This is a genomic window from Rhizobacter sp. SG703, from assembly GCF_012275445.1.
Taxonomy (GTDB): Bacteria; Pseudomonadota; Gammaproteobacteria; order Burkholderiales; family Burkholderiaceae_C; genus Rhizobacter.
In genome coordinates this window covers 337624-451871 of the sequence record NZ_JAAZQK010000002.1, presented here as the reverse complement: position 1 = coordinate 451871, position 114248 = coordinate 337624, and the positions used below count along the sequence as shown (strand labels likewise).

Sequence of the window (114248 nt, the reverse complement as noted above, 5' to 3'; positions counted from 1 at the left end):
GAACCCGATGGACAACGCGCAAGTCACCAGCCAGATCGCGCAGATCAACACCGTCAGCGGCATCGAGAAGCTGAACGGCACGGTCGGCAGCCTGTCGACGCAGTTCCTGCAGATGCAGGCGGTGCAGGGCGCCTCGCTGGTCGGCCGCGAGGTGATCGTGCCGGGCAACAAGATGGACATCGCCGACAAGGTCGGCCAGGGCGGCTTCCAGATCGATGCCGCCGCCGACAACGTGAAGATCGAGGTGCAGAACGCCGCCGGCCAGACGCTGCAGACGCTGAACCTCGGCGCGCAGAGCAGCGGCATGCACAGCTTCGACTGGGACGCCGGCGCTTACGACAACAGCAGCGGCATCACCTTCAAGGTCACGGCCACGAGCGGGGCCAACACCCTCAAGAGCACCGCCCTGATGCGCGACAAGGTCAACGCGATCAGCACGGCCAACAACAGCCTGGTGCTGGACCTCGAGAAGGCCGGCGGCGTCACCTACGACCAGGTCAAGGCATTCAACTAAGGACACCACCATGGGCTTCCAGCAAGGTCTCTCCGGTCTGAACGCTTCGAGCAAGAACCTCGAAGTCATCGGCAACAACGTCGCCAACGCCAACACCTTCGGCGCGAAGGCCTCGCGCGCCGAGTTCTCCGACATGTACGCCGCCGCGATGAACGGCTCCGGTGCCAACAAGATCGGCATCGGCGTGAACCTGGCCGCGGTGACGCAGCAGTTCTCGCAGGGCAGCATCACCACCACCGAAAGCTCGCTCGACGTGGCGATCAACGGCTCGGGCTTCTTCCAGCTGAACGACAACGGCACCACGGTGTACTCCCGCAACGGCCAGTTCCAGGTCAACAAGGACGGCTACATCGTCAGCAACGGCGGGCTCAAGCTGATGGGCTACAAGGCCGACGGAACCGGCACCATCCAGCCCGGCCAGGCCGTGCCGCTGCAGCTGCCGACCGCCGGCATCGACCCGGCCGCGACGAAGAACATCACGCTCGAGATGAACCTCGACTCGCGGGCCGCGACGACGCTGCCGGCGACCACGCCGCAGATCAACCTGACCGATGCGAAGACCTACAACAACGCGACCTCGCTGACCGTCTACGACGCGAAGGGCCAGGACGTCGCGCTGACCTACTACTTCCAGAAGGCCGGCACCGACCAGTGGAACGTCTACGTGACGGCCAACGGCACCTCGCTGGCGGTCGACGGCGCCGGCGACCCGGCCCCGGTCACGACGCTGCAGTTCCCGACCAACGGCGGCAACCCGACCGCCCCGGTCGGCGCGGTGACGCTGGACATCCCGGCGACGACCAATGCCGCCGGTGCCGAGACGCTGGCGATCCCCGGCGTGCAGCTCGACCTGGGCAGCGCGACGCAGTACGGCGCCGGCTTCGGCGTGACCGACCTGAAGCAGGACGGCTACGCGCCGGGCCAGCTGTCGGGCCTGTCGATCGAGGACAACGGCATCGTGATGGCGACGTATTCGAACGGCCAGTCGAAGCCGGCCGGCCAGATGGAGCTCGCGAACTTCCGCAACGCGCAGGGCCTGAAGCCGCTCGGCGGCAACAACTGGTCGCGCAGCTACGAGTCGGGCGACCCGATCCTGGGCGTGCCTTCGGAAGGCAACATGGGCGTGCTGCAGTCGGGCGCGTTGGAGGAATCGAACGTCGACCTGACCGCCGAGCTCGTCAACATGATGACTGCGCAACGCACCTACCAGGCCAACGCGCAGACCATCAAGACGCAGGACCAGGTGCTGCAGACGCTGGTCAGCCTGCGGTAATTCGCTGAGGCATAGACAGCGATGTCACCCAACGTGCAGCCGGCCGAGCGCCGGGCCGCTCCCAAGCCGGCCGGCATCCCCTCGGGGGGTCGGCGGTTGTACTCAACCGACGAGGGGTTGTCATGGACCGGATGATCTACCTGTCGATGTCGGGCGCGAAGGCCATGATGCAGCGGCAGGACACGCTGTCGCACAACCTCGCGAACGCATCGACGCCGGGCTTCAAGTCCGAGCTGGCGGCGTTCCGCGCAGTGCCGGTGCTCGGCAGCGGCGCCAGCACCCGCGTCTATGCGCTCGAGACCACGCCGGGTTACGACGCGACGCCGGGCCCGGTCACGGCCACCGGCCGCAACCTCGACGTGGCGGTGAAGGGCAACAGCTGGCTGTCGGTGCAGGCACTCGACGGCACCGAGGGCTACACCCGCGGCGGCTCGCTCGACATCACCGCCGACGGCACGCTGACCACCCGCAGCGGCCTGCCGGTGCTCGGCGACGGCGGCCCGATCCAGGTGCCGGCCAACACCGCGATCTCGATCGGCGCCGACGGCACCGTCAGCGCCAAGGGCGTCGACGGCAAGATCACCGCGGTCGGCAAGCTGAAGCTGGTGACCGCCAGCGCAGACACACCGCTCGAACGCGGCACCGACGGCCTGTTCCGCGCCCCCGGCGGCGACCTGCAGGCCGACCCGGCTGCCCGCGTGCAGGACGGTGCGCTCGAAGGCTCGAACGTCAGCCCGATCGAGACCATGGTGTCGATGATCGCCGCGGCGCGCCAGTTCGAATCGCAGATGAAGATGCTGCAGACCGCGGAGGGCGACGAGAAGGCCGCCGCGCAGCTGCTGTCGATGAATTGATCCTCCCCGGAACCTGAAGGAACCCCACCATGTTGAATTCACTGTGGACGGCCAAGTCCGGCATGGAGGCCCAGCAGGCCCAGCTGGACGCCATCTCGCACAACCTCGCCAACTCGGCCACCAACGGCTACAAGAAGTCGCACGTGGTGTTCGAGGACCTGATGTACCAGAACCTGCGCCAGGCCGGCTCCAACAGCAGCGAGCAGACCACGCTGCCCACCGGCTACCAGGTGGGCCTGGGCACGCGCGCGGTCGCGACCTCGCGCAGCTTCAGCCAGGGCAACCTGCAGCAGAGCGGCAACACGCTCGACGTGGCGGTGCGCGGCAGCGGCTTCTTCGAGATCCAGATGCCCGACGGCACCAACGCGTACACCCGCGACGGCTCGTTCCAGGTCGACTCGACCGGCAAGCTGGTGACCAACAACGGCTACACCGTGCAGCCCGGCATCACGATCCCGGCCAATGCGCAGAGCGTGAGCATCGGCAACGACGGCACCGTCACGGTGACGCTGCCGGGCCAGTCGGCCCCGCAGACCGTCGGCCAGATGCAGCTGACGAACTTCATCAACCCGGCCGGCCTGGAGCCGAAGGGGCAGAACCTGTTCACCGAGACCGCGGCTTCGGGCACGCCGAGCGCCGGCACGCCGGGGCTGAACGGCCTGGGCCTCGTCCAGCAAGGCTTCGTCGAGACCTCGAACGTCAACCCGGTCGAGGAACTGGTCTCGATGATCCAGACCCAGCGCGCCTACGAACTGAACTCGAAGGCGATCACCACCTCCGACCAGATGCTCCAGAAATTGAGCCAACTCTGAACACCGTCATGAAGCGATTCGCCCTTCTCGCCGTGCCGGCCCTGCTCGCCGGCTGCAGCACGCTCTATCCGCTGCCCAAGGTCGACGTGGCCGAACCGACGCGTGCGCGGCCGGAAGCGGTCGCGGCGCCGTCGGTCAACAACGGCTCGATCTTCCAGTCGGGCCAGTACCGGCCGCTGTTCGAGGACTACCGCGCGCGGCTCGTCGGCGACACGCTGACGGTGCAGATCGTGGAAAAGGTCTCGGCCAGCCAGAAGAGCACCAGCACGATCGACAAGAGCGGCTCGGTGGCCGCCGGCGTCAGCGCGCTGCCGCTGGTGAACCCGAACGCGCTGCTGCGCTCGAACGCGGCCGGCAACTCGGCCAACACCTTCGCCGGCAAGGGCAGCACCGAGAACACCAACGATTTCTCCGGGATCATCACCGCGACCGTGACGGAAGTCCTGTCGAACGGCCACCTGGTGGTGGCCGGCGAGAAGCAGATCGGCGTGAACCAGAACGTCGACGTGCTGCGCTTCTCGGGCCAGGTCGACCCGCGGGCGATCCAGCCGGGCAACAGCGTCGCGTCGGCGCAGATCGCCAACGTGCGCATCGAGCACCGCGGCCGTGGCGCGCAAGCCGATGCCCAGGGAATAGGCTGGCTCGGGCGGTTCTTTTTGAACGTTCTGCCGATTTAAGTTTGCTCAGAATCGGTTTCATCCTGCGATGAAGCCGATATGCAAACCAACCACGCCACCGTCACCGAAAAGCTCCTGCGGCTGCTGATCAGCCTGACGGTCGTCGCGGCCAGCGCCGCGCTGTGGTGGCCGATGCCGTCGCAGGCGGCCCGCATCAAGGAAGTCGCCGCCGTCCAGGGCGTGCGCGCCAACCAGTTGGTCGGCTACGGCCTCGTCGTCGGCCTCGACGGCACCGGCGACCAGACCACCTCCACCCCCTTCACGCAGCAGAGCCTGAACGCGCTGCTGCAGCAGATGGGCGTGACCGTGCCGCCGGGCACCACGATGCAGGTCAAGAACGTCGCCGCGGTGATGGTGACGGCGCAGCTGCCGCCGTTCGCGCAGCCGGGCCAGACGATCGACATCAACGTGTCGTCGATGGGCAATGCCAAGTCGCTGCGCGGCGGCACGCTGATCGCGACGCCGCTGAAGGGCGCCGACGGCCAGATCTACGCGCTCGCGCAGGGCAACCTGATCGTCGGCGGCGCCGGTGCGTCGGCGGCCGGCTCCAAGGTGCAGATCAACCACCTGAGCGCCGGCCGGGTGCCCGAGGGCGCGACGGTCGAACGCGCGGTGGCCACGCCGCTGAACCAGGGCGAGTTCCTGCAGCTGGACCTGAACGCCAGCGACTTCAGCACCGCGCGCGAAGTGGCACGCACCATCAACGCGAAGATGGGCGCCGACACCGCCCACGCGATCGACGGGCGCGTCGTGCGCGTGCGCATGCCGGCCTCGCCGGACGCGCGGGTCGGCTTCCTGGCCGACATCGAGAACCTGCCGCTGGAGCTGGCGGCACCGGCCGCCAAGGTGGTGATCAACGCACGCACCGGCTCGGTGGTGATGAACCAGACCGTCACGCTGAGCGCCTGCGCGGTCGCGCACGGCAACCTGTCGGTGACGATCAGCACCACGCCGGTGATCAGCCAGCCGTCGCCGCTGTCCAGCGGCGGCACGACGGTGGCGAAGGAAAAGGCCGACATCACGATCAAGCAGGAGCCCGGCGCGCTGATCCAGCTGCCGGCCAGCGCGAAGCTGGCCGACGTGGTGAAGGCGCTGAGCGCGCTCGGCGCGACGCCGATGGACCTGCTGGCGATCCTGCAGGCGATGAAGACCGCCGGCGCCCTCAACGCTGAACTCGAGGTGATCTGATGGCGATCAACCCGATCCAACCCGGCCTGCAGGGCCAGAGCCTCGCGAGCGACACCAAGGGCGTCGATGCGCTGCGCTACAGCGCGTCGAAGGACCCGAAGGCCGCGATCAAGGAGACCGCGAAGCAGTTCGAGGGCCTCTTCATGCAGCAGCTGATGAAGAGCATGCGGCAGGCGACGCTGAGCTCGGGGATGCTCGAGAACTCCGGCACGCAGATGGGCACCGAATTGCTGGACACGCAGCTCGCGCAGTCGCTGAGCGGCCGGCCGGGCGGGCTGTCGGAGATGATCGCGAAGCACCTGGAGCGCCAGCTCGGCGAGCCGCTGGCCAACATGGCGAAAGACGCCGCGTCGGCGCAGACGGTGGCCGCCACCGGCCAGACCGGCACCGCGCCGCTGCCGGCCGCGCTGCAGGGCAAGGAACGCCAGGTCGGCTTCCTGAAGCTGCACGACAGCGCCGCGAAGGCGGCCGAAGCCGAGACCGGCATCCCGGCCACCTTCATGGTCGCGCAGGCGGCGCATGAATCCGGCTGGGGCCGGCACGAGATCAGGAATGCCGACGGCAGCAGCTCGTTCAACCTGTTCGGCATCAAGGCCGGCAAGGACTGGACCGGCCCGACCACGACGGTCACGACCACCGAGGTCGTCAACGGCCAGCCGCACAAGGTGCAGGCCAGGTTCCGCGCCTATGCCAGCTACGAGGAGTCGTTCAAGGACTACGCGAAGCTGATGAAGGACAACCCGCGCTACTCGAAGGTGGTGGCGGCTGGCAACTCGGCCCAGGGCTTCGCGCACGGCCTGCAGCGCGCCGGCTACGCGACCGACCCGGAGTACGCGAAGAAGCTGACGAACATGATCAACACGACGCTGCGCCTGCAGCGGGCCACCGCGTAAGCGAAGGATCCGACGCATGAGCTCCTCGGCACTACTCGGCATCGGCACGCGGGCGATGTTCGCCAACTACGCGGCGCTGCAAGCCACCGGCAACAACATCGCGAACGCCAACACCGAGGGCTACTCGCGCCAGCAGGTGGTGCTGGAGACCGCGAAGGGCCAGTTCACCGGCGCCGGCTTCTTCGGCAAGGGCGTCAACGTGGCCTCGGTCACGCGCTCGTACAACAGCTTCCTGACGACGCAGGCCTCGGCCACCAAGGCCACGGCCGCCGGCGATGCCGCGCGTGCCGAGCAGCTCAAGCAGGTCGAGGCGGTGTTCGGCACCGGCAAATCGGGCGTCGGCTACTCGGCCGGCGAGCTGCTGAACGCCTTCGTCGACGTCGCGAACCAGCCTGCCGACTCCTCGGCGCGCCAGGTCGTGATCGCCCGGGCGAAGGAGCTGGCCGACAAGTTCGCCGCCGCCGGCGACCAGCTGCAGAGCATCCAGACCGGCATCACGCAGGACATCAGGAGCTCGGTCGACACCGTCAACAGCCTGGCCCAGCAGGTGGGCAAGCTGAACGAGCAGATCCAGGCCCTGAACGGCACCGGCCAGCCGCCGAACGACCTGCTGGACAAGCGCGACAACCTGATCAGCCAGATCAGCGGCTACATCGGCGTGACGACCATCAAGGCCGACAACGGCAGCATCGGCGTGTTCGTCGGCGGCGGCCAGGCGCTGGTGCTCGGCGCCAACGCGAACAAGCTGACCACCGTGGCCGACCCCTACGACCCGTCGAAGGTGCAGCTGGGCATCAGCGTGGGCAGCGGCCTGTCGTCGATGATCCCGCAGGACGCGCTGAGCGACGGCTCGATCTCCGGCATGCTGCGCTTCCAGAACGACGATCTGGTCGACGCGCGCAACCTGCTCGGCCAGATGGCCGCGGCGATCAGCGGCGCGGTCAACCAGCAGCAGTCGCTCGGCCTCGACATGGGCAAGCCGGCCGGCCCCGGATCGCCGCTGTACGCGGTGGGCGCGCCGCGCTCGCTGCCGGCCGCGAGCAATGCGGGGGACGCGGCCTTCGGCGTCACGCTGACCGACACCACGCAGGTGCAGGCGAGCGACTACGAATTGCAGTTCGACGGCACCAACTACTCGCTGACCCGGCTGTCGGACAACACGGCCGCGGTCGGCAGCCCGTTCAGCGCGGCGCAGATGGCGGCCGGCATCACCGTCGACGGCATGACGATCCAGATGACGGCCGGCACCTCGGCGGCGGGCGACCGCACGCTGCTGCAGCCGGTGGCCGACGCGGCCAAGGACATGCGCGCGGTGTTGAGCGACCCGAACGGCATCGCCGCGGCGTCGCCGGTGACCGCGACCTTCACCGCCACCAACAAGGGCACGGCGACGCTGGCATCGCTGGCCGCGGTCAGCACCTCGCTGGACCGCACGCTGACGGCGAACGTCAGCTTCACGTCCGACACCGGCGACTACAACTGGGAGCTGCTCGACTCGACGGGCGCGCAGGTGTCGACCGGCACCGGCACCTGGACGGCCGGCTCGCCGATCGCGCTGAACGGCTTCGAGCTGAAGCTGAACGGGGTGCCGAAGAGCGGCGACACGCTGTCGGTGGCGCCGACCACGTCGACCGAGGCGAACAACGGCAATGCGCTGGCCTTCGTCGGCATCGGCACGCGCAACATCGTCGGCGGCAGCACCGCGGCCAACGGCTCGGTGACGCCCGGCAAGACCATCACCGATGCGTATGCGAGTGCGTTGTCCGACATCGGCGTGCGCGTGCAGAGCGCGCAGACGGCGTCGAGCATCTCGGACTCCGCCGCGGCGCAGGCCGAATCGGCACGTGCCAACAAGTCCGGCGTGAACCTCGATGAAGAGGCCGCCAAGCTGATCCAGTACCAGCAGAGCTACCAGGCCGCGGCCAAGATGCTGCAGGTCGCCCAGCAAGTGTTCGACACGCTCCTCCAGACGGCCGCAGGCTGACCAGGAAACACCCCATGCGAATCAGCACCGCCAACTCCTACGACGCTTCGCTCCAGCAACTGATGACGCGCCAGGACAACCTGAGCGCCGCGCAGGAGCAGCTCACCACCGGCAAGCGCGTGAACCGTGCGAGCGACGACCCGGCGGCGGCCGCGCGCGCCGAGCGGGCGCTCGCGGCTGAGAACCGTGCCGTCGCGGGCCAGCGTGCGGTCGATGCGAGCAAGAACGCGATGACGCTGACCGAAAGCGCGCTCGGCGATGCGACCGACCTGCTGCAGCAGGTGCGCGAGACGCTGATCGCGGCCGGCAACGCGACCTACACCGATGCCGAGCGCAAGGGGCTGGCCGACAAGATCGGCGAGCTGCGCAAGCAGCTGGTCGCAGTGGCGAACCGGGCCGACGGCGCCGGCACCTACCTGTTCGGCGGGCAGGGCAGCGGGCAGGCGCCGTTCCTCGACGCCGCCGGCGGCGTCGTGTACCGCGGCGGCACTGGCGAGGCCGTGGTGGCCTCCAGCGAAACGCTGCCGATCACCACCAATGGCGACCAGATCTGGATGCAGTCCCGCTCCGGCAACGGCGTGTTCGACGCCAACGCCGTCACCGCGACCGGCACGGCGTGGATCGACAGCGGCCACGTCACCAACCCGTCGGCGCTGACCGGCTCGACCTACAGCATCCAGTTCAGCGTGGTCGCCGGCGCCACCACCTATTCGATCCTGCAGGACGGCGCGCCGACCGCGCAGGTCGGCATGCCCTTCAAGCCAGGCCAGGCGATCGAGATCGACGGCATGGCCGCCACCATCGCCGGCAACCCCGCCGACCTCGACGAGTTCACGCTGACGCCGTCGACCAGCAGCCAGACCGTCTTCGACACGCTCGACAAGGCCATCGCCGACCTGAAGACGCCGCTGCGCAGCGGTACGCAGATCGCGCAGTCGAATGCGGACAACCTGGCCAACCTCGACCAGGTGATGGCCACCCTCTCGGGCGCGCGCACCCGGGTCGGCGAGACGCTGAACCGCATCGACGGCGTCACCGGCCGGCTCGACTCGCTGAAACTGTCGAGCAAGACGGCCCGCTCGGATGCCGAAGACCTGGACATGACGAGCGCAATTTCGGACTTCGCGAACCAGCAGACCGGGTACGATGCCTCGCTCAAGGCGTACACGATGGTTCAGAAGCTGTCGCTGTTCAATTACCTGAACGGCTGATCGAGCGGCTGTTGCGCCACCGTCGCCTGCATACTTTCCCTGGAGATTCCGCGTGACTGACAACGCCACACTCGGGCAGGTCGCCCTCGGCTATTCGCCGTTCATCGACCGCAGCCGCGCCGTGACGGCCACCCGCCTGACGATCTACCCGCTGCGCCCCGAGCTGAAACCCGATGTGGCGCAGTTGCTGCACGCCGTGGGCGGCGTGTGGCCGGCCGACGGCGGCCGCGCGTCGCTGAACATCGTCAGCGAAAGCCTGCTGCAGGACCTGATGGGCGCGAGCCCGTCGGCCAACCTGATGATCGAGATCCCGGCGTTCATGGCCTGCGACCAGGCCAACGTCGAGGCGCTGCAGACGCTGCACCGGGCCGGCAACACGCTGTTGCTGAAGGGCCGGCCGATGAAGGAACTGCCGCGCGAGCTGCTGCCGTGCTTCAAGTTCTCGCTGATCGACCTGGCCGACGACCGCCGCGTCAATGAAAGCGGCAACGTCGCGCCGGCCGGTGTCACGCGCAACATCTCGCACGTGCAGTCGGGCGTGCGCAACCTGGCCGACATGGAAGCCAGCTTCTCGCGCGGGGCCGCCGCGGTGCTGGGCTGGCCGATCGACGACGCCATCCAGGAAGCGCAGGCCAAGGGCAAGTCGGCGGTGCAGATCGACCTGCAGGTGATCGTCGAGCTGATCCAGCGCGTGGACGCGCAGGACCCGATCGAGAAGCTCGAGAACACGCTGAAGCGCGACCCGTCGCTCGCGTTCAAGCTGATGCGCTACATCAACTCGCCGGCCTTCGGGCTGCGGGTCGAGATCAGCTCGTTCCGCCACGCGATCATGATGCTCGGCTACCAGCGCCTGAAGCGCTGGCTGGCGCTGCTGCTGGCCACCGCCGGCAAGGACGTCAACATGAAGCCGGTGATGTTCGCGGCGGTGCGCCGCGGGCTGCTGATGGAAGAGCTGGTGCGCTCGTCGGGCGACGAGGAGATGCGCAACGAGATGTTCATCTGCGGCGTGTTCTCGCTGCTCGACCGGATGTTCAAGCAGCCGTTCTCCGACCTGATGAAGACGATTCCGGTGCCCGAGCGGGTGTACCAGGCGCTGGTCGACGGCACCGGCCCGTACCAGCCGTACTTCGACCTGGTGCAGGCGGTGGAGCATGAGTCGCTGTACGACTTCCGCACCGCCGCCGACACGCTGATGCTGAGCGTCAGCGAGATCAACCGGGCGGTGCTGGGAGCGTTGACGTCGGCGTCGCAGATCGACTGAGGCGTGGCGTTGCGCGCGGCTGGGCGCACGCCGTGTCATCTGGCCTGAACTTGACGGAAATCCGGCACGTGACGCTTCATCCAGGCCATTGCATCGATTCTGGCGTTCTCGATGCTCGCGGCGACGTCCTGCTGGCTGAGCAGGCCGCGCCGCACACAGGCGGCTCCCAGTGAATCGGCGGCTCGGCGTTCGCGGGCATGGACTTCGTCGTCGCAGGCCCAGCGCGCAACGGTGGCCCTTCGGTGGCGTGCGGTCAGCGTTTTGACGAGCCCTGCATACCTGACCGGGCGGGCCACGGCCTGGGCCAGTCTGGAAACGATCAGATGACCTGGGCGCAGGTCCGCCATGGTGGTTCCATAGGCGGCCAGTTCCCCGCCGAGGTCCGGTGGCAATCCCCAGCTGGCGGCAAATCCCTTCAATGCGCCGTCACGCCATCCAGACGCCGCGGTCCGGCAGTTGCGCGCCGTGATCCGAAAGCATTCTTGGTGCTGTGAAGCCGTGGGCTTGATGTGAACGCCGTCGCGTCGATTCACCGAGAGCACCTCGAAGGAAACGGACGTCAGGCTCTCGTTCCCGTCGCGCATGGCCTCGAGTACCTCGGCCACGCCGATGTCGAACCGGCGACAGGGTTCGGCACAGTGTTTGGCGACGACATCCAGGGGCTCGTCATTTTCCGAGGCCATCCTGCGGATCAGGTCGTCGAAGTCCACCTGCATGTCGAGATCGAGTCTCTGCAACTTCTTGCTGCGCCTGACGAGGCTGGCCACGATTTCTCCGGCCTGGGAGCTGTAGGGCATGTCACTCAGGATCAACCGAAGTGTGGTCAGTCGCTTCACGGACAGGCGAGCCAGCGTCGCCAGCGTCGAGCAATGTGGAGTCTTGTTGGCGGGTCGCAGAGATGCACGCACGGTCAAGCCGTGGAGAGAGGCCTGTGTGCTCTCGGACAGCGCTTTGGCCAGGCGTTCGAAATCGTCGGCGTTCAGCGGCTGCCGGCTTTCGCCCACCCGCAAATTCAACGCGATGCGTTGGCTCGCCAGCTCCCGGATCTGCTCGAACAATGCCGTGCATTCATCGGCATCCGCAGGCAGGCTGTTGATCACCAGGGTGACCGTTGTCAAAGCGCGCAGGCCGCGCAGGCAGTGGACCAGCGCGGCGGCTCGCGCTGCATCGAAGTCCTGGGGCCCGATCCCATCGAGGTCGACCAGCAGCGTGGTCAGGTTGGGCGTGTCATTCAATGCATCCAGGAATTGGTCCAACCGAGCTTCGTCGGCAAGCGCATGACCGCGTCCGCAATGCATCTCGAGCGAGTGCACCAGGCCGCGTGCCAGCGCCACCAGGGCAAGCGCCGCGGATCTGTCGTCATCGACGCACAACTTGGCCGTGCAGTCGGCCGACGCCAGCGTCAGCACGAGTTCCTCTTGCTTGTCGAGGGCAACGCCGGATGACGGCGGCGGAGTGATCTCGTGCGGCGCCGCCATCCACGGTTGCCGCTTCGCATAGGCGATCAACGAGCGTGGCTTCTTACCACGAAGGAAATCGTTCTCGAGCTCGATCTCGGCCTTGGAGATTCTTCCGTCTCGCAATTCGCTGTTTCGCTGCAGCAATTGACGCAGTGCCGGCTCCTGCCAACCCACCGGTCCGTACGACGGATAGCCGCTCTGGTTCGCGCTGAAGCAGGCCCCGACCAGGGTGCCGTTGCTGAAACGAAGGGCGTCAATGATCCGCTTGAAGCCCGGCGCCGCGGTGACAACGCCGTGCTTGCTCGACACCCATGGTGCTGTGAGGTTCTGCCGCACCAGGTCGGGATTCAGCCCGATGGCGAGGTCCAGGCGCAGCAACTGTGTGGTCCTGCGAAGCAGGTCGGCCAGGATGTCCCCGATGGCGTCGCTCGGCGCCAGGTTCTCCAGGTGCAGACGCAAGTCGACCAGCTGCCGCACGTTCAGCGCTGCAAGGCGTCGCAGCGGGTTGCATGTCGCATCGTCCGAATCGACGTTCCTTGCGCACACTGCCAGGCCACGAAGAGGGGGTTTCGTCTGGGTGAGCCAGTCCGAGAAGGTCTTCAGCTCCTGCTGGTTCAGCGCCTCCTGCTCGCCCATGTGCAGCAGAACCTGTCGCCGGGTCAGCGTTGCCACCGCGTCGAGAAGGCGCCGCCCGCCGCCGGCGAACCACTTCAGCTGCGACAGATGGATGCGAATGTGCTTCAAGCCGGTCGCGGCCTTCAACGTCTTGATCAACCGCCGGGCGCGTTTCTCTGCACCCGCCGTGTCGGCGGTGGGCTGCGTTCCCACGCTGAGTGTCACCTCTGCCAGCCACGGGCTGGCCAGCAGCGCGCCCAGAAACCCTTGAAAGACCGTGTCATCGATGTCGTGGCCCAGGATCACGTGCACCGAATGCAGCTGCTTCCAATGCAGTGCTGTCGTGGCCAGCGCGAAATCTGCCGACGTCGTCGCCACGAAGGCGTTGAGATGGCATGGCGAGTGGCCGGGAAGGACCGCGCCGGGCGAGAAAGGCTCGCCCACGTGCTGATCGATGCGAGGGTGCTTTGGCCGGTCGATCTGTGGCGGGTCGGCAGGCGGCCGCTTCCCGCTCGCCGCCGATGACGTTCCTTGCATCGGTCGCTCCCGTGTGCTTGACCCGGTGTGAGTAACGGCACCCCTTCTTCGGTTCCTTCGACCGGCTGATGCCTGGTTCCCCGGCATCCGCTGGGTACACTGCGCGCTGCCCTGTGCTGCGCCCCCCGATGTTCGATCCCCAGGCCCTGCGCCAACTCCTCGACGTGCTGTCCGACGCCGTGCTGGTGCTGGACCGCAGCGCGCGCGTCGTCTTCGCCAACACGGCGGCGCTGCGGCTGATCGCCGGCGAGCCGGCGCGGCAACTGGCGCAGCTCGCGCCGGTGCTTGGCGAGCCGTTGGTGCTCGCCGCGACGCATGCGCTGGCCGGCGGCACGCCGGCGCAGCTTCCGGACGCCATCACCTTGAACGACGGCCGCCGCTTCGGCGTCGCGCTGGTGCCGCTCGACGCCGACCGCCACGCGCTGCGCCTGGCCGCGGCGATGGCCGCGCCGGCACCCGAGCCGGCACCTGCAGCCGACGCCGCCCCGCCGCCGGCCATGCCCGACATGGGCACGATGTTCTGGGACGCGCCGTTCCCCGTCACGCTGCAGGACGAGCACTTCAAGCTGATCGACGCCAACGACGCCTACCTCGAGTTCACCGGCTTCACGCGCGAGCAGCTGGTCGGCCACGACCCGCTCGATCTCCAGCCGCCCGAGGACCGCGCGCTCAACCGCGCCTACCGCCAGCAGATGAGCGCGGCCGGCACCACCCGGCTGGTGCAGCGCCGGCTGATCCATGCCGATGGCCGCGAGCGCTGGTTCCGCGCCGCGTGGCGCGTCGGCAGCGATGCGCAGGGCCGCGCGCGCACCGTCAGCATCCTGCAGGACAGCACCGCCGAGCACATCGCGCGCGAACGCGCCGACCGCTCGGTGCGCGAACTCGACGACTGGTTCGAGCTCAGCCCGGTCGGCATGGTGCTGTTCGACGAGCAGGGCCTGCTGGTGCGCAGCAACCCGGCCTTCGAGGCGCTGGCGGGCGACGTGCCGGTGCTGATGTCCGAAGCATCGACTGGCATCCAGCAGCTGATGGCCTGGCAGGACGGCAAGCCGCTCGCGCTGCTGCGCCCCGGCTCCAGCCCGGTCGAGACGCAGGCGTGGGTGGACCAGGGCGGCCAGCCCGACGGCACGCCGCGCCGCCTGCGCGGGGTCGTGCGCTGCTACCAGAGCGGCAGCGGCCAGCGTCGCTACATGGCGATCGTCGAGGACCGCAGCGTCGAGGAGGAACGCGACCTGGCGCAGATGCAGATCGGCGCGCTGATGGACACCGCCGGCGTCGGCCTCGCGACCTTCCAGGAATCGTCCGGCTGGGTGCAGCACGGCGCGGTGTTCGGCAGCGCCGCGGAGTCGGCGGTCGGTGCGCCGGCGCTGCAGTCGATCCGCCGCGACGTGGTGCTGCCCGAATCGCTGCCCGAGTACGACAAGCTGCAGCAGGCGCTGCGGCTGGCCCAGCGCGCCGAAGTGCGCTATGCGATCCGCCACCCGGAGCACGGCCTGCGCTGGCTGCTGACGCGGGTCGAGCCGGCGACGCTCGCGTCGGGCAAGCGCACCACCTCGGTCGTCACGCTCGACATCACCGACCAGCACCAGACCCAGCAGCGCAGCGAGATGCTGCTGCGCGAGCTGACCACCATCCTCGAGAGCACCACCGTCGGCATCGCCTACCTGCGCGGCAACCTGCTGGTGCGCTGCAACCGGCGCTTCGAGGTGCTGCTCGGCTTCCGCGCCGGCGACGTGGCCGGCTGCAGCCTGCAGGAGCTGCTGGCCGCGCAGCCGCAGGTGGCGCAGCTGGTGGCGCAGATCGACGAATCGCTGGCGGCGGGCCGGGTGCACGAGACCGAGATCGCGGTCGATACGCGCGGGCGCCCGCGGCACTGGTGCTCGCTGTCGGTGCGGCGCGCCGGCGAGGGCGAGGACGGCCAGGAGCTGATCGCGGTGCTGACCGACATCACGCGGCTGAAAGCGCAGCAGGCCGAGCTCGAGGCGCTGGCCAGCGAGGTCGCGCTGCAGGCCGAGCGCACGCGTGCGATCCTCGATTCGGTGCTGGTGGGCATCGTCACCGTCGGCACCGACGGCATCGAATGGATGAACCGCTCGGCGCGCCGCATGTTCGGCGGCGACCTGGAGGATTTCGTCGGCCAGCCGATGGCCACTGTCGCGACGCCGGAGCCGGAGCATCCGTTCCTGCGCACCGAGTACCTCGACGACCTGGTCGAGGGCAGGGCCGAGACCTTCGAATGCCGCGTGAAGGCGCGCGACGGCCGCGAGTTCTGGGTGGTCGGCAATGCGGTCGTCACCGGGCGGCAGCTGACCTATGCGCTGCTCGACATCGAGCGCCGCCGCCAGGCCGAGGCGCGCATCGCCGAGGCGCAGTCGTCGCTACAGCGCATCATCGAGGCCGCGCCGCTGGCGATCACGCTGCGCGATGCGCAGACGCTGCGCATCCTGCAGGTCAACGAGGTGGCGGCGCGCAATGCGTCGACCTCGCCGGCGCAGCTGATCGGCCGCACGCCGGAGCAGATCTTCCCGCCGGAGATCGCCGCCGAACGCCGCCGCGACATGGAAGACGCGCTGGCCGCCGGCCGCGTGACGCAGCGCGAGTACCGCAGCGAGGTCGACGGCCAGGTCCAGGTGTGGGATGCGCGCTACCTGCCGCTCTCGGCCGACGGCCTGCCGGCCGACCAGCTGCTGATGGTGGCCACCGAGGTCACCGAGCAGCGCGCCGCGCAGGAGGCCCGCTTCGAGGCGGCCATCGCGCAGCGCGAGATGCTGGTGAAGGAAGTGCACCACCGCATCAAGAACAACCTGCAGGGGGTGGCCGGCCTGCTGCAGCAGATCGCGACCCGCAAGCCCGAGGTGGCCGGCGTGATGGCCGAGGTGGTCGGCCAGGTGCAGGCGATCGCGCAGGTCTACGGCCTGCAGGTCGGCATGAGCGGGCCGCTGCGGGTGCGCAGCGTGCTGGAGGCGATCACCGGCTCGGTGCAGCGCACCTTCGGCCGCACGATCGTGTTCGACGTGCAGGGGCCGCAGCCGGAAGCCTGGGCGTTGCCGGAGGCCGAGTCGATCCCGATCGCGCTGACGGTCAACGAGCTGCTGACGAATGCGATCAAGCACAGCCCGGACGATGCCCCGGTGAGTTGCACGCTGGCATGCGGCGACGACGGCGTGCAGATCTTGATCGGCAACGAGGGCCGGCTGAGCGAGGGCTTCAGCCTCGCGCAGTTCCCCGGCGGGGTGTCCGGGCTCGGGCTGGTGCGGGCGCTGCTGCCGCGGCGCAGCGCGAAGTTGTCGATCGAGGCGCAGGGGACGCGCGTGGTGGCGGTGATCGACCTGAAGCCACCGGGGGTCGCGCGGGCTCAGCCGGACAGCGGGAAGCAGATGACCCTGCCAGAGTCGGGGTCCCGGTAGAAGCGCATCAGGATGCCGGACTTCGAGACGCCGTCCCAGGGGCCGGTGCCGGTGGCGAAAGCGTCGCCGTGGCGCAATGCGCTTGCGATCTGGCGGTGTATTTCGCCGCGTGTCCATGCCGATGGGAAGAACGTGGAGGACTCGTGCTTCGGAATCCATGGGTTCAGTCCTGCGCGCTTGATGTCGACGTCGACCGTGAAGGTCCCGTTGGGATGGACCGTGGCGGATGCACCCGGCCGCAGGCGCAGCCGGTTCCGGTTGGCCGTCAACAGTGCATGGCCGCCGACAGCTTCGCCGACCAGATTGATGTTGCCATGCAGGACATGGTCCAGGTCGACGTGGCGGCTCTCCAGGTAGTGCCTGGCGGCCGGAGCGAGTTCGGGCAGCGGCGCCTGCGGCACCTGCCGGCGTGCGGGCTGCGAGGCCCGGTCCAGCGCTGGCGAGATCGAAGCGGGCAACGGGTCGCCTGCCGTCGACTTCAGCCATTTCAGTACTGCGGCGGCTGCCTTGGGCGGGGCCTGGTCGCCGAGGAGGGCGGTCCACAGGGCCTCCTTCTGCGACGAGGTCCACGCTGTCGTTTCCGCCAGCGCGGTGGTCAGCGGGCTCAACGCATCGAGGCCGGACGGCGCGAGGCGCCACAACAGCGTCTTGTCGCCCTGCGGGCGCGACGCCAGCGCGGTTGCCAGCAAGTCGACCACCACGTCGGTGTCCCCCTGCAAACCCGTAAGGCACGCCATCAGGAGGTCGAGCGCTTTGCCGCCGCCTGCATCGACCACGGCCTGGATGAGGGTGCGACCGGTGCCGTCGGCGGCCAGCAGTCTGGCCGGATCCGCCGCATCAAAGCTGTCGATGACGAAGGCCAGCAAAACGGCCGGTCCTTTCTGCGGATCGTCGGCGGCGGCGACATCCAGAAAGGCAGCCAGCACACCCGGGTTGCCATGGTGGACCGCCTCTTCGAAAGCCGTCCTGCCGTCCTGGTTGCGGGCGCCGAGGTAGGTGGCGAGGGCGTCAGGCGAGACGACGCCCTTGCGCAACAGCTTCGAGCAGGCCTTCAGCCGAGGTCGGGCGATGTCTGCCGACTTCATCGCGGCCACGATGTGAAGCTGCGTCCGAAGCGTCGACGTGTCGGGGCGGGTCAGCATGTCGACCAGCACCCGCTGGGCCGTTTTCCAGTCGTCGCTGCATGAAGACGCGTTCACTGCCGTCAAGACCGGCGACGCGGCCCGCTTTCGATCGACCGTGTCTCCGGTCATCTTCAGCAAGGTGGCCAACAGTCGTTGCTTGCGGTCTTCGCTCAGCCGCTTCGTTGCCATCAAACGATTCAGCATTCCATTCAGCACCGTGCCATGCGCGATGGCTTCGACGAGCAGCGAAGGACCGCAGTAGGCACTCCGCAGGGCTTGCGTCCACAGTTGCTCCAAGGTGGTCTCGTGGAAATTGCGGGCCAGCAACGCATCGGTCACGAAGCTCAGGGCCTCATGCAGATTGTTGCCGGCCAGGATGTGAAGCAGCCCCCGGCCGTCGTTGTCGCGGGTCGACACCATCGCTTCGAGTCGGTCGAGTTCCGCCGTGCGAACTCCTTTCTCGATGCAGCGCACGAAGCCGCGGGCGGGCTTGTCCGACGCCTTGCCGAGACGCGCGGCCAGGTTCAGGAATGCAGCGGCAGCGGTCAAGGCCTTCGCATCGATGGCGGCCCAGAAGGCGGTTCGCTTGCGATGATCCTGAGCGTCCCACAGCGTGGACAAATCAAGGGGCATCGGGCACTTCAATGCGCCGGTGACGAAATGGTCGACATCCCTGCTCTGATTGCGCGATGCGCACCGGTGCAGTGCGGTCGCGCCGGCGCGATCACGAGCGCACAGGTAGCGCGCGACCACCTTTTCATCAACCTGCGACCCGGCGCGCTGCGCCAGGATGAAAAGGAATTCCACGGGAGACGGTTCGTCGGGTTCGTCATCGTTGACCGTGGCTTGCGAGTGAATCAGCAGCGCTTCGGTGTTGTCGTCGCAGCACGTCAGGCAATCGATCAGGACTTCCAGAACCCGGCGGCTCCGGTGATCGAGCTCCGAGGCCGCCAGAGCCGCGAAGGCGGTGGCCCGCACGATGCCGGCGGCCGCTGCGCGAGGCTGTTCGATGTGCAGAAGGGCGGCCCACCAGGCGATCTTGACCGAGAAGGGGGATCCGGCGTCTGCGAGCAGCTGTTGAAAAAGCGCCTGCAAGCCTGCGCAGACCTGTTCGCCTCGCGCAGCCGCGTGCCACGCCAGCGTGTCGCCGTCGTGCGTCGTCATGGCCAGCGCGGCGAGCAGTTGGCCGATTCGCTCGGGGGATTTCATCGCAAGCATGATCTCGACCAGCACGCTCGCTGCGTCGGTCCAGCCTGCAGCCGCTGCGACGTGGAACACCGATCGCCCCGCAGGATCGGGATGCATGAGTGCACAGAAGCCCGTGGCGACATTCTGCGACAGCACCGCCTTGAAGAAGTCCTCGAATCTGGCTGTGTCATGCAGAACCCAGTCGTGCAGCGCAGGGTTGATCCCGTCGACGCGTGGCAGCAGCCAGGTCCCGGCATGCCGCAGCGCAAACGCGGTGACGCCGTCGAGCTGGTCGTCGGGCAAGGCGTCGAGGATGTCGGCCACCAGGCCGGGCAGCAATCGATCGGCCTCGGTCGGCTGACCCTGTCGAATCGTTGCGAGCGTCAGCAGTTGTTCCCTTTCGGACGCTGGCAAGTCTTTGGCCGCCAGGACCATGCCGACCAGGCGCTTCAGCGTTCCTGGGGGATACCTGCCTTGTTGCACCTCGTGGAACAGCGGAAGTCCCCGTTTGGGATCTACGGGCGCGCACACTGCGCCGCGAATCAGCTCGTGGAGTTGGATCTTCGACAGCGTTCCGCCGCGTTGAAGAAGGTTCATGCCGCGGCCCTTCCTGGCTGTCTTCAGCATGCGTTGCTGCACACCGCGGGACGCCTGCTCAAATTCGATGGTGTCGGTTCCGCGTGCGTCGCGGGCCAGCTGATGCTGGTCCGTCGGCAGACCTCTTTCATCATGTCGACTGACGAACAAGTGGTCCGGCCGATTCGAATCCAGGAACTCGAAGCTGTCAAAGTTGCGCAACGCGAGGTGCAGCGAGAACGTGGGAAGCTTGATGCTGAGTCGGATCAACAACGGCCTGAACTGACCGCCTTGTACGCAGGCCCCCTTGAAGTCCGGCAACGTGATGGTGGTCAGGTGAGGCAGTCGGCGAACACCGTCCGGCACGGTCGCCATGCCGCAGGGAAAGACGATGGCGTGCACGACGGGGGCTTCTGGCGCCGACAGCCCTTCCCACAAGGCATCGAGCGCCCAGACCGTGGCCGGCGGCAACGTGTCGAGCGTCAGGGTTCCGGTTGAATCAAGGGCGCGCCGAAGATCGTCCGCTTCCTGTGTGGTGAGCGGGATCCCGAGGGAACCGACCAGGTTGCCGAAGGACGGCGCCAAAGCGTCGTGCTGGCCTGGAACGATCACGTCGCTGGGTTGAATGAGTGGCCTGTTTGTTGGTGTGGGAAGCATGTCGAGATCGAAGTCATCAATGCGTGCGCTTGGTAACGCCCCGGCGCGATTCATCGCCGCACATTTGCAATCCACCCCGCACAGATCGCCTTTCGGCCACAATCCGACCCCACCATGACGAACAAAGGCAAGATCCTCGTCGTCGATGACGACCGCCTCGTGCTCGCGACGCTGTCGCACGGGCTCGCGCAGGCCGGCTACGACATCATCGACGCCGACAACGGCGACGACGCGATCCTGCTGGCACGCGAGCACCGCCCCGATCTCGCGCTGCTCGACATCCGCATGGAAGGCAAGAGCGGCTTCGACGTGGCCGTCTACCTGCGCGACTACTGCCAGATGCCGTTCATGTTCCTGTCGGCCTTCTCCGACGACGACACCGTCGCGCAGGTGAACGCGCTGGGCGCGGTGGCCTACCTCGTGAAGCCGCTCGACATCCGCCAGATCGTGCCGGCGGTCGAAGCGGCCTTCGCACAGATCGAGCGGCGCAGCGGCGGGCCCGCGCCTCTGGCCGGCGCGCTCGCGCACGAGGCGCTGGCCCAGCCGGTCGCGATGGCTGTCGGCGTGCTGATGCACCGCTATTCGCTGTCGCGCGGGCAGGCGCTGGAGCGCTTGCAGCGGCTGGCGGCGAGCGAGGGCAACCCGCTAGCGGTGCAGGCCGGGCGAGTGCTGGACGCGGTCGAGCTGCTGGCGAGGTCGGCCGAGCGCTGAGGCTGGCGTCAGGGTTGGCCGGACGGTACGCCCATCTTCCTGAGCCAGCACGCCGTCTGGCTGTCGTCCAGGATCGGCGAGTTCCGCAGCAACGCCTCCACCCGGTCTGCCATCCCGCCCTTGCCGCAACGAAAGGCCTCGCGCCACACGGCGAAGCCCTCGCCGTTCGGCGTGAACAGCAGCTTTTGCAGCACCCGCACTTTGTGCGAGCGCGGCAGCGGGTGACGGGCCAGGGCCGTGAACAGCAGGTCGAGAACATCGCCGCGCTCATGCTTCACCGCGAGGTGGATCAAGGTCTGGCCCTGGCGGTCGAGCCTGTGCAGGTAGCGGGGAACATGAACGTTGCACGGGTCCAGCAGCTTGCGCACGATGCGGCGTGCGTCTTCCGGTTCTGCCGCTTCCAGCGACTGGGCGAACACGGTGCGGTCGGCGCCTTGGTGCGGCAGCATCAGCATCGCGAGGTCGGACAGTTCGTCGGCGAACAGCGCGGCCTCGGGTGTGGCGATGCGATCGCTCAACGCGTCGAAGATGACCGCCTGCACGGCGGCCGCGGGGTTGGCCGGCCAATGGTCGGGTCCCGGTGACAGCAGGGCCACGAGCACGCGAAACTTGTCCGCGCTGCCGATGCTCGCTTCGTCCTTGGCCATCAGGTCGACGACGAACTTCACCACCGCGTCCATCGTGTTCTTCTGGAATGCGTGCCACAGCAGTGGGCGTCCGGCGTCATCGGGGCGGCTCACGAAGTCGATCAATGGCCGGCACGGTGGGGCAACCAGCCGGCGCGCCGGCCCTCCGATGCCCGGCCCGGCGACGACGGTGCGGACGTTCTCGTGCATCGCCGTGCGATCCTGCTGCCGGGCCCGGCACCAGAATTCCTCCTGAACCTTCGTGCGCAGGACCAGGGTGTCCCGCCGTGTCGCCGTTTCACAATGCTCGAAGGCCTGGGCGATCCACCAGACGACCTGGTCCCATGCCTGTCTCCGCGGCCTGGGCGGTGGCGACGAGAAACGCAGCAGCAGGCTGCAGCGCGTCGCCACGCTCAACGTGTGGGCATCGATGATCAACACCAGCGCGGCCAGGACACACCGGCGCACGTCCTTGTCCGAGAAGTCGGCTGACCACAGCGGCGTGCAGCCGTCGCGGGACTTGGCACCGAGGAGCCGGCCGAGCAGCGGAATGCAAGCCGGCTCGACCTCGTGCCGTCCGAGCAGCAGGTGGACGATGTCGAGGCCCAGTCCCGCGGTCTGCCCGTTCGCCAGCACCTGGTGCAGCAGCGTTCTGCGTTCGCAGTCGCGTTGCAGCAGATCGGTGAATGCACCCGGGCCTGCATGACCGTCGAGCGAGATGAGTGCACTGCGCAGTTCAACGATCTCGTCGGCAGCGAGCGCCTGCCGGGACCAACGCGTGCCGGGCGACAGCGATCGCCGCGAGAAGTAGGTGAGTTGCGGCAGCAGCAGGTCCATGTAGGCGTGGTAGCGGCCGTCTTGCGTCTGGTTCAGCGCCTGCAGGACGGCCATGCGCAGCGCATCGCGGTGATGAGGTTCGCCGCTGATATGCCGCAGTACCCAGATCATCATGCGCAGCTTGTGAAGCGGCTCCAGGCCAGATCCGAACAGCGAATCCAGCGCAGCGCGCAGGGCCTGCGCATCGTCTGCAGCCGATGTGAGCCAGCACACGCCGTGCTCGTCGCGGACGTCGAGCGCGTTCATCAACTGCTCGCAGGCGTCCGGGCTGGCCTTCAGGGTGATGGCTTGAATGACTCGTGGCAGCGCGGCCGGGTCGATCCCGACAATCGGCGGGCCGGAATGAGCAGAGGTGACGCAGTTGGCGCGGCCCCGTGTGGGATGCATGAACGACTCGGTACGGAAGCGATGGGCCCCGTGGGTGAGCCGCTCGGCCGAAATCGTTCCGTCGCTGTGGTGAGCCGGTCCCTATGGCAGCCAGAACTGGAAGCGGGCGCCGCGATCCACCTCGCCCTCGGCCCAGATGTCGCCGCCGTGCCGGCGGATGATCCTGCGCACCGACGCCAGCCCGACGCCGGTGCCCTGGAAATCGTTCGCGCTGTGCAGCCGCTGGAACACGCCGAACAGCCGGTCGGCGAAGCGCATGTCGAAGCCGGCGCCGTTGTCGCGCACCGTGAAGGCCGGCCGGCCCTCGTGCACGCCGGCCTCGAACCAGATGTGCGCGTCGCGGCGCTTCGAGGTGTATTTCCACGCGTTGCCCAGCAGGTTCTCGAGCGCCACGCGCAGCAGCGTCGCGTCGCCCTGCGCATGCAGGCCGGGCTCGATGTCGACCTTCACATGGCGCTGCGGCGACTCGCGCCGCAGGTCGTCGACGATGTAGCCCACCAGTTGCGACAGGTTGATCGGCTGGCGCGCCAGCGGCCGCGCCGACAGCTGCGACAGCGCCAGCAGCGAATCGATCATGCTGCTCATGCGCGCGGCGGCGCCCAGCACCCGGTCGAGGTGGTCGTTGCCGATGCGGTCGAGCAGGCGGCCGTAGTCTTCCTTGACGATCTTCGTGAAGCCCTCGACGACGCGGATCGGCGCGCGCAGGTCGTGCGACACCGTGTAGCTGAACGACTCCTGCTCGTCGGCCGGTGTCGCGGTCGCCGCGGCCGCCGCCTGCGCGTGGCGGTGGAAGATCAGCAGCAGCTCGGCACCGGCGCGCGGCAGCGCCGGCGACAGGCGGTGCACCTGCAGCTCCCAGCCCTCGGCGCTGCCGCTGGCGGCATCGGCATGCAGCGACGGCGAGATGGCCTGCTCGGCCAGTGGCCGCAGCCCGGCCGGCAGCCGCTGCAGCAGCTCGGGCCACGGCGGCAGCGCGGTGGGGTCGGCGATGTGCAGCCAGCGTTCGGCGGCCGCGTTGGTTTCGTACAGCACGCCCAGCTGGCCCGGCGGCGGCAGGGCGATGCGCAGCACCGGGTCGGCGAGCGCCTGCAGCAACTCGCCGAGGCGCTGGTCGCCCGGGTCGGTCAGCTCGCGGGCGGTGCCGACATAGCCGGCGAAGCGGCCCTGCGCGTCGAGCAGCGGCTCGCCGCGCAGCGACCAGGGGTGGCGCACGCCGGCCGATCCGGCGCGCCACAGCGCGGTGGCGCTGAGCGGCGCATGCTGGTCCATCGCGGTACGCAGCGAGCGCACCAGCGTGTCGCTGGCCTGGAAGTGCTGCCACAGCGGCGGCGCGTCGTCGGCGCCGGCCCAGTCGGCCAGCGCCGCGCCGCGCGGCGGGCGCCACTGCACGACCCGGTGCTGCACGTCGCTGCGCCACTGCCAGCAGTCGAGCGATTGCGCAACGGCCTGGCGCTCGGCCCGCTCGTGCTGCAGGGCCTGCTCGGCGTCGCGCAGCTGCCGTCTCGACCGGGCCGCCCAGGCGCCGGTCGCGAGGGCCGCCAGCAGCAGCAGTCCGGCCGGCAGCACGGTCTCGAGATTCATCCGATCGATTGTAAGGAGTGGTTGCGCCGTGACATTGTGGAGGCCGACCCGGTTTCCAATGTGTCGGATGCCTCAAGTCGGCTGGAGCGGCACCGAAAGTGCTGCGAAGACCCCGCTCCCTGGGCGGGGTCCCCATTGGTGGGCCCACAAGGCTGTGCAATTTTCCCGGAAGTACGTTGACCCATGCCTGCTCCGCTGTCTCGTCTCGCCCAATGGTTCGGTGCCCGCCAGGCGCGCAAGGCGCTGAAGTCTTCGACGGCTGCGCCGGCGGACGTGTCGCCGGCCGCGCCGGTGCCGGTGGCCCCGACGGGGCCGGCCGGCGACGACTGGCTGGGCCTGCTGCAGCAGGTCGCGATCCAGGTCGATGAGGCCGACACGCTGGCCGACGCGCTGCACGCCGCCGCCGGCCTGCTGGCGCAAGGCCTGGAGGCCGAGGGCCATGCGGTGTTGCGCGTGCTGTCGGTCGCCGGCGACGCCGCCCAGCTGCAGGCCTGGACGCAGCACGACGACCCGCAGTCCGGCCGCTTCACCGTGCACCCGCGGCTCAGCGCGACCGGCCGCGCGGTCGCCGAGGGCCGCATCTGCCTCGCGCCGATGCAGGCTTCCGGCGCCAGCGTGATGGCCTTGCCGGTGCATGGCCGCGACGGCACGGCCGCGGTGCTGGAGCTGCACGGCGTGCCGGCCCGGCGCGACCTGGCGGCGCTGCGCCGCGTGCTGGACACCGTGCAGCGTCTGCTGGACCTGCGCGCCGCGCGCGCCGACACCCCCCCGCCCGCCACCGTTCCCATTCCACTGGCTGCCCCGATCCTGCTGCCCACGACGCCCGCGCCGGCCAGCGCCGAGCCGGAGCTGCTGCAGCTGCTGATGGAGAACCTGCCGGCCAGCCTGTTCGTGCTGAACGCGGCCGATCGCCGCATCGTCGCGATCAACACCCATGCCGAACGCGAGTTCGCGAAAGGTCGCGAGCAGGTGCTGGGCAAGACGGTGCGCGCTGCCTTCGGCAACGGCATCGCGGTACTCGGCGAACCCGCGATCACGCGCGCGCTGGCCGAGCAGGGCACGGTCGAGAGCGAGGTCGAAGTGCAGGGCGAGGGCGACGGCGCCCCGCGCATCGTCAGCGCCCGCTGCTTCGCGCTGCGCCACGCCGACGGCACGCCGCGCCTGGTGATCGTGCTGGCGCGCGATGTGACCCGCGAGCGCCGCGCCGAGCGCGAGCTGCAGGAATCGCAGAGCCGGTTGCGCGAGTTCGCGCACACGGTGGAAGACAGCCTGTTCGTCACCAACCCGGCGCGCGACCGTTTCCACTTCCTGAGCGAGAGCAGCTACGACACCTGGGGCACGCCGCAGGACGAGTTCGAGCGCACGCCGAATTCCTTCCTGTCGCGCGTGCTGCCGGAAGACCGCCACCTGCTGCTCGCCCGCCGCGAGCTCGAAGAACAGCTGCAGCCGGCCGACATCCGCGTGCGCATCCAGCACCCGGTGAAGGGCATGCGCTGGCTGCGTTCGCGCACCCGCTCGCGCCGCATGCCCGACGGCGAGCTGCGCGTCTACGGCCTGGTGTCCGACGTCACCGAGGAGCTGGAGCGCGAGAACGAGCTGAAGCGCGCGCGCGACACCGCCGAGGCCGCGAGCCAGGCCAAGAGCCAGTTCATGGCCAACATGAGCCACGAGATCCGCACGCCGATGAACGGCATCCTCGGGATGACCGAGCTGCTGCTGGGCACCGCGCTGAACGACCGGCAGAAGCGCTTCGCGCAGGCGGTGTACCGCTCCGGCGAGGCACTGCTGGAGATCATCAACGACATCCTCGACTTCTCGAAGATCGAGGCCGGGCGGCTGGAGCTCGCGCCGGTCGATTTCTCGCTGCGCTCGGTGGTCGAGGACACGCTGGAGCTGCTCGCGCCGCGGGCGCACGAGAAGGGCCTGGAGCTGAGCTTCCGCGAGGAGCCAGGCATGCCGAGCCACGTGCACGGCGACCCGCTGCGGCTGCGCCAGGTGCTGACCAACCTGGTGGCCAATGCGATCAAGTTCACCGAAGCCGGCGAGATCGTCGTCGACGTGCGCATGCCGATGCCGGCACAGTCGGCCGACCGCGCGCTGTGGCTGGAGTTCGAGGTGCGCGACACCGGCATCGGCATCGAGGACGACGTGCTGCCGCGGCTGTTCAGCGCGTTCACGCAGGCGCACGGCGGCATGTCGCGGCGCTACGGCGGCACCGGGCTGGGCCTCGCGATCTCGAAGCAGCTGGTCGAACTGATGGGCGGCGACATCGAGGTGCAGAGCGCGCCGGGCATCGGCTCGCGCTTCATCTTCAGCATGCCGATGGCGCATGCCGAGAGCGCCGGCGGCGACACCACCTCGGCAGGGCTGGAGCCGACGCAGATGCCGGCGCTGCGCGTGCTGGTGGTCGAGGACCACGAGACCAACCGCACCGTGCTCGACAACATGCTGGGCGCCTGGGGTATGCAGGTGGTGCTGGCCGAGGACGGCCGGCAGGCGCTGGCGATCCTGTCGGGCGCGACGCCGATCGATCCGCGCTTCGACCTGGCGCTGGTCGACATGCACATGCCGCGCCTCGACGGCATGGGGCTGGCCCATGCGCTGCAGGCGCTCGGTCCGGAACGCCCGGGCCGCGGCATGAAGATGATCCTGCTGTCATCGGTGTCCTCGCCGGACGACGTGCGGGCGGCGCACCGCGCCGGCTTCGACCGCTTCGTCGCGAAACCGGTGCGCAAGGCCGAGCTGCGCCAGGCGATCCTGGGCATCTCCAGCCAGCGGGTCGACGCGACGCGCTTGACGCCCCGGCTGAACGCACAGATCCTTGTCATCGAAGACAATCCGGTCAACCAGGAGGTCATCGGTCAGATGCTGAGGGCGCTGGGGTGCCAGGTCCAGGTCAGCGCTTCGGCGCTGGAGGGCCTGAAGGCGTTGTGCGAGCGGCGCTTCGACCTCGTGCTGATGGACATCCAGATGCCCGGCATGGACGGCGTCGAGGCGTTGAACTGGTTCCGACGCAGCCGGTCGGGGCGGTTCGATTTCCTCACGCCGACCGAAACGCCGGTGATCGCCGTGACGGCCAATGCCCTGGGAGGTGACGAAGAACGCTTCCTCGAACTCGGTTTCGACGACTATCTGTCCAAGCCATTCCGCCAAAGCCAACTGCTCGCCATGCTTTCAAAACGTTTGCGCCCTGCAGCACCCGTGGACCCCGACAGCGCGGCCGCCGGCGGCACGGCCGCCTCCCCTGCCGCCTCCGCGGCGGCGGTGCCCGTGCCCGCCGCCGACGACGGCGTGCTCGACGCCGGTGCCCTCGACCGCCTGCGCGAACTCGACCCGAGCGGCGAGAACCACCTGATCGAGCGGGTCATGAAGGCCTTCGATACCTCCCTCGAACGGCTCCTCCCCCAATTGCAGGATGCTCAGGCGTCTCACGACTTGACGGGCATCCGCCACGTGGTACACACGCTGAAGTCGTCTTCCGCGAGCATCGGGGCCCTCAAGATGTCTCAAATTTGCGCAGAAATCGAAACCATGGTTCGCCGCGAGGCGACGCAGGGCATGGACGACCGCATCGTGGCCTTGCAGGCCGAGGTGGTCATCGTCGTGGCCGCCACCCGCCGCTTGCTGGGCCGCTGACTCGATGAGCTCAAGCGCGCCGCTGACGGACGACGATCTGCTCGGCCAGCCCCGCGTGCTGCTGGTGGACGATGACGAGGTCAACCTGCTGCTCACCGCGATCGCGCTGCGCGAGCGCGGCTTCGCGATCACCGAGGCGACCAGCGGCGAGCGGGCGATCCAGATCCTGGCCGACTGGTCGCCCGACGTGGTGGTGCTCGATGCGCTGATGCCCGGCCTCGACGGTTTCGAGACCTGCCGCGAGCTGCGCGCGCTGCCCGGCTTCGAATCGATGCCGGTGCTGATGCTGACCGGGCTGGACGACGATGCGTCGATCACCCGCGCCTACGAGGTCGGCGCCACCGATTTCTTCGTCAAGTCGACGCACTGGAGCCTGCTGGCCGGCCGCTTGCGCTACCTGCTGCGCTCGTCGCGCACCCGCCAGGAGCTGGAGCGCAGCAAGTCGAAGCTCGCGCGCGCGCAGGACCTCGCGCGCATGGGCAGCTTCGACTGGCACCGCGGCCACGGCAACCCGCTGTTCTCGGTCGAGGGGCTGCGGGTGTTCGGCCTCGGCCCGGGCGACACGCCGAGCATGCGGGCGCTGCTGCGCATGGTGCCGAACGAAGACCGCAACGGTTTCGTGACCATCCTGAACGAGGTGATCCGCCACAGCTCGGTGCTCGCGACCGACATCCCGGTCACGCTGCCCGATGCCCGCCAGCGCATCATCCACGTCGAGGCCGAGCCCGAATTCAACGAGCACGGCAACCTGTCGGGCTACACCGGCATCGTCCAGGACGTGACCGACCGGCGCATGGCCGAGGACAAGATCCGCCACCTGGCCAACTTCGACGCGCTGACCGGGCTGCCGAACCGCCGCCAGCTGATCTGGCGCACCGAGCGCGCGCTCGAGCATGCGCGCCGGCTGAACCACCCGGTCGGGCTGCTGCTGATCGACCTCGACCGCTTCAAGGTCATCAACGACACGCTGGGCCATGGCGCCGGCGACGAACTGCTGATGGAAGTGTCGCGCCGGCTGCGCTCGTGCGTGCGCCACTCCGACCAGGTGATGGAGAGCGCCGTCGAGTCGATGGGCTCGCGCTCGCACCGCACGCTCGAGGCCGTCGGCCGGCTGGGCGGCGACGAATTCGTCGCGCTGCTGCCCGAGGTGTCCGACGAAAGCGATGCCGAGCGGGTCGCCGCGCGCGTGCTCGACGTGATGCGCGAGCCGATCTTCGTCGGCGGCCAGGAGTGCTTCGTGACGGCGAGCGTCGGCATCGCGATGTTCCCGCGCGACGGCCAGTCGGTGGCCGACCTGATGCGCAACTCCGACGTCGCGATGTATTCGGTCAAGGCTCAGGGCCGCAATGCCGCGCTGCTGTACCGGCCGGCGCTGGCCGGGAAGGGCCGCGAGAAGCTCGAGCTCGAAAGCGCGCTGCACAAGGCCATCGAGCGCAACGAGCTGGTGCTGCACTACCAGCCGAAGGTCGACGTGCGCGGCGCGCGCATGGTGGGGGCCGAGGCGCTGATGCGCTGGCAGCGCGGCGGCACGCTGGTGCCGCCGGGCGACTTCATCCCGCTGGCCGAGGAAACCGGCCTGATCATCCCGCTCAGCGAGTGGGCGATCCGCGAGGCCGCGCGCCAGGCCCGGATCTGGCAGGACAGCTTCGGCTTCGCCGACTCGATCGCGGTGAACCTGCCGAACCGGCTGTTCGAGCGCACCGACCTGGTCGAGCACATCCACCAGGCCGTCACCGCGTACGGCGTGCCGCACCATGCGATCGAGCTGGAGATCACCGAGACCGGCCTGATGAAGGACCTGCAGAACGTGATCCCGACGCTGCACCGGCTCAACGAGATCGGCGTCGAGATCTCGATCGACGACTTCGGCACCGGCTACTCGTCGCTTGCCTACCTGACCACGCTGCCGATCAGCGAACTGAAGATCGACCGCTCGTTCGTGCGCGACCTCGGCATGACGCCGCAGAGCTCGGCGGTGGTCACCGCGATCATCGCGCTGGCCCGCTCGCTCGGCCTGCGCGTGGTGGCCGAAGGCGTCGAGAACATGCGCCAGATGGAAGTGCTGCACCGGCTGGGCTGCGGCATGATGCAGGGCTTCCTGTTCAGCAAGGCGCTCGCGCCCGAGGCGCTCGACCAGTGGCTGCAGCAGACGGTGCTGCCGCGCAAGGCGCCGTGGATCGTCGACGCCGACGACGGCGACGAGCTGACCGACTCGATCCGTGCCAGCCTGGAGCCGCGGCCGAGCCGCTACACCCCCAAATGACCGGCACGCGTTCCGTGCCGCTCCCTGCCGTTTCCCTTTTGCCCTGACCTGATCGATGGACACCAAACCCTCGGCGCCGCAGACGCCTGCCGTGCTGGCCAAGGCCGCGCTGCGCCGGCTCGTGGTCGACAAGCTGGAGCCGACGCCCGAGAACTACGCGCGCGCCTACCAGCTCGAATCCGGCATCCAGCCGACCCCGGCGCGTGCGCAGGCTGCCGCGGCGCCGCTGTCGGCCGCCGACAACGCCGCCCAGGCGGCCGCGCTGGCTGCGCTGATCGAGCGCATCGCCCGCGGCATCGAGCGCGGCGGGCGCAACTGGACCGCGGCGCGCAAGAAGGACAGCCTGCAGCGCGTGCTGTCCAGCAGCCGCAGCGACCTGCAGCGCCTGCAGCAGCGGCTCGGGCAGCTGGTGGGCAGCTGGGAGAGCGACACGCTCGACGACATGGTCGATGCCGACGACAGCCTGACACACCCGGCGCCGCTCGATGGGCTGCCGCTGCCTGCGGCGTCGGCGACGTCGCCGGGCGAGCCGGCGGCCGCCGATGCCGACACGGCCTTCCCGCTGTGGCGCCGCGTCGCCGACGGCCTGAGCGGCACCGTGCAGCTCGCGCTGCCGCCGCCGCCGGCGCCGAGCGCCGACCTGTCGCGCCAGCTGGCCGAACTGCTGGCCCGTCTTGAAGAACCGAGCCCGACACCGCTGCAGGCCGACGAGTTCGACGCGCTGTGCGAGCGCGCGCGCCGCATGCTGCAGCACCGCCACCACTTCGTCGACCAGCTGAGCGGCCTGTGCCAGGAGCTCACCGCGAGCCTGGCCGAACTGGCCGAGGACGACAGCTGGGCGCGCGGCCAGGTCGACGCGATGAAGCTGCAGATCGACAGCGGGCTGACCGCGCGCAGCGTGCGCTCGGTCAGCGAGCTGCTGGGCCACACCCGCGAGCGCCAGCACCAGCTGCGCGAAGACCGGGCGCGCGCCCGCGATGCGCTGAAGCTGCTGATCAACCGCATGCTCAGCGAACTGGGCGAACTGGGCCAGCACACCGGCCGTTTCCACGAAAGCGTCGGCCGCTATGCCGACACCATCGAGAAGGCCGATTCGCTCGAGAGCCTGGCCGGCGTCGTGCGCGAGATGGTCGAGGAGAGCCGCACCGTGCAGTCGCTGGTCAGCCAGGCGCAGGGCCGGCTGGAGTCGGAGCATGCGAAGGCGGTCGGGCTGTCCGAGCGGGTGGCCGAACTCGAGGGCGAGCTGCGCCGCCTGTCGGAAGAAGTCTCGACCGACCAGCTGACGCAGATCGCCAACCGGCGTGGGCTGATGCAGGCCTTCGATGCCGAACGGGCGCGCATGGAACGCGGCCAGACCGAGCTGTCGATCGGCCTGCTGGACGTCGACAACTTCAAGCGCCTGAACGACGAGCTGGGCCATGCGGCCGGCGACACCGCGCTCAAGTCGCTGGCCGCGGTGGTCAGCAAGGCGCTGCGGCCGACCGACCTGGTCGCGCGCTACGGCGGCGAGGAGTTCGTCGTGCTGCTCCCCGACACCCCGGTGCAGGAAGGCGAGCAGATCCTGACCCGTTTGCAGCGCTCGCTGAGCGGCGGGCTGTTCATGCACGAGGAGCAGCAGGTCTTCGTCACGTTCTCGGCCGGCGTCACGCTGTACCGCCAGGGCGAGCCGATCGAGGCTGCGCTCGAACGCGCCGACGAGGCACTCTACGAGGCGAAGCGAACCGGTAAGAACCGGACGTGTGTCGGATAAAAGCCTGTCGAATCTACCGATCGCCTGTGTCCAACCGTGACAGCGGCCGGTCTTTCTGACAGACCGGCGCCGGTGTTCACCCTCTGGCGCTGCGAGAGAAATTCAGTTACAGCGGCCTGCCACGTTGGCACGCCTCCTGCGTGAGGGCTTCCGTGAAACTTTCAACGGGCCCTTCCCATGTTCGAAGAACGCAGCCATAGGCAGTTGTTCCTCGGTGCGCCGCCATCCGTCACGTCCTTCATCGCCGCGGTGATGGAGCCGTTGTTGACGGTGCTCTGCTATCTCGGCGTCAGCAGCGTGTTCGACGAGCCGGTCGAGCGGCCGGCGCTGACGCTGTGCATGCTGGTGCTGGTGCTCAGCTTTCCCGGCGTCAATCGCTTCAAGGACCGCAGCCTCAACGCGGCGATCGACATCCTCAGTGCGTGGATCGCGCTGCTCGGCATCCTGGTGCTGTGCGGCTACGCGACCGACAGCCTGAAGTTCTTCGAATGGCGGGTGCTGGCCTGGTGGGCCGGGCTGACGCCGGTCGTGCAATGGCTCGCCGTGCGCCTGGGCAAGGAGGTGCTGCGTCGCCTGGCGTTGCGGCCGGAGTACCGCCGCACTGCGGTCGTGGTGGGCGCCGGGCCGCTGGGCGCGAAGGTGCTGGAGTCGTTGAAGGCACGGCGCTCGTTCGGCCAGGACTTCGTCGGCTTCTTCGAGGACCGCGCGCCCGACCGGCTGCACCCCGACACCCGCGAGCATGTGAAGGGCCGCTTCGAGGACCTGGCCGACTGGGTGCGCCGCCACGGTGTGCGCGATGTCTACATCACGCTGCCGCTGACCTCGCAGCCGCGCATCGTCAACCTGCTGGCGTCGCTGCAGGACACGACCGCGTCGGTGTACTACGCGCCCGACGTGTTCGGCGTCAGCGTGATCCAGGGGCGCCTGCAGGACATGGCTGGCGTGCCGGTGGTGAGCCTGCTGGAGTCGCCGTTCACCGGCACCAACGACCTGGTGAAGCGCTTCAGCGACATCGTGATCGCGTCGCTGATCCTGCTGCTGATCTCGCCGGTGATGGTGGCGCTCGCGATCGGCGTGAAGATGAGTTCGCCGGGGCCGGTGATCTTCCGCCAGAAGCGCAACGGGCTCGATGGCGAAGAGATCGAGGTCTACAAGTTCCGCTCGATGACGACGCAGGACAACGGCGCGGTGGTCAAGCAGGCCACGCGCGGCGATGCGCGCATCACGCCGTTCGGCGCGTTCATCCGCAAGACCTCGCTCGACGAGTTGCCGCAGCTGATCAACGTGCTGCAGGGCCGCATGAGCATCGTCGGGCCGCGCCCGCATGCGGTGGCGCACAACGAGCAGTACCGCAAGATGATCCAGGCCTACATGGTGCGCCACAAGGTGCGCCCGGGCATCACCGGCTGGGCGCAGGTGAACGGGTTCCGCGGCGAGACCGATACGCTGGACAAGATGGCCGCGCGCGTCGAGTACGACCTCGAATACCTGCGCAACTGGTCGCTCGGGCTCGACCTGATGATCATCGTGCGCACGGTTCGCCTGGTCTTGTTCGACCGCAACGCATATTGATGTGGGCCCCCCGCTCGTCGCTGCGCTCCTCCTGCCTTGCAGGCCGCGCCGGGCCGCAGGCCGAGCCCCTCGCCAGGCGCAAACAGTCCCCAGGACTGTTTGCGTCCGGGCTCGGCCCCCAGCGGGCGCCACCCGGCGGCCCGGCGGAGCCGGTTCCGCGGGCGTTGCTTGATCCTTCTCTGTCGTGCGGGGTACCTATGCGTCGTCGTTCTTCCTTTGCTGTCGTTGTCCTGAGCGGTCTGGCCGGCGTTGCCCATGCGGGCGACGAATCCGATCCGTATGTGTTCGGGTTCAGCCAGGCCCTCTCGGCCGACAACAACCTGTTCCGCGCGCCCGATGGCGAGCCGGCGGCGCGCGACGGGATCTCGTCGACCGGCATTCGGGCTGCGATCGACCAGCCGTTCGGTCGCCAGCGCTTCAGTGCCGGGCTCGAGGCCAACGTCAACCGCTACAAGAACAACACGCAGCTGAACAACACCGACCACCGGCTGTCGGCGCGGCTCGACTGGTCGACGATCGAGCGCGTGTCGGGCGAGCTGACGGCCGAGCAGCGCAGCAGCCTGTACCGCTACGACCTCGACAGCCAGAACCGCTTCACCGGCAAGAACCAGCTGCGCACGACCGGCGCCGGGCTGCAGGTGCGCGTCGGTGTCGTCACCGCGTGGACGCTGGAAGGCGGCTGGGCCGGCAACCAGAGCCGCTATTCGGCCGAGGAATTCAGCAACCGCGATGTGCGCCAGCAGACGGTGAATGCCGGCGTGCGCTGGGCCGATGCCGACGCGCTGAGCGTGCGGCTGGGCGGCCGGCACACCGAGGGTCGATTCCCGAAATTCGGCATCGAGCCCGACACCTTCCGCCGCAATGACGTCGACCTGAGCCTGCTCGCCAAACCGAACGGCCTGAGCACGCTGAACGCGCGCGTCAGCGCCACGCGCGAGAGCCATTCGGTGCAGTCGCAGCGCGATGTGAGCACCTGGACCGGCGCGCTCGGCTGGAACTGGCAGGCCACCGGCAAGCTGAATTTCGACACCCAGCTGTCGCGCGACAGCAGCGTCGGCAGCAGCACCTTCGGCACTGCGCTCAACGAGATCGATTCGAGCGACACCCGGGTGAGCCACAGCCTGCAGCTGAAAGGGCGCTGGGACGCGACCGCGAAGATCCAGCTGACCGCGCAAGGCGGCTACACCCGCCGCAAGCTGGACAACGCCTTCATCGCCAACGGCGTGACCGCGCCGGCCGAAGGGGAGGACAACACCGTCACCTACGGCCTCGGCATCGCGTGGCAACCGCTGCGCAGCCTGCAGTTCGCCTGCAACGTCGGCCATGAACGCCGTCAGATCGTCGGCGACAACATCACGATCACCTACCCCTACAGCGCGACCACCGCGAGCTGTTCGGGCCAGGTCAGCGTTCGCTGATCCGACGCCTTGTCGGATGGAAGAGGGGCGCGGGCCGTGCGCCCTGAATGCATGCTGCATCGCACCATGACGGGGAGCCGTGCGCAGGCATGGACCATGCTGATGTGTCCATTTGAAGGCAGTTTGCAGCTTCTTGCAGGCAGTAACGAAGAGATACAGGGTGGAAATCGGCAAGCTTGGCGTGCCGGATGGTAGTTGCTGCAGCAAATTCGGCTTCTTTTGCAAGTCGAAGCCGCATTTGTCGTGTTGCTGCGTGGGCACGCAAGCTGCCTTGTACCCCGTGCGCCGCGATCTACCCCCTCAAACTGGGGATGGGCCTTGAAAGTGGCGTGTGTCTTGCATAGGGGAAAGCACCTAATCACCAGGAGGTATTCAATGAAGAAGTTCCTTGTTTCACTGGCCCTCACCGCGATGACGTTCGCGACCGGGTCGGCATTCGCCAGCAGCGAGAGCTGCGACGATCCGCTGAAGAGCAAACTGGGTCAGAGCTTCTGCTACGAGGTGTTCGATAACCTCGCGCCCGGGATGTACAACGTGAGCTTCGAATATGAAGCGCAGAAGACGGGTGGTCCGCTGGACCGCACGCTCGACTTCGCTTTCCTGTTCGACAGCGCGAAGGGCCCGGGCACGTTCGACCAACTGTCGGATTCGACGAAGACGACCGGCTGGAACACGTACTCGTTCGTGACGAAGGCAGGCGGCGACAGCTTCCTGATCTTCGCGCTGCTGGGCGTGTACCCGCAGAAGTTCAGCCTGGCGCTGCAGAACATCACCGTCACGGCCGTTCCGGAACCGGCGACGTACGCGATGCTGCTGGCCGGCCTGGGCGCGATCGTGTTCGTGTCGCGCCGCCGTCGTCCGCAAGACTGAGTTTTCGGCCTCTCCGAGGCTGAATTCAAAAGGCCCCGCAGCGCAAACTGCGGGGCCTTTTTGCTGCTGTCGGTGTTGGCAAAGGCGCGGGTGGGGAGGCTGTGGCGCGCCGTCGGGGGCGGTCCTCGGCCCCTGGCGGGGCCAAGGACTTCCCTCCGCTGACTGGCTTCATGGCCCGTCGCCGAAACTCCCTCCGCTCACTTCGTTCGCTGTGGTCAAACAGTCGGCGACAGTCAGTCCACGAAGCGTGCTGCGCACGCGGGCCATGAAGCCAGCCAGCTCCGGCGCCCCCTCCTGATTGGCGCGCCACAGCCTCCCCACCCGCGCCTTTGCGGCACCGCCGCTGTGTTTTGGGGGGAAAAGATTGAAGTGATCGACGAGCGCGCCAGCGCTCGCATGCTCGTCGGTCACTTCAATCTTTTCCCCCAACAAGAGCGGCTGGTGTCGAGCGGGGGTGAGGGATGGGCTGGGCTGGGGGCGATTTCTGGGGTGACGGAGAAGATCGGCTTTGGGGATGGCGCGCGCCAGCGCGCTTCGTGGACTGACTCATCGGCACTGTTTGACCACAGCGAACGAAGTGAGCGGAGGGAGTTTGCCGATGCATCCCCGAAGCCGATCTTCGCAGTGGAGTCGGCCGCCAGGCCGACCGCCCCGGCATGAGCCCCCAGCCCAGCCCATCCCTCACCCCCCGCGACCGCGCCGAAGCGCGAATCAAGCCCGTGCGTCAGACCACCGCAGCGTGCACTCCTCGTCCCCCTGGTAGAACGTCTTCCCCTTGCGATCCACGCAATACAGCGGCGCGACGATCATGTCGCTGAAGGTCTGGCCTTCGCCGATGCGCGTGTACTCGAACAGCACGCTGCGCGCGAGCGTCGAGTTGCGCCTCAGGTGGCTGCCGGTGCCGATCCACGTCGGCCCCTGGATCGTCACGCCCGGCTCGATCTCGACGCCCGAGCCGATGTACACCGGCCCGTTGATCGTCACCTCGTCCCACGGCACCCGCGTGTTCAGCCCGACCCACACGCCCGGGCGCACCTCGCGGCCCGGCATGTCCATCTGCGCCACCTCGCCGCGCAGCACCCGCTGCAGCACGCTCCAGTAGTCGCTGACGCGGCCGATGTCGATCCAGTTGAAGAAACGGCTCTGCGCGTAGAACGGCAGCTGGCGCTCCACCATCAGCGGGAACAGCTGGCTGCCGATGTCGAACACCGTGTTGCTCGGCACCAGGTCGAGCACCGACGGCTCGAAGATGTAGATGCCGGTCGACGCCAGCGTGCTGTGCGCCTCGTCCGGCTTCGGCTTCTCCTGGAACGACTCGACGCGACCGTCCTTGTCGCACTTCACGATGCCGTAGTTCTGCACCTCGCTGCGCGGCACGTCCAGCGTCACCACGCTCGCGAGCGCCCCCTTGCTGCGGTGCTCGAACAGCGCCGCGCCGAAGTCCAGGTCGATCAGCGCATCGCCGCACAGCACGATGGTCGTCTCGTCGAAGAAGCCGGAGAAGTCCTGGATCTTCTTCATGCCGCCGGCCGAACCGCAGGGCTTCGGCACGATCTCGCCGTGCTCGCGCGCGCCTTCGTACGAATAGCCGATCTCGACACCCCAACGATGGCCGTCGCCGAAATGGCTCTCGATCTTGCGGTGGTTGAACGCGACGTTCACCATGATCTGCCGCACGCCGTAACGTGCCAGGTGCTCGATCAGGTACTCCATCACCGGCTTGCCGAGGATCGGCACCATCGGCTTCGGCAGGTCGCGCGTCAGCGGCCGCACCCGCGTGCCCTGGCCGGCCGCCAGAATCATCGCCTTCGTCATTCGAGCCTCGCTTTCGACAGCGGCAGCGCCGACGCGTCCTTGGCCGACAGCTGGGGCGGTGCCCCCACGTCCGGCCACGCGATCGCGAGCTCCGGGTCGTCGAACCGCACGCAGCCCTCTTCCTTCGGCGCGTAGTACTCGGTCGTCTTGTAGAGGAAGTCGGCCGTCTCCGTCAGCACCAGGAAGCCGTGCGCCAGGCCGGGCGGAATCCACAGCTGCCGGTTGTTCTCGGCGCTGAGCTCCATCCCCACCCAGCGGCCGAAGGTCGGGCTCGCACGGCGGATGTCGACCGCGACGTCGAACACCGCGCCGCTGGTCACCCGCACCAGCTTGCCCTGCGCATGCGGCGCGTACTGGAAGTGCAGCCCGCGCAGCACGCCACGTGTCGAGCGCGAATGGTTGTCCTGCACGAAGACGGTCTCGCGACCGACGGCCTCCGCGAAGACGCGGCCGTTGTAGCTTTCCATGAAGAAGCCGCGCGCATCGCCGAACACCTTCGGCTCGAACGCCAGCACATCGGCAATTTCCGTCTTGATGACTTTCATCGCTTCAGAACACCTTGTCGTGCATCAGTTGCAGCAGGTACTGCCCGTAGCCGCTCTTGGCCAGCGGCTTCGCCAGCGCTTCCAGCTGCGCCGACGTGATCCAGCCCTTGCGCCAGCAGATCTCCTCGGGGCAGCAGGCCTTCAGGCCCTGGCGCTTCTCGAGCGTCTGGATGAAGGCGCTCGCCTCCAGCAGCGAATCGTGGGTGCCGGTGTCGAGCCAGGCATCGCCGCGGCCGAAGATCTGCACTTCGAGCGTGCCGGCCTCCAGGTAGAGCCGGTTCAGGTCGGTGATCTCCAGCTCGCCGCGCGGGCTGGGCTTCAGGCTCTTCGCATACGGCACCACCTGCGCGTCGTAGAAGTACAGGCCGGTCACCGCATAGCGGCTCTTCGGCTGCTTCGGCTTCTCTTCGAGGCTGATCGCCTGTGCCTGGTCGTTGAACTCGACGACGCCATAACGCTCCGGGTCGGTCACCGGGTAGGCGAACACCGTCGCGCCCGAAGTGCGCGTGGCCGCATCGGAGAGCCGGGTGCCCAGGTCGTGGCCGTAGAAGATGTTGTCGCCCAGCACCAGCGCGCTCGGGGCGCCGGCCAGGAACTCCTCGCCGATCAGGAAGGCCTGCGCGAGGCCGTCGGGGCTGGGCTGCACCGCATAGCTGAGGTCCAGGCCCCACTGCGCGCCGTCGCCCAGCAGCTGCTGGAAGCGCGGCGTGTCCTGCGGCGTGCTGATGATCAGGATCTCGCGGATGCCGGCCAGCAGCAGCGCGCTCAGCGGGTAGTAGATCATCGGCTTGTCGTACACCGGGATCAGCTGCTTGCTCAACGCGAGCGTCGCCGGGTGCAGCCGGGTGCCGGAGCCGCCGGCCAGGATGATGCCTTTTCGGGTCATGACAGCCCCTCGTCCGACGAGTACATCGGCCGACCCCCCGAGGGGATGCCGGCCGGCTTGGGAGCGGCCTGGCGCTCGACCGGCTCCGCGTTCAATTGCAGTGACATGTGTTCTCCCAAACGAATGTGATCGGTCAGCCCAGCACTTCGATGAGCATGCGCTCGACGCCGGCCTGCCACGCCGGCATGCGCAGCCCGAAGGCCTGGTTCAGCTTGTCGCACGACAGCCGTGAATTCAGCGGCCGCTTCGCCGGTGTCGGGAACGAGGTGGTCGGCACCGGCTCGATCGCCTCGGGCGCGACCTTGATCGCATGGCCGCGGGCGCGCGCCCATTCGATGACGAAGCGGGCGTAGCCATGCCAGCTGGTCTCGCCGGCGGCCACCGCGTGGTAGGTGCCGGCGAGCTTCGGGTCGGCCAGGGCGGCGCGCAGCGCATGCACGCTGACGTCGGCCAGCAGGTCGGCGCCGGTCGGCGCGCCGACCTGGTCGTCGATCACCGTCAACCGGTCGCGTTCGCCGGCCAGCCGCAGCATCGTGCGCGCGAAGTTGCCGCCGCGCGCCGCATAGACCCAGCTGGTGCGCAGGATCAGGTGCTGGCAGCCGCTGCCGCGGATCAGCTCCTCGGCTTCGAGCTTGGTCTGGCCGTACACGCTGAGCGGACCGGTCGGCGCGTCTTCGCGACGCGGCGTGTTGCCGCTGCCGTCGAACACGTAGTCGGTGCTGTAGTGCACCAGCCAGGCGCCGAGCGCCGCCGCTTCGCGCGCCAGCACGCCCGGGCCGGTCGCGTTGATCGCCCGCGCCAGCGCCGGTTCGCTCTCGGCCTTGTCGACCGCGGTATGCGCCGCGGCATTGACGATCACGTCCGGGTTCACCGCGCGCACCGTCGCGGCCAGCGTGTCGGGCTTCGAGAAATCGGCCTTCAGCGTGCCGGGCGTGTCGAAGTCGAGCGCGGTCAGCTCGCCCAGCGGCGCCAGCGCCCGCTGCAGCTCCCAGCCCACCTGGCCACCCTTGCCCAGCAGAAGAATCTTCATGCTGCCGCCGCCTCGCCGTAGTTCTTCGCGACCCAGTCGCGGTAGCCGCCGCTCTGCACGTTGGCGACCCAGCCGGCGTGGTCGAGGTACCACTGCACCGTCTTGCGGATGCCGGTGTCGAAGGTCTCGGCCGGACGCCAGCCGAGTTCCCGCTCGACCTTGCGCGCATCGATCGCATAGCGGCGGTCGTGGCCCGGGCGGTCCTTCACGTAGGTGATCAGGCGCGTGTACGAACCGGCCGGATCGGGCTTCAGTTCGTCGAGCAGCGCGCAGATCGTGTGGACGATCTCCAGGTTGGTCTTCTCGTTCCAGCCGCCGATGTTGTAGGTCTCGCCGACGCGCCCGCCGGCCAGCACTGCGCGGATCGCGCTCGCATGGTCGCGCACGTACAGCCAGTCGCGCACGTTCTGGCCGTCGCCGTAGATCGGCAGCGCCTTGCCGGCGAGCGCGTTGACGATCATCAGCGGGATCAGCTTCTCGGGGAAGTGGTACGGCCCGTAGTTGTTGCTGCAGTTGGTGGTGACCACCGGCAGCCCGTACGTGTGGTGCCAGGCGCGCACCAGGTGGTCGCTGGCGGCCTTGCTGGCGGAGTACGGGCTGTTCGGCTCGAAGCCCTTGGTCTCGGCGAAGGCCGGGTCGGTCGGCGACAGCGAGCCGTAGACCTCGTCGGTGCTGACGTGGTGGAAGCGGAACGAGGCTTTCGCCTCGCCTTCGAGCGTGCTCCACAGGCCGCGCGCGGCCTCGAGCAGCGTGAAGGTGCCGTCGATGTTGGTGCGCATGAACGCGCCGGGACCGTGGATGCTGCGGTCGACGTGGCTCTCGGCCGCGAAGTGCACGATCGCGCGCGGCTTGTGCTGCGCGAGCGTCGCGTCGACCAGCGCGCGGTCGCAGATGTCGCCCTTCACGAACACATGGCGCGGGTTGCCGTCCAGCGACGCCAGGTTCTCGAGGTTGCCGGCATAGGTCAGCGCGTCGAGGTTGACGACGGTCTCGTCGCTCTGCGCCAGCCAGTCCAGCACGAAGTTGCTGCCGATGAAGCCGGCGCCGCCGGTTACCAGAATGGTCATGAAAGGATCCTGTTCACTTGAGTCGGCCGTAAGTGTCTTCGAAGCGGACGATGTCGTCCTCGCCGAGGTACGAGCCAGATTGCACTTCGATGATTTCCAGCGGCACCTTGCCGGGGTTCGCGAGCCGGTGCGTCTGGCCGAGCGGGATGTAGGTGCTCTGGTTCTCGCTGAGGATCATCACCTTGTCGCCGTTGGTGATCTCGGCGGTGCCGCAGACGACGATCCAGTGTTCGGCGCGGTGGTGGTGCATCTGCAGGCTCAGCGAGGCGCCCGGGTTGACCATGATGCGCTTGACCTGGAAGCGCGCGCCGGAGTCGATGCTGTCGTACCAGCCCCACGGGCGGTGCACCTTGCGGTGCAGCGTGTGCTCGCCGCGGCCGCGCGCACCGAGCTCGCCGACGATCTTCTTGACCTCCTGGCTGCGCGCACGGTCGCTGACCATCACCGCGTCGGCCGTCTCGACGACGACCACGTCGCTCAGGCCGACCACGCTGACGAGCCGGCTGGTGGCATGCACCAGCGTGTTGTCGCTGTCCTGCAGCAGCACGTCGCCGACGCTCGCATTGCCGCGCGCATCCTTGTCGGCCACCTGCCAGACCGCGTCCCAGGCGCCGAGGTCGTTCCAGCCGGCGTCCAGCGCGACCATGCGGATGTCGAAGGCGCTGCCGGGGCAGCGCTCCATCACCGCGTAGTCGACCGATTCGGACGGCACGGCGGCAAACTCGGCCTTGCCGGGGCGGATGAACTTCGCGTCGCTGGCGCGGGCGGCCCACGAGGCGCGCGTCGCGGCCGCGATGTCGGGACGGAAGTGCTCGAGCGCCGCCAGCCACACCGAGGCCTTCAGCACGAACATGCCGCTGTTCCACAGGTACTGGCCTTCGCGCAGGTAGTGTTCGGCGGTGGCCAGGTCGGGCTTCTCGACGAACTGCGCGACCTTGCCGTCCGCCGAGCCACGGATGTAGCCGTAGCCGGTCTCGGGGCGGTCGGGCGTGATGCCGAGGATCACGATCGCGCCGTCGGCCGCGGCGCGCACCGCGCGTTGCAATGCGGCGGTGAACGCGGCCGGCCGGGTGACGGTCTGGTCGGCCGGCGTCACCACGAGGATCGGGTCCTGGCCGTTCTCGACCGCGGCGAGCGCGGCCAGCGTCAGGGCCGGCGCGGTGTTGCGACCCTGCGGTTCGAGCACGACGGCGGCCGGGTCGACCTGCTGGTCGCGCAACTGGTCGAGCACCAGAAAGCGATGTTCCTCGTTGCCGACGACCAGCGGCGATTGCACCGCGATGTCGGCGGCACCCAGGCTCGCGACACGCTGCACCGCCTGCTGGAACAGGCTCTGGTTGCCCGACAGCACGAGGAACTGCTTCGGAAAGCCGGCGCGCGACAGCGGCCACAGCCGCGTGCCGCTGCCGCCGGCCATGATGACGGGGAGGACGGACAGCGGCGTCGACGGGGTGGGGGACGTGGACATGGCGGATTCTCTTCCTGGTTTTCTGGGTCGCGTGGGGTCGACGCGGGACGGGGATTATCGGCGTGCCAGCCGCTTGATCGTCGAGACGACGATCGGCGGCAGGATCTGCTTGAGCACCTGCTTGCTGCGGTCGCTGCGGCTGGCGAACAGGTAGGTGGACAACATGGCTTCGCGCCGGTCTTCGCGCGCGAATCGGTTGGCGTAGTAGTAGGCCGCGACCGAGCGCCGCGTGACGCCGGGCGGCACCGCGAGCGGCTGCGAATGGCCGTGGTAGTGGGTGCGGCCGTGGCTCATCAGGATCGAGCGGCCGAACTCCGGCTCGACGGTGCCGACGCACTGCTTGCGGCCGGCGTCCCACAGTTCGAGTGCGCCGTGCCACGGCGCCTGCCAGTCCTTGTTCAGGTAGGTGATGAACACCATCTCGTTGTTGAGTGCGGTGCGCGGATGCCGGTCGAAATCCGCATGGATGCCGAACGAGCCGCCGGACAGCGTTTCATGCAGGCCGCCGCCGAACAGGTGCGGATCGCTGACCAGGTCGGCGACGCCGCTGACGTGCGACAACGCATGCAGGAAGAAGCTGGAGCCGATGGTCCAGAAATACAGCTGGCTGGCCGGCCCCATGCGGGCGCCGACGCGCGAGCGTTCGACGCGCGCGTAGGCGTTGGTCTGCGTGCTCCAGTGGTCGCGCGGCAGCACCTCGAATTCCTCTTGAACAAGCTCCAGCAGGCGAGGGTTGAACCAGTCCTGCACGACCAGGTGCGGGTAGGGCGTGGCCGACTGCATGCGCGTTCGCAACTCGTCGAGGTGCGCGACGTCGGCGAGGCGCGGCTCGATCAGTTCGTCGAGCGACAGGCGCACGCCGCGGATCGTGATGAACGCGGAGTCGTCGACGAGTGCCTTGGCAACTTCGACCTCGACAGGCAGGGACTTCATGGCTTGACTACTCGGATGCGCCGGAGGCGACGAGCGATCGTAAGCAAGCACAGGGCCGGTGGATGTGACGACCCCCCTGAATGGGCGATGGGGAGGACGGCCCCCCAGTCGCTTCGCTCCTGCCCCCAAGGGGCGCCACCCGAGGGGCCCGGCAAAGCCGGTTCCCCCGGGCGTTGCTTGATGGGTCGCGCGCTCCGCAGGCTCCCGTCCGGCACGCAAAGGCGCGCCACAGCCTGCCCGCCCGCGCCTTTGCCGCATCTCAGGACGCACGCTTCTGTTCCCGCGCACCCGCATCGCGAACCGCCGGCAACCACTGCAGCAGCAATTGCTCGTACTGCGCCAGGATGTGGTTCCAGGTGAAGCACTCCTCGAAGCGGCTGCGGCTCGCCTGCTGCATCGCAGCCAGTCGCACCGGATCTTTCAGCACCGCCTCCAGCGTCGCCGCGAAGCCGTCCGCGCCGCTGAAGTAGCCGGCCTGCGGCCCCGCCACCCAGCGGTTGAAGCGGTTGTCGTGCGCGATCACCGCGTTGCCGGCGCCGAGCGCTTCCACCAGCGACGGGTTGGTGCCGCCCACCTGGTGGCCGTGCACGTACGCCATGCTGTGGAAGCGCAGCGATTGCACCGTCGGCTTGTCGTAGATCGCACCGACGAACTTCACCTCGGCGCTCGCCGATGCCTTCACCGCGCGGTGGTACGCGTTGTCCGCCGAGTAGTTGCCGAGCACCGTCAGCGTCACGCCGCGCGGTTCACGCGAGAAGCCCTGCACCACCTCGAGGATCGAGTTCTCCGGCTCGGGCCGGGCCACCAGCGTCAGGTAGCGGCCGGGCTCCAGGCCCAGGCCGTGCACCGGCGCGGTCGGCATGTCGTGCAGCGGGTCGGCCCCGTAGGCGATCGTCGTCACCTTGTCCGGGTTCACGCGCGAGCTCAGGTGCTGCTTGATCTCCGGATGGTCGGCCACCAGGTGGTTGCCGAGCCAGCAGCCGGCCCAGTCGTTCATCCAGAACCAGGTCTTCGCGACCCCGCCCCACTTGGCGCGCGACCACTCGATGCCGTCCATGTTGATCAGGTTCGGCACGCCCTTCAGGCGCAGCAGCGCGCAGAACACCGCGGTGTTGTAGCCGAGCGTCAGGCACAGGTCGCGGTGCTTCGCGGCATGGCGCGTGGCCTGCCAGTCGAACAGGATCGTGCCCTTCGGCCCGGGCGCGTCCACCGGCATGCGCACCCGCTCGACGCCGCGCCAGGTGTCCTCGAACACCGGGCCGCTGCCGTCCTCCTGGCAGTACACGATCACCCGCCAGCCGCGCTCCACCAGGTACAGCGCCAGGTGCTCGGCAAAGGTCTCGAAGCCGCCATGCGCGGCCGGCACGCCGCGCGTGCCGAGGATGCGAAGGGTCTGGGGGGTCATCGGTCGGGTCCGGAAGAGGAGTTGCAGGCGGCCGGGCTCGGCGCCGCGTTTGCGGGCCGGGTCGGCTCGAAGAAGCGACGCACGCCGTGCACCAGCACCTGCGCCGACTGCTGCCAGTCGAACTTGCGCACCTGCGCCAGGCCCTGCGCCCGCATGCGCTCGCGCAAGGCCGCATCGCCCAGCACCTGCCGCAGCGCGGCGGCCAGCTCGGCGCTGGAGTTCGGGTCGGCGTACAGCGCCGCCGCACCGCCCACCTCGGGCAGCGAGGTGGTGTTCGACGTGATCACCGGCACGCCGCTGGCCATCGCCTCGGCCACCGGCATCCCGAAGCCTTCGGCGAAGGCAGGGTACGCGAACGCGAGCGCATGCCGCATCACCGCCGGCAACGCCTGGTCGCCCACCTTCTGCAAAAAGCGCACGCGCTGCTGCAGCCCGTGCGCCGCCACCGCGCGGTCGATCTGGTCGTAGCTGAAGTCGCGCTGGCCGACGATCACCAGCGGCGGCGCGTCGGCGCCGAGCTCGGCATAGGCATGGATCAGCGTCTCGTGGTTCTTGCGCGGCTCCAGCCGGCCCACCGTCAGCAGGTAGCCGCCGGGTTCCAGGCCGAGCTCGCGCACCGCGTCGGCGCCATCGGGGCCGGGCCGGAAGCGCTGCGGATCGACGCCGTTGTAAGTGATCGCGATGTGCTCGGCCGGCACGCCGTACAGCCGCGCGATCTCGCCCTTCGAGAACTGGCTCACCGCGAACAGCAGCTTCGCGCGCCGCGCCGCATGGCGGAAGGTCAGCTTCGACTGCAGCACGAAGCTGCGCGGGAAGAACTGCGGGTGGGTCTCGAACAGCAGATCGTGGATGGTGCAGGCGCAGGCGCCGGTGCGCACGAACGGCAGCCGGTACTGCATGTGCAGCAGGTCGATGCGGTGCTTCCACTGCAGCCACGGCAGCTGCAGGCCGAGACGGACCGGCGCGCGCTGGTGCGTCATGCGCACCAGTTCGACGTTCGGTGCACGGAACTCGGGATGCGCATCGCGCAGGCTGTCGATGCCGTCGAGCAGGAACACGAAGTCGATCTCCGGCGCGAGCCGGATCGCCTCGCGGTACAGCCCGAGGATGTGGCTGCGCGAGCCCTGGAAGATGCCGTCCCAGGTGTGGAAGTCCACGCCGAGGCGCGGGCGGCGAACGGATGGGTGGGTCATCGGGGCGAGTGCAGCGAAGAAGGCGTGGCGGTGACCGGTGCCGGCTCGGGGCCTGCACCGACGAGACGGCGGCTCAGCTCGACGTGGCGCGTCGCGAAGCCTTCGGAACTGAAGCGGCGCGCCAGCAGGCGCTGCTGCGCATTCGCGACCTGCGCCGCGCGCCGGCCCGGCTGCGTCGCAAGCGCGTCGACCGCGCGCCACAGGTCGGCCGCGTCGTGCGGCTTGCAGAACGCGATGCCGTCGTCGTCGAAGTAGTGGTCGAGGCCGCCGGCGCGGGTCGCCACCACCGGCACGCCGCGCGCGGTCGCTTCGAGCACCGCGGTCAGCCCGGAGGCATGCAGGTTCTCGTGCAGCGGCACCACGACGCAATCGGCCCAGCCGTAGTTCGCGACCACCTCGGCCTGCGTCATCGGATGCGCATCGATGTTGGACTGCGCGAGCCGCGTCGGGAAGTGGCTGGAGCCGACCCGCAGCTCGACGCCGGGCCGGCCGCCGAGTGCCTGCGCGAGTGTCTCCCAGTCGCGGTGGCGGTCGTTGCCGAGCGCCAGCACGTGCAGCGGCCGCGTGCCGTCGAGCACCGCCTGCGGTCGTTCGGTCGCGATCGGGTAGCTGTCCAGCGAGATGCCGAAGTCGACGATCACCTGCCGCTCGCCCAGGTCGAGCTCGCGGGCGCGAACCATGTTCAGCGGCGAATGGAAGGTGGCGGCCTCGGCATCGCGCATCAGCCAGCGCACCAGGCCGCGGCGCAGGCCCGACCAGCGGCGCCATTCATCGACCAGCCAGATCGACTGCGCGACGATCGGCGCGGTCGCGATGCCCACGCGGCGCAGCAGCCCGACCCCCAGGTGCTCGTACTCGGTGTGGGTCCAGATCACGTCGGCGCGTTCGGGGTGCAGCAGCGCGCGGTTTGCCCACACGTGCCGCAGCTCGAAGCCGAGCACTTTGCGCAGCACGCGGTCGATCAGGCCGAGCGCACCCGGCCACGGCGGCGTCGCGCGCGAGAAGCTCAGCCGGCAGCCCTGCTGCAGCGCATGGTGGTAGCCATACGGCGTCGCGTCGGGCACCTCGCCGCGCGCATGGCGCTGCGCCCAGGCGGCCACGTCCAGGTGCCGCGGCAGCAGCACCGTCACGCGCAGCTCGGTGCGAGCGGCCTCAGGGGACGAAGACATCCTGAATCCTCTCCAGGTACTGCATGCCGAATTTCTTCGTCGGCTCGATGATCGAGCCTTCGCCGTATTCGTTCCAGCAGCACAGCACGCCGATGCGCTTGGTCTTGTCGGGGTTGGCGTCCATCAGCGCCTTGCCGGCGCGCAGGTGGGCCTCGAAGGTGGCCGGCGTCGACACCGAGTTGTCGTGCCCCGGCTGCGAGCTGCCGCCCCACGGCGTGCGGTCCCAGCCGGCCGTCATCGGCACGAAGTACGGCAGCTTGCTGTACTTGACGATCCAGTTCCACTGCATGCGGTAGTACTGGTCGAGCTCGTCGTAGCTCTTCGAGTACGGCGTGCGCGTCGAGTCCTCGCCGGCGATGCCGAAGTGGTAGTTGTACGCCGACAGCGCGTCGAAGCCGCTGTTGAACGCGAAGTCCCGTACCCAGAACTGCGAGGCCACCACGCCGAGCACGAAGTAGATGCCCGGCACGCCGGCGGCGCTGGCGCGGGCGCGCGCGCGGGTCAGCATCGCCGCGGTCGTCGTGCCCATCGCGGTCGCCTGGCTGCGCAGCACGTCGGGCGAGAACACGAACATCACCGGCTTGTTGTCGATGCGCAGGTACTCCGGCCGCTTGAAGTGGTTGGCTAGCCAGAAATCGACCAGCGCATCCCATTCGCCCAGCGTCTTCGGCTCGGCCGTGTGGTTGGCCCACATCAGCGAGTACTTCACCTTCGTGCGCTGCGCCGCGGCCAGGTAGGCGAGCACCGCGGTCTGGGTGGCCGGCTTCGCGTTCTCCCAGTACCAGTCGAAGATCACGAACGAGATGCCGGCGTCGGACATCCAGCCGAGCTGGCGGTCCAGCGTGACGGCCTTGTCGTCGCGGTACCAGCCGAGCATCGGCTCGCGGTCCTTCGCGTACGGCTTGATCGACGACCAGGTGTCAGGTTCGGTCGGGCCCTTCACGCCGGGCGACCAGCCGGGGTAGTAGTAGATCCCCAGCTGGTAGGGCGTGCTGGCCGCGACGGCCGCCCACGGTGCGACGACGCAGGCCAGTGCGACGGCGATGCGGAGAAGGATGCTGCGGAGGGCCAGGTTCATGGTTCATGCTCCCAGTTGGGCGGCGAGTGCCGCCGACGCGAGTTGCTCGACCGCCGGGCGGCGGGAGCGGATCTGCGCGCGGGTCTCGGCCAGCGCATCGAGGCGTGCGCAGACGCAGGAGACCAGGCTGTCGGGATCGCAGACCTCGAGCGGGCTCAGCAGCGATTCGGCGCCGAGCCCGAAATGGCGCAGCGCGCCGGCGAACTTGCCCTGGTACTCGACGGCCACCACCGGGATGTCGCGGCCGAGCGTCGCGATCATCAGGTGCATGCGGCCGGTCAGCACCAGGTCGAAATGCTGGCAGCACTGCTTCACGTCGGCCGCGGTGTACGGGCCCTGCGCGAGCAGCACGCGCGGCTGCACGTCGGCCGGCAGGCGCGAGAACACGTCGGCCAGCATCTCGGGGTCGCTCGCATGCGGGCGGAAATCGTGCGGCACCAGCACGACGCGCGCATCGCGCTCTTTCACGAGGCGCGCGATCGCGGTGGCCGACGCCGACACCGCCTGGTCGCGCTGCGCGGCCGACAGCAGCTTCAGCGAATGCGGCGACAGGTTCCACGCGATCACCGGGCCCCGTGGTTGCGATCCGTCTTGCGGACCTTCCTTCAGCCACGTGGCCACGCTGCGCTCGAGTTCGCTCGCCGGCGACGGCTCCAGCAGGAAGCCGAGGTCGGCCGTCAGCTTCACCCGCTCGCCGACCAGTTGCGCGACCCGCTCGCGCGACACCGCGTCGCGGCACAGCAGCGTGACGCCCGGCGGCAGCTGGCGGAACGCGCCGGCCATCGCCGGATCGGGCCGGTCGTTGAAGCTGAAGCTGCACACCATCGCCGGCACGCCGCGGCGCGCCGCGAAGCCGGCCACCTCGAGCCGCAGCTTCGATTCGAAGCGCGAGTAGAAGCCGTCGAGCACGTCGGCACCGATCACGATCAGCGCACGCGCCTTCGCGAGTTCGTTGGCGACCGCGCCGGCCTGCCCGAGCCGGCCCCACAGCGGCATCGCGCTGAAGGCGACGTCGCCGCCGACCGGCATCTCGACGCCGGGACGGCACAGCACGCGGGCCGACTTGATGCCGGCCTGCTTCAGCAGCGCGGTCAGCCCGCCGACCAGCGCCTGGTCGCCGACCGAGCCGATCATCGAGTACGCATCGGCGATCACGATCACCACCTCGCCGGGCTTGGCCGGCTGCGCCGCGAACGGCCGCGCGAGCGACATCAGCAGGCGGTAGGCGCGCACCAGCATGCCGTCGTTGAGCCGCACCACGCCTTCGAGCAGCCGCACGCCGGCGCCACCCACCGCGCCGGGCAGCCGCGACACATGTCGCAGCAGCACGCGCGGCATCAGCGCGACGATCAGCAGCGCATACAGCGCCGCGCTGATGCCCAGGCTCAATGCCGATCCGACCACGGCATTGACGCGGGTCTGCGCGAAGTTCGCGACGGCGAAGCCGACGGCGGCGGCGAGGACGGCAGCCAGCACCGGCTTGGCGATCTGACGGAGGATGGGCATGGCTTGGATCTCCAGGGAGAGACGGATGACGCGGAAGATGATGGGCACCGCCGCCATCTGGCCGAACAACAGGCTGGCGGCAACGCCCGCGGGACCGAAGGGCAACAGCAAGGGCAATACCAGGAAACTGCAGGCGCAGCGCACGATGCCGACCTGCACCATCGCGCCGGCTGCACCGGTTGCCTGCACCGCCGACGAATACAGCAAGGCGATGGTGCGCAATGCACCCAACAGGCACAGGATCTGGAACGGCGCGACCGCGTCGTGCCACTGGCCGCCGAACACCGCCGGCACCAGCACCGCGCCCGAGCCGGCGGCCAGCAGGAAGGCCGGCACGATGAACGTGGCGGCCATCAGCGAGCGCGTGGCGATCGCGTCGAGCAGCGCCTCGCGGTTCACCTGCGCGCGGGCGAACACCGAGATCGACGCATCCCACAGCGGTGCGGCGAGCAACTGCGTCGCGGCCAGTTGCGCACGCGCGGCGAGCGCGTAGTTGCCGAGCAGAGCCAGGCCCATCTGGCGGCCGACGACCAGCTCGATCACGCGGGTCTCGGCCAGGTCGAGCAGCTTGACGAAGGTGATGCGCGCCGAGAAACCCGACAGGTCGCGCAGCGCGCGGCGGTCGAAGGCCCGGCGCGGCCGCCAGGTCTCGTGGCGCCACAGGATCACGGTGCCGGTGACGTGGAAGCACAGCTGCTGCAGCACGAAGGACCAGACGCCCAGCCCCATCAGCGCCGCGACGATCGCGACCGCGCCGCTCAGCAGGTTGGCGGTGGCGGTGCGGCGCGCGAGCGTGCGGTAGTCGAGCGAGCGGCGCAGCAGCCCGGCCGGCACCGCCGACAGCGCCATCAGCAGGAACACCGGCGACAGCGCCATGATCACCGGCTGGATGCCGTCGCTGTCGAAGGCGCGCGCGAACAGCGGCGCGCAGGTCAGCGCCAGCAGCGCGAGCAGCAGGCCGCAGCCCATCGTGGTCCAGAACGCGGCGTTGATGTGCTCGGGGCTCAGCGTCGCGCGCTGCACCAGCGCATGGCCGAACAGCTGCTCGACGAAGATCTCGCCGAGCGTCAGGAACACCATCGCGACCGCGAAGGCGCCGAATTCGGTCGGACCGAGCAGCCGGGCGAGCGCGAAGAACACGACGAAGGTGATGCCGCGCGCCGCCCAGTTCTGCACGTAGGCCCACATCGTGCCGCGCGCGGCCGACATCTTGTGCTGGCTGTCCATCGGAATATTGCTCATGTCGTGGCCTCGGTCAGCGAAGCCTTCACCGTCGCCATCACCCGCTCGCGCCACGAACGGGCCGAGAACGCGACGCCGGCATGCTGGCGGGCCGCTTCCGACAGGCGGGCGCGCAGCGCATCGTCCGACAGCACCCGCACGATGTGGTCGGCGAAGGCCTGCGCCTCGTCGGCCACCATCGCATGGCAGCCGTCGAGCGCGCCGGTGCCTTCGACGCCGATGCGCGTCGACACCACCGCCGAGCCGGCGAGCATCGCCTCGACCGTCTTGATCTTCACGCCGCCGCCGCTGACCAGCGGCACCACGGTGACGGCGTTGCTGGCGTAGAACGCATGGATGTCCGGCACGAAGCCGCTGAACTCGATGCCGCTGCCGCCGTCGGCCTGCGCGACGAGTGCCGCCGGCGGGTTGCGGCCGGCGACGACGAAGCGCGCCTGCGGCATGCGCTCGCGCACGCGCGGCCAGATGTCGCGCAGGAACCAGGCCATGCCTTCGAGGTTCGGCTGGTGGCCGAAGCTGCCGGCGAAGCCGACCCGGCCGGCCACCGCCGCGCCGTGCGCGCGCTGCAGCACCTGGTCGTCGGCCAGCGGCAGGCCCATCGACAGCGCGCGGGTGGCCGGGTTCAGCGCCTGCAGCACCTGCGCGTCCTGCTCGGACAAGGTCAGCGCCGCCGCGAAGCGCGGGTAGTGGCGCGCCTCGTAGCGCGCCCACGCGACCCAGTTCAGCCAGTTGCGCGGGCCGGGCGCGCGCTGCGCCTGGCGGAAGCCCGACAGGCTGTAGGCGTCCTGCACGTCCATCACGCAGGGGATGCCGTCGCACAGCGCGACGTACTGCGCCATCTGCGGGAACTGGATCCACACGATGTCCGGGCGGAAGCGCTGCAGCATCGCGCGCAGCGCGGTGTCCATCGCCGGCGTGCGGCACAGCCGGGCGAGCTCCGGCTCGCCGAACGCGAACGAGCCGAGGCGCGCGCGCAGCACCGCGCTGCGCGCGATCTGCAGCGGCACGCTGTCGACCTGCGCGCAATGCGCCTGCAGGCTCGCAAGCGCGCGGCGGTCGCTGTCGTCGGGCTCGGCCCCGCGGAAGCCGAGGAAGGCGACCGTCGCGACGCCGGCCAGCTCCTTCAGCTGGGCCCAGCACAGCGCCGCGCCGCCGTTGGCGGAGGCTTCGCCGTAGAGGAAGGGCGCGAGCAGCAGCACGCGCGGGGCCGGGGCGACCGTCGCCGCGGGGGCCGGCGATTCAGGCAAGTTCATGCGTGGCGAGGGTGGACTGGTACAGCGAGGGCGCGCGCGGCGGCGCGAAGGCGGCGGCATGGCCGTGCATGAAACGGCCGAGCAGCGTGAAGACGAACAGGAAGAACACGACGATGTCGGGCTCGAAGTTGTACGGCAGGAAGAACGCACAGACGGTGAAGCCGATCAGCACCGACCACTGGCTTCGGTGCACCCACAGCCCCGACAGCATGCCGGCGATCGACACCAGGAAGACGGTGCCGATCGGCAGCCCCATGTCGAAGAACAGCGCGAGGAAGCTGTTCTCGACGTTGTAGAGCGTGCCGCCGAACAGCGCCGCGCGCGCGCCGACCGTGCCCTTCGGGTAGCCGAGCCAGGCGTAGTCGTTCAGCGATTCGATCGCCATCACGAAGGACTTGTGGTGGCCGACCATCGACGGGTCGGTGCCGCTGGCGTTGAGCAGCGCCCAGCGGGTGACGGCGCCGTCGCTGTAGCTGTCGAGCAGCAGCAGCGCGACGCCCATCAGCGCGATCGAGACCGCGCCGGCCAGCACCATGCGCGTCAGGTTGGCCGGGCTGAACAGCACGCTGCCCGGCACGCAGGCCAGCACCAGCGCGGCGGTGCCCAGCATGATCGCGAGCCAGCTGCTGCGCGAGAAGGTGAGGGCGACCGCCAGCAGCGCGAACACCAGCGCGGCCACCACCACCACGCTCGGCAGCGGCCGCGGCTTGCGCGAGAACAGCACGCCGCCGACCAGCAGCGCGTACAGCCCGAGCGCGAGGCCGAGCGAGTTCGGCCCGGTGGCCGGCAGGCCCATGCGCAGCCAGGTGCCGCCGGCGATGTACCAGGCGCTCGCGAGCGGGCCGGTGCCGGTGTCGTCGCCCATCAGCGTGCGCAGCAGCCGCGGGCTGAGTTCGACCGCGGCGAAGATGCCGAACGCGGTGAACACCACCAGCAGGCCGCACCAGAAGCTCATGCGCAGCAGCGCGCGCACGTCGTCGTCGCTCGCGCGCAGCACGATGCCTTCGAGCGCCACCGCGAACAGCAGCGGCAGCAGGTAGATGCGGGCGTAGTACAGGCCGGGGACGTGGCGGTCGTCGAACGCGGCGACGAACACCGTCGCCGAGATGCTGGCGATGCACAGCAGCGCCCACAGGTAGAAGCCGCGCGCCTTGAAGACATCGGTGCGGCTGATCGCGAACAGCACCAGCAGCAGCAGCAGCCCGTCGCGCAGCGGCGGGATCAGGTTGGGCACGTGGGCCATGCTCAGCAGCGTCTTGCCGAACTGCGACAGCAGCGACACGAACGCGATCAAACAGAGGAGGCGGCCGGCCGCTCTCATGGTTCGCCCCTCATCGTGCGACCACCGGCGTCTGCTTCCACCACGCGGCGAACGACTGCCGCGCGGCCTGGAAATAGCCGTTGCGCTTGTCGCGCTGCAGCGCGCGGCGCTCGGGGTTGCCCGACACCACCGCGCGGCCGGCGTGCGCCAGCGCCTTGGCCGAAAACACCAGGCCGAGCGACAGCGCCAGCCGCGAGGCCGCGCCGCGCCCGAAATGCTTGGTGACGAACAGCAGGTACGAGCGCAGCGTGCGCAGCACCGTCGCGCGGCCGGCCCAGGCCTTGCCGGCGCCTTCGTAGTGTGTGACCGTCACGTCGGCGCGGTAGCTGGCGCGCAGCCCGAGCTGGCGCACGCGGCGGCCGTAGTCGACGTCTTCGCAGTACATGAAGAAGGCATCGTCGAGGCCGCCCAGTCGTTCCCACACCTCGCGCCGCGTGGCCAGGCAGGCGCCCGACACCCAGTCGACCGACGGGTTCGACAGCGCATAGAAGCCGGGCCGGGTCTGCACGCGGCGGAACACGTCCGGCGTGCGCCACTGCTTCTCGAGCCCGAGCCACGACAGCGCGATGCGCACCGGCGTGTGTTCGAAGCCGACCGAGAACTGCAGGCGCCCGTCGCCGTACACCAGGTGGCAGCCGGCGACGCCGACCTCCGGTTGCAGCGCCTCGTCGACCAGCCCGTCGAGGTTGCCGTCGCAGCGGGTGTCGTTGTTCAGCAGCAGCAGAACCTGGCCGCGGGCCTCGCGCGCGGCTCGGTTGTTGCCGCCGGTGAAGCCGAGGTTCTCGGTCGATTCGATGTAGCGGATGTCGGGCCGCGTGCGCAGGAAGGCCTGGCTGCCGTCGACCGACGCGTTGTCGATCACGATCACCTCGACGCTGTGGCGCACGAAGGCCGCGCGCACGGTGTCCAGGCATTCGGGCAGGAAGCGCAGGCCGTTGTAGTTGACGATGACGACGGAGACGTCGGGCGGGTTCATGGCGGTCGCAGGCAGGGTTCGGCCGGGATCGGTTCAGGGCGCCGTGGCGGCGACGCTGGCGTCGGCCGCAGGGTGTGCGCCATCGCGCGACGGGCTCACCGGGCCGATCAGGAAGCGCCGCGTGCGCGGGTCGACCGACTGCAGCAGGTCGGCCATGAAGCGCTCCTGCATCTGGTAGGCCGGGGCGGTGTCCGTCGCGATGGTCGACACGCGGAACAGCAGGCCGTCCGGGATCCAGCCGCGCAGGCCCTGCTTCAGGCGCGAGACCTGCTGCTGCATGCCGGACGGGATCACGTCGTCGCCGACGCGCATCCAGTAGCTGATGGGCTCGCTGCGGGCGCCGAGGCTGGCGAGCAGCCGCTGCACCGGCACGCGGGTCGCGTCGGCCTGCAGCGAGGCATGGCCGCCGCCGCGGATCTGGAAGCCCTGCGCGACGTAGCAGACCTCGGGGCGGTGCAGTTCGAGCTCGCCGGCCTGCGCCGCGCCGTAGGCGATCGAGAGCATCACCCGTTCGCCGGTCGGGCCGATGTAGGTGCGCGTCAGCGTCTGCGCATACAGCGTGTTCAGCAGCGCGACCTGCTGCGGGTTGATGACCTGCGCGACCGTGCCGTTGTCGACCCGCCAGCCGGCGAACGCGCGCGGGATCGCGGTCTCGAGCTTCAGGTCGCTGCTGAGCGCCGCCAGCCGTGCGCGCGGCGTGAAGGCCTGCGCCAGCACGACCGCGCCGAGCATCAGCGCGAGCACCGCGGCGGCCCGCTTCCAGCTCGGAGCGAAGGCCGTGCTCATGTCGCCGCCTTGTGCCGCACGCCGAGCCGCAGCAGCGAATCGGCGCCGGTGATCAGCAGCAGCGCGGCCATGAACAGCACCAGCCCGGCGAAGCCGTGCAGGAAGCCCTGGCCGGCCTCGTCGCCGAAGTGGTAGGTGATCAGCGTCAGCACCATCACGCGGATCACGTTGGCGCAGAAGCTGATCGGCACGATCAGCACCGCGAGCGCGACGTTGCGCACCACCGACGCATGGCGCACCAGGTTCAGGTACAGCAGCCCGAGCGCTTCGAGCGTGAACAAGGTGTGCAGCCCGGCGCAGGCATCGGCCACCAGCAGCTGGTACTGGCCGATCTGCAGGATCACGCCGGTGCGGCTGATCGGGTAGCCGACGCGGTACAGGATGTTCTCGGCGACGTACGACACCGCGAGCTTCATCGGCTGCGTCAGCGCGTCCACCACCGTGCCCGGCAGCGGGATCATGAACAGCATGAAGAACAGCGGGAACCACAGGCGCTTCAGCGCCCCCGGGCCGCGCAGCAGCAGCGCCAGGCCGACCAGCATCCACAGCAGCGAGCCGATCTCGAGGATCAGGATGCCCTGCGAGCGGCCGAGCGCATACGACAGCGCCCCGACCAGCAGCAGCGCCCACGCGACCAGCGGGCGCGGCCGGTCGCCCGGCACCGACATCGCGGCCGGCCAGGACCGCACCAGCAGCCAGATCGAGATGCCGAGCACGATCGGCCCGTGGCCCTGCTCGTCGGTGCGCCAGATGCCGTTCAGCAGGTCGAAGAAGCTCGGGCCGTACATCGCCGCGAGCCCGAGCGCGGGCAGCAGCCACGGCGTGGCCAGCGCGCGCCACCTCGCGTCCGGGCCCGGGGTCGGCAGCGCAGCCATTTCAGTAGTCGTTGAGGACCACGCCGGCCAGCTTGGCGGGGCTTTCCGCCAGGCTGGTGACCAGGTCCTGCAGCCCGTTCATGTGGCACTGGTTCTTGCGCGCGATCGCCAGCGCCGAGCCGCAGCGCGCCGCGATCACGCCGGCGTCGGCGCCGTACGACGCGGCCGGCGTGTCGACCAGCACGTGGTCGAACTTCGACAGCAGCTCGCGCAGCAGCAGCTTGAAGGCCGGCCGCTCGACCAGCTCCAGCGGGTTCGGCGGCGTCACGCCGACCGGCAGCAGGAACAGGCTGGGCAGGTCGGGCACCTGGTGGATGACGTTGGTTTCCTTGCGGCCGCTCAGCACGTTCGACAGGCCGGCGCCGTTCGGCACCGCGAACACCTCGTGCTGGCGCGGGCCGCGCATGTCGGCATCGACCAGCAGCGTGCGCCCGCCCAGCTGCGCCAGCGTGACCGCCAGGTTGGCCGCGAAGAAGGTCTTGCCGTCGCCCGGCTCGGGACTGACGACGGCCAGCGCGCGCTTCGGCTCGTTGGCCGAGAACAGCCGCATCATCAGCTGGCTGCGGATCGCGCGGAACGATTCGGCCTGCTGGCTGAACGGCTGCACCGCGGCGACGAGTTCGCGGCTCAGGTCGCGCCGTTCCTCGGGCGCATAGGGGTAGTGGAACTGCTGCGACAGCGCATACAGCACGTCGTCGTCGCTCGCGAAGCCGAGCGCCACCGCCGCCTCGCCGAAGCGCAGCCGGTGCTGGCGCTGGTAGGCCAGCACCGTCTCGACCTGCTGCGACGACAGGTTCTTCAAGTCGGCAATGATGTCGCCGATGCTGCGGTCGTGCAGTTGCTGGCCGTCGCCCTGGTAGGCGCCGTCGATGGCCTGCGCGCCGCCGCTGCCGTTGAGGCCGTTCGCGCCGCGCGCGCCACCGCCGAAGCCGGCCATTCCGTCTCTCATGTTGGCCATGGTTCAGCGCCCCCGCGTGCCGTTGGCGACGGCCAGTTTCGAAGAGGCTCCCGGCAGCCGCGCCAGCACCCGTTTCGGCAGCACGAAGCGCTGCTTGCCGCCGAGCAGCCGACGGCGCATCGGCTGCGGAATGCTGCCGATCACCGGCAGGCCGATCGTGCGCACCAGGTCTTCCGGGCTGCGCACGCGGCGGTCGATCAGCTCGCGCAGCAGCGCGATCCCCACCGCCAGCATGCCGCCGAGGAACACCGCGACCAGCATGTTCAGCAGCAGCCGCGGCGACGAAGGCCGGGCCGGCTCCGACGCGCGCGTCAGGATCGAGATGTTGGTCTGGTTGTTCTGGCTCTCCAGGCTGGTCTGCGTCAGGCGCGCGCCGACGGCGTCGTAGGCGCGCTGCGCGGCCTCGAGGTCGCGCTGCAGCACCTGCGATTCGTCGCGCTGTTCCTTCAGCTTCAGCACCTTGGTGCGCTGGGCTTCGAGCGCGGCGCGCACATCGGCCTCGCGCGCCTTGTTGATGTTGTTGTTGACGCCCATGCTGCTGCTGACGCGGCGCACCTCGGCGTCGTAGCGCGAGCGCAGCTCGTTGATGTTGGCCTTCAGCTCCAGCACCTGCGGGTTGGCATCGCCGAGGCGCGTGCCGAGCTGCTGCAGCTGCGCTTCCTGGCGCGACAGGTCGGCCCGCAGCCCGGCCACCACCGGGTTGTTGATCACGTCGGGCAGCTGGTTCGGCGATATCGCGGCCTGCTGCTGGCGGCTGGTCGATTCGGCGCTCAGCGCCTGCATCGTGATCAGCTGCGTCGACAGGTCGTTCAGCTTGGCGTTCTCGACGTCGAAGCGCTCGTCGGTCGACACCAGGCCCTTTTCCTTCTGGTAGGTCGACAGCCGGGACTGCGCCTTTTCCAGCGATTCGCGCAGTTCCTTCGCGCGGCTGTCGAAGAAGCTGCTGTACTGCTTGGCCGGGTCGACGCGCAGGTCGAGGTTGGTGTCGATGTAGGCCTGCACGAAGGCGTTGGCCAGCGCGGCGCTGAACTTCGGATCGGGCGAGGTGTAGCTGACGTTCAGCACGTTGCTCTCGCGCGAAGGCTTCACGTCGAGGTGCTTCTGCAGCGCCTCGGCCAGCCAGGCCTCGAACTCGCCGGCACCGTCGGTGGCATCGAGCCACTTCGCGCGGCTCTCGGCGTTCTGGTTCAGCTTCATGTCGCGCACCACGCGCTGGGCCACGCGGTCGCTGGTGATGATGTCGACCTGGGTCGACATGTAGCCCGGCGTCATCATGCCGGCCAGCACCATGCCGGCGATCGGGTCGGGCGACTTGACGTCGATCACCAGCGCGGCGCTGGCGGTGTACTTCTTCGGCAGCAGCAGGCTCAGCGCCAGCGCGGTGCCGAGGGTCAGCAACAGCATCGTGAGCGCCGCTTTCCAGCGGGCCCGCAGGATGGACATGAATTGCGAGAAGGACATGGGCGAGGCTCGCAGCGGTAGGTGGTTATGGGGTTCCGGTCAGAACAGGCTTTCGCGGATGTAGATCACGTCGCCGTTCTGCAGCGCGTCGTTCATCCCGGGCTGCAGTTCCTCGACGCGGCCTTCGCCGTTGCGCCGGTGCACGCGCAGCCCGCGCGTGGTGCCGCGCTGGGTCAGGCCGCCGCCACTGGCGAGCGCCTGCATCAGCGTCATGTTGTTCTCGAGGCGGATCGCGCCGGGGCGTTGCACTTCGCCATAGATGTAAACGGTGGGCATGCGCTCGACGTAGATCGTGTCGCCGTTCAGCACCACCGGATCCTGGCTCTGCGCGCCGTTTGCAAATAGTGCGGCAATATCGACCTGAAGGCGGTACGGCTGGCCATTGCGGATACCGGTCAAGATGACAACGTCGCTGCCGCCCGGCGCAATGCCGCCGGCCTGCGCGAGCAGCTCGCTCAGGCGCATGCCGCTGACGTCGATCGGGAAGCGGCCCGGGCGATTGACCATGCCGAGCGCCGAGGCCTGGTTGCCGCGCACCTGCGTCACCAGCACCGTCACCTGCGGCTGCTTGACGAAATTGCCGGTGCGCAGCCCGTCGGCCAGCGCCTTCTCGACCTGCGGCACCGTGAGGCCGCCGACCGTCACCTGGCCGAGCAGCGGGAAGCTGATCTGGCCGGTGTCGGAGACGCGGGTCTCGATCGCGAGGTCGGGGTTCTGGTACACCGCGACGCGCAGCACGTCGCCGGCACCGATCAGGTACTCGCGCTGCCGGGCATCCTGCGGCACCGGCGGGGCGTTGCCGCTGACGACGGCGGCGGTGGTGGCCGGTGCTGCGGGCGCCGCCTGCGCGTGCGCGAGCGGGGTGCCCAGCGCAAGTGCAGCGAGCGCGATGGCGGTGACGGCTGCGGTCGCGCGTCGGGCAGGGCGTTTCAACGTCATGGCGGTCGGCAGTTTTTTCATCACTTCAGGTTGGAGAGTCCCTTGTTGACGGTCGATGCGTCGAGCGCGGTGCCCGACGCGGCGGGGCCGGCCGCACTGGGGGCGGTGCTCGTCGCGGAGACCTCGGCGGTCGGCGTCGTGACCACCACCGGCGCCGGTCCGTCGGTCGGTGCCGGCTCGCCTGCGGCATGCGCGAACTTGCCCTGGTACTCGATGCGGGCGGCGGCACGCAGCTGCTTGAGCTGCTGGTCCACCACCTGGCGCTTGCGGTCGACCAGCAGGTACTGCTGGATCGCGTTCTTCGCTTCTGCGGCGGCCAGCGGCGCCGGTTTCACCGACACGATGGTCAGGATGCGTGCGCCCAGCGGGCCGTTGATCACGTGCGACTGGCCTTCCTTCAGCGCGGCCATCGGCGCGGCCGCCTGCATCGGCAGCGCGTCGGCGCCCTGCGTCAGCTGGCGCGTGCCGAAGCGCAACGCGGCGACGCGCAGCGCGGCCGCCACGTCGTCGGCATTCTTCGCGGCGTCGATCTGCGGCTTCAGCGCCTGCTGCTGTGCCGGCGTCGCCTCGACGGCCGTTTCCACCAGCGTGTAGACGCGGCGCTGCGCGAACAGCTCCGGGTGCGCGTTGTAGTAGTCGCTGACCTCCTTGTCGGTCGGCGCCGCGGCGCTCTCGGCCAGCCGCTCGGCATAGGCGCGCGCGAGGATGTCGCGGCGCGACGCCTCGATCGCCTGCACGACGCGCGGATCGCGGTCGAGGCGCTGCTCGTTGGCAGCCTGCAGCGCGAGTTCCTGGTCGATCAGCGCGTCGAGCGTCTTGCGGCTCGCGGCCTCGACCTGTTCCGGCTTCAGGGGGCCCTGGCGCTGCATCAGGAAGTTGATCTGGTGGACCGAGATCTCTTCCTTGTTGACCTTCGCCGCCACCTGCGTCGCACCCTCGCGTTTGCTGCCGCAGGCAGCCATCACGAGCGCGCAGCACAGCACGACGCCAGTGCGCAGAACGGGTCGGAACGGGATGGGCATGCGGGGTCCTGGCAAGTAACTTCTCCTCGCGTGCCGCCCATTGCCGTGATCGATTGAACACGACTCAGGGAAGGCACCAATATGACAAAAACAGAAACCGGTATGAGCAAGACTGATGCCTGTGCGGCGCAGTGCACGGTGCCCGGTTGCAATTGCGGAGCTTGGTTACACCCGGCGTGACGACGTGACGCCCGGCAACCCCCTTGAATGGGTGGGGTTCCCCGACAATCGCGCGATCGCAAACGATGCAAGGGCCCGCGCATGACGATCGTGCTGGTGATGACCGTGCTGCTGCTGGCCGGCCTGGCCGCGCTGGGGGTGATGAAGAACCGCGCGGCGCGCGAGCCGGGTGCGGCACCGGTGGCGCGGCGGCCGCTGAGCAAGCAGGAACAACCGATGTTCCACCGGTTGTGCGAGGCGTTCCCGGACCAGGTGGTGCTGGCGCAGGTGTCGTTGTCGGCGCTGCTGACCGCGAGCCACCGGTCGACACGCAGCCGCTTCGAGCGGCAGTTCGCGAACTTCGCGGTGTGCAGCCGCGAGTTCGACGTGCTGGCGCTGATCGAGCTCGACGATGCGAGCCATGCACGCGATGCCGCCGAGGTGGCGGCACGCGACGGCATGCTGGCGGCCGCCGGTTACCGCGTGTTGCGTTTCAAGCGTGTGCCGAGCGAGATCGACCTGCGCACGGCGGTGATGCGGGCCGCGGGTTGATGGCGGGCTGACGGGCCCGCCGGTCGCGGCGACAATCGCCGGTCGTTTTTGCCGATTCGACGCTGAATTTCTTTCCCGATTTTTCCGCTCTTGCCTGTCACGATGACGTCACGCCGTTTTTTCACCGTCCTCGGCCTGGTGGCCGCCACGCTGGCGCTTGCCGTCGTGCTGAACCCGTCGGCCGAGCGCCACCGCGACCGCGTGCGGGCCGCGATCGGCGAACGCAACGTGCTGGCCAAGGCGCTGGGCCTTGGCTCGCTGGCCGCGCTGGTGTCGAGCTACCACTCGCTCGGCGTCGCGTCGTACACCTCGGTGGACGGGCACGTGCTGTCGGTCGGCGCGATGGGGATGGTGTTCGTCAGGGACACGCCGTGACGGCGGTGCCGGCGCGACTGTTCGACTTCATCGGCGGCGCGGACGGGCCGTGGCGTGTCGACCGCATCGGGGCGGTGACCGGCGACGGCCTGCCGGCCGTGGCGCGGCTGCGGGTTGCCGAAGCGGGAGGCGGCGCCGGGATCGGCGAGCCCGGCGCGGCGTGGCAGTTGCGCGGCATCACCAGCAACGAGCGCTACGTGGAGCGCCCGGAGAAGCAGCTGCTGCTCGCGAAGCAGCCGGCGCTCGGCCGCGCCGAGGCGCGCTGTGCGGCGCTGATCCCGATCCGCAAGAACGCCGCCTGGTGGGCGATGACGCAGGACGAGCGGCGCGCGATCTTCGAGGCGCAATCGCGCCACATCGCGATCGGGCTGGACTACCTGCCGGCGGTGGCACGCCGCCTGCACCATTGCCGCGACCTGGAAACGCCGCAGCCCTTCGATTTCCTGACCTGGTTCGAGTACGCGCCGGCCGATGCCGAGGCCTTCGAGGCGCTGGTGGCGGCGTTGCGGGCCTCGCCCGAATGGGCGTTCGTCGACCGCGAGGTGGACCTGCGGCTGAGCCGCGACGCCTGAAGGCGGGTCGATCCTCTTTCTTGAAGTTGCACAGGACCTTCCGATGACCGAATTCCGATTGGCAGCCGCCGCCGCGCTGGCCATGGCCCTGACGCTGGCTGCGGCCCCTGCGGCCCACGCGGCCGATGGCGGCGGGCCGCTGAAGTTCTCGCTGGGTGGCGGTGTCACCTCCGGTGGCGACAACCTGGTGGCCGGTTCGGGCGCCGAGATGGACGCCGGCCGCGGCCTGCAGCTGTTCGCCGGTGCCGAATACTGGGTGGCCGAGCCGCTCGCGCTGCAGGTGAACCTGGGCCTGCAGCTCGACCGCCGCAAGGCGGCCGGCGGCACGCTGCGCTTCCAGCGCTTTCCGCTCGAGCTGATGGGACTGTTTGCGGTGACGAACAACCTGCGCTTCGGCGCGGGCGCGCAATTCGTGTTCGGTGCGAAGCTGCACGGCAGCGGCGATGCGAGCGCGTTGGACCAGAACTACAGGCACGCCACCGGCCGTGTGCTGGAGGGCGAGTTCCTGATCAATCCGCACTCGGCGGTGAAGCTGCGCTTCGTGAAGGAGAACTTCACGCCCGCGAGCGATGGTGCGCCGAAGATCAAGGGCGACCATGTCGGGCTGATGTTCACGCACTACTTCTGAGTCGCTCGGTGTAGCGCTGCGTAGTACAGCGCGGACCAACGTCGCTCGCGTGCGATCCGTTGCACAACGCCGCGCCCTCTCAGGGTTTGCATCGATCGGTTACACGGCGGTACGACCTTAACTTGCCGGTCATCCAGCACCTCGACTGGAGCCACCGAGACAAGCCATGAACCGTAGAAGACTCCTGCTTTCCCTGTCTGCGCCGGCCTTGCTGGCCACCTCCCGCCTGGCCCGCGCGGCCGTGGCCGACAAGGGCCTGATCGGCGTGTCGATGCCGACCTTCTCGTCGCGACGATGGGTCGACGACGGGCTCAGCATGATGCGCACGCTGAACCGCCTGAACTACACGGTGGACCTGCAGTACGCGATCAACAACGCCGCAGACCAGCCGGGGCAGGTCCAGAAGATGATGGACAGCGGCGCGAAGGTGGTGGTGATCGGCGCGAGCGACAGCAGCGCGTTCACCGCGGTGCTGGACAAGGCCGCGAAGAAGGGCGTGAAGGTCATCGCCTACGACCGGCTGATCCGCGACAGCGGCAACGTGGACGCGTATGCCACCTTCGACAACTTCGAGGTCGGCGTGCTGCAGGGCCGCGACATCGAGACGCGGCTGAAGCTGCGCGACGGCGGCAAGGGCCTGATCGAGTTGTTTGCCGGCGCGGCCGACGACAACAACTCGCACTTCTTCTACAACGGCGCGATGTCGGTGCTGAAGCCGCACATCGATTCGGGCGCGCTGACGGTCGGCTCCGGCAAGGTCGCGATGGCCGAGGTGGCGACGCCGCAGTGGAGCGGTGCGATCGCGAAGGCACGCTTGCAGGCGATGCTGAAGACGCTGTATGCGAAGCGCCGGCTCGACGCGATCCTCTCGCCGAACGACAACACCAGCGTCGAGCTGCTGACGGCGCTGCAGGGCGTCGGCTACGGCACCGCGGCGCAGCCGTGGCCGGTGGTCACCGGGCAGGACGCCGAGCTGAACTCGGTGCGCTCGATCCAGCGCGGCGAGCAGTCGTCGACGGTGTTCAAGGACACGCGGCAGCTGGCGGTGCGCGTGGCCTCGATGGTCGACGAGTACATGAGCGGCAGGGCGCCGACCATCAACGACACCAAGACCTACAACAACGGCGTGAAGGTCGTGCCGTCGTACCTGCTGAAGCCGGTGTTCGTCAACAAGGAGAACTGGCAGCAGGTGCTGGTGAACAGCGGGTTCTACCAGTCGGGGCAGTTGTGATGGCCTGACGGGCCTGCGCGGACGCTCAGGTCCGCGTGTCCACCGCGACCCAGTTCAGCTCCCAGGTCTTGCCGCCATCGGCGGAGAACGACTGTTCGAAGCGGCACGAACGCGGCGTGATGTCGGAGATGACGAAGCGGACGAGGATCGGCCGGCCGTTCAGCGTTTCCGCGTTGACGAACTCGCCGCGTCCGTTCTCGAAGCGGCCGATGGCCGGCGTGCTCATCGCGCCGCTGCCGAGGCCGGAGAAGTTGAGGCTCCACTGGCGCGACTGCGGGTCGTACAGGCGCAGGCTCAGCGCCTCGATGTGGCCGGCCGGGCCGTCGACCGACAGTTCCACCAGGTTGGCTCGTCCGGCCCACACCGGTCGGACGACCGTCGTCCCGTCGTACTCGACCCAGGTCGTGGAGCCGGTGAGCGGACGCAGCAGTCGCTTCAGGTGCGTCTTCCACGTGCCGAACTCGAAGTCGAAATCGTGCTGCCCGTCGCGCTGGTCGTCCCGTTGATGGGCGGCCAATGCGCCTGGCGTCTCTTCCTTCGGCTGGGCCAGGCCGGGTGCGGCGGGCAATGCGAGCCCGAGGCCGGCCAGCAGGGCGAGGGTGCATGCAGTCCGTGGGCTCATGAGCGAGCTCCTGGCGTCGGGGGGATTGTCGGGCAAGAACTTCTCCATCAGCGTCACAGGTCTGATGTCGCACGTGGCTTCATCGGAGGTTCGAAAGCAGCGAGGCCCCGATCACGGCGCTCAGATTGAGTGCGGCGTGCAAGCCGCACACGAACCAGAACCGTGCCTTGATCGAGATGCGCTGAGCGGTCAGCACCAGATAGCAGTGAGTCGACCAGAGAAAGGCCCACGCGACCACCGCGGCGCGTTGGATGTCGGGAAACGCGTGAATCAGGATGACCGGAGAGGCTCCGACGACGAGCACGAGCCACCGCGAGCGCATGACCTGCGACGCCAGGTGAGTCGGGTACAGCAACAAGCATGTTTCCACGTGGGGCGCGCAGACGCAGAGCAGGAGCAGCGCCGATACCGTCCTGCCCGAGGACAGCCCGTCGAGGATGGCATTGGACGGTGAATAGGCGAACAAGGCGATCGCCACGAAGCCGGCGAGCCACGTCGGAACGAGGCAAACGAGCCAGTTGGCGACGAATGAGCGAACGGAGATGTCGACGGGGATGCGCGGCATGTGAAGAACCGGGCGGGCATGGACTGCACACCCGGCTCGCGGCAATTCAGTACATGTCACCCAGGGTGTCGTGTTGCCGTAGTTGGGCGCCTGACCGTTCGATGCGAACGAATTCAATGCGTCCATTGCCTTGCTGAAGAGAGTAGAAACAACGGAGCCGACCACGGTGTCCTTGACGACGCCTATGGAGGTCCAAAAGGCTGAACAAGAATCGGAATGCACGGTTGCGGCCCGGCACAATCCCGGCATGCCGAATCGCTCCGCCGTCGACACCGTCCATGAGTTCTGGCGCCTGATGGCGACCAACGATTTCTTCTCGGTGGCGCAGGTGCTCGCACCCGGCTTCGTGCTGGAGTGGCCACAGTCGAACGAGCGCATCCGCGGCGCCCAGAACTTCGCGCGGATGAACAGCGAGTACCCGGCCCATGGGCCCTGGCGCTTCACGGTCAACCGGCTGGTGGGCTCGCCCGGCGAAGCGGTGTCGGACGTGTCGGTCACCGATGGCGTGCAGTCGGCGCGTGCGATCAGCTTCTTCACGGTGGAGGGCGGGCAGATCACGCGGCTGGTGGAGTTCTGGCCCGAGCCGTACGCGGCGCCTGCGAACCGGGCACACCTGGTCGAGCCGATCGAGGCGCCGCGGTGACGAACCTGCGATGTTCAAGTTCCTGATCCGCTGCCTGTTCATGATCGCCGGTGTCGCGTTGCTCGGCGAGACCGCGATGCCGCTGCGCGACGAAACCGTCCGCGTCGACCAGCACACCAGCCATGTCAACGACGGCGAATCCGCGCGCCGCGACAACCGCTCGGGCGACACCAGCTACACGCTGCACCTGGTGGGCGGCGAGGTGGCGAGCTGCTCCGTGGGGTACGCAGCCTACCAGCGGCTGAAGGACGGCGACGCGATCCGCGTGCAATCGACGCGGCTGTTCCGCCAATGCGTGCGCGTGGCGCGCGACGAGGAGGTTGTGGAGGCGACGCGCCACTGGCGGTGGATCGCCTGGGCGATCGGCGGCGTGCTGATCGCGCTGGCGATCGGGTGGCTGCGGGCGGACGATGAGGACGGCAGCATCGGCGTCGCTTGAGGCGAGGCGTCGTTCGATGCGCGTGCAGGGCGGAAGGCGTGAGCCTCTGTTTCCGGCCTGCGCCCGTGCTCGGAAACGGGGGCCATGCTTCGAGAGATGGCCGCTAGCTTGCGAACGGGCTCGTGCACCACTGTGCCAGGACCTCCTGATGCCCGACGACCCGTCCGGCATCCACGTCCGCGAGGCCTTCGAGCGTCAAGCGGTGTCGCTCCTCTTCCTGGTCGACCCAGGCAGTCAGCGCCTGCTTCATGACCCACTCTTGCGAGCGCTCGAGTCGCTCGGCCAGCTGGTCGACTTTTTCGGCAAGCGGCAACGGCACGCGAGCAGTCAGAACTCTGATTTCCATGGCAGCCCCTTTGGCAAGGTGGCGGAAGCGGTGGGATTCGAACCCACGGACAGTTGCCCGTCGCTGGTTTTCAAGACCAGTGCCTTAAACCACTCGGCCACACTTCCTGGAGAGGCCGGGATTGTAGTCCCGCCCCGTGCGTCAGCCCGGCTGTTGCGCCTGCTCGCAGTCCACCTGGACCACCTCGAGCGGTGCGCTCCCGTCACCCAGCCGCACCGCGGTCAGCCGCCCGCCCCACACGCAGCCGGTGTCCAGCGCCATCAGGTCGGGCCGGACCGTCAGCCCGAGCGTCGACCAGTGACCGAACGCGGTCGGCACGCCGGCGGTGCGGCGCTGCGGTGCGTCGAACCAGGCGAACCGCCCCGGCGGCGCGGCATCGGCGCCCTCGTTGCTCGACATGTCGAGCGTGCCGTCGGCGGTCACGAAGCGGATGCGCGTCAGCACGTTGACCGCGAAACGCAGCCGGTCGGCGCCCCGCAGCGCGGGATCCCAACGCGAAGGCTCGTTGCCGTACATCACCTGCAGGAAGCCCACCAGGTCGTCGCCGCGCAGCCGCTGCTCCACCTCGCCGGCCAGCGCCAGCGTGGTCGCCAGGTCCCACTGCGGTGCCACGCCGGCATGCACCATCAGCCAGCCGTGCGCGTGCACCGCCATGCGCTGCCGGCGCAGCCAGTCGACCAGCGCCGCGCGGTCCGGCGCCGCCAGGATCTCGCCCAGCGTGTCGCGCCGCCCCGGCGGCCGCACGCCATGCGCCACCGCCAGCAGGTGCAGGTCGTGGTTGCCCAGCAGGCAGGTCGCCGACGAGCCCAGCTGCTGCAGCCGCCGCAGCGTGCGCAGCGAGGCCGGTCCGCGGTTCACCAGGTCGCCCAGCAGCCAGGCGTGGTCGCGCGATGCGGAAAAGCCGATCTTCTCGAGCAGCCGCTCCAGCGGGTCGCAGCAGCCCTGCAGGTCACCGATCAGGTAGTTCATCGCGCCGATTCTGCCCGGCACCGGGCCCGGCACCCCCGTCACGCCGCGGCCGGCGCCATCTGCTACCCTTGCGGCCTTCGTCGTTTTGCGCGTTCCGGGCCGGGCCCCGGCAGCGTGCTTCCATGGACATAGCGCTCCTCGTTTTCCTGATCATCCTCAACGGTCTGTTCGCCATGTCGGAAATGGCGCTCACCGCCAGCCGCAAGGCTCGCCTGCAAGTCATGGTGGAAACCGGCGACGACGGCGCCCGCGCCGCGATGGACCTGCACGAAAACCCCACCAAGTTCCTGTCCACCGTGCAGATCGGCATCACGTCGATCGGCGTGCTCAACGGCATCGTCGGCGAGGCGGCGTTCTCCGAACCGCTCGCCGCGTGGATCCATCTGACGTTCGACATCCGCGAGAAGGCCTCCGGCATCACCGCCACCGCCCTGGTGGTGATGTGCATCACCTTCGTGACGATCATCTTCGGCGAGCTGGTGCCGAAGCGGCTCGGGCAGATGTATCCCGAGAACGTGGCCCGGCTGGTCGCGCAGCCGATGGAATGGCTGTCGATGGCGGCGCGCCCGTTCGTCAAGCTGCTGTCGTTCTGCACGGAAGGCACGCTGCGCCTGCTGGGCATCCGCGGCGGCCCGAGCCGTTCGGTGACCGAGGAAGAGATCGCCGCCAGCCTCGAAGAAGGCCTGGACGCCGGCGTGATCGAGGCGCAGGAGCACCAGATGGTGCGCAACGTGTTCCGCCTCGACGACCGGCAGGTCGGCTCGATGATGATTCCGCGCACCGAGATCACCTGGCTCGACGCCGCGGCCGACCTGGACGACGTGCTGAAGGTGGTGGGCGACCAGGAGCACTCGCGCTACCCGGTGTGCCGCGGCAGCCTGAGCGACGTGGTCGGCGTGATCTCCGCGCAGACGCTGCTGCAGCAGATGCTGCAGGGCCGGCCGCTGGCGCTGACCGAAGGGCTGCAGGCGCCGGTGTTCGTGCCGGAGACGCTGTCGGGCATGGAACTGCTGGAGCAGTTCCGCGCGTCGTCGGCCCAGCTCGTCTTCGTGGTCGACGAATACGGCGAGGTGCAGGGCGTCATCACGGTGCGCGACGTGCTGGAGGCGATCACCGGCGAGTTCACGACGCCGGCCGACGGCGAGGCCTGGGCAGTGCAGCGCGCCGACGAGAGCTGGCTGTTCGACGGCCTGATCCCGGTGCCCGAATTGAAGGACCGGCTGGCGCTGAAGGAACTGCCCGAGGAAGACCGCGGCCGCTACAACACGCTGGCCGGCATGATCATGTTGTTGTTGGGCCGGCTGCCCAAGACCGCCGACACGGTGGATTGGGAAGGCTGGCGTTTCGAGGTGGTCGACCTGGACGGCAAGCGCGTCGACAAGGTGATGGCCACCGCCTTGCCTCCTGGAGCTGAAGTTCAATGATCACTGCCCTCTACAAGAAGCCCGCGCTGCTCGACCGCACGCGCCATGCCGGCAAGCACCTGCTGCCGCTGGACGTGTCGGTGGCCGCCGACATGAACGCGCTGTTCTGCACCTTCGGCGAGTTCGTCGAGGCCGGCAAGGAATACCCGATCCTGTTCGTCAACAGCGGCACCAACGAAGACGGCAGCCCGCAGCTGAACCCGGTCGTGCTGCTCGGGCTGTCGGCCGGCGAGAACCTGTTCGTCGAAGGCAGCCAGTGGTTCGGCCGCTACGTGCCGGCCGCGCTGCGCTGCTACCCGCTGGGCCTGACGCGGGCCGCGCGCGACGACGGCACCGGCGAGGGGCTGTCGGTGGTCGTCGATGAAAGCTACGCCGGGCTGGTCGACGGCCCCGAGGGCGTGCCGCTGCTCACCGCCGCCGGCGAGCCGACCGAGACACTGACCAACGCGATGAAGCTGCTCGAGCTGTACGACCAGGAAGCGCAGCGCACGCCGCTGTTCTGCCAGCGCCTGCGCGAGCTCGACCTGCTGAAGGGCATGCGCGCCGAAGGAACGCTGAACGACGGCGAGTCGTTCTCGGTCGACGGCTTCCAGGTGGTCGACGAAGACAAGCTGCGCGCGTTGCCCGATGCCGCGGTGCTCGAGCTGTACCGCAACGGCATGCTCGCGCTGATCTACGCCCACCTCGGGTCGCTGAGCTGCCTGCAGCGCCTGAGCGACCGCAAGACGCAGCTGAAGACGCAGGCTGCGGCCGCCTGAGCGGAGGCGGGCGATGTCGACGGGGCCATCGGTTTTCGAGCGCTTCCTGTCGACGCCAGAGATGTCGGCGGTGTTCTCGCCGCCGTCGGTGCTGCAGGCCATGCTCGACTTCGAGGCGGCGCTGGCGCGCGCCCAGGCCGCCGAAGGCCTGGTGCCGGCTGCGGCCGCGCAGGCCATCGCCGGCGTCTGCAAGGCCGAGCTGTACGACCTGGATGCGCTGGTCGATGCGAGCGGGCGCGCCGGCAGCCTCGCGATTCCGCTGGTCAAGGCGCTGACGCAGGCGGTCGGCCTGTTCGACGCCGACGCCGCCGGGTTCGTGCACTGGGGCAGCACCAGCCAGGACGTCATCGACACCGGCATGGCACTGACGACGCGCCGCGCGCTGGCGCTGGTCGACCGCGATCTCGGCACGCTTGCCGCCGCGCTGCTGGCGCTGGCGCGGCAACACCGCGGCGTGCCGGTGCTGGCGCGCACGCTGATGCAGCCGGCCCAGGTGGTCAGCGTCGATTTCAAGCTGGTGGCCTGGATCGCGCCGCTGCTGCGCTGCCGGCAGCGGCTGCGCGACGCGGGGCTGCAGGCGCTGCAGCTGCAGCTGGGCGGTGCGGTCGGCACGTTGTCGGCGATGGGCGAGCGCGGCCCGGCCGTCGCCCGGCGCGTGGCCGACGAACTCGGCCTGCGGCTGCCGCCCGGCCCGTGGCACACGCAGCGCGACGAGCTGGCCTCGCTGGCCGGCGAGCTCGGCGTGCTGGCCGGCGCGCTCGGCAAGATCGCGAAAGACATCTCGCTGATGGCGCAGGGCGAACTCGGCGAGCTGGCCGAGCCGTCGGATGCCGGCCGCGGCGGCTCGTCGACGATGCCGCACAAGCGCAACCCGGTGGCCGCGATGACGGCGCTGGCCGGCGCGCTGCGCACGCCGCACCGCGTGGCCGCGCTGCTGGCCGCGATGGTGCAGGAGCATGAGCGTGGCCTCGGCAACTGGCAGGCCGAACTGGCCGAAACGGCCGGGCTGTACCTCGGCGTGCATGGTGCGCTGAAGGCGCTGGCCGATGCCGCGCCGGGTTTGCAGGTCGACGCCGCGCGGATGCGTCACCAGATCGATGCGCAGCACGGGCTGGTGTTCGCCGAAGCGGTCGCGATGCAGCTGGCGCTGCAACTGGGCAAGGCGCGCGCGCATGCGCTGCTCGAGGCGTGGTCGCACGACGCGGTGACCGGCGGGCGGGCGCTGCGCGAGGTGCTGCTGCAGGCGCTGGCCCGCGACGACGCGCTGAGCGCGGTGCTCAGCGCCGGGCAGGTCGACGCGCTGTTCGATGTCGACCTCGCCGCGGCGCACGCGAGCCGCGTGGCCGATCCGCAGCTCGCGCTGTGGCAGCAGCGCGCCGATGCACTGGCCGCCGACGCGCCGTGGTCGGCCTGGCTGCCGCAGTGAATCCATTCTCGAAAGGGGGCCGTCATGGCGGAGCAACAGGATGATTTCGACCGCGGCCTGAAGAACCGCCGCGCGGTGCTGGGCGATGCATGGGTCGACCAGTCGCTGGACGGCACGTCGGCCTTCAACGCCGATTTCCAGTCGCTGATCACGCGCTATGCCTGGCACGACATCTGGGGCCGCCCGGGGCTCGACACCACGACGCGCCGGCTGCTGGTGCTGGGCATGACGATGGGCCTCGCGCGCTGGGAGGAATTCGAGCTGCACTGCCGCGCCGCGGTGCGCGGCGGCGTGCCGGTCGAGCAGATCCGCGAAACGCTGATGCAGGGCGCGATCTACTGCGGCGTGCCGGCCGCCAACACCGCGTTCAAGCTGACCACGCAGATCCTGCGCGACGAAGGCCTGCTGCCGCCGCCGGCGCCGCTGTCGGCCGGCGTGCGCGCATCGAGCCACCACACCTTCAGCCGGCCACAGCTGAAGGTCGCGCTGCAGGGCGAGGGGTCGCCGGTGGTGCTGAGCCATGCGCTCGGGCTCGACCTGGGCATGTGGGACGCGCTCGCCGCCACGCTCGCGCCGCGCCACGAGGTGCTGCGCTACGACCACCGCGGCCACGGTGGTTCGGCGGTGCCGGCGGGGCCGTACCGCATGAACGAACTGGTCGACGACGCGGCCCGCGTGATCCGCGAATGGGGCGTCGGGCCGGTGAGCTGGGTCGGGCTGTCGCTCGGCGGCATGGTCGGCCAGGGCCTGGCGATCCGCCACCCGGAGCTGGTGCGCTCGCTGGTGCTCGCCAACACCACCGCGCGCTACCCCGAGGCGGCGCAGGCGGCCTGGGCGCAGCGCATCGCGGCCGTCGAACAGGGCGGGCTGGGAGCCATTGCCGACATGGTGATGGAGCGCTACTTCCACGCCGGCTTCCGCCGCGAGCGGCCGCAGGCGCTGGCGGCGTTCCGCGCGGCGCTGCTGCGAACGTCGGCTGCCGGCTATGCCGCGACCTGCCACGCGGTGCGCGAGGTCGACTGGCTCGACCGGCTGCCGCAGGTGCGCTGCCCGACGCTGGTGATCGCCGGCGAGCTGGACGTCGGCGCGCCGGTCGCGATGTCGCAGGCGATCGCCGAACGCATTCCCGGCGCGCGGCTCGAGGTGCTGGCCGAGGCCTCGCACCTCAGCGTGGTCGAGCAGCCGCAGCGGTTCGCGGCGCTCGTCGAGGGCTTCGTCAGCGCGACGGCCTGAGGAAACGGTTGCTCAGCAGCGGCCGGCCGCGCAGCGCGGCGCCGCGGCCCGCCAGCACGCCCAGCGCCTGCGGAGATTCCTGCGAGGCGGCCACCGGGCAGGTGCCGTTCGCGCGGTAGCCGAGCGCGGCCTTCAGCAGGCCCTCGTTCGGGCTGCCGAGCGGCTGCGTGAAGTCGTCGGCGGCCGTGCAGCCGGCGATGCCGGTGGCACCGGCGCCGTTCGGCGTGAAGCCGTCGGCATAGTCGCCGAAGCCCTTCGCGTTGACGCCCTGGAACTCGATCGGGAAGTACGAGATGCCGCAGTTGTCCTGCGCCGCGAAGCCGTAGGGCTTGCCGCAGGAGGTGCTGCCGATCTGCCGCACGTCGACATCGACGCCGCGCAGGCTGTTGATCACCGATTCGCTGGCCGAGCAGGTCTCGCTCGTGGTCAGCACGTAGACGCGCGCCAGGTCGAGCGTCGGCAGCGCTGCGTTGGCGGTGCTGGTGGACTGGAACGGGTAGGGCGCCTGGGCGTTGTCCGATGTGCGCTTCGCGTTGTAGTTCAGCTTCTCGAACACCTTGCCGCCGGTGCGTGCCGGGCCGGCGATCATGTAGGCCAGCTCGCTCGCGATGTAGAGGTAGCCGCCGCCGTTGTAGCGCAGGTCGAGCACCAGGTCGGTCGCGCCCTGCGCCTTCAGCGCCGTGAACGCTTCGATCAGCTGCGCCTCGGCCGGCGCCACGTGCGACGTGAACACGATGTTGCCGACCTTGCCGGCACCGGTGTCGATCACGCTGTAGTTCAGCACCGGCTTCGTCGTGATGGCGGCCGTCGTCATCGAGACGGCGACCTGGCCGACGCCGGCGCGGTTGAAGACGTAGCTGTGCGTGCCGCCGGTGTTGCCCGGAAACAGCGCGGCATTGAGCACGCCGACGCCGGCCGCGGTTTCGTCGTCGGCCGACACGCCGTCGACGGTCACCAGCGTGTCGCCGCGCAGCACGCCCTTGGTGGCGGCCTCGGTGCCGGGCGTCACGTACGACACGCGCAGCCCGCGCGGCGCCCGCGACGACAGCATGCGCCAGTTGACGCCGGTGCCGGCTTCGATGCCGGAGTCGAACAGCGCGGTGGAGGTGTCGGTCCGGACCAGGAAGCTGAACCGGTCCTTGCGCGCACCGCTGGCGGTGATGCTGGGCGTCTTCAGCGCTTCGAAATAGTTGTCGAGCGAGCCATAGACGTCGGCAGTGTTGCTGTACTGCGCGGCGTTCGGAGCAACGTTCGGGATCTCGTCGTACCAGAGGTAGGCGTCGCCCAGGTAGGCGCGCATCCACAACTTTTCGGTGTCGAGGCTGCCGGTGCGGTTGGCGGCCGGGGCATCGGGGTTGGTCGGTGCGCATTGCTGCGCGTACTGCGACGCCGACGCGAGGCGGTTGCCGGATTCGTCGGAGCTGCCGCCGCAGGCGGTGAGGGCGGCCGCTGCGACGAGCAGGCTGACCCACGATGCGCGCACGCGTGCGCCGGCTTGCCGTTGGCGTTGAACTCCCATCCCTCGCTCCGATCGGTTGGTGAACTGGCCACTATACCGGTGCATCCGACAGGTCCGCGCCGCCGAGCTGGCGCGACACCTGCGCGGCGCAGGCTATCAGCGCCCGGGCGAGCGGGCCGTCGAGCCGGGTGTCGAAGGTGGCGTTCGGGCCGATCGCGGCCAAGCTCAGCACCAGGTCGCCATGCAGGTCGAACACCGGCGCCGCCATCGCGCTGACGCCTGGCACCGCGCCGTCGACGACGCGGCTCAGGCCCTCGCTGCGGACGGTGGCCAGCTGCGCGCTGAAGGCCGCATCGAGCGTGCGCAGGCCGCCGTGGGGTTCCTGCGCCAGCACCTCGCGCAGCCGCGCCGGCGGCAGGTGCGCGGCGAACAGCAGGCCCGATGCGGTGCCGCGCATCGACATCACGGTGCCGTGGCGCATGTTGACGTGCACCGCAGACGGCGCTTCCTCGACACGCACGATGGTCGGCCCGCGGTTGCCCCACACCGCGATCGCGACGGTGTGGCCGACCTGCGCGGCCAGCGCCGGCAACAGCGGTGTGGCCAGGCGCAGCGGGTCGAACTGCTGCAGGCTGATCAGCCCGAGCTCCATCGCGAGCGGGCCCAGGCCGTAGCGGCCCGACGCGGCGTCCTGCGCGATCAGCCCGAGCTTGCCGAAGCTGACCAGGTAGGGGTGCGCCTTTGCCGGGGCCATGCCGGCTTCGCGCGCCAGGTCCTTCAGCGCCATCGGTCGGCCGCGGTGGGCGAGCGCGCGCAGCAACTGGCCGCCGACCTCGATGCTCTGGATGCCGCGAGGGGCGTTGGGGGTTTCGGGCATCAGGCTGAATTTGGATATGTAGAATGAATTAGACAGTAACGAATCTTCTGGCGAAGATCAAGCCGCGATTCAAGGAGACACCGATGGCATCCCTCGACCCCCTGCGCTACCAGAGCGGCTTCGGCAACCAGTTCGCGAGCGAGGCGGTGCCCGGCGTGCTGCCCACGGGCCGCAACAGCCCGCAGAAGGCGGCGCACGGGCTGTATGCCGAGCTGCTGAGCGGCGCGGCGTTCACCGCGCCGCGTGCCGAGAACCGTCGCACCTGGATGTACCGCCGCCAGCCGTCGGTGGTGGTCGGCGGCTATGTGCCGCATGCGCAGCCGTGGTGGAAGAGCGGTGCTGCCGGGGGCGTCGATGCGCCGCCCGATCCGCTGCGCTGGTCGCCGACGCCGGTGCCCGAGGCCGCGGCCGAGCCGCTGGATTTCGTCGACGGGCTGCGCAGCATCGTCGTCAATGGCGACGTCGATGCGCAGACCGGCATGGCCGCGCACATCGCGTTCGTCAACCGCTCGATGACGCAGCGCGCCTTCGTCAATGCCGACGGCGAGATGCTGCTCGTGCCGCAGCAGGGCGCGTTGACGATCACGACCGAGCTCGGCGTGCTGCAGGTGGCGCCCGGCGAGATCGCGTTGCTGCCGCGCGGCATGGTCTTCAAGGTGGCGGTCGACGGGCCGTCGCGGGTGTATGTGTGCGAGAACCACGGCGCGCATTTCCGCCTGCCGGAGCTCGGGCCGATCGGCAGCAACGGCCTGGCGAACCCGCGCGATTTCCTCGCGCCGGTCGCCGCGTTCGAACAGGACGCGGCGCCGCACGAGCTGATCAAGAAATACGGCGGCCGGCTGTGGGCGGCGCGCTGCGCGGCGTCGCCGTTCAACGTGGTCGGCTGGCATGGCAACCTGGCGCCGCTGAAGTACGACACCGCCCATTTCATGACGATCGGCTCGATCAGCTTCGACCATCCGGACCCGTCGATCTTCACGGTGCTGACCTCGCCGAGCGACACGCCGGGCACCGCCAACTGCGACTTCGTGATCTTCCCGCCGCGCTGGCTGGTGGCCGAGGACACCTTCCGCCCGCCCTGGTACCACCGCAACCTGATGAGCGAGTTCATGGGGCTGGTGCATGGCCAGTACGACGCGAAGCCCGAAGGCTTCCGGCCCGGCGGCGCGAGCCTGCACAACTGCATGGTGCCGCACGGCCCGGACGCCGATGCGTTCGAACGCGCATCGAACGCACCGCTCGCGCCGCACAAGCTCGACCACACGCTGGCCTTCATGTTCGAAAGCCGCTACCGCTTCCGCCCGACCGAGTGGGCGATGAACGGCGGCGCGCTCGATGCCGCCTATGCGGATTGCTGGCGCAACCTGAAGGACGGATTCCAATGAGCGGCCTCGACCGCCACGGCCTCGATGCCACGCACGATGCCGCGCTGCGCAGCTGGGTGGCGTCGGCCAACGACCCGCTGACCGATTTTCCGCTGCAGAACCTGCCGCTCGGGCGCTTCCGGCGGCGTGGCAGCGACGAGCCGCTGCGTGCCGGCGTCGCGATCGGCGAGGCGGTGCTCGACCTGCGGCTCGCGTGCGAGGCCGGGTCGTGGTCGCCCGAGGTGTCGCCACTGATCGAGCTGCTGGCGCGTGGCGAACTCAACGCGTTCATCGCGCTCGGTGCCGCGGCGCGCCGCACGCTGCGCAGCGTGCTGTCGCTGGCCTTGCGCGAAGGCTCCGGCAGCGAGCGGTGGCTGCAGCCCTGCCTGGTGCCGCAGGCGCAAGCCGAGATGGCGCTGCCGTGCGAGGTCGGCGACTACACCGATTTCTTCACCGGCATCCACCATGCGACGGCGGTCGGCAAGCTGTTCCGGCCCGACCAGCCGCTGCTGCCGAACTACGAGTGGGTGCCGATCGGCTACCACGGCCGCAGCTCGTCGCTGCAGGTCAGCGGGCAGGACTTCCGTCGTCCGCGCGGGCAGTACAAGACCGACGCCGCCGTCCCGGTGTTCGGACCGTGCCAGCGGCTGGATTACGAACTGGAACTCGGCGCGATCGTCGGCCCCGGCAACGCGCTGGGCGAGCCGATCCCGATGGCGCGGGCCGAGCAGCACCTCGCCGGTCTGGTGCTGCTGAACGACTGGTCGGCGCGCGACGTGCAGGCCTGGGAGTACCAGCCGCTCGGGCCCTTCCTCGCGAAGAATTTCGCGACCACGCTGTCGCCGTGGATCGTCACGATGGAGGCGCTGCAGCCGTTCCGCCGGCCGTTCGAGCGCGCCGCCGACCGGCCGCAGCCGCTGCCCCACCTCGACGGCGAGGCCAACCGCGCGCAGGGCGCGATCGACATCGCGCTCGAGGTGTGGCTGCAGACGCCGGCGATGCGCGAGCGCGGCGATGCGGCGGAGCGGTTGATGCAGTCGAACTTCCGCGACGCGTACTGGACGCTGGCGCAGCTGGTGGCGCACCACAGCAGCAACGGCTGCAACCTGCGGCCCGGCGACCTGCTGGGCAGCGGCACGCAGTCGGGGCCGCTGCCGGCGCAGGGCGGCTCGTTGCTGGAGCTGACGCGCGGCGGCAGGGAGCCGATCACGCTGCCGAACGGCGAGACGCGGCGCTTCCTGCAGGATGGCGACAGCGTCGCGCTGCGCGCCTTCTGCGAGCGCGCCGGGCAGCGGCGCATCGGGTTCGGGGAGTGTGTCGCGACGGTGCTGGCGCCGCGGTCTTAACCTTCGCCTCACCAACCCCTAATCGACTTCTAACCGCCGGCCCTTATCTTTCGTCCCATGCGGAATCCCCCGCGACGCTTGTCCCCAGGAGATCACATGAAGATGAAGTCGTTGACCGCTGCGCTCGCTGCAGCCGGCGTGCTGGCCGCCGGATCGGCCGGCGCCTTCAGCCTGACGCCCGAGTGGCTGAAGAGCAAATCCGACGCGAAGCCGGTGGCCGTCACCAGCACCCCGCCGGCCCCGGTGCCGATGCTGCCGGCCGCGGGCCAGGTGCCCAACTACCGCGCGATCGTCGCCACCTCCGGCCCGGCCGTCGTCGGCGTCACCGTCGCCGGCCTGCACAAGGCCTCGGCCGAAGAGCAACAGCAGCAGGGCCTGCCGCCCGGCGCCGAGAACGATCCGTTCTTCCAGTTCTTCCGCGGCCTGCCCGGCTTCCAGCAGCGCGGCCAGCGCAACAACCCGTCGGTGCCGTTCCGCGGCCAGGGCTCGGGCTTCATCATCAGCGCCGACGGCCTGATCCTGACCAACGCCCACGTCGTGCGCGAAGCGAAGGAAGTGACCGTCAAGCTGAGCGACCGCCGCGAGTTCTCGGCCAAGGTGCTGGGCTCCGACGCCGCCACCGACATCGCGGTGCTGCGCATCCAGGCCAAGGACCTGCCGATCGTGCGCCTGGGCGATCCGCAGAACATCGAGGTCGGCGACCCGGTGCTGGCGATCGGCGCGCCGTACGGCTTCGAGCAGACCGCGACCACCGGCATCATCAGCGCAAAGGGCCGCTCTCTGCCCGGCGATGCCGTCGTGCCGTTCATCCAGACCGATGCGGCGGTGAACCCCGGCAACTCCGGCGGCCCGCTGTTCGACGGCAGCGGCGCGGTGATCGGCATCAATGCGCAGATCTACTCGCAGACCGGCGGCTTCCAGGGCCTGAGCTTCGCGATCCCGATCAACGTCGCGCTGAAGGTCAAGGACCAGATCGTCGCGACCGGCCGCGCGACGCACGGCCGCCTGGGCGTCGCGGTGCAGGACGTGAACCAGAGCCTGGCCGAATCCTTCGGCATGAAGCGCCCGGACGGCGCGCTGGTCGCGAAGGTCAGCAAGGACAGCGCCGCCGAGAAGGCCGGCCTGAAGCCGGGCGACGTGATCACCGCGGTGAACGGCGACCCGATCGTGCGCTCGGGTGCGTTGTCGAGCCGCATCGGCCTCGCGGCGCCCGGCGACAAGGTGAAGCTGAGCGTCTGGCGCGACCGCGCCGAGCGGACGATCGACGTGAAGCTGGGCGGTGCCGATCCGGACGAAGACGTGGCGTCGGCCAACGGCGGCGATTCGCAGGGCGTGCAGCTCGGGCTGTCGCTGCGCCAGCTGACGCGCGAAGAGAAGCGCCAGAGCAAGCTGGAGCAGGGCCTGGTGGTCGAGAACGCCGATGGTCCGGCCGCACGCGCCGGCATCGAGGCGGGCGACGTGCTGCTGGCCATCAACGGCAAGCCGGTCACGTCGATCGAGCAGGTGCGCGCGGTGATGGCCGGCAAGCCGAAGAGCGTCGCGCTGCTGGTCGAGCGGGACGGGGAGCGGATCTTCGTGCCGGTGAACCTGGGCTGACGCGGCGTCTCGGCGTTGCCCATGCAAAAGCCGACCTGCGGGTCGGCTTTTTGCTGTCCTACGGAGAAAGGCCTCTGCACTGACACGGCGGTGCGAGGATGCCCGTCCCGCATCGTCGGCCTCGTCCCAGGCACGCTGCGCGCCGCCAGCAGTCCAATGGGGTCACCGTCATGGCAAAGAAAGGACTGCATCATGACCAGCCACAAGACCCTGCTCGCCCCGATCGTCGCTGCCGTCGCGATCGCCTCCACCGCCGTGTGGGCCCAGGACGACCGCGCGCCGCTGCCGGCCTCCAAGCAGGCCGGCGACATCACCTACGTGACCGGCGGCGTGGCCTATGAGGAAGTGCCGGCCTTCAAGGACGCCAAGCACGACTACCCGCTCGCGATCGAGATCTACGAGAAGGCCGGCTCGAAGAACCAGTTCACCGCCGACACGCAGGTCAAGCTGATCGACCGCGAAGGCGACGTCGTCTTCGACGCGCAGGCCGACGGCCCCTACATGCTGGTGAAGGCCCCGCCCGGGCAGTACAAGATGGAAGCCTCGCTGAACGGCAAGACCGTCACGAAGCAGGTCACCGTGAACGCGCGCGGCACGGCCAATCCGGTCGTGGTGTTCCCGCAGGGCACCGATTGAGGCCCGCGGTCGCTCACTGCGTTGACGGCTCGTTCATCAGCGCGGTGTAGCGCCGCTGCATGCCGTACTCGGGGAACGGGTCCGACAGCATCAGCACCGACGGGCCGAGCTGCATTTCGGCATGGCCGATGCGGCCGGACGGTTCGCTGAGGCGGAACAGTTCCTTCGCGCCGAAGGCCTCGGCATAGAACGCCATCGCGGCCGCGGTGTCGCGCACGCGCAGGTAGGTGAAGACTTCGTGGATCATGCGGACTCCTTGTGTGACGGTCACAGGCTCGTGCGCAGCTTCCAGATCTCGGGGAACAGCACCACGTCGAGCATCTTGCGCAGGTAGCTGACGCCGCCGGTGCCGCCGGTGCCGCGCTTGAAGCCGATCACCCGCTCGACCGTCGTCACATGGCGGAAGCGCCAGAGCCGGAACGCATCTTCCAGGTCAGTGAGCTCCTCGCCCAGCTGGTACAAGTCCCAGTGCTGCTGCGGTGCGCGATACGCCACCAGCCACGCCTGCTCGACGCCGTCGTCGCTCACATAGGGCTGCGACCAGTCGCGTTCCACATGCGAGGCCGGCACCGGCAGCCCGCGCCGCGCCAGCAGCCGCAGCGCTTCGTCGTACAGCGACGGCGCGCGGTACGCCGCCTCGACGCGCGCCAGGATCTCCGGCGTGTGCGCATGCGGCTTCAGCATCGCGGCGTTCTTGTTGCCCAGCATGAACTCGATGCAGCGGTACTGCCAGCTCTGGAAGCCGCTGCTGTTGCTCAGGTAGGGCCGGATCGCCGAATACTCCGGTGGCGTCATCGTCGCGAGCACGTCCCAGGCGTGCACCAGCTGCTCCATGATGCGGCTCACGCGCGCCAGCATCTTGAACGCGGTGCCCAGGTCGTCGTTCGCGATGCGCTGCACCGCGGCCCCCAGCTCGTGCAGCATCAGCTTCATCCACAGCTCGCTGGTCTGGTGCTGCACGATGAACAGCATCTCGTTGTGCTCGGGCGACAGCGGGTGCTGCGCGGTCAGCAGTTCGTCGAGGTGCAGGTAGTCGCCATAACTCATGTCGCGCGAGAAATCGAGCTGCGCGCCTTCCTCGCGGACGATGTCTTCGCCGGAACGATGCGAATCGCTCATGTCACCGCCGCACGCTGGTTGAACCGGGCCTGCTGCCACTCGCCCGTCTGCAGCACCTGCGCCAGGTGCTCCACCGCGTCCCACACGTCGACGAAGCGGGTGTACAGCGGCGTGAAGCCGAAGCGCAGCAGGTCGGGCGCACGGAAGTCGCCGATCACGCCGCGCGCGATCAGCGCCTGCATGATCGCGTAGCCGCCGTCGGCGCGTGCGAAGCTCGCCTGGCTGCCGCGCTGCGCCGCATCGCGCGGCGTCTGCAGCGCGAGGCCGTGGCCGGCGCAGCGGGCTTCGACCAGCGCGATGAACAGCTCGGTCAGCGCGATCGACTTGCGGCGCAGCGCCGGCTGCCCGCCGTGCGCCTCGGCCGCGAGCATCGTGTCGACGCCGCATTCCAGCGCCGCCAGCGACAGCACCGGCGGCGTGCCGCAGACGAACCGGGCGATGCCGGCGGCCGGGTGGTAGTCGGGCGTGAACATGAACGGCGCCGCATGGCCGAGCCAGCCCGACAGCGGCTGCCACAGCTGCTCGGCGTCCATGCGGGCGGCGATCGTCGGGTGCATCCACACAAAGGCCGGCGCGCCGGGCCCGCCGTTCAGGTACTTGTAGCCGCAGCCGACCGCGAAGTCGGCCGCGCCGGCGCGCGGGCCGCTGCCCTTCAGGTTCACCGGCACCGCGCCGGCCGAATGCGCCAGGTCCCACACCGCCAGCGCGCCGGCGGCATGCACCGCGAGGTTGGTCTCTTCCATGCGGTGCATGCGGCCGGTGCGGTAGTTCACATGCGTCAGCATCAGCACCGCGAGCCGGTCGTCGATCAGCGCCGGGATCTCGTCGGCATCGGCCAGCACCAGCTCGAAGCCGCGCTGCCGCGCGAGGCTTTCGGCGATGTACAGGTCGGTCGGGAAGTTGAAGCGCTCCGACACGATGCGCTGGCGGCCCGGCGTGTCGCGCTGCGCCAGGTCGAGCGCGGCCGACAGCGCCTTGAACAGGTTCACCGAGGTCGAGTCGGCGACGATCAGTTCGCCGGGCCCGGCGCCCAGCAGCAACGCGATCTTGTCGCCGATGCGCTGCGGCAGGTCGATCCAGCCGGCGGTGTTCCAGCTCTTGATCAGGTCGCGGCCCCATTCGGCGGCGGCCACCTGCTGCACGCGCACCGCGGTGGCGCGCGGCAACGCGCCGAGCGAATTGCCGTCGAGGTAGATCGTGCCGTCGGGCAGGTCGAACAGGTCGCGCAGCGGCGCGAGTTCGTCACGCGCGTCGAGGCCCAGGCAGTCGTGTCGTGTCGTCATCGGAAGGTCTTTCAGAGTTCTCTGAGCACCGCGCGCACCGGCGAAGCGCAGGCCAGCATCAGCTTCAGCGGCAGCGCGATCAGTTCGTAGTCGCCGGCCGGCACGTCGTCGAGCACCAGGTTCTCCAGTACGCGCAGGTCGCGCGCCAGCAGCTGGTGGTGGCTGTCCAGCGTCTTGCTGTCGGCCGGGTCGACCGACTGGCTGTCGATGCCCACCAGCTGCACGCCGCGGTCGGCCAGCCAGACGATGGTCTCGGGCGCGAACGACGTGAAATCGGGCGACCAGGCGGTCGGCGCCTTCAGCACGCTGCGCACCAGCACGCGCGGCGGCAGGTTGGCGGCGAACGGCGCCAGGTGCTCCGGCCGCACCAGCGGGCCGATGCCGATCGCATGGATCACGCGGCAGCGGCCGAGGTACGGGCCGAGGTCGACCGCGCCGATCGCCGGCGCGTCGTCGCCGTAGTGAAGCGGCGCATCGGCATGCGCGCCGATGTGCGGCGACATCGTGATCGCGCTCAGGTTGACCGGGCAGCCCGGACCGATGCGCGCGGTCCAGGCCTGCGAATACGCCTCGTCGCCGGGGAACAGCGGCGAGTCGGGCGCGATCGGTGGAGAGATGTCCCAGATTTTTTTCACGGCCGCACAGTAGCACCGCCGGCGGGGTCGCGGTGTCGGTTATTTCAGACAGCGGGGCGCATCGCGAAGATGCTTGACACCTGAAATATCAAGCCCTAAATTGCGGAAGCGCGGCGATCCCCGCCGCGGCGCCCCGGAGCTCACACAACATGCGCATCGCCTGCATCGGCGGCGGCCCGGCGGGCCTGTACTTCGCGCTGCTGATGAAGAAGCAGGACCCGTCGCACGATGTCACGGTGTTCGAGCGCAACCGCGCCGACGACACCTTCGGCTGGGGCGTGGTGTTCTCCGACCAGACGCTGGGCGCGGTGCAGCGCACCGACCCGCGCAGCGCGGCGCAGATCCTCGACGCGTTCAACCACTGGGACGACGTCGAGGTGCATTTCAAGGGCGAGGTGATCCGCTCGTCCGGCCACGGCTTCTGCGGCATCGGCCGGCGCCAGCTGCTGAACATCCTGCAAGACCGCTGCACCGAAGAAGGCGTGAGGCTGCGCTTCGAGACCGACTGCACCGACGACACCGCGCTCGACGCCGACCTGGTGATCGCCTGCGACGGGCTGAACAGCCGCATCCGCAGCCGCTACGCCGCCACCTTCGAGCCCGATGTCGACACCCGGCTGTGCCGCTTCGTGTGGCTCGGCACGCACCGGCGTTTCGATGCGTTCACGTTCGCGTTCGAGCGCACCGAATGGGGTTGGTTCCAGGTGCACGCCTACCGATTCGATGCCGACACCTCGACCTTCATCGTCGAGGCGCCCGAGCCGGTGTGGCGCGCCGCCGGGCTGGCCGACATGGGCAAGGAAGAGAGCATCGCGTTCTGCGAGACGCTGTTCGCGAAGCTGCTCGACGGCCATGCGCTGATGTCGAACGCGGCGCACCTGCGCGGCTCGGCGCAGTGGATCCGCTTTCCGCGGGTGGTGTGCAAGCGCTGGGTTCATTGGCAAGGCGGCCGGTACGGCCGCGCCCCGGTCGTGCTGATGGGCGACGCGGCGCACACCGCGCATTTCTCGATCGGCTCGGGCACCAAGCTCGCGCTCGAGGACGCGATCGACTTGGCCGCCGCGATCGGCGCCCATCCGGGTGCGCTCGACCAGGCGCTGTCGGCCTACGAGTCGCAGCGCAGCATCGAGGTGCTGAAGATCCAGAACGCGGCGCGCAATTCGACCGAATGGTTCGAGAACGTCGAGCGCCATGCGCGTCTCGACGCGCCGCAGTTCGCCTATTCGCTGCTGACGCGTTCGCAGCGCATCTCGCACGAGAACCTGCGGCTGCGCGATGCGGACTACGTCGGCGGCTACGAGCAGTGGCTGGCTGCGCGCGCCGGCCTCGACGGCACGCATGCGGTGCCGCCGATGTTCACGCCGTTCACGCTGCGCGGCGTGACGCTGAAGAACCGCGTCGTCGTCTCGCCGATGGCGCAGTACAGCGCGGTCGACGGCGTGCCGGGCGACCACCACCTGGTGCACCTGGGCGCGCGGGCGCTGGGCGGGGCGGGGCTGGTGTTCGCCGAGATGACCTGCACCTCGCCCGACGCGCGCATCACGCCGGGCTGCCCGGGGCTTTACACCGATGCGCAGATGGCGGCGTGGAAGCGCATCGTCGATTTCGTGCACCAGGGCAGCAGCGCGAAGATCGCGATGCAGCTGGGCCATGCCGGCGCGAAGGGCTCGACGCGCGCACCGTGGGATGGCGAAGACCTGCCGTTGGCGGAAGGCAATTGGCCGCTGGTCTCGGCCTCGCCGCAGCAGTACCTCGACGGTGTCAGCGCCTGGTCGCAGGCGATGACGCGCGCCGACATGGACCGCGTCACCGCCGATTTCGTCGCCGCGACGAAGCGCGCCGCGCAGGCCGGATTCGACTGGCTCGAACTGCATTGCGCGCACGGCTACCTGCTGTCGTCGTTCCTGTCGCCGCTGACGAACCAGCGCACCGACGTGTACGGCGGGGAGTTGGCGAACCGGCTGCGCTACCCGCTGGAGGTGCTGGTGGCGATGCGCGCGGCCTGGCCGGCCGACAAGCCGCTATCGGTGCGCATCTCGGCGCACGACTGGGTGCCGGGCGGCAACACGCCGGACGATGCGGTGGTCATCGCGCGGGCCTTCAAGGCAGCGGGGGCGGACCTGGTCGACGTGTCGTCGGGGCAGGTCAGCCCGCAGCAGCGGCCGGTGTACGGGCGCATGTACCAGACGCCGTTCGCCGAGGCGATCCGCAACGAGGTCGGCATCGCGACGATGGCGGTCGGCGCGATCTTCGAGGCCGACCATGTGAACGGCATCATCGCGGCCGGCCGTGCCGACCTGTGCGCGATCGCGCGGCCGCACCTCGCGAACCCGGCGTGGACGCTGCTGGAAGCCGCGAAGATCGGCCATGTCAACGGTGTCGGCGCCGATTGGCCGCGGCAGTACCTGTCGGGCAAGTCGCAGCTGGAGCGCAACCTGGAGCGCGAGCGCGCGATGGCGGCGCAGACGGCCGGGCTGTCGGCGCAAGAGCAGGCGAACCTGGCGCAGGGGGTGTGAGCGCGATGAACGGCTTGCATGCGGTGGTGACGGGCGGCGGCAGCGGGATCGGCGAGGCGATTGCGGCGGCGTTGTGGCGCGAGGGGGCGAGCGTCACGCTGATGGGGCGCAGCGAGGCTCGGTTGTTGCAGGCGCGTGAGCGCTTGGCGGCGAGGGCTTCGACGGGCTCAGCCCGACCCTTCGACAAGCTCAGGGCGAACGGGGAAGAAGGGGTTTCGAACGGCGGGACTCCCGTCCGGGCTGAGCCTGTCGAAGCCCTGCCGGCGATTCACGTGTGCCCCGTCGACGTCACGGACCCGAGCAGCGTCGAACGCGCCTTCCAATCCGTTGGCCCGGTCGACATCCTGATCAACAACGCCGGCCAGGTCGAGAGCCAGCCGTTCGCGCGCACCACGCTCGACCAGTGGAACCGCCTGCTGCAGGTCAACCTGACCGGCAGCTTCCTGTGCACGCAGCAGGTGCTGCCCGGCATGACCGAACGCGGCTTCGGCCGCATCGTCAACATCGCGAGCACCGCGGCGCTGAAAGGCTATGCCTACGTCGCCGCCTACTGCGCCGCGAAGCACGGCGTGCTCGGCCTGACCCGCGCGCTCGCGCTCGAAGTCGCGCGCAAGGGCATCACCGTCAACGCCGTCTGCCCCGGCTACACCGACACCGACATCGTCGCCCGCGCGGTCGAGCAGATCGCGAGCAAGACGCAGCGCAGCCCCGATGAAGCCCGCGATGCGCTCGCCGCGGCGAACCCGCAGGGCCGCCTGGTGCGGCCCGGCGAGGTCGCGCAGGCCGTGCTGTGGCTGTGCCGGCGCGAATCGTCCAGCATCACCGGCCAGGCGATCGCGGTGGCCGGCGGGGAGGTGATGTGATGGCCGCTGCGTCGTCCTCATCCCCCCTCGACGGCGGCAGCGAGCCGGCTGAAGTCAGCGATCTCGAATCGCGCCTGGTCGACGACCACCACCAGGCGCTGAAGCTGTGGCTGCGCCTGCTGTCGTGCACCAACCGCATCGAAGCGGTGGTGCGCAACCGGCTGCGCAGCGAGTTCGCGACCACGCTGCCGCGCTTCGACCTGCTGGCGCAGCTGGAGCGCGAGCCGGCCGGGTTGACGATGGGCGAGCTGTCGCAGCGCCTGATGGTGACCGGCGGCAACGTGACCGGCATCACCGACCAGCTCGAAGCCGAAGGCTTGGTGCGCCGCGCGCCGCAGCCGGGCGACCGGCGTGCGTTCGCGGTGCAGCTGACACCGGCCGGCCGGCGCCAGTTCCGGCGCATGGCGGCCACGCACGAGCAGTGGGTCGTCGAGCTGTTCGCCGGCTGGTCGGCCGACGAGAAGACGCAGGTGCAGGACCTGCTCTCGGTGCTGAAGCGCCACCTTGCCGGCGTCGACCATGCGCTGCCCGCCAGACCGCCGAAGAAGACCCGAACGAAGGAGAGAACGTCATGACGCGTGCGATGGATTCCCACCTCGCGGCCGGCAACCGCCAGGGCGCGGCCGCGATCGCGCCGCGGCACGTCGGCTGGGCGCTGCACGGCCGCGTCGGCGTGATCACGCTGAACCGGCCGGAGCGCAAGAACCCGCTGACCTTCGACTCGTATGCCGAGCTGCGCGACCTGTTCCGCACGCTCGCACAGGTCGACGAGGTGCGGGCGATCGTGGTGCAGGGCGCCGGCGAGAACTTCTGCTCCGGCGGCGACGTGCACGAGATCATCGGCCCGCTGACGAAGATGACGATGCCCGACCTGCTGGCCTTCACCCGCATGACCGGCGATTTCGTGAAGGCGATGCGCGCCTGTCCGCAGCCGATCGTGTCGGCGATCGACGGGGTCTGCGCCGGGGCCGGCTCGATCGTCGCGATGGCGTCCGACCTGCGCGTCGGCACCTCGCGCAGCAAGACGGCCTTCCTGTTCTCGCGCGTCGGGCTGGCCGGCTGCGACATGGGCGCCTGCGCGCTGCTGCCGCGCATCGTCGGGCAGGGGCGGGCGTCGGAGCTGCTGTACACCGGCCGCTCGCTGGGCGGCGACGAGGCGCTGCAATGGGGCTTCCTGAACCGGGTCAGCGAACCGGCGGCGCTGCAGGCCGACGCGCTCGCCTGGGCCACCGAGATCGCCGCCGGCCCGGGCTTTGCGCATGCGATGACGAAGCGCATGCTGCACCAGGAATGGGCGATGGGCGTCGACGAGGCGATCGAATCCGAAGCGCAGGCGCAGGCGATCTGCATGATGACGCAGGACTTCCACCGGGCCTACGAGGCCTTCGCCGCGAAGGCCCGCCCCATTTTCGAAGGGGACTGAGATGGCGGCCCACCTCGACTGGCCGTTCTTCGAACCGCGGCATGTCGCACTGGAACGGGACCTCGCGCGCTGGTGCGCCGAGCACCTCGCCGACGTGCCGCACGACGACGTCGACGCCACCTGCCGCCGCCTGGTGAAGCAGCTCGGCGACGCCGGCTGGTTGCGCCATGCCATCGCCGAAAAACCCGGCGACGCGATCGACACCCGCGCGATCTGCCTGCTGCGCGAAACGCTGGCGCGCCACCACGGCCTGGCCGATTTCGCATTCGCGATGCAAGGCCTTGGCTCGGGCGCGATCTCGCTCGACGGCACCGCCGCGCAGCGCGAGCGCTACCTGCCGCGGGTGGCCCGCGGCGACGCCATCGCGGCGTTCGCGCTGTCCGAACCCGAGGCCGGCTCCGACGTGGCCGCGCTGGCCTGCGCGGCGCGCGACGACGGCGATGCCTACGTGATCGACGGCGAGAAGACCTGGATCTCGAACGGCGGCATCGCCGATTTCTACGTGCTGTTCGTGCGCACCGGCGAGGCACCCGGCGCGCGCGGCATCACCGCGCTGATCGTCGATGCCGACACGCCGGGCCTGCAGGTCGCCGAGCGCATCGACCTGATCGCGCCGCACCCGCTCGCGCGGCTGCGCTTCAGCGGCTGCCGCGTGCCGAAGACGCAGCGGCTCGGCGACGCGGGGCAGGGCTTCAAGCTCGCGATGCGCACGCTGGACATCTTCCGCACCTCGGTCGCGGCGGCCGCGCTCGGCTTCGCGCGGCGCGCGCTCGACGAGGCGCTGCAGCGCGCGACGACCCGCCGGATGTTCGGCCAGACGCTGGCCGACTTTCAGATCACGCAGGCGAAGCTCGCGCAGATGGCGACCACCGTCGACAGCGCGGCACTGCTGACCTACCGCGCCGCGTGGCAGCGCGACCAGGGCCGCAACGTGACGCGCGAGGCCGCGATGGCCAAGCTGGCCGCCACCGAGGGCGCGCAGCAGGTGATCGATGCCGCGGTGCAGCTGTGGGGCGGCGCCGGCGTCGTCAGCGGCAACACGGTGGAGACGCTGTACCGCGAGATCCGTGCGCTGCGCATCTACGAAGGCGCGACCGAAGTCCAGCAACTGATCATCGCCCGCGAGCTGTTGAAAGGGGCCTGAATGACCGCGCACGTCGACACCTTCGCCCGCGACCACCTGCCGCCGCCCGACCAGTGGCCCGAGCTGGTGTTCGACCTGCCGGAGCTGCAGTTCCCGGCCGAGCTGAACTGCGCGCACGAGTTGTTGGACCGCTGGGTCGACGAGGGCCACGGCGATCGGCTTTGTGTGCAGGGCCAGGGTGTGCGCTGGACCTATGCCGACCTGCAGGCCCAGGCCAACCGCATCGGCCGCGTACTGGTCGAGGACCTCGGCCTCGTGCCCGGCAACCGCGTGCTGCTGCGCGGCCCGAACTCGCCAATGCTGGCTGCCTGCTGGTTCGGCGTCGTGAAGGCGGGCGGCATCGCGGTCGGCAGCATGCCGCTGCTGCGCGCGAAGGAGCTGGTGCAGATCGTCCACAAGGCCGAGATCAGCCATGCGCTGTGCGACATCCGGCTGGCCGACGAGCTCGCGCTGGCCGGCCCGCAGTGCCCGACGCTCGTGCACGTGCTGCATTTCATGACCGAGCGCGACGGCGGGCTCGAGGCGCGCGCGGCGGGCAAGCCGGCGCAATTCGACGCCGTGCGCACCGCGGCCGACGACACCTGCCTGATGGCCTTCACCTCCGGCACGACCGGCGCGCCGAAGGCGACGCTGCATTTCCACCGCGACGTGATGGCCGCCTGCGCCTGCTGGCCGCGCCACGTGCTGCGGCCGACCGCCGACGATGTGTTCATCGGCAGCCCGCCGCTTGCGTTCACCTTCGGGTTGGGCGGGCTGCTGCTGTTCCCGCTGTCGGTCGGCGCGTCGACGGTGCTGGTCGAGCGGCCTGCGCCCGATGCGCTGCCGGCCGCGATCGCACGGTACCGCGCGACCACGCTGGTGACCTCGCCGACCGCGTACCGCGCGATGGCCGGCCAGCTGGCCACGCACGACCTGTCGTCGCTGCGCCAGTGCGTGTCGGCCGGCGAGGCGCTGCCGGCCGCGACGCGACAGCTGTGGAAGGACGCGAGCGGCATCGAGATCATCGACGGCATCGGGTCGACCGAGCTGCTGCACATCTTCATCTCGCACGACGAGGCGCATGCGCGGCCGGGCGCGACCGGCACGGTGGTGCCGGGTTACCGGGCCTGCGTGCTCGACGATGATGGCCGGCCGCTGCCGCCGGGGCAGGTGGGGCGGCTCGCGATCAAGGGGCCGACCGGCTGCCGCTACCTGGCCGACGACCGCCAGCGCCAGTACGTCAGCGGCGGCTGGAACCTGACCGGCGATGCCTACCTGCAGACCGAGGACGGCTACTTCGTCTACCAGGCGCGCACCGACGACATGATCATCTCGGGCGGCTACAACATCGCCGGGCCGGAGGTGGAGGCGGCCTTGCTGCTGCACCCGGCAGTGGCCGAATGCGGCGTGGTCGGCGTGCCCGACGACGAGCGTGGCCAGGTCGTCAAGGCCTTCGTCGTGCTGCGTGCGGGGCACGCCGGCGATGCGGCGATGGCGAAGGCGCTGCAGGATTTCACCAAGCAGGCGATCGCGCCGTACAAGTACCCGCGGGCGGTGGAGTTTCGCGATGCGCTGCCGCGGACCGAGACGGGCAAGCTGCAGCGGTTCAGGTTGAGGAGTCAAGGATGAAGGTGTTGCAACCCCCCGACTGGCTGCCTCCGCGCGGCTACGCGAACGGCGTCGCCGCCGAAGGCACGCTGGTGTTCGTCGCCGGCCAGATCGGCTGGAACGCACGCTGCGAGTTCGAGAGCGACGATTTCGTCGACCAGGTGCGGCAGGCGCTGCGCAACGTCTGCGCGGTGTTGGCCGAAGGCGGCGCGACGTCGCAGCACATCGTGCGCATGACCTGGTACGTGCTCGACCGCGCCGAGTACCTGGCGCGCGGCCGCGAGGTCGGCGCGGTGTTCCGCGAACTGGTCGGCAGCTACACGATCGCGATGAGCGCGGTGCAGGTCGGCGCGCTGATGGAGCCGCGCGCCCGCGTCGAGATCGAGGTCACCGCGGTCGTGCCTCGGCCCTGACCGGCAGGCGCCCGCTCAGGGCGGCAACTCGTCCGCGGTGTGCGGCTGTGCCATCCGCAGACCGTTGTGCTCGGCCCGGAAACGCGCCGACATCTCGTAGACCCGCTTGCGCACCCGCATCACCGCGCCCAGCGGCCGGTGCGCCGCCAGGCCGTGCCACGGGCTGAACGACATGCCGTCGTCGATCGCGGCCGAACGCGTCTCGGTCCAGGCGAGCTGCGGCCGCATCGCGATGCGGCCGACCGTGACGAACGGGCTCTGGTCCTCGGGCCAGCGCACCGATGCATCCTCGATCGGCATCGCCTGCAGGTCGGTGCACAGCTGCACGCGCACGTCCCATTCGGCGCCGGCCCGCGCGAAGTGCGACAGCACCGCATCGCGCAAGGCCTGCGGCCGGTCGTGCGTCTCGATGGGTGCGCCGGTCAGTGCCTGCAGCTCGGCCGACATCGGCACCACCTGCAGCTTGGCCATGTACGGCCCCCACAGCATCGGCACCTGGCTGAAGTAGGTGTCGCCCAGCGGATGGGTCTGCGCATGCCCGCCGAGCGCCTTCAGCGTGCCGCTTTCGAGCCCGACCTGCTCGATCGCCTTCTCGGCCCCGCGCAGCACCGCCGAGACCGCCTTCTTCAGCGTCGGCACGCGGTCGGTGGTGGCGGCCAGCAGCTTCAGCCCGGCCAGGAACTGCTTCGGCCCGGCCGAGCCGAACACCGGGCCGTCGACCAGCACGAAGTCCTGCGTGAACTGCCCTTCGCTGCCCGGCAGCCGCACGCCGTCGACACCGATCAGCTTGATCGCCATGCCGCGCGGCGTGGACACCGCATCGTCGAGGATGTCGCCGGGGATCGTCGACAGCCGCATCACCAGCGGCCATTCGCCGGGCTGCGCGAACGCCCCCTGCGCATACGCCGGCGGTAGCCCGGGCGGCACGCGCAGTTCGCCGCGCAGCAGGCCGTGGCTTTTGGCGTGCACGCCGCGCAGGCCATGGCCCGAATGCGCCCAGGTGGTCTGCGCGATGCCGCGCATCGTCCTGATGATCTCTTCGCAGGTCTCGGACTCGTCCTCTTCGGCGTGTTCGAACGACGAGTCGTACGGGATCGGCGTGATGTCCATGGCGCCGATGATGGACGCCATCGCGCACCGCGCGCGTCGGACGCGGAACTGAATGCCTGTAGGAGCAGGCCTTCGTTCCGCGGCCGCTCAGTAGCCCCGCAGGTCGTCGACCGGCAGCGCGAGCTCGCCGCCGCGGATGCGCTCCAGCGTGCGTGTGATGACCTCGACATCGTTGTCGAAGCCGCCATGCGACGCCCGTTGCAGCACCGGCTGGCCGTCGGTGCCGAGCGCCGTCTGGATGCGGTCGCCGGTGACCCGCTGGGTGCGCGCCGCCAGCTTCGAATCGGCCGCTGCGGCGCGCCACGTCGCCAGCGCCTCGCCGGTGTCGGACGAGCCGTCCCAGCCGGCGAAGGCCGCGTCGTTGACCGCGTCGAGCCCGAGGATCGGCGTGCGCAGGTCAGTCTCCAGCGCGTTCGACACCAGGTACAGCAGCGACTTGCGGTAGATCGACGCGACGTTGTCGTCGCGCTCGACCTTGTCGGACAGCACGTCCAGGTGCAGCCGCTCCATCACCTGCGGGTCGCCGGCATAGTGCTGGTTCGCGAACGCGACGGTGCAGGCCGGCGCATACAGGTTGACCGATGCGAGGCGCTGCGCCAGGCCGTCGTCGCGGCCGGCGTGCTGGCGCACCGCGAGCGCGGTGAGGAAGTGGCCGAGCGCGATCGAGCCGGCCGAATGGCCGACCAGGTGCAGCTCGAACTGCGCGCCCCAGGTGGCGGCCAGCGACTGGATCGCGTCCAGCAGCAGCTCGCCGCCATGGCGCGGCGAGAAGGCCAGCTGCGCGTTCTCCTTCATCTCGCTCCAGATCGGCTTCGCGAGCGGGCGGCCGATGGTCTTCTCGATCAGCAGGTCGGTCTTGTCGGTCAGCCATTCGCCGGCGCCGGCGCGCGCCGGTTCGCGGTGGAAGGCGTCCGACAGGATGTCGCCGATCGATTCGAGCATGCCGGTCTTCCACACCAGGAACAGCGGGTAGCAGCCGTTGCCGAGCAGGTAGCGGCCCATCGCGCTGGCCCGCTTGACCGCATCGGCCTCGCTGTTCAGGCCGCCGTGCACGTACAGCAGCAGCCGCTTCGGCCCGTCGGGCTGGCTGCGGAACCACTGGTCGGGCAGCGCGTAGGCCTGCTGCTGCAGCTTGCGCGGCTGCTCGTCCTCGGTCAGGTAGCGGCTCACGCGGCCGTCGTTGCCGAGCACCACGCTGTGCCGGTAGGCGAGCGCGGTGTCCCACCAGCCGTTGCGCACCGCATCGCCGCGCGTCGCGGTGCTGCCGCGGGCCGTCTGCTGCGACACCGCGAGCCGCCCGGCGACCACGCCCGGCACGCCGAGCGCGACCACCCAGGCGTCCATGCCGTTGGCCAGCCAGTCGAGGTACGACAGCGTTGCGAAACCGCCGGCGCCCCAGTCGCGGCCCCAGGAGTTCTGCAGCACGAAACCGCGCTCGTTGAAGCCGACCAGCGCGAACGCATGGCCGCCGTCCTTCGACGGCCGGCCGTCGAACGCGATCAGCGGCAGGTCGGCATGGCCGCGCGTTTCTTCGGCGACGTCGGGCACGCCGTCCCAGCCGTCGTGCGTGAAGGCAGAGACGAAGACCGCGCCATGCTGCGCGATGGCAGCCTGCATGTCGGTGATCGACTGCGTGTCGACGCGGTAGTAGACGCCCAGCGTGGTCTGCGTCGCGCGTGTCGCGAAGCCGTAGCGCGCGGTGTCGGACTTGTCGGCCTGGTAGGGCCAGTCCGTCTCCAGGCACACGCCGTTGTTGAACCAGCCCTTCAGCGCGCCGCGGCAGCTCGAGCCTTCGTAGTTCTCGCCTTCGTATTCGTCATGGCGGCGCGCCAGCGTGTAGAGCATGCGCGGGCTGACGGATTCGAAGCTCGCCGGCGTCTTCGCCTTCAGCCAGCGCAGGTAGTTGATGACGCAGCCCAGGCCGAAGCCGGTGCAGGCGCCTTCGCTGCCCTGGTTCAGGATCAGCCCGGCCTTCGCGTAGCCGGGCAGGAAGCGCTGCACGACCTCGGCACTCGGAAACTCGTCGGGCAGCGTCAGCGCCGCCGGCATGTACTGGCGGTCGCGCAGGTCGGCGGTGTCCTTCTTCGTGCGCGACACGCGGTGCGTGCTGCCGGCCGGGCGGCGGGTCTTGGCCGCCGCGGTCCGGGCGGCACCGGCACCGGTGGCCTGCGGCGGCTGCGCCGCGGCCGCGAGCTCGAACACGCTGCGGAACGCGTCCAGCCCGTGCGCGCCGCCGTTGACCAGCTTGCGGGCTGCCGCGAAATCGCCCTTGCCGACCGCGGCGCGGAACTTGTCGGCCTTGTCGAACAGGAACTGCGCGAGCACCACCGCGGCCACCTCGGGTGCGTTTGCCTTGTCCGGGTCGGCATCGAGCGCGAGGCCGATCACCTCGCCGTAGTGCTTGTAGTTGGCGCGGCCGGTCAGCTGCACGAAGCCGCGGCCCTTGTAGCGGGCACCATCGCCGGCCGCGCCGTTGCCGAGGTCGCGGCGCAGGTCGTAGCTGCTGAACGGCGCGCCGCCTGGCGGCGTGTTGAAGCGCGATTGGAACTCGGCGATCGGAACGAACCCTTCGGTCTCGGCGCGGATGGTGCCGAGCGCACCCAGCACCATCGGCCGGTCGACCAGCCCGGCCGCGCGCAGCGCCGCTTCGACATACGGCAGGTAGCGCGCGATGTTGGCCGGCTTGGTGGCCGGGAACAGCTGGCTCACGAGCCCGACGGTCAGCACCGGATCGGTCGCCGGGCCTTCGTCGGCGAGCTTCAGCAGCATCTGGCAGCGCGGGCCGACGATGCCGTCGGCAATGATGCCGATGCCGGCCTGCCAGCGGCGGATCGCGGCGTCGAAGCCGTCGTCGAGGGCCGGATCGGCGGCGGCGAGCACCGGGAAATCCGCGGCATCGGGGCCGAGCTCTGCGGCGAGCGCCTGCGCGAGGCGAGCCACGTCCGGACCGGACGCACCCTTGGAGATCAAGAGCTTCATGGGCTCCTCCGTGGTGGTTGAGACTGCGCGGCCAGTATCGGGCGGCGCGGGTCTACGTCCATCCCACATGTGAATGACGCGGGAGCGGTGCTACCGTTGCGGGATGTCCAGCGCGCCCGTCCTGCCACCCGTTCCGCCACCCGCCGTTCCGCCGCCCGCCGTGCCTTCGGCATCTGCCTGGGCGCCGCTGTCGCTGCCGGTGTTCCGCATGCTGTGGGGCACCTGGGTCGCGGCCAACGTCTGCATGTGGATGAACGACGTCGCGGCGGCCTGGCTGATGACGTCGCTGACGAGCTCGCCGGTGCTGGTGGCGCTGGTGCAGTCGGCGTCGACGCTGCCGGTCTTCCTGCTCGGGTTGCCGAGCGGCGCGATGGCCGACATCCTCGACCGCCGACGCTACTTCATGCTGACGCAGGTGTGGGTGGCCGCGGTCGCGGTGGTGACCTGCACGACGATCGCGTTCGATGCGATGAACGCACCGCTGCTGCTGGTGCTGACCTTCGCGAACGGCATCGGCCTCGCGATGCGCTGGCCGGTGTTCGCGGCCATCGTACCGGAGCTGGTGCCACGCTCGCAGCTGCCGGCGGCGCTGGCGCTGAACGGCATCGCGATGAACGCGTCGCGCATCATCGGGCCGATCCTGGCCGGCGCGATCATCGCGAGCGCCGGCAGCGCTTGGGTGTTCGTGCTGAATGCGCTGCTGTCGATCGGCGCGGCGTTCACGATCAGCCGCTGGAGGCGCGAACAGAAGGTGAGCACGCTGCCGGGCGAGCGCTTCCTCGGCGCGATCCGCGTCGGCGTACAGTACGTGCGCGAATCGGCGCGCATGCACGTGGTGCTGCTGCGGGTGTCGATCTTCTTCCTGCAGTCGACCGCGCTGCTCGCGCTGCTGCCGCTGGTCGCGAAACGGCTGCATGGCGGCGGTGCCGGCACCTTCACGCTGCTGCTGGCGTCGATGGGCGCCGGCGCGATCGGCGCGGCGCTGAACCTGCCGCGCCTGCGCCAGCGGCTGGGGTCGGACGAGCTGGTCCGCTGGGGCTCGTTCGTGCAGGCGATCGCGATGGTGGTGGTGGCGCTGGCGCCGAACGTGCTGGTGGCCGCGACCGCGATGGTGGCGGCCGGCGCGGCATGGATCTCGGTGGCCAATTCGCTGACGGTGTCGGCCCAGCTCGCGCTACCCGACTGGGTGCGTGCGCGCGGCATGTCGATCTACCAGATGGCGCTGATGGGCAGCAGCGCGGCCGGCGCGGCGCTGTGGGGCCAGGTGGCGGCGATGACCGACGTGCGCAGCAGCCTGATGGGCGCGGCCGCGATGGGTTGCGTGGCGCTGCTGCTGACTCGGCGGGTGCGGCTGTCGGCGGTGGCCGAAGAAGACCTGACGCCGGCCAACACGCTGAAGCCGCCGGTCACCGCGCTGCCGCTGGACCCCCACGACGGGCCGGTGCTGATCGCCATCGAGTACCGGATCGACCCGGTGCGCGCCGGCGACTTCCTGCACACGATGCAGGAGCGGCGCAGCAGCTGCCTGCGCCGCGGCGTGCTGTCGTGGAGCCTGTTCCGCGACACCTCCGACCCGGCGCTCTACGTCGAGCAGTTCGTCAACGAATCATGGGCCGAGCACCTGCGGCACTTCGAGCGGATGACGGTGTTCGACATGGAGCTGCGCGAGCGGCGGCTGGGTTTCCACGTGGAGCAGTCGCCGCCGAAGGTGACGCGGTATGTGGCGCAGGGCCTGGGGTCCTAGTCCTTCTTCTCGGATGGGGCAGACGGTTCGTTGTCCTGGCGCCTCGGGTTCAACAGCTTTGGCACCCTCAACAACAGCTTCGGGAGCTTGATGGCCTTCCGGGCGCCGCGCTTGATGTCTTGTTCCGTTGTCAGAAGGCGGACCTCGAAAGACAAGTGCTTCATGGAGATGTCTCCCCGGCTCCCTTTGAGACTAGGAAAGATTGCACCACTCGAAGTGGCGCGCAAGCCATTTATCGCGCCATCTCCTCCATCGCCGACACGATCGCCCCCGGCGTCGTGACCCAGATCTCGCGGTGGTGGTCCATGACGTGCCGCAGCGCGCGCCGCAGGTGACGCAGGCGGTACGGCTGCCCGACGATGTACGGATGCAGCGCGATGCCCATCACCAGCGGCTGGCGCTGCGACTGCTCCAGCATCTCGTCGAACTGGTCGACGATCATCTGCGCGAAGTCCTTCGCGTCCATCTGCCGCGCGATGACCATCGGGATGTCGTTCAGCTCCTGCGGGTAGGGCACCGACCACAGCGAGCCGCCGCCGCGCGTGCGCAGGCGCACCGGCTGGTCGTCGTGGCACCAGTTCAGCGTGTACTGGAAGCCGGCCTCGGCCAGCAGGTCGGGCGTGACGTGGCTTTCCGAGATCCATGGCGACAGCCAGCCGCGCGGCGCCAATGCATGGCGGCGCGTCATCGTGTCGCGGCAGTGCTCGATCAAGGCGCGCTCGTCGGCCTCCGGCAGCGATCCTTGCCGGACCGAGTTGGTGTGGCCGTGCGCGATCATTTCGTCGCCACGCTGCACGAAGGCATCGACCAGCCGCGCGCTCAGTTCGTAAAGCGCGGTGTTCAGGATCACGCCGGCCGGCATCGCGACCTGGTCGAACAGCTCCAGGCAGCGCCACGCGCCGACGCGGTTGCCGTACTCGCGCCAGCTGTGGTTCAGCACGTCGGGGTGCGGCGAGGCCGGGCCGAGCGCTGCGCCCAGTCCTTCGCCGAACGCGAAGTCTTCCAGGTTGAAGCCGAGGTACACCGCCAGCCGCTGCCCGTTGGGCCAGCGGAAATCGGGCCGCTGCGTGATCGGCGAGTAGTCGAAGCGGCCGTGCGTGCGCAGCGGGCCGAAGCGGGGGTCGGGGTCCGGATGGCTCATGGTCTTGATCATGCAACTCCGGGGCCAGCCGGTGTACTGATGGACAGTGGCGTTGAACCATTCTCCGGTTCATGCGACTCAGCCTGTCAATCACTGCATGCATGGAGCGAACTTGATCGAGCAGAACAAGAACCACCGGAGAGTGAAGTCCGATCCCGGGATTCCCAGCCGTCGAGATGACGAGGCCCCGCACGCCACCGGCCTGCCGGCGAGAGTCAAGAAGAGCCGCAGCAGTGCCACGACAGAGATGGCGTGTGTCCGCGACGAATCCAATCACCTGCACTTGAATGCCGGTAGCGCGTTGCGCGCCGTTGCCCGACTGCTGGGCGCCGATGTCCAGGAGATCGATGCCGAGGCGTTCAAGGCGCGCCTGAAAACATATCTGGCCGAGTTTCAGCACGCTGCCGAGGGCGATGCCTGTCATGGATATGCGAGCGACACGCAACGCGAGCTTCTGGCGTGCATCAGTTCCGAACAGTTGGCGCGCTTGATTGAAAGCGTCGAACTGTACGGGGGCGCCAAGGACGAACCGACTCGGTGGCAGGCCTTCTGCGAGCGCTATCTCTTTGACGTCAATGGTGCAGTGCCGAGCGGTGATCTCAATGACCGCAGCCTCGGCTGCAGCAAGAGCCATTTTCGACGGCAAGCGGCCAAGCTCGGACTCCTGCAGCCCGCAGATCGTCCGGCGTGGTGCATGGCGACCTTGGTCAAGAACGGCAGAATGCCGCCGGTGAAGGCAACGGTCCTGACAGTTGCCGCGCCTGCGCTGGACAACACAAGGCAGCCGGAATGGAGCGTCTACGTCGACATGTTCGGAAAGCTGAAGCAGCGGCCGTACGCCGTCGCGATGAAAACGATCGCCGGGCAGTTCATGCAGTGCGCAGATCGGCACCCATCCCTGTCGCACGTCGCCTTGTGCGCTGCCGGCATGGATGCGTTTCTCGGTGGTCTGGCACCCGCCCAGCAAGCCGTTGCCAGGAAAGTGGGCGCCGTGGTGTACGCGGAATTGATCGTTTCCCTTCGGGTGGCGGGAAAGACGCCCCAGTTTCTCGGAGGCAAGAATGATGCATTCTGGAAAGAGGTCAATGCCAAGTTGCAAGCACTGGAGGAACCTCCGGTCGGATGCCTCGGTCTCGTCCCTCGCTGCATCACGGCGAAGGTCGCCGCGCGAACGCTCATCGGCAACGCCGGCGATCTGTCGAGCCTCACCGGCAACGGTTGCGCACGGGACAGGTCATTGGACGGCTTCTTCGGGCGTTCTTCGTTGATGCACTTCGTGCATGGCTTGGTCTCGATTGGTGGCAACTCCCGCGCGCAACGCGCCAAGCCGCGCAAGCGCTGGTCGTTGCCCCTGTTCACTTCGGGCTGAGATGATTCAGACGCCACGCAACACGCTGCGCACCACCGTCACCGTGCAGTCCGACTGCGCCACCACCTCGGCCGACACGCTGCCCAGGTAGCGGCGCAGCCCGCCGCTGCTGCGCGCGCCCATCACGATGTGGTCGACCTGGTTCTTGCGCGCGTAGTCGACGATCGCGGTCGCCGCGTCGGGCGCCTCCAGCACATGGAAGGTCACGCGCCCGGCCTGCTCGGGGCGCGTGGCCTCCAGGTCCTGCAGCAGCGGGCGCGCCCAGTGCTTCAGCTGCACCAGCAGGCCGACGTGCTTGCTGCCGCCGTCCTTGTCGAGCAGTTCGTCCATGCCGATGCGGTTGATCTTCAGCACCGCGAGGCACGCGAGGCGCGCGCCGGGCTCGGTGTGCAGCAGCCGCTGCACCGTGTCGCGCACCGCGTCGAGCAGCGCCGGGTCGGCGTTGGCGACGTCCACCGCCGCCAGCAGGATCGGGCTGCGCGCCGCCTGCCCGGCCGCATTGCCGCGCTCGGCCGGCTCGGCGCCGAGTGCGGCGAACCAGCGCCGCAGCGTCTGCACGCGGCCGCTGCGCGCACGCCGCGCCGCTCGTTCGGTCAGCACCACCTGCTCCGGGTTCTGCAGCTCGAACGCGAGCTGGGCCGCGCTCTGGTGCCGCTTGTCGGGTTGCACCTCCAGGCATCGCAGCACCAGCTCCTGCAGCCACGGCGGGCAGTCGGGTCGCCACGCGAGCGGCGGCAGCGGGTCCTGGTACAGCCGCTGGCGCAGCCCGCGCACGCTGGTGGGCGCACCGAACGGGCGCTCGCCGGTCAGCAGGTGGTACAGCAGCACGCCGAGCGCGAACAGGTCGCTGCGCGGGTCGTTGCGGATGAACTGCACCTGCTCCGGCGACATGTACGGGCCAGTGCCCATCGGCAGCTCGAACTCCTCGTCGAGCAGGTCGGGCAGGAAGTCGTGGCGCGACAGGCCGAAGTCGACCAGCACCGCATCGCTGCGCGAGCCGTCCGGGGCCTTGCGGAACATGATGTTGCTGGGCTTCACGTCGAGGTGCACCACGTGCTGGCGGTGCAGGTCGTGCAGCGCGGTCGCGATCAGCGCGCCGCAGCGCACCACCTCGTCGATCGGCAGCGGCGCATCGTCGAAGCGCTTGCGCAGCGAGTCGCCCGACAGGCGCTCCATCACGATGAACGGCTGCCCGGTGAAGTCGCCTTTCGCGATGAACTTCGGCACGTGCACGCCGCTGATCGACGGCAGGATCATCTGCTCGACCTCGAAGCCGACGATGCTGGTCGGGTCCTCGCCGCCCTTGATGCGCGGCACCTTCATGATCAGCGGCATCGGGTCGTCGCTGCCGAGCCGCGTCACCGCCCACAGGTTGGCCATGCCGCCCTGGTGCAGGTGGGCATCGAGCCGGAAGCCGTCGATGACCTGGCCGGCGGCCAGGCGCCACGAGGACTTCGCCGGCCCGGCCTCAGTGTCCATCGATCAGGCGCTGCGCCAGGCGTGCGGGCAGGCCGGCGGCCAGCACCTTGGCGCTCGCGGCCTCGTGGTCGTACGGCACGCGGTGGTAGGTGAGGTCGCCGCTGACGGTGTCGAACGTGGCGTAGGCGGCCGCCGGGTTGCCGTCGCGCGGCTGGCCGGCCGAGCCGGGGATCACCAGCCACTGGCGCTGTGGCGACAGCGGGATCGGCACGCCCGGCACCGGCGTGAAATCGCCGACCTTGCCGGTGCCCGACAGGTGGAACAGCAGCGGCTCGTGCACATGGCCGCAGAAGGTGATGCGCGCATCGGTGGCGTGCAGGCTGCGCACCGCATCGAGCCGACCGGTGACGTAGCCCCAGGCAGCCGGCGCGTGCGCGTTGGCATGCACGTAGAGGCGGTCGGCGTCGCGCGCGGTCAGCGGCAGCTTCGACAGGAAGTCGAGCTGCGCCGGCGTCAGGCGCTCGTGCGTCCACGCCGCGGCGTCGCGCGCGTCGGGCACCATGGTCGGCTGCGGGCCTTCCACCGCGGCCGCATCGTGGTTGCCCAGCACCGCGATCGCGCCGTCGGCCACATGGGACTGCACGCAGTCGACCACCCAGCCCGGCTCGGCGCCGTAGCCGACGTAGTCGCCGAGGAACACGTGCTGCTGCACGCCCTGCGATCGCGCATGCGCGAGCACGGCCTCGACCGCCTCGCGGTTGGCATGCAGGTCGGTGACGAGGGCAAGCTTCATGCGGTCTCGCGCCACGGATCGACCGGATTCAACCGATGCGGCCCAGCAGCAGGTATTCCATCAAGGCCTTCTGGACGTGCATGCGATTCTCGGCCTCGTCCCAGACGACGGATTGCGGCCCGTCGATCACGCCGGCCTCGACCTCCTCGCCGCGGTGGGCCGGCAGGCAGTGCATGAAGAGGGCGTCGGGCTGCGCCGCAGCCATCATCTCGCCGTCGACGCACCAGTCGGCGAAGGCCTTCATGCGGGCCTCGTTCTCGGCCTCGTAGCCCATGCTGGTCCAGACATCGGTGGTCACCAGGTGCGCGCCGGCGCAGGCTTCGAGCGGGTCCTTGAAGAGCTTGATGCAGCTGGTGGCGCTGGTGTCGTGGACGCCCGCCGCCTTCGCATCGACCTCGTAGCCCGACGGCGTGCTGACGTGCAGCGTGAAGCCGAGGATGCTGGCCGCCTGCAGCCAGGTGCTGGCCATGTTGTTGCCGTCGCCGACCCATGCGACCACCTTGCCCGCGATGCTGCCGCGGTGCTCGATGTACGTGAAGATGTCGGCCAGGATCTGGCACGGGTGGTACTCGTTGGTCAGGCCGTTGATCACCGGCACGCGCGAGTTGGCCGCGAAGGCTTCGAGCTTGGTCTGCTCGTAGGTGCGGATCATCACCAGGTCGACCATGCGGCTGATGACGCGCGCGCTGTCTTCGATCGGTTCGGCGCGGCCGAGCTGGCTGTCGCCGGTGGTCAGGTTCACCACCGAGCCGCCCATCTGGTACATCCCGGCCTCGAAGCTGACGCGGGTGCGGGTGGAGGCCTTCTCGAAGATCATCGCCAGCGTGCGGTCGACCAGCGGCGTGTACTTCTCGTAGTTCTTGAAGCGCTTCTTGATGATGGCCGAGCGCTCGAACAGGTAGGCGTATTCCTCGGCCCGGAAGTCCTTGAACTGCAGGTAGTGCTTGATGAGGCTCATGCCGGGCTTCATGGCTGGGCAGGGGTTTCGGACAGGAAACGCTTGACCAGCGGGCACAGGATGGCCACGATCTGCGCCGCTTCGTCAGCCGTGAGGATCAGCGACGGCACGAGGCGGATCACGCGGTCGGCGGTGACGCTCAGCAGCAGGCCGGCCTCGGCCGCGCGGTTCAGCAGCACGCCGCACGGGCGGTCGAGCTCGATGCCGAGCATCAGCCCCTGGCCGCGCACCTCGACGAAGCCCGGCACGCCGGACAGCTCTTTCTCGATGCCGGCCTTCAGCGCGGCGCCGACCGTGGCGGCGTTCTCGAGCAGCTTCTCTTCTTCCATGATGCGCAGCGTCTCGACGCCGGCGCGCATCGCGAGCGGGTTGCCGCCGAAGGTGCTGCCGTGGTTGCCGGGGCCGAACACGTTGGCCGCCTTCGGGCCGCAGACGATCGCGCCCACCGGCACGCCGGAGCCCAGGCCCTTGGCGAGCGGCATCACGTCCGGCTTGATGCCGGCCCACTGGTGCGCGAACCACTTGCCGGTGCGGCCCAGGCCGCATTGCACTTCGTCGAGCATCAGCAGCCAGCCGCGCTCGTCGCAGAGCTTGCGGATGCCTTGCAGGTACTCGATCGTCGAGACGTTGATGCCGCCTTCGCCCTGGATCACCTCCAGGAACACCGCGACGACGTTCGGGTTCTCGGCCGCCACCCGGCGCACCGCGGCCAGATCGTTCAGCGGCACGCGCACGAAGCCTTCGACCAGCGGGCCGAAGCCGGCCTGCACCTTGGTGTTGCCGGTGGCCGAGAGCGTCGCGATCGAGCGGCCGTGGAAGGCCTTCTCGTAGACGATGATCTCCGGGCGCTCGATGCCCTTGTCGTGGCCGAACTTGCGGGCGATCTTCAGCGCGCCTTCATTGGCCTCGAGGCCGGTGCTGCAGAAAAAGGCATTGGTCAGGCCCGACACCTCGGTCAGCTTCGCGGCGAGCTGCTCCTGCAGCGGCACCTGGTAGTAGTTGGAGCTGTGGATCAGCTTGCCGACCTGGTCCTGCAGCGCGGCGACCAGCTTCGGGTGCGCGTGGCCGACGGTGTTGACAGCGATGCCGCCCAGGCCGTCGAGGTATTTCTTGCCGTCGGTGTCCCAGACCCAGCAGCCTCGGCCATGCGACAGCGCGAACGGCAGGCGACCGTAGGTCGGCATCACGTGGGGCATCGGCTGGGCAGCGGGGGGGGTGGTCGCATTCATTGCGGCAGGCTCCGTAGGCGCGCGAAGTGCGCGGAAGTGCGAAATACAGGGCGGCAGGGCGCCGCCTGGGGCCTTGGATTCTAAGGGTCGGGGGTTGGCGCGCCGATAAAGGCACAGGCGCCAACCCTTCGGGGGCCCGGCAATCTGCTGCGGCGCAGCATATTCGCGGCACAATAGCCGCCGGCCGACCCGCCGTCCGTTCGACCCACGCCCGCAGCACGCATGACCTCACCCTTGCCCCGCGAAGTGTTCATCCAAGGCCTCACCAAGGATGGCAAGACCTTCCGACCCAGCGACTGGGCGGAGCGGCTGGCAGGGGCGATGTCGAGCTTCCGTCCGGGCGGATCGGCAGGCGGCATCGGATCGTTCATCGGCTATTCGCCGTACTGCGTGCCGCGCGTGATCAACGGCGTGAAGTGCGTGATCGTCAGCGAGGAGCTGAAGGCGCTGGAGCCGATGGCCTGGGACTTCGTGATGAACTTCGCGCGCGACAACGACCTGCAGGTCGTCGAGGCCTGCCTGCTGCCGAACGGGCAGCTGGCGCCGGTGCCGCCGCCGGCCCAGCAGGCCGCCTGAACCCTCTCCCGTCGAGCGCCACGATCTGGCGGCCCCAATGAAAAAGGCCCGCTGAGCGGGCCTTTTCACTTACCACCTGGATGTTGTCGATCAGGCTGCGAGTGCCTTGATCTTGGCCGACAGGCGGCTCTTGTGGCGAGCGGCCTTGTTCTTGTGGAACAGGCCCTTGTCGGCCACGGAATCGATCACGCCCTGGGCGGTCTTGAAGATTTCGGCAGCCTTGGCCTTGTCGCCGGCGACAACAGCCTTTTGAACGTTCTTGACGACCGTGCGGAACTTCGAACGCAGCGCGGTGTTGGCGGCGTTGAGCTTCACGTCTTGGCGAACACGCTTGCGGCCCGATGCGATGCGGACCGTCTTCTTGACTTTGGAGGAGGTAGCCATGTTTAGCTGAATCCAGGTGGGGCAAAGACCGCGAGTATAGCATTCACAATCCAGTCACGGCAAACGCGGCAGCCGGACGTGAGCATGCGCTACCTATAATCCGCCCGCCTTCCTGCCCCCGCCTCCATGAACCTGCTGCGTGCCGCCTCCGTCGTCTCCCTGCTGACCCTGGCGTCGCGCATCACCGGGTTGGGCCGCGAGCTGATGGTGGCCGCGATGTTCGGCGCCGGCGCCTGGACCGACGCCTTCCAGGCTGCGTTCCGCATTCCCAACATGCTGCGCCGGCTGTTCGCCGAAGGCGCCTTCGCGCAGGCCTTCGTGCCGATCCTCGGCGAGACCCGCACCCGCGAGGGCGACGAGGTCACGCACTTGCTGGTCAACGCGGTCGCCACCGTGCTGTTCTGGGCGCTGCTGGTCACCTGCGCGGTCGGCATGGTGGCCGCCCCGGCGATCGTCTGGCTGATGGCCTCGGGCCTCGCGCAGTTCGACGGCGCGGTGGTGATGACGCGCTGGATGTTTCCCTACATCGGCTTCATTTCGCTGGTCGCGCTGGCGGCCGGCGTGCTCAACACCTGGAAGCAGTTCGCGGTGCCGGCGGCATCGCCGGTGTTGCTGAACCTGGCGGTGATCGGTGCGGGCTGGGGCCTGGCGCCGGTGTTCCGGCGTTGGGGGATCGAACCGATCTACGCGATGGCCGTCGGCGTGATGGTCGGCGGCGTGCTGCAGCTGGCGGTGCAGCTGCCGGCGCTCGCGCGCATCGGCCAGCTGCCGCGCATCGGCATGACGCCGGCACGCATCGCCGCGGCCTGGCACCACCCCGGCGTGCACCGCGTGCTGCGCCAGATGGCGCCGGCGCTGCTGGGGGTGTCGGTGGCGCAGCTGTCGCTGCTGATCAACACGCAGATCGCGTCGCACGTCGGTGTCGGCGCGGTGTCGTGGCTGACCTATGCCGACCGGCTGATGGAATTCCCGACCGCGCTGCTCGGTGTCGCGCTCGGCGTGGTGCTGATCCCGCAGCTGTCGTCCGCCCAGGCGCGCGCCGATGCGCAGGCCTATTCCGGCCTGCTCGACTGGGGGCTGCGGCTGGTGCTGCTGCTGGCGCTGCCGTGCGCGGTGGCGCTGCTGGTGTTCACGACGCCGCTGGTCGCGTCGCTCTACCACCGCGGGGCTTTCCGCGCCGAGGACGTCGCGCAGACCGTGCTCGCGCTGCGCGGCTACGGCGTCGGCCTGATGGGGCTGATCGGCGTGAAGATCCTGGCACCCGGCTTCTACGCCCGGCAGGACATCCGCACGCCGGTGAAGATCGCGGTGATCGTGCTGGTGCTGACGCAGCTGATGAACCTGCTGTTCGTGCCGCAGCTGGGCCATGCGGGCCTCGCGCTGTCGATCGGCCTGGGCGCGCTGGTCAATGCCGGCTGGCTGTTCGTCGGCCTGCGCCGCGCCGGCAGCTACACGCCGTCGGCCGGCTGGGCCGGCTTCACCTGGCGGGTGCTGCTGGCGACCACGCTGCTCGGCGCCTTGCTCGGTTTCGCGTCGCTGAAGCTCGACTGGATCGCGCTCGGCCAGCAGCACGGCGCGCGGGTGGCGTGGCTGGCCGCCTGCCTGGGCGGCGCGGCGGTCGTTTACTTCGGCACCTTGCTCGCCACCGGGTTGAACCTCAGGCAGTTCGCCCGGCGCGGCTAGGGTGGCCCCCCTCGGCCCGCTAAACTTGCCCGATGGCCCGTCCGTTGCAGTTCGAAGCGCCCACCGCCCTGGAGTATTTCGCGTCGCTGGTGGCCGACGACGCCAGCCTCTCGCTGACCGAGGCTGCGGTCGCGATCGGGCAGGACGACGATCCCGGGCTCGACGCCCAGGCGGTGCTGGCCGAGATCGACCAGCTCGCGCTGCGCCTGAAGCAGCGCGTCCCGGCCGATGCGGTGCCGCTGCAGCGGCTGCGCCGGCTGAACCACTTCTTCTTCAACGACCTCGGCTTCGCCGGCAACGTCAACGACTACTACGACCCCGGCAACAGCCACGTCGGCACGGTGCTGCGCACGCGGCGCGGCATCCCGATCACGCTGGCGGTGCTGTACATCGAGCTGGCCACGCAGATCGGGCTGCAGGCACGCGGCGTCTCGTTTCCCGGGCACTTCCTCGTCAAGCTGCACATGCCGCAGGGCGAGGTCGTGATCGATCCGTTCACCGGCCATTCGCTGTCGCGCGACGATCTCGACGAGCTGCTGCTGCCGTACCGCCAGAGCCACGGCCTGGTGGGCGATTTCGACGTGCCGCTCGGGCTGTTCCTGCAGGCCGCGCCGGCGCGCGACGTGCTCGCCCGCATCCTGCGCAACCTGAAGGAAATCCACCGCACCGGCGAAGACTGGCCGCGCCTGGTGCAAGTGCTGAACCGGCTGGTGGTGCTGCTGCCCGACGCCTGGGAAGAGCGGCGCGACCGCGGCCTCGCCTATGCCGAACTCGGCATGACCGGCGAGGCGCTGCACGACCTCGACCTCTACCTGGCCCATGCGCGGGCCGCCGAGGACCAGTCGGCGATCCGCGCCCGCATCGCCCGGCTGCGCAGCGCCGGGCCGCGGCGCTTGCATTGAAGCGGTGTTGACACCGGTTTCAGCCGTTTTGGGCCCTGGCGCCACCGGCCCTTAGAATTTGCCGCTTCCTGCCGGCACCGCCCACCCCGGGTTCGTCCACGCCGGCATCACCGACTCCGTCGATGCAACTCTCTCCCGCGCAGCGTCAATCCCTTTCGTGGCTGGCCATCGCCCTGGTGCTGCTGGTGCTGGTGTGGCTGCTGGCACCGGTGCTGACGCCGTTCATCGTCGGCGCGGTGCTGGCGTATGCGCTGCACCCGCCGGTCGAGCGCCTGGCCGCGCGCGGCGTGCCGCGCGTGCTGGCGGTGCTGGGCGTCGAGGTGCTGGCCCTGCTGCTGGTGCTGACGGTGCTGCTGCTGATCGTGCCGATCCTGTCGAAGGAGCTGCCGTTGCTGCGCCAGCAGGTGCCGCTGCTGATCGATCGCTTCAGCCTGTGGGCCACGCCCTGGCTCGCGCAGCTGGGCATCCATGCGCAGCTCGACACCGCGAGCATCAAGGAATTCGTCGTCCAGCGCCTGGGCGACAACATGGAGGAGTGGATCGGCACCGTGCTCAGCTCGGCGCGCATCGGCGGCAGCTTCCTGCTGGCGATCGTCGGCAATGCCGTGCTGATCCCGGTCGTGCTGTTCTACCTGCTGATGGACTGGCCGCACCAGGTCAATCGCCTGGAGACGCTGATCCCGCCGCGCCTGCAGCCGGGCGTGCGCAGCTTCATGGCCGAATGCGATGCGGTGCTCGGCCAGTACCTGCGCGGCCAGTTGCTGGTGATGGGCATCCTGGCGGTCTACTACAGCGTCGGCCTCGCGCTGTTCGGCTTCGACCTGGCGGTGCCGGTCGGCGTGTTCACCGGGCTGGCGGTCTTCATTCCCTACCTCGGCTTCGGGCTCGGGCTGGTGCTGGCGCTGCTGGCCGGCACGCTGCAGTTCGCCAGCGCCTACGGGCTGATCGCGGTCGCGGTGGTCTACGGCGCCGGGCAGGTGCTCGAGAGCGTGTACCTGACGCCGCGCCTGGTCGGCGAGCGCATCGGGCTGAGCCCGCTGACGGTGATCTTCGCGCTGCTGGCGTTCGGCCAGCTGTTCGGCTTCGTCGGCGTGCTGATCGCGCTGCCGCTCAGCGCGGTGATGGCGGTGGCGGCCGGGCGCGTGCGCCTCGCCTACCTCGACAGCAAGCTGTTCCGCGGGTGACCGGGCGATGCGTCAACTGCCCCTGTTGATTGCCAGCGACCCGGCGCACACCTTCGAGACCTTCGTCGGCGCCGGCAATGCGCTGGCGCTGGCCCACCTGCGCGGCCTGACGCGCCAGGCCGCGCCGGTGCTGCTGTGGGGGCCTTCGGGCGCCGGCAAGACGCACCTGCTGCGCGCGCTCGCGAGCTCGGTGCAGCAGCAGGGCGGCCGCGTCAGCTGGTTCACCGCCGGCGACGACCTGCCGTGGTCGTTCGACGAGGGCGACATGCTGATCGTGCTGGACGACTGCGATGCGCTCGACGAGGCCGGCCAGCACGCCGCCTTCGCGCTGTTCGTGCAGGCCACGACGCACGGCATCCCGGTGGCCGCCGCCGCCCGCGTGCCGCCGATCGACCTGCCGCTGCGCGAAGACCTGCGCACCCGGCTCGGCTGGGGCCACATCTTCGCGATCGAGCCGCTCGGCGAGGCCGAAGCCCGCGCCGCGCTGCGCCGCGAGGCCGACCGGCGTGGCATCTTCCTGTCCGACGACGTGATGGACTACCTGCTGACGCGCTTCTCGCGCGACCTGAAGCACCTGATGAAGCTGCTCGACCGCCTCGACGAATTCGCGCTCGCGCACAAGCGGGCGATCACGGTGCCGCTGCTCAAGCAGATGCTCAGCGAGGAGGGCGCGCCGACATGAACCTCTGCCTGTTCGACCTCGACCACACGCTGATCCCGCTCGATTCCGACCATGCCTGGGGCGAGCACATGCTGCGCCTCGGCTGGGTCGAGACCGACGCATTCCGCCGCGCCAACGACGCCTTCTACGTGCAGTACCAGGCCGGCACGCTCGACATCCACGAATACATCGAGTTCGCGACCCGCGCCTGGCGCGACCGCCCGGCCGCCGAGCTGGCCGCCGCGCAGGCCGGCTTCATGCGCGAGGTGATCGTGCCGGCGATGCTGCCGGCCGCGATCGCGCTGGTGCGCGACCACCAGGCGCGCGGCGACCTGGTGGCCATCGTCACCGCGACCAACGAGTTCGTCACCGCGCCGATCGCCCGGGCGTTCGACGTGCCCCACCTGCTGGCCGTGGAACTGGAGCGCGGCCCGGCGGGTAACATCACGGGCCGGATCCACGGAACACCTTCGTTTCGAGACGGCAAGACGGTCCGCACCCGCGAGTGGCTGGCAGGCCTGGGGCATCGGCTGCAGGATTTCGAACGCATCAGCGTCTACAGCGATTCGCCGAACGACCTGCCGCTGCTGGAATGCGCCACCGATCCGGTGGCGACCAACCCCTCGCCGACGCTGGAATCCCTGGCGCGTGAGCGAGGCTGGCGTGTACTACAACTATTCACCCAATGATCAAGAAGTTCATTGACAAGCTGCTGGGCAAGACCAGCACCCCCATCGCGGTGCCCAAGGGCAAGCGGGTCGAAGTCGCGGCCGCCGAGCACGGCATCGACCCGGCGCTGGTCGACGAGAACGCGGTGCGCGTGGTGCAGACCCTGGCCGATGCCGGCTACGAGGCCTACATCGTCGGCGGCGCGGTGCGCGACCTGCTGGTCGGGCTGCGGCCGAAGGATTTCGACGTCGCCACCAACGCGACGCCCGAGCAGGTCAAGGGGCTGTTCCGGCGCGCTTTCATCATCGGCCGGCGCTTCCGCATCGTGCACGTGGTGTTCGGCCGCGGGCGCGAGCATGAAGTGATCGAGGTCTCGACCTTCCGCGCGATGATGGACGCCGCGGCCTCCGAGCAGGTCAGCGGCAACGAGAAGACCTCGAAGAGCGAGCTGGCCGGCAAGACCCATGCGGTCGACGCCAGCGGCCGCGTGCTGCGCGACAACGTCTGGGGCCCGCAGATCGAGGACGCCGCGCGCCGCGACTTCACCGTCAACGCGATGTACTACGACCCGCAGCGCCAGATCGTCGTCGACTACCACGGCGGCATCAAGGACGCGAAGAAGAAGGTGCTGCGCATCATCGGCGACCCGGTCACCCGCTACCGCGAAGACCCGGTGCGCATCATCCGCGTGGTGCGCTTCGCGGCCAAGCTCGGCTTCACGATCGATGCGAAGACGCGCGCGCCGATCCGCGAACTGGCGGCGCTGCTCGACAGCGTGCCGGCCTCGCGCACCTTCGACGAGATGATCAAGCTGCTGCAGACCGGCCACGCGCTGGCCAGCATCGAAGAGCTGCACAAGCAGGGCCTGGCCGGCGCGGCGCGTGGGCTGTTCCCGATCCTCGACGTGATGCTCGACGACGCGCAGAAGCACCCGGCACGCCAGAAGTTCGTGCAGCTCGCGCTGGCCGACACCGACCGCCGCGTCGCCGAGGGCAAGCCGGTCGCGCCGAGCTTCATGCTGGCCTGCATGCTGTGGCACGAGGTGCTCGACCGCTGGCTGCGCCTGAAGAAGGGCGGCGAAGCGCCATTCCCCGCGCTGCAGCAGGCGATCGATGCGGTGTTCGATGCGCGCATCGGCGACATCTCCGGCCGCGGCAAGCTGGCCGGCGACATGCGCGAGATCTGGCTGATGCAGCCGCGCTTCGAGCGCCGCACCGGCAACGGGCCGTTCACGCTGGTCGAGCAGCCGCGCTTCCGCGCCGCGTTCGACTTCTTGCGGCTGCGCGCCGATGCCGGCGAGATCGACGCCGAGCTGGCGCGCTGGTGGGAAGACTTCTCTCTGGCCGATCCGGATGAGCGGCATCGGCTGATGCAGGGCAAGCGCGACGGATCGCGCGACGGTCCTCGAGAGGCCCCGCGGCGTTCGTCGTCGTCCGGCCCGCGTGCGGCTGCCGCCCCGCGCGGCGCGGCGCCTGCAACGTCGGGCGACGCCGTCGAGGCGGACGAAGCGATCGACGCCATTGAAGCCACCGATGGCGAGCCATCGGCCGAACCGGCCCGCAAGCGCCGTCGTCGTCGCCGCAAGCCCGGTGGCGCTGAAGGGGCTGGCGGCGCTGCCCCGGCCTTCGGCGGCGATGCCGGCGAATGACACCCGCGCCGAATGGGCCTTCGTCGGCCTGGGCGCCAACCTCGGCGATGCGCACGCCACGCTGAGCCGCGCACTCGACGAACTGGCCGCGCTGCCCGGCGTCGAGTCGCTGCAGGCCTCGCCGCTGTACCGCAGCAAGCCGGTCGATGCGCAAGGGCCCGACTTCGTCAACGCCGTCGCGCGGCTGCGCACCACGCTGTCGCCGCTGGCGCTGCTGGCCGGCCTGCAGGCCATCGAGGCCGCCCATGGCCGAGAGCGGCCGTACCGCAACGCACCGCGCACGCTCGACCTCGACCTGCTGCTGTACGGCGAGCAGGCGATCGATGAACCCACATTGACCGTGCCGCACCCGCGCATGCACCTGCGGGCTTTCGTGCTCGCGCCGCTGGCCGACCTGGCGCCCGACCTGCAGGTGCCCGGCCGGGGTGGTGTCGCCGAGCTGCTGGCCGGACTCGACTTCCAACCTCTCTCGCGGATCGACCCATGAATGCCATTCCCGTGTCGGTGCAGACCGTCGTGCTGCTCATCGCGTCGAACGTCTTCATGACGGTCGCGTGGTACGGCCACCTGAAGAGCCTGGCCGACAAGCCGTGGTTCGTCGCCGCGCTGATCAGCTGGGGCATCGCGCTGTTCGAGTACCTGCTGCAGGTGCCGGCCAACCGCATCGGCTATGCCGGCGGCTTTTCGCTCGCGCAGCTGAAGATCACGCAGGAGGTCATCACGCTGGGCGTGTTCGTACCGTTCGCGATGATCTACATGGGCCAGCCGTTCAAGCTCGACTACGTGTGGGCCGGGCTGTGCCTGGTCGGCGCGGTCTACTTCATCTTCCGCTCATGAGCGCTGCCGGGGTCACGGGGCTGGAGCGCTTCCGGCACATCGCGATCGAAGGGCCGATCGGCGTCGGCAAGAGCTCGCTCGCGCGCCGGCTGGCGGCCCACCTCGGCGCCGAGCCGATGATGGAGCAGGCCGGCGAGAACCCGTTCCTCGAGCGCTTCTATGCCGACCAGCCCGGCTATGCCTTCCAGACGCAGGTGTTCTTCCTGTTCCAGCGGCTGCGCCAGGTGCGCTCGCTGGCGCAGCCGGGCATGTTCTCGCAGGCCGTCGTCAGCGATTTCGTGTTCGCGAAGGATGCGCTCTTCGCGCGCCTGAACCTGAGCGACGAGGAGTACCGACTCTATGCCCAGATGTACGGCCAGGTCGCGCCGCAGGTGCCGCAGCCCGACCTGGTGATCTGGCTGCAGGCGCCGACCGCGACGCTGCTGCAGCGCATCCAGCGCCGCGCGATCGCGATGGAGCAGCGCATCGGCGCCGACTACCTGCAGCGCCTGGCCGACGCCTACGCCGGCTATTTCGAAGGCTTCGATGCGGCGCCGGTGCTCGCCGTCGACACCGAGCACTTCAACCCGATCGAGCGCGATGCCGACTGGCACGCGCTGCTCGACCGGCTGGGCGGCTTCCGCGGCCCACGCGAGTTCTTCGACCCCGGCGCGCAGCCCCGTCTGGCCTGAACTGCCCGGCTACACTGCGCCGTGTGAAAAATCGGTGACAGCGCGATGACGGCGCGGCCGATCCCCAGGAGACCCCCGATGCTGTTTGGCAAGCTGTTGCCGCGTGAAGGCAATTTCTTTGAACTGTTCAACCAGCACGCTGCGTTCATCGTCGAAGGCGCGCGCGCCTTCATCCTGATGATCGAGAACTACGGCGACCTCAACCTGCGCGAGAAGCATGCGAACGAGGTGGTGGCCGCCGAGCGCGCCGCCGACCGCATCACCGCCGAGGTCAACCGGCTGCTGCACAAGACCTTCATCACGCCGATCGACCGCGAGCAGATCCACGGCCTGATCAACGCGATGGACGACATCGTCGACCTGCTGCAGGACGCCACCGAGACCATGCAGCTGTACGACGTGCGCGCGATGACCGAAGAGGTGCTGCGCCTGGGCGACCTGAGCGCCAAGTGCTGCGAGCGCGTGCAGCACGCGGTGTCGCTGCTGCCCCGGCTGAACCAGCACGACGCGAGCGAGGCCGCGATCAAGACCTGCGAGGAGATCGACAAGCTCGAATCCGATGCCGACCGGGTGATGCGCGCCGCGATGTCCAAGCTGTTCCGCGAAGAGAAGGACGTGCGCGAGCTGATCAAGCTGAAGGCCATCTACGAGCAGCTCGAATCGATCTCCGACCGGTGCGAGGACGTCGCCAACCTGATCGAGGGCGTGGTCCTCGAGAACTCCTGACCGGCCGGGGCTGCGGATGCAATCGGTCCAGGTCGCCTTCTGGGTGGTGGCGCTGCTCGTCGCGCTGGCCATCGTCTTCGATTTCATGAACGGCTTCCACGACGCGGCGAATTCCATCGCCACCGTGGTGTCCACCGGCGTGCTGAAGCCGCAGCAGGCGGTCGTGTTCGCGGCTTTCTTCAACGTGCTGGCGATCTCGGTGTTCCACAACCTGACGGTGGCGGCCACCGTCGGCAAGGGCATCGTCGTGCCGGGCGTCGTCGACCACCACGTGGTGTTCGGCGCGCTGATCGGCGCGATCGTCTGGAACGTCGTGACCTGGTGGTACGGCATCCCGTCGAGCTCGTCGCACGCGCTGATCGGCGGCATCTGCGGCGCGGCGATCGCGAAGGCCGGCGTCGGCGTGCTGGTCGGCGGCGGCCTGTTGTGGATCGTCGCGTTCATCTTCATCTCGCCGGCGCTCGGCTTCCTGCTCGGCTCGCTGGCGATGGTGGCGGTGGCCTGGATCTGCCGGCGCAGCTCGCCGCTGCGGGTCGACAACTGGTTCCGCCG

The 114248-nt window shown here is 69.4% G+C and carries 96 protein-coding genes, 1 tRNA gene and 2 pseudogenes (2 of these 99 only partly in view); 54 read left to right on the top strand and 45 right to left on the bottom strand.

Annotated features, from left to right (window positions below; genetic code table 11):
• The 10 genes from FHT26_RS05010 to FHT26_RS30455 all read left to right on the top strand — a co-directional run.
• Positions 1 to 514, top strand: partial view of a flagellar hook assembly protein FlgD gene (locus FHT26_RS05010; RefSeq protein ID WP_168559058.1) — the 3' portion only. Its footprint begins 140 nt before the window's first position; 514 of the gene's 654 nt are visible here — the last part of the coding sequence; its start codon lies beyond the left edge, outside the window; its stop codon occupies positions 512 to 514.
• Between the two features lie 10 nt (positions 515 to 524).
• Positions 525 to 1787: a flagellar hook protein FlgE gene (gene flgE / locus FHT26_RS05005; protein ID WP_168559057.1), complete on the top strand. Its 1263-nt coding sequence runs from the start codon at positions 525 to 527 to the stop codon at positions 1785 to 1787.
• Positions 1788 to 1909: 122 nt separating this feature from the next.
• Entirely contained in the window at positions 1910 to 2641 is a 732-nt protein-coding gene (gene flgF, locus FHT26_RS05000) for a flagellar basal-body rod protein FlgF (protein ID WP_168559056.1), read from the top strand.
• Between the two features lie 29 nt (positions 2642 to 2670).
• A complete protein-coding gene (gene flgG / locus FHT26_RS04995) occupies positions 2671 to 3453 on the top strand; it encodes a flagellar basal-body rod protein FlgG (RefSeq protein WP_056802516.1) in 783 nt (260 codons plus the stop codon).
• An 8-nt stretch (positions 3454 to 3461) separates the two neighbouring features.
• Positions 3462 to 4130, top strand: coding sequence for a flagellar basal body L-ring protein FlgH (locus FHT26_RS04990; protein ID WP_168559055.1), 669 nt, complete (start codon positions 3462 to 3464; stop codon positions 4128 to 4130).
• A gap of 39 nt (positions 4131 to 4169) precedes the next feature.
• On the top strand, positions 4170 to 5318 hold the full coding sequence (locus FHT26_RS04985) for a flagellar basal body P-ring protein FlgI (protein WP_168559054.1): 1149 nt from the start codon (positions 4170 to 4172) through the stop codon (positions 5316 to 5318).
• The gene (gene flgJ, locus FHT26_RS04980; RefSeq protein ID WP_168559053.1) at positions 5318 to 6211 is read left to right on the top strand and encodes a flagellar assembly peptidoglycan hydrolase FlgJ; all 894 of its coding nucleotides are present in this window, start codon (positions 5318 to 5320) and stop codon (positions 6209 to 6211) included. The genes FHT26_RS04985 and flgJ overlap by 1 nt, the downstream gene beginning before the upstream one ends.
• 16 nt (positions 6212 to 6227) lie before the next feature.
• On the top strand, positions 6228 to 8195 hold the full coding sequence (gene flgK / locus FHT26_RS04975; RefSeq protein ID WP_168559052.1) for a flagellar hook-associated protein FlgK: 1968 nt from the start codon (positions 6228 to 6230) through the stop codon (positions 8193 to 8195).
• Between the two features lie 14 nt (positions 8196 to 8209).
• Positions 8210 to 9406: a flagellar hook-associated protein FlgL gene (gene flgL / locus FHT26_RS04970; protein WP_168559051.1), complete on the top strand. Its 1197-nt coding sequence runs from the start codon at positions 8210 to 8212 to the stop codon at positions 9404 to 9406.
• 52 nt (positions 9407 to 9458) lie between these two features.
• On the top strand, positions 9459 to 10667 hold the full coding sequence (locus FHT26_RS30455) for an HDOD domain-containing protein (RefSeq protein ID WP_168559050.1): 1209 nt from the start codon (positions 9459 to 9461) through the stop codon (positions 10665 to 10667).
• A gap of 35 nt (positions 10668 to 10702) precedes the next feature.
• On the opposite strand, the gene FHT26_RS04960 is transcribed toward FHT26_RS30455, so the two are convergent.
• Positions 10703 to 13279 carry a hypothetical protein gene (locus FHT26_RS04960; protein ID WP_168559049.1) on the bottom strand — a complete coding sequence of 859 codons (2577 nt, stop codon included), beginning with the start codon at positions 13277 to 13279 and terminating at the stop codon, positions 10703 to 10705.
• 128 nt (positions 13280 to 13407) lie between these two features.
• Between FHT26_RS04960 and FHT26_RS04955 the strand changes: the two genes are divergently transcribed.
• Positions 13408 to 16686, top strand: a complete 3279-nt coding sequence (locus FHT26_RS04955; protein WP_168559048.1) for a PAS domain S-box protein — start codon at positions 13408 to 13410, stop codon at positions 16684 to 16686.
• On the opposite strand, the gene FHT26_RS04950 is transcribed toward FHT26_RS04955, so the two are convergent.
• Entirely contained in the window at positions 16635 to 20285 is a 3651-nt protein-coding gene (locus tag FHT26_RS04950; RefSeq protein WP_168559047.1) for an EndoU domain-containing protein, read from the bottom strand. The genes FHT26_RS04955 and FHT26_RS04950 overlap by 52 nt on opposite strands.
• 60 nt (positions 20286 to 20345) lie before the next feature.
• Between FHT26_RS04950 and FHT26_RS04945 the strand changes: the two genes are divergently transcribed.
• Positions 20346 to 20942, top strand: coding sequence for a response regulator (locus FHT26_RS04945; protein WP_168559046.1), 597 nt, complete (start codon positions 20346 to 20348; stop codon positions 20940 to 20942).
• Between the two features lie 8 nt (positions 20943 to 20950).
• Here the strand turns inward: FHT26_RS04945 and FHT26_RS04940 are convergent, their stop codons facing one another.
• Together FHT26_RS04940 and FHT26_RS04935 are read right to left on the bottom strand one after the other, a co-directional pair.
• Entirely contained in the window at positions 20951 to 22792 is a 1842-nt protein-coding gene (locus tag FHT26_RS04940; protein WP_168559045.1) for a hypothetical protein, read from the bottom strand.
• An 81-nt stretch (positions 22793 to 22873) separates the two neighbouring features.
• The gene (locus FHT26_RS04935) at positions 22874 to 24373 is read right to left on the bottom strand and encodes a sensor histidine kinase (RefSeq protein ID WP_168559044.1); all 1500 of its coding nucleotides are present in this window, start codon (positions 24371 to 24373) and stop codon (positions 22874 to 22876) included.
• Positions 24374 to 24556: 183 nt separating this feature from the next.
• Between FHT26_RS04935 and FHT26_RS04930 the strand changes: the two genes are divergently transcribed.
• The 6 genes and pseudogenes from FHT26_RS04930 to FHT26_RS30585 all read left to right on the top strand — a co-directional run.
• Positions 24557 to 28009, top strand: coding sequence for a PAS domain-containing hybrid sensor histidine kinase/response regulator (locus FHT26_RS04930; RefSeq protein WP_168559043.1), 3453 nt, complete (start codon positions 24557 to 24559; stop codon positions 28007 to 28009).
• A 4-nt stretch (positions 28010 to 28013) separates the two neighbouring features.
• Positions 28014 to 30272, top strand: a complete 2259-nt coding sequence (locus FHT26_RS04925) for a putative bifunctional diguanylate cyclase/phosphodiesterase (protein ID WP_168559042.1) — start codon at positions 28014 to 28016, stop codon at positions 30270 to 30272.
• A 55-nt stretch (positions 30273 to 30327) separates the two neighbouring features.
• On the top strand, positions 30328 to 32022 hold the full coding sequence (locus tag FHT26_RS04920; RefSeq protein WP_168559041.1) for a sensor domain-containing diguanylate cyclase: 1695 nt from the start codon (positions 30328 to 30330) through the stop codon (positions 32020 to 32022).
• Between the two features lie 177 nt (positions 32023 to 32199).
• Positions 32200 to 33594 (top strand): undecaprenyl-phosphate glucose phosphotransferase, encoded by a 1395-nt coding sequence (locus FHT26_RS04915; RefSeq protein ID WP_168559040.1) that lies wholly within the window; start codon positions 32200 to 32202, stop codon positions 33592 to 33594.
• A gap of 281 nt (positions 33595 to 33875) precedes the next feature.
• On the top strand, positions 33876 to 35012 hold the full coding sequence (locus tag FHT26_RS04910; protein WP_168559039.1) for a porin family protein: 1137 nt from the start codon (positions 33876 to 33878) through the stop codon (positions 35010 to 35012).
• Positions 35013 to 35768: 756 nt separating this feature from the next.
• A pseudogene (locus FHT26_RS30585) lies at positions 35769 to 35882 on the top strand (PEP-CTERM sorting domain-containing protein); the annotation flags it as partial.
• Between the two features lie 168 nt (positions 35883 to 36050).
• On the opposite strand, the gene FHT26_RS04900 reads toward FHT26_RS30585, so the two are convergent.
• From FHT26_RS04900 to FHT26_RS04795, 22 genes are all read right to left on the bottom strand, one after another.
• On the bottom strand, positions 36051 to 36293 hold the full coding sequence (locus tag FHT26_RS04900; protein WP_168559037.1) for a hypothetical protein: 243 nt from the start codon (positions 36291 to 36293) through the stop codon (positions 36051 to 36053).
• 300 nt (positions 36294 to 36593) lie between these two features.
• Positions 36594 to 37685: a nucleotidyltransferase family protein gene (locus FHT26_RS04895; protein WP_210427266.1), complete on the bottom strand. Its 1092-nt coding sequence runs from the start codon at positions 37683 to 37685 to the stop codon at positions 36594 to 36596.
• An 8-nt stretch (positions 37686 to 37693) separates the two neighbouring features.
• Complete coding sequence (gene rfbC / locus FHT26_RS04890) at positions 37694 to 38242, bottom strand: dTDP-4-dehydrorhamnose 3,5-epimerase (protein ID WP_168559035.1); 549 nt, start codon at positions 38240 to 38242, stop codon at positions 37694 to 37696.
• Positions 38243 to 38246: 4 nt separating this feature from the next.
• On the bottom strand, positions 38247 to 39128 hold the full coding sequence (gene rfbA, locus FHT26_RS04885) for a glucose-1-phosphate thymidylyltransferase RfbA (protein ID WP_168559034.1): 882 nt from the start codon (positions 39126 to 39128) through the stop codon (positions 38247 to 38249).
• A gap of 133 nt (positions 39129 to 39261) precedes the next feature.
• A complete protein-coding gene (gene rfbD, locus FHT26_RS04880) occupies positions 39262 to 40158 on the bottom strand; it encodes a dTDP-4-dehydrorhamnose reductase (RefSeq protein ID WP_168559033.1) in 897 nt (298 codons plus the stop codon).
• On the bottom strand, positions 40155 to 41225 hold the full coding sequence (gene rfbB, locus FHT26_RS04875) for a dTDP-glucose 4,6-dehydratase (RefSeq protein WP_168559032.1): 1071 nt from the start codon (positions 41223 to 41225) through the stop codon (positions 40155 to 40157). Before rfbB ends, rfbD begins: the two co-directional genes overlap by 4 nt.
• A 13-nt stretch (positions 41226 to 41238) precedes the next feature.
• The gene (locus FHT26_RS04870; protein WP_246867710.1) at positions 41239 to 42693 is read right to left on the bottom strand and encodes a mannose-1-phosphate guanylyltransferase/mannose-6-phosphate isomerase; all 1455 of its coding nucleotides are present in this window, start codon (positions 42691 to 42693) and stop codon (positions 41239 to 41241) included.
• A 54-nt stretch (positions 42694 to 42747) separates the two neighbouring features.
• The gene (locus FHT26_RS04865; RefSeq protein ID WP_168559031.1) at positions 42748 to 43626 is read right to left on the bottom strand and encodes a 2OG-Fe(II) oxygenase; all 879 of its coding nucleotides are present in this window, start codon (positions 43624 to 43626) and stop codon (positions 42748 to 42750) included.
• A gap of 259 nt (positions 43627 to 43885) precedes the next feature.
• Positions 43886 to 45031 (bottom strand): DUF1972 domain-containing protein, encoded by a 1146-nt coding sequence (locus FHT26_RS04860; RefSeq protein ID WP_168559030.1) that lies wholly within the window; start codon positions 45029 to 45031, stop codon positions 43886 to 43888.
• Entirely contained in the window at positions 45028 to 46224 is a 1197-nt protein-coding gene (locus FHT26_RS04855; RefSeq protein ID WP_168559029.1) for a glycosyltransferase family 4 protein, read from the bottom strand. The genes FHT26_RS04860 and FHT26_RS04855 overlap by 4 nt, the downstream gene beginning before the upstream one ends.
• The gene (locus FHT26_RS04850; RefSeq protein ID WP_168559028.1) at positions 46221 to 47393 is read right to left on the bottom strand and encodes a glycosyltransferase; all 1173 of its coding nucleotides are present in this window, start codon (positions 47391 to 47393) and stop codon (positions 46221 to 46223) included. The genes FHT26_RS04855 and FHT26_RS04850 overlap by 4 nt, the downstream gene beginning before the upstream one ends.
• Positions 47377 to 48471 carry a glycoside hydrolase family 99-like domain-containing protein gene (locus FHT26_RS04845; protein ID WP_168559027.1) on the bottom strand — a complete coding sequence of 365 codons (1095 nt, stop codon included), beginning with the start codon at positions 48469 to 48471 and terminating at the stop codon, positions 47377 to 47379. The genes FHT26_RS04850 and FHT26_RS04845 overlap by 17 nt, the downstream gene beginning before the upstream one ends.
• 3 nt (positions 48472 to 48474) lie before the next feature.
• Positions 48475 to 51219: an oligosaccharide flippase family protein gene (locus FHT26_RS04840; protein WP_168559026.1), complete on the bottom strand. Its 2745-nt coding sequence runs from the start codon at positions 51217 to 51219 to the stop codon at positions 48475 to 48477.
• On the bottom strand, positions 51216 to 52472 hold the full coding sequence (locus FHT26_RS04835) for a glycosyltransferase family 4 protein (RefSeq protein WP_168559025.1): 1257 nt from the start codon (positions 52470 to 52472) through the stop codon (positions 51216 to 51218). The genes FHT26_RS04840 and FHT26_RS04835 overlap by 4 nt, the downstream gene beginning before the upstream one ends.
• Entirely contained in the window at positions 52459 to 53793 is a 1335-nt protein-coding gene (locus FHT26_RS04830) for a hypothetical protein (RefSeq protein WP_168559024.1), read from the bottom strand. The genes FHT26_RS04835 and FHT26_RS04830 overlap by 14 nt, the downstream gene beginning before the upstream one ends.
• A 10-nt stretch (positions 53794 to 53803) precedes the next feature.
• Complete coding sequence (locus FHT26_RS04825) at positions 53804 to 54769, bottom strand: glycosyltransferase family 2 protein (protein WP_168559023.1); 966 nt, start codon at positions 54767 to 54769, stop codon at positions 53804 to 53806.
• Between the two features lie 33 nt (positions 54770 to 54802).
• Positions 54803 to 55555 carry an exosortase-associated protein EpsI, B-type gene (gene epsI, locus FHT26_RS04820; RefSeq protein WP_168559022.1) on the bottom strand — a complete coding sequence of 251 codons (753 nt, stop codon included), beginning with the start codon at positions 55553 to 55555 and terminating at the stop codon, positions 54803 to 54805.
• Positions 55552 to 56430 (bottom strand): exosortase B, encoded by an 879-nt coding sequence (xrtB, locus tag FHT26_RS04815; RefSeq protein ID WP_168559021.1) that lies wholly within the window; start codon positions 56428 to 56430, stop codon positions 55552 to 55554. Before xrtB ends, epsI begins: the two co-directional genes overlap by 4 nt.
• Position 56431: 1 nt before the next feature.
• Complete coding sequence (locus FHT26_RS04810) at positions 56432 to 57379, bottom strand: polysaccharide biosynthesis tyrosine autokinase (RefSeq protein WP_246867709.1); 948 nt, start codon at positions 57377 to 57379, stop codon at positions 56432 to 56434.
• Between the two features lie 12 nt (positions 57380 to 57391).
• Positions 57392 to 58849 (bottom strand): chain length determinant protein EpsF, encoded by a 1458-nt coding sequence (gene epsF / locus FHT26_RS04805; RefSeq protein WP_168559020.1) that lies wholly within the window; start codon positions 58847 to 58849, stop codon positions 57392 to 57394.
• Positions 58850 to 58888: 39 nt separating this feature from the next.
• Positions 58889 to 59782, bottom strand: a complete 894-nt coding sequence (gene epsE, locus FHT26_RS04800) for a polysaccharide export protein EpsE (RefSeq protein WP_246867708.1) — start codon at positions 59780 to 59782, stop codon at positions 58889 to 58891.
• A 26-nt stretch (positions 59783 to 59808) separates the two neighbouring features.
• Positions 59809 to 60810, bottom strand: coding sequence for an EpsD family peptidyl-prolyl cis-trans isomerase (locus tag FHT26_RS04795; RefSeq protein WP_168559018.1), 1002 nt, complete (start codon positions 60808 to 60810; stop codon positions 59809 to 59811).
• A 261-nt stretch (positions 60811 to 61071) separates the two neighbouring features.
• Between FHT26_RS04795 and FHT26_RS04790 the strand changes: the two genes are divergently transcribed.
• The 5 genes from FHT26_RS04790 (at position 61072) to FHT26_RS04770 (ending at position 64327) form a co-directional block, all read left to right on the top strand.
• Positions 61072 to 61521, top strand: a complete 450-nt coding sequence (locus FHT26_RS04790; protein ID WP_168559017.1) for a DUF2726 domain-containing protein — start codon at positions 61072 to 61074, stop codon at positions 61519 to 61521.
• 102 nt (positions 61522 to 61623) lie between these two features.
• Positions 61624 to 61896: a hypothetical protein gene (locus FHT26_RS04785; RefSeq protein WP_168559016.1), complete on the top strand. Its 273-nt coding sequence runs from the start codon at positions 61624 to 61626 to the stop codon at positions 61894 to 61896.
• A complete protein-coding gene (locus FHT26_RS04780; RefSeq protein ID WP_490362771.1) occupies positions 61893 to 62468 on the top strand; it encodes a chlorite dismutase family protein in 576 nt (191 codons plus the stop codon). Before FHT26_RS04785 ends, FHT26_RS04780 begins: the two co-directional genes overlap by 4 nt.
• A 43-nt stretch (positions 62469 to 62511) precedes the next feature.
• Positions 62512 to 63096 carry an outer membrane beta-barrel protein gene (locus FHT26_RS04775; protein ID WP_168559015.1) on the top strand — a complete coding sequence of 195 codons (585 nt, stop codon included), beginning with the start codon at positions 62512 to 62514 and terminating at the stop codon, positions 63094 to 63096.
• A gap of 166 nt (positions 63097 to 63262) precedes the next feature.
• Positions 63263 to 64327, top strand: a complete 1065-nt coding sequence (locus FHT26_RS04770) for a substrate-binding domain-containing protein (protein ID WP_168559014.1) — start codon at positions 63263 to 63265, stop codon at positions 64325 to 64327.
• Positions 64328 to 64352: 25 nt separating this feature from the next.
• On the opposite strand, the gene FHT26_RS04765 is transcribed toward FHT26_RS04770, so the two are convergent.
• Both FHT26_RS04765 and FHT26_RS04760 read right to left on the bottom strand, forming a co-directional pair.
• The gene (locus FHT26_RS04765; protein ID WP_168559013.1) at positions 64353 to 64949 is read right to left on the bottom strand and encodes a hypothetical protein; all 597 of its coding nucleotides are present in this window, start codon (positions 64947 to 64949) and stop codon (positions 64353 to 64355) included.
• A gap of 79 nt (positions 64950 to 65028) precedes the next feature.
• On the bottom strand, positions 65029 to 65514 hold the full coding sequence (locus FHT26_RS04760; protein WP_168559012.1) for a hypothetical protein: 486 nt from the start codon (positions 65512 to 65514) through the stop codon (positions 65029 to 65031).
• A 247-nt stretch (positions 65515 to 65761) separates the two neighbouring features.
• Between FHT26_RS04760 and FHT26_RS04755 the strand changes: the two genes are divergently transcribed.
• Positions 65762 to 66157, top strand: a complete 396-nt coding sequence (locus tag FHT26_RS04755) for a nuclear transport factor 2 family protein (RefSeq protein WP_168559011.1) — start codon at positions 65762 to 65764, stop codon at positions 66155 to 66157.
• A gap of 10 nt (positions 66158 to 66167) precedes the next feature.
• The gene (locus tag FHT26_RS04750) at positions 66168 to 66596 is read left to right on the top strand and encodes a hypothetical protein (protein WP_168559010.1); all 429 of its coding nucleotides are present in this window, start codon (positions 66168 to 66170) and stop codon (positions 66594 to 66596) included.
• 103 nt (positions 66597 to 66699) lie between these two features.
• Here the strand turns inward: FHT26_RS04750 and FHT26_RS04745 are convergent, their stop codons facing one another.
• From FHT26_RS04745 to FHT26_RS04735, 3 genes are all read right to left on the bottom strand, one after another.
• Positions 66700 to 66942 (bottom strand): CopG family ribbon-helix-helix protein, encoded by a 243-nt coding sequence (locus FHT26_RS04745; protein ID WP_168559009.1) that lies wholly within the window; start codon positions 66940 to 66942, stop codon positions 66700 to 66702.
• A 19-nt stretch (positions 66943 to 66961) separates the two neighbouring features.
• Positions 66962 to 67049 (bottom strand) — tRNA-Ser (locus tag FHT26_RS04740).
• 34 nt (positions 67050 to 67083) lie between these two features.
• Positions 67084 to 67911: a symmetrical bis(5'-nucleosyl)-tetraphosphatase gene (locus FHT26_RS04735; protein ID WP_168559008.1), complete on the bottom strand. Its 828-nt coding sequence runs from the start codon at positions 67909 to 67911 to the stop codon at positions 67084 to 67086.
• A gap of 122 nt (positions 67912 to 68033) precedes the next feature.
• Here FHT26_RS04735 and FHT26_RS04730 point away from each other — a divergent pair, with 122 nt between their 5' ends.
• Genes FHT26_RS04730 through pcaCD form a run of 4 tightly spaced genes read left to right on the top strand, consistent with a single transcriptional unit; the run spans position 68034 to position 72752 of the window.
• Positions 68034 to 69335: a hemolysin family protein gene (locus FHT26_RS04730; RefSeq protein ID WP_168559007.1), complete on the top strand. Its 1302-nt coding sequence runs from the start codon at positions 68034 to 68036 to the stop codon at positions 69333 to 69335.
• Entirely contained in the window at positions 69332 to 70093 is a 762-nt protein-coding gene (locus tag FHT26_RS04725) for a SapC family protein (RefSeq protein ID WP_168559006.1), read from the top strand. The genes FHT26_RS04730 and FHT26_RS04725 overlap by 4 nt, the downstream gene beginning before the upstream one ends.
• A 13-nt stretch (positions 70094 to 70106) precedes the next feature.
• Complete coding sequence (gene pcaB, locus FHT26_RS04720; RefSeq protein ID WP_168559005.1) at positions 70107 to 71519, top strand: 3-carboxy-cis,cis-muconate cycloisomerase; 1413 nt, start codon at positions 70107 to 70109, stop codon at positions 71517 to 71519.
• 24 nt (positions 71520 to 71543) lie between these two features.
• The gene (gene pcaCD / locus FHT26_RS04715) at positions 71544 to 72752 is read left to right on the top strand and encodes a bifunctional 4-carboxymuconolactone decarboxylase/3-oxoadipate enol-lactonase PcaCD (protein WP_168559004.1); all 1209 of its coding nucleotides are present in this window, start codon (positions 71544 to 71546) and stop codon (positions 72750 to 72752) included.
• On the opposite strand, the gene FHT26_RS04710 is transcribed toward pcaCD, so the two are convergent.
• Both FHT26_RS04710 and FHT26_RS04705 read right to left on the bottom strand, forming a co-directional pair.
• A complete protein-coding gene (locus tag FHT26_RS04710; protein ID WP_168559003.1) occupies positions 72736 to 74271 on the bottom strand; it encodes a S41 family peptidase in 1536 nt (511 codons plus the stop codon). The two genes, pcaCD and FHT26_RS04710, sit on opposite strands and share 17 nt — an antisense overlap.
• Before the next feature lie 31 nt (positions 74272 to 74302).
• The gene (locus tag FHT26_RS04705) at positions 74303 to 75088 is read right to left on the bottom strand and encodes an IclR family transcriptional regulator (RefSeq protein ID WP_168559002.1); all 786 of its coding nucleotides are present in this window, start codon (positions 75086 to 75088) and stop codon (positions 74303 to 74305) included.
• 83 nt (positions 75089 to 75171) lie between these two features.
• Here FHT26_RS04705 and hmgA point away from each other — a divergent pair, with 83 nt between their 5' ends.
• The 4 genes from hmgA to FHT26_RS04685 all read left to right on the top strand — a co-directional run bounded on the left by hmgA (position 75172) and on the right by FHT26_RS04685 (position 80030).
• A complete protein-coding gene (gene hmgA / locus FHT26_RS04700) occupies positions 75172 to 76473 on the top strand; it encodes a homogentisate 1,2-dioxygenase (RefSeq protein ID WP_168559001.1) in 1302 nt (433 codons plus the stop codon).
• Positions 76470 to 77798 carry a fumarylacetoacetase gene (gene fahA, locus FHT26_RS04695; protein ID WP_168559000.1) on the top strand — a complete coding sequence of 443 codons (1329 nt, stop codon included), beginning with the start codon at positions 76470 to 76472 and terminating at the stop codon, positions 77796 to 77798. Before hmgA ends, fahA begins: the two co-directional genes overlap by 4 nt.
• A 96-nt stretch (positions 77799 to 77894) precedes the next feature.
• The gene (locus tag FHT26_RS04690) at positions 77895 to 79394 is read left to right on the top strand and encodes a Do family serine endopeptidase (RefSeq protein ID WP_168558999.1); all 1500 of its coding nucleotides are present in this window, start codon (positions 77895 to 77897) and stop codon (positions 79392 to 79394) included.
• A gap of 192 nt (positions 79395 to 79586) precedes the next feature.
• Positions 79587 to 80030: a carboxypeptidase regulatory-like domain-containing protein gene (locus FHT26_RS04685; RefSeq protein ID WP_168558998.1), complete on the top strand. Its 444-nt coding sequence runs from the start codon at positions 79587 to 79589 to the stop codon at positions 80028 to 80030.
• 58 nt (positions 80031 to 80088) lie between these two features.
• On the opposite strand, the pseudogene FHT26_RS04680 reads toward FHT26_RS04685, so the two are convergent.
• The 4 genes and pseudogenes from FHT26_RS04680 to kynB all read right to left on the bottom strand — a co-directional run.
• Positions 80089 to 80277, bottom strand: a pseudogene (locus FHT26_RS04680) (VOC family protein); the annotation flags it as partial.
• Between the two features lie 20 nt (positions 80278 to 80297).
• The gene (gene kynA / locus FHT26_RS04675) at positions 80298 to 81149 is read right to left on the bottom strand and encodes a tryptophan 2,3-dioxygenase (RefSeq protein ID WP_168558997.1); all 852 of its coding nucleotides are present in this window, start codon (positions 81147 to 81149) and stop codon (positions 80298 to 80300) included.
• Positions 81146 to 82432 carry a kynureninase gene (kynU, locus tag FHT26_RS04670; RefSeq protein WP_168558996.1) on the bottom strand — a complete coding sequence of 429 codons (1287 nt, stop codon included), beginning with the start codon at positions 82430 to 82432 and terminating at the stop codon, positions 81146 to 81148. Before kynU ends, kynA begins: the two co-directional genes overlap by 4 nt.
• 11 nt (positions 82433 to 82443) lie before the next feature.
• The gene (gene kynB, locus FHT26_RS04665; protein ID WP_168558995.1) at positions 82444 to 83067 is read right to left on the bottom strand and encodes an arylformamidase; all 624 of its coding nucleotides are present in this window, start codon (positions 83065 to 83067) and stop codon (positions 82444 to 82446) included.
• A gap of 149 nt (positions 83068 to 83216) precedes the next feature.
• Between kynB and FHT26_RS04660 the strand changes: the two genes are divergently transcribed.
• The 7 genes from FHT26_RS04660 to FHT26_RS04635 are packed head-to-tail and all read left to right on the top strand — an operon-like array spanning position 83217 to position 91013.
• Positions 83217 to 85583 (top strand): bifunctional salicylyl-CoA 5-hydroxylase/oxidoreductase, encoded by a 2367-nt coding sequence (locus FHT26_RS04660; protein WP_168558994.1) that lies wholly within the window; start codon positions 83217 to 83219, stop codon positions 85581 to 85583.
• 5 nt (positions 85584 to 85588) lie between these two features.
• Positions 85589 to 86446 carry an SDR family NAD(P)-dependent oxidoreductase gene (locus FHT26_RS04655; RefSeq protein ID WP_168558993.1) on the top strand — a complete coding sequence of 286 codons (858 nt, stop codon included), beginning with the start codon at positions 85589 to 85591 and terminating at the stop codon, positions 86444 to 86446.
• Entirely contained in the window at positions 86446 to 87021 is a 576-nt protein-coding gene (locus FHT26_RS04650) for a MarR family winged helix-turn-helix transcriptional regulator (protein WP_168558992.1), read from the top strand. The genes FHT26_RS04655 and FHT26_RS04650 overlap by 1 nt, the downstream gene beginning before the upstream one ends.
• Positions 87018 to 87869, top strand: coding sequence for an enoyl-CoA hydratase family protein (locus FHT26_RS04645; protein WP_168558991.1), 852 nt, complete (start codon positions 87018 to 87020; stop codon positions 87867 to 87869). Before FHT26_RS04650 ends, FHT26_RS04645 begins: the two co-directional genes overlap by 4 nt.
• Before the next feature lies 1 nt (position 87870).
• Positions 87871 to 89013 carry an acyl-CoA dehydrogenase family protein gene (locus FHT26_RS29480; protein WP_210427248.1) on the top strand — a complete coding sequence of 381 codons (1143 nt, stop codon included), beginning with the start codon at positions 87871 to 87873 and terminating at the stop codon, positions 89011 to 89013.
• Positions 89014 to 90621 carry an AMP-binding protein gene (locus FHT26_RS29475; RefSeq protein WP_210427247.1) on the top strand — a complete coding sequence of 536 codons (1608 nt, stop codon included), beginning with the start codon at positions 89014 to 89016 and terminating at the stop codon, positions 90619 to 90621.
• Positions 90618 to 91013: a RidA family protein gene (locus FHT26_RS04635; protein WP_168558990.1), complete on the top strand. Its 396-nt coding sequence runs from the start codon at positions 90618 to 90620 to the stop codon at positions 91011 to 91013. The genes FHT26_RS29475 and FHT26_RS04635 overlap by 4 nt, the downstream gene beginning before the upstream one ends.
• 15 nt (positions 91014 to 91028) lie before the next feature.
• Here FHT26_RS04635 and FHT26_RS04630 read toward each other — a convergent pair whose 3' ends face one another.
• Together FHT26_RS04630 and FHT26_RS04625 are read right to left on the bottom strand one after the other, a co-directional pair.
• Positions 91029 to 92144 carry a catalase family protein gene (locus FHT26_RS04630; protein WP_210427246.1) on the bottom strand — a complete coding sequence of 372 codons (1116 nt, stop codon included), beginning with the start codon at positions 92142 to 92144 and terminating at the stop codon, positions 91029 to 91031.
• Positions 92145 to 92210: 66 nt separating this feature from the next.
• On the bottom strand, positions 92211 to 95102 hold the full coding sequence (locus tag FHT26_RS04625; RefSeq protein WP_168558989.1) for a C1 family peptidase: 2892 nt from the start codon (positions 95100 to 95102) through the stop codon (positions 92211 to 92213).
• Between the two features lie 103 nt (positions 95103 to 95205).
• Here FHT26_RS04625 and FHT26_RS04620 point away from each other — a divergent pair, with 103 nt between their 5' ends.
• Positions 95206 to 96846 carry an MFS transporter gene (locus tag FHT26_RS04620; protein WP_490362770.1) on the top strand — a complete coding sequence of 547 codons (1641 nt, stop codon included), beginning with the start codon at positions 95206 to 95208 and terminating at the stop codon, positions 96844 to 96846.
• A gap of 232 nt (positions 96847 to 97078) precedes the next feature.
• On the opposite strand, the gene FHT26_RS04615 is transcribed toward FHT26_RS04620, so the two are convergent.
• Complete coding sequence (locus FHT26_RS04615; RefSeq protein WP_168558987.1) at positions 97079 to 97987, bottom strand: polysaccharide deacetylase family protein; 909 nt, start codon at positions 97985 to 97987, stop codon at positions 97079 to 97081.
• Positions 97988 to 98099: 112 nt separating this feature from the next.
• Here FHT26_RS04615 and FHT26_RS04610 point away from each other — a divergent pair, with 112 nt between their 5' ends.
• Complete coding sequence (locus FHT26_RS04610; RefSeq protein ID WP_168558986.1) at positions 98100 to 99356, top strand: hypothetical protein; 1257 nt, start codon at positions 98100 to 98102, stop codon at positions 99354 to 99356.
• A gap of 6 nt (positions 99357 to 99362) precedes the next feature.
• On the opposite strand, the gene FHT26_RS04605 is transcribed toward FHT26_RS04610, so the two are convergent.
• Genes FHT26_RS04605 through FHT26_RS04590 form a run of 4 tightly spaced genes read right to left on the bottom strand, consistent with a single transcriptional unit; the run spans position 99363 to position 103755 of the window.
• Positions 99363 to 100835, bottom strand: coding sequence for a serine/threonine protein kinase (locus FHT26_RS04605; RefSeq protein WP_168558985.1), 1473 nt, complete (start codon positions 100833 to 100835; stop codon positions 99363 to 99365).
• A complete protein-coding gene (locus tag FHT26_RS04600) occupies positions 100825 to 101568 on the bottom strand; it encodes a metallophosphoesterase family protein (RefSeq protein WP_168558984.1) in 744 nt (247 codons plus the stop codon). The genes FHT26_RS04605 and FHT26_RS04600 overlap by 11 nt, the downstream gene beginning before the upstream one ends.
• A 28-nt stretch (positions 101569 to 101596) precedes the next feature.
• Positions 101597 to 102538, bottom strand: a complete 942-nt coding sequence (argF, locus tag FHT26_RS04595) for an ornithine carbamoyltransferase (protein ID WP_168558983.1) — start codon at positions 102536 to 102538, stop codon at positions 101597 to 101599.
• Positions 102535 to 103755, bottom strand: coding sequence for an aspartate aminotransferase family protein (locus tag FHT26_RS04590; RefSeq protein ID WP_168558982.1), 1221 nt, complete (start codon positions 103753 to 103755; stop codon positions 102535 to 102537). Before FHT26_RS04590 ends, argF begins: the two co-directional genes overlap by 4 nt.
• A gap of 222 nt (positions 103756 to 103977) precedes the next feature.
• Here FHT26_RS04590 and FHT26_RS04585 point away from each other — a divergent pair, with 222 nt between their 5' ends.
• On the top strand, positions 103978 to 104331 hold the full coding sequence (locus FHT26_RS04585) for a DUF3579 domain-containing protein (RefSeq protein WP_056805635.1): 354 nt from the start codon (positions 103978 to 103980) through the stop codon (positions 104329 to 104331).
• Positions 104332 to 104421: 90 nt separating this feature from the next.
• Here FHT26_RS04585 and rpsT read toward each other — a convergent pair whose 3' ends face one another.
• Complete coding sequence (rpsT, locus tag FHT26_RS04580) at positions 104422 to 104715, bottom strand: 30S ribosomal protein S20 (RefSeq protein WP_047500675.1); 294 nt, start codon at positions 104713 to 104715, stop codon at positions 104422 to 104424.
• A gap of 126 nt (positions 104716 to 104841) precedes the next feature.
• Between rpsT and murJ the strand changes: the two genes are divergently transcribed.
• The 11 genes from murJ to FHT26_RS04525 form a co-directional block, all read left to right on the top strand.
• A complete protein-coding gene (gene murJ, locus FHT26_RS04575) occupies positions 104842 to 106398 on the top strand; it encodes a murein biosynthesis integral membrane protein MurJ (protein ID WP_168558981.1) in 1557 nt (518 codons plus the stop codon).
• A 32-nt stretch (positions 106399 to 106430) separates the two neighbouring features.
• A complete protein-coding gene (locus FHT26_RS04570) occupies positions 106431 to 107300 on the top strand; it encodes a SirB1 family protein (RefSeq protein WP_168558980.1) in 870 nt (289 codons plus the stop codon).
• A gap of 122 nt (positions 107301 to 107422) precedes the next feature.
• Complete coding sequence (locus FHT26_RS04565; protein WP_168558979.1) at positions 107423 to 108484, top strand: AI-2E family transporter; 1062 nt, start codon at positions 107423 to 107425, stop codon at positions 108482 to 108484.
• A 7-nt stretch (positions 108485 to 108491) separates the two neighbouring features.
• Positions 108492 to 109166: a DnaA regulatory inactivator Hda gene (gene hda, locus FHT26_RS04560; RefSeq protein WP_056805649.1), complete on the top strand. Its 675-nt coding sequence runs from the start codon at positions 108492 to 108494 to the stop codon at positions 109164 to 109166.
• Complete coding sequence (locus FHT26_RS04555) at positions 109163 to 109834, top strand: HAD family hydrolase (RefSeq protein WP_168558978.1); 672 nt, start codon at positions 109163 to 109165, stop codon at positions 109832 to 109834. Before hda ends, FHT26_RS04555 begins: the two co-directional genes overlap by 4 nt.
• Positions 109831 to 111462, top strand: a complete 1632-nt coding sequence (gene pcnB / locus FHT26_RS04550; protein WP_168558977.1) for a polynucleotide adenylyltransferase PcnB — start codon at positions 109831 to 109833, stop codon at positions 111460 to 111462. The genes FHT26_RS04555 and pcnB overlap by 4 nt, the downstream gene beginning before the upstream one ends.
• Positions 111449 to 111949 (top strand): 2-amino-4-hydroxy-6-hydroxymethyldihydropteridine diphosphokinase, encoded by a 501-nt coding sequence (folK, locus tag FHT26_RS04545; protein WP_210427245.1) that lies wholly within the window; start codon positions 111449 to 111451, stop codon positions 111947 to 111949. Before pcnB ends, folK begins: the two co-directional genes overlap by 14 nt.
• A complete protein-coding gene (locus FHT26_RS04540; protein ID WP_047500693.1) occupies positions 111946 to 112299 on the top strand; it encodes a DMT family protein in 354 nt (117 codons plus the stop codon). Before folK ends, FHT26_RS04540 begins: the two co-directional genes overlap by 4 nt.
• Positions 112296 to 112970: a deoxynucleoside kinase gene (locus FHT26_RS04535; RefSeq protein WP_168558975.1), complete on the top strand. Its 675-nt coding sequence runs from the start codon at positions 112296 to 112298 to the stop codon at positions 112968 to 112970. The genes FHT26_RS04540 and FHT26_RS04535 overlap by 4 nt, the downstream gene beginning before the upstream one ends.
• Before the next feature lie 78 nt (positions 112971 to 113048).
• Positions 113049 to 113696 (top strand): DUF47 domain-containing protein, encoded by a 648-nt coding sequence (locus FHT26_RS04530; RefSeq protein ID WP_056805661.1) that lies wholly within the window; start codon positions 113049 to 113051, stop codon positions 113694 to 113696.
• Between the two features lie 16 nt (positions 113697 to 113712).
• Positions 113713 to 114248 carry the 5' portion of an inorganic phosphate transporter gene (locus FHT26_RS04525; protein ID WP_168558974.1) on the top strand. The gene runs 481 nt beyond the window's last position, so only the first 536 of its 1017 coding nucleotides appear in the window; the start codon lies at positions 113713 to 113715; the stop codon falls past the right edge of the window.

Excerpts from the sequence above, each read along its gene's own strand:
- FHT26_RS04985 (WP_168559054.1), top strand. The coding sequence starts at position 4,170 with ATGCAAACCAACCACGCCACCGTCACCGAAAAGCTCCTGCGGCTGCTG.
- FHT26_RS04530 (WP_056805661.1), top strand. The coding sequence starts at position 113,049 with ATGCTGTTTGGCAAGCTGTTGCCGCGTGAAGGCAATTTCTTTGAACTG.
- FHT26_RS04895 (WP_210427266.1), bottom strand. The coding sequence starts at position 37,685 with ATGATTCTGGCGGCCGGCCAGGGCACGCGGGTGCGGCCGCTGACGCGC.
- pcnB (WP_168558977.1), top strand. The coding sequence starts at position 109,831 with ATGATCAAGAAGTTCATTGACAAGCTGCTGGGCAAGACCAGCACCCCC.
- FHT26_RS04760 (WP_168559012.1), bottom strand. The coding sequence starts at position 65,514 with ATGCCGCGCATCCCCGTCGACATCTCCGTTCGCTCATTCGTCGCCAAC.
- rpsT (WP_047500675.1), bottom strand. The coding sequence starts at position 104,715 with ATGGCTACCTCCTCCAAAGTCAAGAAGACGGTCCGCATCGCATCGGGC.
- folK (WP_210427245.1), top strand. The coding sequence starts at position 111,449 with ATGCCGGCGAATGACACCCGCGCCGAATGGGCCTTCGTCGGCCTGGGC.
- epsI (WP_168559022.1), bottom strand. The coding sequence starts at position 55,555 with ATGAGCACGGCCTTCGCTCCGAGCTGGAAGCGGGCCGCCGCGGTGCTC.
- FHT26_RS04535 (WP_168558975.1), top strand. The coding sequence starts at position 112,296 with ATGAGCGCTGCCGGGGTCACGGGGCTGGAGCGCTTCCGGCACATCGCG.
- fahA (WP_168559000.1), top strand. The coding sequence starts at position 76,470 with ATGAGCGGCCTCGACCGCCACGGCCTCGATGCCACGCACGATGCCGCG.
- FHT26_RS04585 (WP_056805635.1), top strand. The coding sequence starts at position 103,978 with ATGACCTCACCCTTGCCCCGCGAAGTGTTCATCCAAGGCCTCACCAAG.
- FHT26_RS29475 (WP_210427247.1), top strand. The coding sequence starts at position 89,014 with ATGACCGCGCACGTCGACACCTTCGCCCGCGACCACCTGCCGCCGCCC.
- FHT26_RS04705 (WP_168559002.1), bottom strand. The coding sequence starts at position 75,088 with ATGCCCGAAACCCCCAACGCCCCTCGCGGCATCCAGAGCATCGAGGTC.
- FHT26_RS04945 (WP_168559046.1), top strand. The coding sequence starts at position 20,346 with ATGACGAACAAAGGCAAGATCCTCGTCGTCGATGACGACCGCCTCGTG.
- FHT26_RS04555 (WP_168558978.1), top strand. The coding sequence starts at position 109,163 with ATGAACCTCTGCCTGTTCGACCTCGACCACACGCTGATCCCGCTCGAT.
- FHT26_RS04870 (WP_246867710.1), bottom strand. The coding sequence starts at position 42,693 with ATGTCCACGTCCCCCACCCCGTCGACGCCGCTGTCCGTCCTCCCCGTC.
- FHT26_RS04540 (WP_047500693.1), top strand. The coding sequence starts at position 111,946 with ATGAATGCCATTCCCGTGTCGGTGCAGACCGTCGTGCTGCTCATCGCG.
- pcaB (WP_168559005.1), top strand. The coding sequence starts at position 70,107 with ATGTCGACGGGGCCATCGGTTTTCGAGCGCTTCCTGTCGACGCCAGAG.
- FHT26_RS04565 (WP_168558979.1), top strand. The coding sequence starts at position 107,423 with ATGCAACTCTCTCCCGCGCAGCGTCAATCCCTTTCGTGGCTGGCCATC.
- epsF (WP_168559020.1), bottom strand. The coding sequence starts at position 58,849 with ATGTCCTTCTCGCAATTCATGTCCATCCTGCGGGCCCGCTGGAAAGCG.
- FHT26_RS04620 (WP_490362770.1), top strand. The coding sequence starts at position 95,206 with ATGTCCAGCGCGCCCGTCCTGCCACCCGTTCCGCCACCCGCCGTTCCG.
- FHT26_RS04990 (WP_168559055.1), top strand. The coding sequence starts at position 3,462 with ATGAAGCGATTCGCCCTTCTCGCCGTGCCGGCCCTGCTCGCCGGCTGC.
- rfbA (WP_168559034.1), bottom strand. The coding sequence starts at position 39,128 with ATGACCCGAAAAGGCATCATCCTGGCCGGCGGCTCCGGCACCCGGCTG.
- FHT26_RS04850 (WP_168559028.1), bottom strand. The coding sequence starts at position 47,393 with ATGTCTTCGTCCCCTGAGGCCGCTCGCACCGAGCTGCGCGTGACGGTG.
- kynU (WP_168558996.1), bottom strand. The coding sequence starts at position 82,432 with ATGACGACACGACACGACTGCCTGGGCCTCGACGCGCGTGACGAACTC.
- flgJ (WP_168559053.1), top strand. The coding sequence starts at position 5,318 with ATGGCGATCAACCCGATCCAACCCGGCCTGCAGGGCCAGAGCCTCGCG.
- FHT26_RS04590 (WP_168558982.1), bottom strand. The coding sequence starts at position 103,755 with ATGAATGCGACCACCCCCCCCGCTGCCCAGCCGATGCCCCACGTGATG.
- flgG (WP_056802516.1), top strand. The coding sequence starts at position 2,671 with ATGTTGAATTCACTGTGGACGGCCAAGTCCGGCATGGAGGCCCAGCAG.
- murJ (WP_168558981.1), top strand. The coding sequence starts at position 104,842 with ATGAACCTGCTGCGTGCCGCCTCCGTCGTCTCCCTGCTGACCCTGGCG.
- FHT26_RS04790 (WP_168559017.1), top strand. The coding sequence starts at position 61,072 with ATGACGATCGTGCTGGTGATGACCGTGCTGCTGCTGGCCGGCCTGGCC.
- flgF (WP_168559056.1), top strand. The coding sequence starts at position 1,910 with ATGGACCGGATGATCTACCTGTCGATGTCGGGCGCGAAGGCCATGATG.
- FHT26_RS04845 (WP_168559027.1), bottom strand. The coding sequence starts at position 48,471 with ATGAACCTGGCCCTCCGCAGCATCCTTCTCCGCATCGCCGTCGCACTG.
- FHT26_RS04645 (WP_168558991.1), top strand. The coding sequence starts at position 87,018 with ATGACGCGTGCGATGGATTCCCACCTCGCGGCCGGCAACCGCCAGGGC.
- FHT26_RS04730 (WP_168559007.1), top strand. The coding sequence starts at position 68,034 with ATGGACATAGCGCTCCTCGTTTTCCTGATCATCCTCAACGGTCTGTTC.
- rfbD (WP_168559033.1), bottom strand. The coding sequence starts at position 40,158 with ATGAAGATTCTTCTGCTGGGCAAGGGTGGCCAGGTGGGCTGGGAGCTG.
- FHT26_RS04570 (WP_168558980.1), top strand. The coding sequence starts at position 106,431 with ATGGCCCGTCCGTTGCAGTTCGAAGCGCCCACCGCCCTGGAGTATTTC.
- FHT26_RS04935 (WP_168559044.1), bottom strand. The coding sequence starts at position 24,373 with ATGAATCTCGAGACCGTGCTGCCGGCCGGACTGCTGCTGCTGGCGGCC.
- FHT26_RS04795 (WP_168559018.1), bottom strand. The coding sequence starts at position 60,810 with ATGCCCATCCCGTTCCGACCCGTTCTGCGCACTGGCGTCGTGCTGTGC.
- FHT26_RS04755 (WP_168559011.1), top strand. The coding sequence starts at position 65,762 with ATGCCGAATCGCTCCGCCGTCGACACCGTCCATGAGTTCTGGCGCCTG.
- argF (WP_168558983.1), bottom strand. The coding sequence starts at position 102,538 with ATGAAGCCCGGCATGAGCCTCATCAAGCACTACCTGCAGTTCAAGGAC.
- FHT26_RS04855 (WP_168559029.1), bottom strand. The coding sequence starts at position 46,224 with ATGACCCACCCATCCGTTCGCCGCCCGCGCCTCGGCGTGGACTTCCAC.
- xrtB (WP_168559021.1), bottom strand. The coding sequence starts at position 56,430 with ATGGCTGCGCTGCCGACCCCGGGCCCGGACGCGAGGTGGCGCGCGCTG.
- FHT26_RS04940 (WP_168559045.1), bottom strand. The coding sequence starts at position 22,792 with ATGCATCCCACACGGGGCCGCGCCAACTGCGTCACCTCTGCTCATTCC.
- FHT26_RS04765 (WP_168559013.1), bottom strand. The coding sequence starts at position 64,949 with ATGAGCCCACGGACTGCATGCACCCTCGCCCTGCTGGCCGGCCTCGGG.
- FHT26_RS04725 (WP_168559006.1), top strand. The coding sequence starts at position 69,332 with ATGATCACTGCCCTCTACAAGAAGCCCGCGCTGCTCGACCGCACGCGC.
- FHT26_RS04960 (WP_168559049.1), bottom strand. The coding sequence starts at position 13,279 with ATGCAAGGAACGTCATCGGCGGCGAGCGGGAAGCGGCCGCCTGCCGAC.
- kynA (WP_168558997.1), bottom strand. The coding sequence starts at position 81,149 with ATGAGCGATTCGCATCGTTCCGGCGAAGACATCGTCCGCGAGGAAGGC.
- FHT26_RS04735 (WP_168559008.1), bottom strand. The coding sequence starts at position 67,911 with ATGAACTACCTGATCGGTGACCTGCAGGGCTGCTGCGACCCGCTGGAG.
- FHT26_RS04615 (WP_168558987.1), bottom strand. The coding sequence starts at position 97,987 with ATGAGCCATCCGGACCCCGACCCCCGCTTCGGCCCGCTGCGCACGCAC.
- FHT26_RS04685 (WP_168558998.1), top strand. The coding sequence starts at position 79,587 with ATGACCAGCCACAAGACCCTGCTCGCCCCGATCGTCGCTGCCGTCGCG.
- FHT26_RS04625 (WP_168558989.1), bottom strand. The coding sequence starts at position 95,102 with ATGAAGCTCTTGATCTCCAAGGGTGCGTCCGGTCCGGACGTGGCTCGC.
- hda (WP_056805649.1), top strand. The coding sequence starts at position 108,492 with ATGCGTCAACTGCCCCTGTTGATTGCCAGCGACCCGGCGCACACCTTC.
- FHT26_RS04840 (WP_168559026.1), bottom strand. The coding sequence starts at position 51,219 with ATGAGCAATATTCCGATGGACAGCCAGCACAAGATGTCGGCCGCGCGC.
- FHT26_RS04810 (WP_246867709.1), bottom strand. The coding sequence starts at position 57,379 with ATGAGAGACGGAATGGCCGGCTTCGGCGGTGGCGCGCGCGGCGCGAAC.
- pcaCD (WP_168559004.1), top strand. The coding sequence starts at position 71,544 with ATGGCGGAGCAACAGGATGATTTCGACCGCGGCCTGAAGAACCGCCGC.
- FHT26_RS29480 (WP_210427248.1), top strand. The coding sequence starts at position 87,871 with ATGGCGGCCCACCTCGACTGGCCGTTCTTCGAACCGCGGCATGTCGCA.
- FHT26_RS04750 (WP_168559010.1), top strand. The coding sequence starts at position 66,168 with ATGTTCAAGTTCCTGATCCGCTGCCTGTTCATGATCGCCGGTGTCGCG.
- FHT26_RS04955 (WP_168559048.1), top strand. The coding sequence starts at position 13,408 with ATGTTCGATCCCCAGGCCCTGCGCCAACTCCTCGACGTGCTGTCCGAC.
- FHT26_RS04825 (WP_168559023.1), bottom strand. The coding sequence starts at position 54,769 with ATGAACCCGCCCGACGTCTCCGTCGTCATCGTCAACTACAACGGCCTG.
- FHT26_RS04605 (WP_168558985.1), bottom strand. The coding sequence starts at position 100,835 with ATGGACACTGAGGCCGGGCCGGCGAAGTCCTCGTGGCGCCTGGCCGCC.
- FHT26_RS04600 (WP_168558984.1), bottom strand. The coding sequence starts at position 101,568 with ATGAAGCTTGCCCTCGTCACCGACCTGCATGCCAACCGCGAGGCGGTC.
- FHT26_RS04630 (WP_210427246.1), bottom strand. The coding sequence starts at position 92,144 with ATGGCGTCCATCATCGGCGCCATGGACATCACGCCGATCCCGTACGAC.
- FHT26_RS04635 (WP_168558990.1), top strand. The coding sequence starts at position 90,618 with ATGAAGGTGTTGCAACCCCCCGACTGGCTGCCTCCGCGCGGCTACGCG.
- FHT26_RS04835 (WP_168559025.1), bottom strand. The coding sequence starts at position 52,472 with ATGAACTTGCCTGAATCGCCGGCCCCCGCGGCGACGGTCGCCCCGGCC.
- rfbB (WP_168559032.1), bottom strand. The coding sequence starts at position 41,225 with ATGACCATTCTGGTAACCGGCGGCGCCGGCTTCATCGGCAGCAACTTC.
- FHT26_RS04655 (WP_168558993.1), top strand. The coding sequence starts at position 85,589 with ATGAACGGCTTGCATGCGGTGGTGACGGGCGGCGGCAGCGGGATCGGC.
- FHT26_RS04690 (WP_168558999.1), top strand. The coding sequence starts at position 77,895 with ATGAAGATGAAGTCGTTGACCGCTGCGCTCGCTGCAGCCGGCGTGCTG.
- FHT26_RS04950 (WP_168559047.1), bottom strand. The coding sequence starts at position 20,285 with ATGAATCGCGCCGGGGCGTTACCAAGCGCACGCATTGATGACTTCGAT.
- flgK (WP_168559052.1), top strand. The coding sequence starts at position 6,228 with ATGAGCTCCTCGGCACTACTCGGCATCGGCACGCGGGCGATGTTCGCC.
- FHT26_RS04830 (WP_168559024.1), bottom strand. The coding sequence starts at position 53,793 with ATGAGAGCGGCCGGCCGCCTCCTCTGTTTGATCGCGTTCGTGTCGCTG.
- FHT26_RS04915 (WP_168559040.1), top strand. The coding sequence starts at position 32,200 with ATGTTCGAAGAACGCAGCCATAGGCAGTTGTTCCTCGGTGCGCCGCCA.
- FHT26_RS04770 (WP_168559014.1), top strand. The coding sequence starts at position 63,263 with ATGAACCGTAGAAGACTCCTGCTTTCCCTGTCTGCGCCGGCCTTGCTG.
- FHT26_RS04930 (WP_168559043.1), top strand. The coding sequence starts at position 24,557 with ATGCCTGCTCCGCTGTCTCGTCTCGCCCAATGGTTCGGTGCCCGCCAG.
- FHT26_RS04660 (WP_168558994.1), top strand. The coding sequence starts at position 83,217 with ATGCGCATCGCCTGCATCGGCGGCGGCCCGGCGGGCCTGTACTTCGCG.
- FHT26_RS04710 (WP_168559003.1), bottom strand. The coding sequence starts at position 74,271 with ATGGGAGTTCAACGCCAACGGCAAGCCGGCGCACGCGTGCGCGCATCG.
- FHT26_RS04920 (WP_168559041.1), top strand. The coding sequence starts at position 30,328 with ATGGACACCAAACCCTCGGCGCCGCAGACGCCTGCCGTGCTGGCCAAG.
- FHT26_RS04865 (WP_168559031.1), bottom strand. The coding sequence starts at position 43,626 with ATGAAGTCCCTGCCTGTCGAGGTCGAAGTTGCCAAGGCACTCGTCGAC.
- flgE (WP_168559057.1), top strand. The coding sequence starts at position 525 with ATGGGCTTCCAGCAAGGTCTCTCCGGTCTGAACGCTTCGAGCAAGAAC.
- flgL (WP_168559051.1), top strand. The coding sequence starts at position 8,210 with ATGCGAATCAGCACCGCCAACTCCTACGACGCTTCGCTCCAGCAACTG.
- FHT26_RS04775 (WP_168559015.1), top strand. The coding sequence starts at position 62,512 with ATGACCGAATTCCGATTGGCAGCCGCCGCCGCGCTGGCCATGGCCCTG.
- FHT26_RS04785 (WP_168559016.1), top strand. The coding sequence starts at position 61,624 with ATGACGTCACGCCGTTTTTTCACCGTCCTCGGCCTGGTGGCCGCCACG.
- rfbC (WP_168559035.1), bottom strand. The coding sequence starts at position 38,242 with ATGAAAGTCATCAAGACGGAAATTGCCGATGTGCTGGCGTTCGAGCCG.
- FHT26_RS04650 (WP_168558992.1), top strand. The coding sequence starts at position 86,446 with ATGGCCGCTGCGTCGTCCTCATCCCCCCTCGACGGCGGCAGCGAGCCG.
- hmgA (WP_168559001.1), top strand. The coding sequence starts at position 75,172 with ATGGCATCCCTCGACCCCCTGCGCTACCAGAGCGGCTTCGGCAACCAG.
- FHT26_RS04860 (WP_168559030.1), bottom strand. The coding sequence starts at position 45,031 with ATGACCCCCCAGACCCTTCGCATCCTCGGCACGCGCGGCGTGCCGGCC.
- FHT26_RS04745 (WP_168559009.1), bottom strand. The coding sequence starts at position 66,942 with ATGGAAATCAGAGTTCTGACTGCTCGCGTGCCGTTGCCGCTTGCCGAA.
- FHT26_RS04925 (WP_168559042.1), top strand. The coding sequence starts at position 28,014 with ATGAGCTCAAGCGCGCCGCTGACGGACGACGATCTGCTCGGCCAGCCC.